This is a genomic window from Paraburkholderia antibiotica (genome assembly GCF_012927125.1).
GTDB classification, from domain to species: domain Bacteria; phylum Pseudomonadota; class Gammaproteobacteria; order Burkholderiales; family Burkholderiaceae; genus Paraburkholderia; species Paraburkholderia antibiotica.
Window position 1 is genome coordinate 1 of sequence record NZ_JABBFZ010000012.1, and the last position, 115,343, is coordinate 115,343.

General features: G+C 64.3%; 99 protein-coding genes, 1 tRNA gene and 1 pseudogene. 49 read left to right on the forward strand and 52 right to left on the reverse strand.

What is annotated here, in order from left to right:
- Window positions 1–94 (forward strand): IS3 family transposase (locus HHL14_RS19220; protein ID WP_169495559.1); only part of this gene is annotated, 94 nt, incomplete at its 5' end.
- A gap of 49 nt (window positions 95–143) precedes the next feature.
- Here HHL14_RS19220 and HHL14_RS19225 read toward each other — a convergent pair.
- From HHL14_RS19225 to HHL14_RS19235, 3 genes are all read right to left on the reverse strand, one after another.
- Window positions 144–767 carry a hypothetical protein gene (locus HHL14_RS19225; RefSeq protein ID WP_230413132.1) on the reverse strand — a complete coding sequence of 208 codons (624 nt, stop codon included), beginning with the start codon at window positions 765–767 and terminating at the stop codon, window positions 144–146.
- A complete protein-coding gene (locus HHL14_RS19230) occupies window positions 764–1,342 on the reverse strand; it encodes a hypothetical protein (protein ID WP_169499214.1) in 579 nt (192 codons plus the stop codon). Before HHL14_RS19230 ends, HHL14_RS19225 begins: the two co-directional genes overlap by 4 nt.
- 465 nt (window positions 1,343–1,807) lie before the next feature.
- On the reverse strand, window positions 1,808–2,866 hold the full coding sequence (locus tag HHL14_RS19235; protein WP_169499215.1) for a sigma-54 interaction domain-containing protein: 1,059 nt from the start codon (window positions 2,864–2,866) through the stop codon (window positions 1,808–1,810).
- A 389-nt stretch (window positions 2,867–3,255) separates the two neighbouring features.
- Here HHL14_RS19235 and HHL14_RS19240 point away from each other — a divergent pair, with 389 nt between their 5' ends.
- The 6 genes from HHL14_RS19240 to otsA all read left to right on the forward strand — a co-directional run bounded on the left by HHL14_RS19240 (window position 3,256) and on the right by otsA (window position 8,285).
- The gene (locus HHL14_RS19240; protein ID WP_169499216.1) at window positions 3,256–3,573 is read left to right on the forward strand and encodes a DUF883 family protein; all 318 of its coding nucleotides are present in this window, start codon (window positions 3,256–3,258) and stop codon (window positions 3,571–3,573) included.
- 170 nt (window positions 3,574–3,743) lie between these two features.
- On the forward strand, window positions 3,744–3,995 hold the full coding sequence (locus HHL14_RS19245) for a hypothetical protein (protein WP_169499217.1): 252 nt from the start codon (window positions 3,744–3,746) through the stop codon (window positions 3,993–3,995).
- Between the two features lie 323 nt (window positions 3,996–4,318).
- Window positions 4,319–5,719, forward strand: a complete 1,401-nt coding sequence (locus HHL14_RS19250; RefSeq protein ID WP_169499218.1) for a sigma-54-dependent transcriptional regulator — start codon at window positions 4,319–4,321, stop codon at window positions 5,717–5,719.
- A gap of 196 nt (window positions 5,720–5,915) precedes the next feature.
- Entirely contained in the window at window positions 5,916–6,161 is a 246-nt protein-coding gene (locus tag HHL14_RS19255) for a hypothetical protein (RefSeq protein ID WP_169499219.1), read from the forward strand.
- Between the two features lie 251 nt (window positions 6,162–6,412).
- Entirely contained in the window at window positions 6,413–6,625 is a 213-nt protein-coding gene (locus tag HHL14_RS19260) for a hypothetical protein (RefSeq protein WP_169499220.1), read from the forward strand.
- Between the two features lie 232 nt (window positions 6,626–6,857).
- Window positions 6,858–8,285, forward strand: coding sequence for an alpha,alpha-trehalose-phosphate synthase (UDP-forming) (otsA, locus tag HHL14_RS19265; RefSeq protein ID WP_169499221.1), 1,428 nt, complete (start codon window positions 6,858–6,860; stop codon window positions 8,283–8,285).
- A gap of 329 nt (window positions 8,286–8,614) precedes the next feature.
- Here otsA and HHL14_RS19270 read toward each other — a convergent pair whose 3' ends face one another.
- The 5 genes from HHL14_RS19270 to HHL14_RS19290 all read right to left on the reverse strand — a co-directional run bounded on the left by HHL14_RS19270 (window position 8,615) and on the right by HHL14_RS19290 (window position 13,568).
- Entirely contained in the window at window positions 8,615–10,036 is a 1,422-nt protein-coding gene (locus HHL14_RS19270) for an MFS transporter (RefSeq protein WP_169499222.1), read from the reverse strand.
- A 98-nt stretch (window positions 10,037–10,134) separates the two neighbouring features.
- Window positions 10,135–10,638, reverse strand: coding sequence for a YbhB/YbcL family Raf kinase inhibitor-like protein (locus tag HHL14_RS19275; protein WP_169499223.1), 504 nt, complete (start codon window positions 10,636–10,638; stop codon window positions 10,135–10,137).
- Between the two features lie 250 nt (window positions 10,639–10,888).
- Window positions 10,889–11,335, reverse strand: a complete 447-nt coding sequence (locus tag HHL14_RS19280; protein ID WP_169499224.1) for a very short patch repair endonuclease — start codon at window positions 11,333–11,335, stop codon at window positions 10,889–10,891.
- Between the two features lie 66 nt (window positions 11,336–11,401).
- Complete coding sequence (gene dcm / locus HHL14_RS19285; protein WP_169499225.1) at window positions 11,402–12,682, reverse strand: DNA (cytosine-5-)-methyltransferase; 1,281 nt, start codon at window positions 12,680–12,682, stop codon at window positions 11,402–11,404.
- A 559-nt stretch (window positions 12,683–13,241) separates the two neighbouring features.
- Entirely contained in the window at window positions 13,242–13,568 is a 327-nt protein-coding gene (locus HHL14_RS19290; RefSeq protein ID WP_169499226.1) for a hypothetical protein, read from the reverse strand.
- 202 nt (window positions 13,569–13,770) lie between these two features.
- Between HHL14_RS19290 and HHL14_RS19295 the strand changes: the two genes are divergently transcribed.
- The 5 genes from HHL14_RS19295 (at window position 13,771) to HHL14_RS19315 (ending at window position 16,934) form a co-directional block, all read left to right on the forward strand.
- Window positions 13,771–13,962, forward strand: a complete 192-nt coding sequence (locus tag HHL14_RS19295; protein ID WP_169499227.1) for a CsbD family protein — start codon at window positions 13,771–13,773, stop codon at window positions 13,960–13,962.
- Between the two features lie 256 nt (window positions 13,963–14,218).
- Window positions 14,219–14,440: a hypothetical protein gene (locus HHL14_RS19300; protein WP_169499228.1), complete on the forward strand. Its 222-nt coding sequence runs from the start codon at window positions 14,219–14,221 to the stop codon at window positions 14,438–14,440.
- A gap of 157 nt (window positions 14,441–14,597) precedes the next feature.
- Complete coding sequence (locus HHL14_RS19305) at window positions 14,598–15,317, forward strand: glutathione binding-like protein (RefSeq protein ID WP_169499229.1); 720 nt, start codon at window positions 14,598–14,600, stop codon at window positions 15,315–15,317.
- A gap of 389 nt (window positions 15,318–15,706) precedes the next feature.
- Entirely contained in the window at window positions 15,707–16,189 is a 483-nt protein-coding gene (locus HHL14_RS19310) for a glycoside hydrolase family 108 protein (RefSeq protein WP_169499230.1), read from the forward strand.
- A 1-nt stretch (window position 16,190) separates the two neighbouring features.
- Window positions 16,191–16,934 carry a hypothetical protein gene (locus tag HHL14_RS19315; RefSeq protein ID WP_169499231.1) on the forward strand — a complete coding sequence of 248 codons (744 nt, stop codon included), beginning with the start codon at window positions 16,191–16,193 and terminating at the stop codon, window positions 16,932–16,934.
- A 187-nt stretch (window positions 16,935–17,121) separates the two neighbouring features.
- Here the strand turns inward: HHL14_RS19315 and HHL14_RS19320 are convergent, their stop codons facing one another.
- The 3 genes from HHL14_RS19320 to HHL14_RS19330 form a co-directional block, all read right to left on the reverse strand.
- Window positions 17,122–17,367, reverse strand: a complete 246-nt coding sequence (locus HHL14_RS19320) for a hypothetical protein (RefSeq protein ID WP_230413133.1) — start codon at window positions 17,365–17,367, stop codon at window positions 17,122–17,124.
- A gap of 45 nt (window positions 17,368–17,412) precedes the next feature.
- Window positions 17,413–17,487, reverse strand: a tRNA-Arg gene (locus HHL14_RS19325).
- Between the two features lie 255 nt (window positions 17,488–17,742).
- Window positions 17,743–17,934, reverse strand: a complete 192-nt coding sequence (locus tag HHL14_RS19330; RefSeq protein ID WP_169499232.1) for a rubredoxin — start codon at window positions 17,932–17,934, stop codon at window positions 17,743–17,745.
- 315 nt (window positions 17,935–18,249) lie between these two features.
- On the opposite strand from HHL14_RS19330, the gene HHL14_RS19335 reads away from it, so the two are divergent.
- From HHL14_RS19335 to HHL14_RS19355, 5 genes are all read left to right on the forward strand, one after another.
- Window positions 18,250–18,651 (forward strand): DUF4399 domain-containing protein, encoded by a 402-nt coding sequence (locus HHL14_RS19335; RefSeq protein WP_169499233.1) that lies wholly within the window; start codon window positions 18,250–18,252, stop codon window positions 18,649–18,651.
- 158 nt (window positions 18,652–18,809) lie between these two features.
- On the forward strand, window positions 18,810–20,744 hold the full coding sequence (locus tag HHL14_RS19340) for an ATP-binding cassette domain-containing protein (protein WP_169499234.1): 1,935 nt from the start codon (window positions 18,810–18,812) through the stop codon (window positions 20,742–20,744).
- 646 nt (window positions 20,745–21,390) lie between these two features.
- Entirely contained in the window at window positions 21,391–23,376 is a 1,986-nt protein-coding gene (locus HHL14_RS19345) for a DNA topoisomerase IV subunit B (protein ID WP_169499235.1), read from the forward strand.
- 64 nt (window positions 23,377–23,440) lie between these two features.
- Entirely contained in the window at window positions 23,441–25,762 is a 2,322-nt protein-coding gene (gene parC / locus HHL14_RS19350) for a DNA topoisomerase IV subunit A (RefSeq protein ID WP_169499236.1), read from the forward strand.
- Between the two features lie 305 nt (window positions 25,763–26,067).
- Window positions 26,068–26,526: a CopD family protein gene (locus tag HHL14_RS19355; protein ID WP_169499387.1), complete on the forward strand. Its 459-nt coding sequence runs from the start codon at window positions 26,068–26,070 to the stop codon at window positions 26,524–26,526.
- 83 nt (window positions 26,527–26,609) lie between these two features.
- Here HHL14_RS19355 and HHL14_RS19360 read toward each other — a convergent pair whose 3' ends face one another.
- The 6 genes from HHL14_RS19360 to HHL14_RS19385 form a co-directional block, all read right to left on the reverse strand.
- Window positions 26,610–27,818 (reverse strand): chromate transporter, encoded by a 1,209-nt coding sequence (locus HHL14_RS19360; RefSeq protein WP_169499237.1) that lies wholly within the window; start codon window positions 27,816–27,818, stop codon window positions 26,610–26,612.
- 35 nt (window positions 27,819–27,853) lie between these two features.
- Window positions 27,854–30,223 carry a bifunctional diguanylate cyclase/phosphodiesterase gene (locus HHL14_RS19365; protein WP_169499238.1) on the reverse strand — a complete coding sequence of 790 codons (2,370 nt, stop codon included), beginning with the start codon at window positions 30,221–30,223 and terminating at the stop codon, window positions 27,854–27,856.
- A gap of 505 nt (window positions 30,224–30,728) precedes the next feature.
- On the reverse strand, window positions 30,729–31,628 hold the full coding sequence (locus tag HHL14_RS19370) for a PhzF family phenazine biosynthesis protein (protein ID WP_169499239.1): 900 nt from the start codon (window positions 31,626–31,628) through the stop codon (window positions 30,729–30,731).
- 202 nt (window positions 31,629–31,830) lie between these two features.
- Window positions 31,831–32,295: a RidA family protein gene (locus HHL14_RS19375; RefSeq protein WP_169499240.1), complete on the reverse strand. Its 465-nt coding sequence runs from the start codon at window positions 32,293–32,295 to the stop codon at window positions 31,831–31,833.
- Window positions 32,296–32,437: 142 nt separating this feature from the next.
- The gene (locus tag HHL14_RS19380; protein WP_169499241.1) at window positions 32,438–33,634 is read right to left on the reverse strand and encodes an aminotransferase-like domain-containing protein; all 1,197 of its coding nucleotides are present in this window, start codon (window positions 33,632–33,634) and stop codon (window positions 32,438–32,440) included.
- Window positions 33,635–33,738: 104 nt separating this feature from the next.
- Window positions 33,739–34,422, reverse strand: a complete 684-nt coding sequence (locus HHL14_RS19385; protein ID WP_169499388.1) for a VOC family protein — start codon at window positions 34,420–34,422, stop codon at window positions 33,739–33,741.
- A gap of 297 nt (window positions 34,423–34,719) precedes the next feature.
- Between HHL14_RS19385 and HHL14_RS19390 the strand changes: the two genes are divergently transcribed.
- The 4 genes from HHL14_RS19390 (at window position 34,720) to HHL14_RS19405 (ending at window position 39,624) form a co-directional block, all read left to right on the forward strand.
- Window positions 34,720–36,177, forward strand: coding sequence for an aminotransferase-like domain-containing protein (locus HHL14_RS19390; protein ID WP_169499242.1), 1,458 nt, complete (start codon window positions 34,720–34,722; stop codon window positions 36,175–36,177).
- A 133-nt stretch (window positions 36,178–36,310) separates the two neighbouring features.
- Window positions 36,311–38,206, forward strand: a complete 1,896-nt coding sequence (gene htpG, locus HHL14_RS19395; protein WP_169499243.1) for a molecular chaperone HtpG — start codon at window positions 36,311–36,313, stop codon at window positions 38,204–38,206.
- A 213-nt stretch (window positions 38,207–38,419) separates the two neighbouring features.
- Window positions 38,420–39,127 carry a chorismate--pyruvate lyase family protein gene (locus tag HHL14_RS19400; protein ID WP_169499244.1) on the forward strand — a complete coding sequence of 236 codons (708 nt, stop codon included), beginning with the start codon at window positions 38,420–38,422 and terminating at the stop codon, window positions 39,125–39,127.
- Window positions 39,124–39,624: a DNA-deoxyinosine glycosylase gene (locus HHL14_RS19405; RefSeq protein ID WP_169499245.1), complete on the forward strand. Its 501-nt coding sequence runs from the start codon at window positions 39,124–39,126 to the stop codon at window positions 39,622–39,624. Before HHL14_RS19400 ends, HHL14_RS19405 begins: the two co-directional genes overlap by 4 nt.
- Window positions 39,625–39,710: 86 nt before the next feature.
- Here the strand turns inward: HHL14_RS19405 and HHL14_RS19410 are convergent, their stop codons facing one another.
- The 3 genes from HHL14_RS19410 to HHL14_RS19420 form a co-directional block, all read right to left on the reverse strand.
- Window positions 39,711–40,181 (reverse strand): hypothetical protein, encoded by a 471-nt coding sequence (locus tag HHL14_RS19410; protein ID WP_206002413.1) that lies wholly within the window; start codon window positions 40,179–40,181, stop codon window positions 39,711–39,713.
- A 145-nt stretch (window positions 40,182–40,326) separates the two neighbouring features.
- Entirely contained in the window at window positions 40,327–40,641 is a 315-nt protein-coding gene (locus HHL14_RS19415; protein ID WP_169499247.1) for a CcdB family protein, read from the reverse strand.
- The gene (locus HHL14_RS19420; protein ID WP_169499248.1) at window positions 40,641–40,886 is read right to left on the reverse strand and encodes a type II toxin-antitoxin system CcdA family antitoxin; all 246 of its coding nucleotides are present in this window, start codon (window positions 40,884–40,886) and stop codon (window positions 40,641–40,643) included. Before HHL14_RS19420 ends, HHL14_RS19415 begins: the two co-directional genes overlap by 1 nt.
- Window positions 40,887–41,037: 151 nt before the next feature.
- On the opposite strand from HHL14_RS19420, the pseudogene HHL14_RS19425 reads away from it, so the two are divergent.
- Window positions 41,038–41,386 (forward strand): annotated as a pseudogene (locus HHL14_RS19425) (DNA-deoxyinosine glycosylase); the annotation flags it as partial.
- 103 nt (window positions 41,387–41,489) lie between these two features.
- Here HHL14_RS19425 and HHL14_RS19430 read toward each other — a convergent pair.
- Window positions 41,490–42,785, reverse strand: a complete 1,296-nt coding sequence (locus tag HHL14_RS19430) for a hypothetical protein (RefSeq protein WP_169499249.1) — start codon at window positions 42,783–42,785, stop codon at window positions 41,490–41,492.
- A 414-nt stretch (window positions 42,786–43,199) separates the two neighbouring features.
- On the opposite strand from HHL14_RS19430, the gene HHL14_RS19435 reads away from it, so the two are divergent.
- The 5 genes from HHL14_RS19435 to HHL14_RS19455 all read left to right on the forward strand — a co-directional run bounded on the left by HHL14_RS19435 (window position 43,200) and on the right by HHL14_RS19455 (window position 50,070).
- The gene (locus HHL14_RS19435) at window positions 43,200–45,440 is read left to right on the forward strand and encodes an NADP-dependent isocitrate dehydrogenase (protein ID WP_169499250.1); all 2,241 of its coding nucleotides are present in this window, start codon (window positions 43,200–43,202) and stop codon (window positions 45,438–45,440) included.
- A gap of 161 nt (window positions 45,441–45,601) precedes the next feature.
- Window positions 45,602–46,528 carry a class I SAM-dependent methyltransferase gene (locus HHL14_RS19440; RefSeq protein ID WP_169499251.1) on the forward strand — a complete coding sequence of 309 codons (927 nt, stop codon included), beginning with the start codon at window positions 45,602–45,604 and terminating at the stop codon, window positions 46,526–46,528.
- A gap of 490 nt (window positions 46,529–47,018) precedes the next feature.
- A complete protein-coding gene (locus tag HHL14_RS19445; RefSeq protein ID WP_169499252.1) occupies window positions 47,019–47,258 on the forward strand; it encodes a DUF3311 domain-containing protein in 240 nt (79 codons plus the stop codon).
- Entirely contained in the window at window positions 47,258–48,808 is a 1,551-nt protein-coding gene (gene mctP, locus HHL14_RS19450; protein ID WP_169499253.1) for a monocarboxylate uptake permease MctP, read from the forward strand. Before HHL14_RS19445 ends, mctP begins: the two co-directional genes overlap by 1 nt.
- Before the next feature lie 128 nt (window positions 48,809–48,936).
- Window positions 48,937–50,070 carry an FUSC family protein gene (locus tag HHL14_RS19455; RefSeq protein WP_206002414.1) on the forward strand — a complete coding sequence of 378 codons (1,134 nt, stop codon included), beginning with the start codon at window positions 48,937–48,939 and terminating at the stop codon, window positions 50,068–50,070.
- 20 nt (window positions 50,071–50,090) lie between these two features.
- Here HHL14_RS19455 and HHL14_RS19460 read toward each other — a convergent pair whose 3' ends face one another.
- The 4 genes from HHL14_RS19460 to HHL14_RS19475 form a co-directional block, all read right to left on the reverse strand.
- Window positions 50,091–50,510, reverse strand: coding sequence for a VOC family protein (locus HHL14_RS19460; protein ID WP_169499254.1), 420 nt, complete (start codon window positions 50,508–50,510; stop codon window positions 50,091–50,093).
- Between the two features lie 445 nt (window positions 50,511–50,955).
- Window positions 50,956–52,044, reverse strand: a complete 1,089-nt coding sequence (locus HHL14_RS19465) for an NAD(P)H-dependent flavin oxidoreductase (RefSeq protein WP_169499255.1) — start codon at window positions 52,042–52,044, stop codon at window positions 50,956–50,958.
- A 74-nt stretch (window positions 52,045–52,118) separates the two neighbouring features.
- Entirely contained in the window at window positions 52,119–53,129 is a 1,011-nt protein-coding gene (locus HHL14_RS19470) for a DMT family transporter (protein ID WP_230413134.1), read from the reverse strand.
- Between the two features lie 31 nt (window positions 53,130–53,160).
- Window positions 53,161–53,790 carry a TetR/AcrR family transcriptional regulator gene (locus HHL14_RS19475; RefSeq protein WP_169499256.1) on the reverse strand — a complete coding sequence of 210 codons (630 nt, stop codon included), beginning with the start codon at window positions 53,788–53,790 and terminating at the stop codon, window positions 53,161–53,163.
- 345 nt (window positions 53,791–54,135) lie between these two features.
- Here HHL14_RS19475 and HHL14_RS19480 point away from each other — a divergent pair, with 345 nt between their 5' ends.
- Together HHL14_RS19480 and HHL14_RS19485 are read left to right on the forward strand one after the other, a co-directional pair.
- Window positions 54,136–55,581, forward strand: coding sequence for an IS1182 family transposase (locus tag HHL14_RS19480; protein ID WP_169499257.1), 1,446 nt, complete (start codon window positions 54,136–54,138; stop codon window positions 55,579–55,581).
- Between the two features lie 296 nt (window positions 55,582–55,877).
- Window positions 55,878–56,084, forward strand: coding sequence for a hypothetical protein (locus tag HHL14_RS19485; RefSeq protein ID WP_169499258.1), 207 nt, complete (start codon window positions 55,878–55,880; stop codon window positions 56,082–56,084).
- Window positions 56,085–56,196: 112 nt separating this feature from the next.
- On the opposite strand, the gene HHL14_RS19490 is transcribed toward HHL14_RS19485, so the two are convergent.
- The 6 genes from HHL14_RS19490 to HHL14_RS19515 all read right to left on the reverse strand — a co-directional run bounded on the left by HHL14_RS19490 (window position 56,197) and on the right by HHL14_RS19515 (window position 62,732).
- Window positions 56,197–57,018 (reverse strand): alpha/beta fold hydrolase, encoded by an 822-nt coding sequence (locus HHL14_RS19490; RefSeq protein ID WP_169499259.1) that lies wholly within the window; start codon window positions 57,016–57,018, stop codon window positions 56,197–56,199.
- Window positions 57,019–57,182: 164 nt separating this feature from the next.
- On the reverse strand, window positions 57,183–57,587 hold the full coding sequence (locus HHL14_RS19495; RefSeq protein WP_169499260.1) for a hypothetical protein: 405 nt from the start codon (window positions 57,585–57,587) through the stop codon (window positions 57,183–57,185).
- 357 nt (window positions 57,588–57,944) lie between these two features.
- Window positions 57,945–58,898 carry a transaldolase gene (gene tal / locus HHL14_RS19500; protein ID WP_169499261.1) on the reverse strand — a complete coding sequence of 318 codons (954 nt, stop codon included), beginning with the start codon at window positions 58,896–58,898 and terminating at the stop codon, window positions 57,945–57,947.
- 380 nt (window positions 58,899–59,278) lie between these two features.
- Window positions 59,279–60,499, reverse strand: a complete 1,221-nt coding sequence (locus HHL14_RS19505) for a benzoate/H(+) symporter BenE family transporter (RefSeq protein WP_169499262.1) — start codon at window positions 60,497–60,499, stop codon at window positions 59,279–59,281.
- A gap of 148 nt (window positions 60,500–60,647) precedes the next feature.
- A complete protein-coding gene (locus HHL14_RS19510) occupies window positions 60,648–61,823 on the reverse strand; it encodes a vWA domain-containing protein (RefSeq protein ID WP_169499263.1) in 1,176 nt (391 codons plus the stop codon).
- A 66-nt stretch (window positions 61,824–61,889) separates the two neighbouring features.
- Complete coding sequence (locus HHL14_RS19515; protein ID WP_169499264.1) at window positions 61,890–62,732, reverse strand: AAA family ATPase; 843 nt, start codon at window positions 62,730–62,732, stop codon at window positions 61,890–61,892.
- A gap of 339 nt (window positions 62,733–63,071) precedes the next feature.
- Between HHL14_RS19515 and HHL14_RS19520 the strand changes: the two genes are divergently transcribed.
- A complete protein-coding gene (locus HHL14_RS19520; protein ID WP_169499265.1) occupies window positions 63,072–63,440 on the forward strand; it encodes a c-type cytochrome in 369 nt (122 codons plus the stop codon).
- A gap of 46 nt (window positions 63,441–63,486) precedes the next feature.
- Window positions 63,487–63,867 carry a c-type cytochrome gene (locus tag HHL14_RS19525; RefSeq protein ID WP_169499266.1) on the forward strand — a complete coding sequence of 127 codons (381 nt, stop codon included), beginning with the start codon at window positions 63,487–63,489 and terminating at the stop codon, window positions 63,865–63,867.
- 246 nt (window positions 63,868–64,113) lie between these two features.
- Here HHL14_RS19525 and HHL14_RS19530 read toward each other — a convergent pair whose 3' ends face one another.
- The 3 genes from HHL14_RS19530 to rsxB form a co-directional block, all read right to left on the reverse strand.
- Window positions 64,114–64,548, reverse strand: a complete 435-nt coding sequence (locus HHL14_RS19530; protein WP_169499267.1) for a DUF1841 family protein — start codon at window positions 64,546–64,548, stop codon at window positions 64,114–64,116.
- Between the two features lie 189 nt (window positions 64,549–64,737).
- Window positions 64,738–65,382, reverse strand: coding sequence for an endonuclease III (nth, locus tag HHL14_RS19535; RefSeq protein WP_169499268.1), 645 nt, complete (start codon window positions 65,380–65,382; stop codon window positions 64,738–64,740).
- A gap of 43 nt (window positions 65,383–65,425) precedes the next feature.
- Window positions 65,426–66,304, reverse strand: a complete 879-nt coding sequence (gene rsxB / locus HHL14_RS19540; protein ID WP_169499269.1) for an electron transport complex subunit RsxB — start codon at window positions 66,302–66,304, stop codon at window positions 65,426–65,428.
- A 240-nt stretch (window positions 66,305–66,544) separates the two neighbouring features.
- Between rsxB and HHL14_RS19545 the strand changes: the two genes are divergently transcribed.
- A complete protein-coding gene (locus HHL14_RS19545; protein ID WP_169499270.1) occupies window positions 66,545–67,177 on the forward strand; it encodes a TetR/AcrR family transcriptional regulator in 633 nt (210 codons plus the stop codon).
- 169 nt (window positions 67,178–67,346) lie between these two features.
- Here HHL14_RS19545 and HHL14_RS19550 read toward each other — a convergent pair whose 3' ends face one another.
- Together HHL14_RS19550 and HHL14_RS19555 are read right to left on the reverse strand one after the other, a co-directional pair.
- Window positions 67,347–68,624, reverse strand: a complete 1,278-nt coding sequence (locus HHL14_RS19550) for a polyhydroxyalkanoate depolymerase (RefSeq protein ID WP_169499271.1) — start codon at window positions 68,622–68,624, stop codon at window positions 67,347–67,349.
- Window positions 68,625–68,806: 182 nt separating this feature from the next.
- Window positions 68,807–70,687, reverse strand: a complete 1,881-nt coding sequence (locus tag HHL14_RS19555) for a glycoside hydrolase family 15 protein (protein ID WP_169499272.1) — start codon at window positions 70,685–70,687, stop codon at window positions 68,807–68,809.
- 241 nt (window positions 70,688–70,928) lie between these two features.
- Between HHL14_RS19555 and HHL14_RS19560 the strand changes: the two genes are divergently transcribed.
- Window positions 70,929–71,174 (forward strand): hypothetical protein, encoded by a 246-nt coding sequence (locus HHL14_RS19560; protein ID WP_169499391.1) that lies wholly within the window; start codon window positions 70,929–70,931, stop codon window positions 71,172–71,174.
- Window positions 71,175–71,431: 257 nt separating this feature from the next.
- On the opposite strand, the gene HHL14_RS19565 is transcribed toward HHL14_RS19560, so the two are convergent.
- Window positions 71,432–71,584 carry a DUF3096 domain-containing protein gene (locus HHL14_RS19565; protein WP_082194614.1) on the reverse strand — a complete coding sequence of 51 codons (153 nt, stop codon included), beginning with the start codon at window positions 71,582–71,584 and terminating at the stop codon, window positions 71,432–71,434.
- A 555-nt stretch (window positions 71,585–72,139) separates the two neighbouring features.
- Here HHL14_RS19565 and HHL14_RS19570 point away from each other — a divergent pair.
- Window positions 72,140–73,327 (forward strand): lactonase family protein, encoded by a 1,188-nt coding sequence (locus HHL14_RS19570; RefSeq protein WP_230413135.1) that lies wholly within the window; start codon window positions 72,140–72,142, stop codon window positions 73,325–73,327.
- A gap of 191 nt (window positions 73,328–73,518) precedes the next feature.
- Here the strand turns inward: HHL14_RS19570 and HHL14_RS34110 are convergent, their stop codons facing one another.
- Both HHL14_RS34110 and HHL14_RS19580 read right to left on the reverse strand, forming a co-directional pair.
- Window positions 73,519–78,489, reverse strand: coding sequence for an FtsK/SpoIIIE family DNA translocase (locus HHL14_RS34110; protein ID WP_169499274.1), 4,971 nt, complete (start codon window positions 78,487–78,489; stop codon window positions 73,519–73,521).
- Window positions 78,490–78,572: 83 nt separating this feature from the next.
- The gene (locus HHL14_RS19580; protein ID WP_169499275.1) at window positions 78,573–79,118 is read right to left on the reverse strand and encodes an META domain-containing protein; all 546 of its coding nucleotides are present in this window, start codon (window positions 79,116–79,118) and stop codon (window positions 78,573–78,575) included.
- Between the two features lie 261 nt (window positions 79,119–79,379).
- Between HHL14_RS19580 and purT the strand changes: the two genes are divergently transcribed.
- The 6 genes from purT (at window position 79,380) to HHL14_RS19610 (ending at window position 87,339) form a co-directional block, all read left to right on the forward strand.
- Window positions 79,380–80,594 (forward strand): formate-dependent phosphoribosylglycinamide formyltransferase, encoded by a 1,215-nt coding sequence (gene purT, locus HHL14_RS19585; RefSeq protein ID WP_169499276.1) that lies wholly within the window; start codon window positions 79,380–79,382, stop codon window positions 80,592–80,594.
- A gap of 122 nt (window positions 80,595–80,716) precedes the next feature.
- Window positions 80,717–80,929: a DUF6726 family protein gene (locus tag HHL14_RS19590; protein WP_169499277.1), complete on the forward strand. Its 213-nt coding sequence runs from the start codon at window positions 80,717–80,719 to the stop codon at window positions 80,927–80,929.
- A gap of 115 nt (window positions 80,930–81,044) precedes the next feature.
- Window positions 81,045–81,425, forward strand: a complete 381-nt coding sequence (locus HHL14_RS19595; RefSeq protein ID WP_169499278.1) for an MliC family protein — start codon at window positions 81,045–81,047, stop codon at window positions 81,423–81,425.
- 385 nt (window positions 81,426–81,810) lie between these two features.
- Entirely contained in the window at window positions 81,811–83,463 is a 1,653-nt protein-coding gene (locus HHL14_RS19600; RefSeq protein ID WP_169499279.1) for an acetolactate synthase large subunit, read from the forward strand.
- Window positions 83,464–83,658: 195 nt separating this feature from the next.
- Entirely contained in the window at window positions 83,659–85,095 is a 1,437-nt protein-coding gene (locus HHL14_RS19605; protein WP_169499280.1) for an aldehyde dehydrogenase family protein, read from the forward strand.
- Between the two features lie 774 nt (window positions 85,096–85,869).
- On the forward strand, window positions 85,870–87,339 hold the full coding sequence (locus HHL14_RS19610) for a DEAD/DEAH box helicase (protein WP_169499281.1): 1,470 nt from the start codon (window positions 85,870–85,872) through the stop codon (window positions 87,337–87,339).
- Between the two features lie 146 nt (window positions 87,340–87,485).
- On the opposite strand, the gene gluQRS is transcribed toward HHL14_RS19610, so the two are convergent.
- Window positions 87,486–88,376: a tRNA glutamyl-Q(34) synthetase GluQRS gene (gene gluQRS, locus HHL14_RS19615; RefSeq protein ID WP_169499282.1), complete on the reverse strand. Its 891-nt coding sequence runs from the start codon at window positions 88,374–88,376 to the stop codon at window positions 87,486–87,488.
- A gap of 99 nt (window positions 88,377–88,475) precedes the next feature.
- Window positions 88,476–89,339 (reverse strand): sulfurtransferase, encoded by an 864-nt coding sequence (locus HHL14_RS19620; RefSeq protein ID WP_169499283.1) that lies wholly within the window; start codon window positions 89,337–89,339, stop codon window positions 88,476–88,478.
- A gap of 461 nt (window positions 89,340–89,800) precedes the next feature.
- Between HHL14_RS19620 and dnaE the strand changes: the two genes are divergently transcribed.
- Window positions 89,801–93,376 carry a DNA polymerase III subunit alpha gene (dnaE, locus tag HHL14_RS19625; protein WP_169499284.1) on the forward strand — a complete coding sequence of 1,192 codons (3,576 nt, stop codon included), beginning with the start codon at window positions 89,801–89,803 and terminating at the stop codon, window positions 93,374–93,376.
- A 109-nt stretch (window positions 93,377–93,485) separates the two neighbouring features.
- Here the strand turns inward: dnaE and HHL14_RS19630 are convergent, their stop codons facing one another.
- Window positions 93,486–94,247, reverse strand: a complete 762-nt coding sequence (locus tag HHL14_RS19630; RefSeq protein ID WP_169499285.1) for a glycosyltransferase family 2 protein — start codon at window positions 94,245–94,247, stop codon at window positions 93,486–93,488.
- A 381-nt stretch (window positions 94,248–94,628) separates the two neighbouring features.
- Here HHL14_RS19630 and msbA point away from each other — a divergent pair, with 381 nt between their 5' ends.
- Complete coding sequence (gene msbA / locus HHL14_RS19635) at window positions 94,629–96,422, forward strand: lipid A export permease/ATP-binding protein MsbA (RefSeq protein WP_169499286.1); 1,794 nt, start codon at window positions 94,629–94,631, stop codon at window positions 96,420–96,422.
- Window positions 96,423–96,613: 191 nt separating this feature from the next.
- Window positions 96,614–97,660, forward strand: coding sequence for a glycosyltransferase family 2 protein (locus HHL14_RS19640; RefSeq protein WP_169499287.1), 1,047 nt, complete (start codon window positions 96,614–96,616; stop codon window positions 97,658–97,660).
- A gap of 141 nt (window positions 97,661–97,801) precedes the next feature.
- Here HHL14_RS19640 and HHL14_RS19645 read toward each other — a convergent pair whose 3' ends face one another.
- Window positions 97,802–98,860, reverse strand: coding sequence for a glycosyltransferase family 2 protein (locus HHL14_RS19645; RefSeq protein WP_407945292.1), 1,059 nt, complete (start codon window positions 98,858–98,860; stop codon window positions 97,802–97,804).
- 282 nt (window positions 98,861–99,142) lie between these two features.
- On the opposite strand from HHL14_RS19645, the gene HHL14_RS19650 reads away from it, so the two are divergent.
- The gene (locus HHL14_RS19650) at window positions 99,143–100,270 is read left to right on the forward strand and encodes a glycosyltransferase family 4 protein (RefSeq protein WP_407945293.1); all 1,128 of its coding nucleotides are present in this window, start codon (window positions 99,143–99,145) and stop codon (window positions 100,268–100,270) included.
- On the opposite strand, the gene HHL14_RS19655 is transcribed toward HHL14_RS19650, so the two are convergent.
- Complete coding sequence (locus tag HHL14_RS19655) at window positions 100,260–101,525, reverse strand: O-antigen ligase family protein (RefSeq protein WP_169499288.1); 1,266 nt, start codon at window positions 101,523–101,525, stop codon at window positions 100,260–100,262. The two genes, HHL14_RS19650 and HHL14_RS19655, sit on opposite strands and share 11 nt — an antisense overlap.
- A gap of 264 nt (window positions 101,526–101,789) precedes the next feature.
- On the opposite strand from HHL14_RS19655, the gene HHL14_RS19660 reads away from it, so the two are divergent.
- Window positions 101,790–102,635 (forward strand): glycosyltransferase family 2 protein, encoded by an 846-nt coding sequence (locus HHL14_RS19660; RefSeq protein ID WP_169499289.1) that lies wholly within the window; start codon window positions 101,790–101,792, stop codon window positions 102,633–102,635.
- A 129-nt stretch (window positions 102,636–102,764) separates the two neighbouring features.
- Here HHL14_RS19660 and HHL14_RS19665 read toward each other — a convergent pair whose 3' ends face one another.
- Window positions 102,765–103,094 carry a hypothetical protein gene (locus tag HHL14_RS19665; protein WP_169499290.1) on the reverse strand — a complete coding sequence of 110 codons (330 nt, stop codon included), beginning with the start codon at window positions 103,092–103,094 and terminating at the stop codon, window positions 102,765–102,767.
- Window positions 103,095–103,284: 190 nt separating this feature from the next.
- Between HHL14_RS19665 and HHL14_RS19670 the strand changes: the two genes are divergently transcribed.
- Window positions 103,285–104,217, forward strand: a complete 933-nt coding sequence (locus HHL14_RS19670) for a recombination-associated protein RdgC (protein ID WP_169499291.1) — start codon at window positions 103,285–103,287, stop codon at window positions 104,215–104,217.
- A 129-nt stretch (window positions 104,218–104,346) separates the two neighbouring features.
- On the opposite strand, the gene HHL14_RS19675 is transcribed toward HHL14_RS19670, so the two are convergent.
- The 6 genes from HHL14_RS19675 to HHL14_RS19700 form a co-directional block, all read right to left on the reverse strand.
- Window positions 104,347–105,405 carry a FecR domain-containing protein gene (locus HHL14_RS19675; RefSeq protein ID WP_169499292.1) on the reverse strand — a complete coding sequence of 353 codons (1,059 nt, stop codon included), beginning with the start codon at window positions 105,403–105,405 and terminating at the stop codon, window positions 104,347–104,349.
- Window positions 105,383–105,916, reverse strand: coding sequence for a sigma factor-like helix-turn-helix DNA-binding protein (locus HHL14_RS19680; RefSeq protein WP_169499293.1), 534 nt, complete (start codon window positions 105,914–105,916; stop codon window positions 105,383–105,385). The genes HHL14_RS19675 and HHL14_RS19680 overlap by 23 nt, the downstream gene beginning before the upstream one ends.
- Before the next feature lie 678 nt (window positions 105,917–106,594).
- Entirely contained in the window at window positions 106,595–107,803 is a 1,209-nt protein-coding gene (locus tag HHL14_RS19685) for an MFS transporter (RefSeq protein WP_169499294.1), read from the reverse strand.
- Window positions 107,804–108,061: 258 nt separating this feature from the next.
- Window positions 108,062–108,541 carry a VOC family protein gene (locus HHL14_RS19690; RefSeq protein WP_169499295.1) on the reverse strand — a complete coding sequence of 160 codons (480 nt, stop codon included), beginning with the start codon at window positions 108,539–108,541 and terminating at the stop codon, window positions 108,062–108,064.
- A 210-nt stretch (window positions 108,542–108,751) separates the two neighbouring features.
- The gene (locus HHL14_RS19695) at window positions 108,752–109,234 is read right to left on the reverse strand and encodes a VOC family protein (RefSeq protein ID WP_169499296.1); all 483 of its coding nucleotides are present in this window, start codon (window positions 109,232–109,234) and stop codon (window positions 108,752–108,754) included.
- Window positions 109,235–109,441: 207 nt separating this feature from the next.
- Entirely contained in the window at window positions 109,442–111,136 is a 1,695-nt protein-coding gene (locus HHL14_RS19700; RefSeq protein ID WP_169499297.1) for an SH3 domain-containing C40 family peptidase, read from the reverse strand.
- A gap of 469 nt (window positions 111,137–111,605) precedes the next feature.
- Between HHL14_RS19700 and HHL14_RS19705 the strand changes: the two genes are divergently transcribed.
- From HHL14_RS19705 to HHL14_RS19715, 3 genes are all read left to right on the forward strand, one after another.
- Complete coding sequence (locus tag HHL14_RS19705) at window positions 111,606–112,028, forward strand: TOBE domain-containing protein (protein ID WP_169499298.1); 423 nt, start codon at window positions 111,606–111,608, stop codon at window positions 112,026–112,028.
- A gap of 103 nt (window positions 112,029–112,131) precedes the next feature.
- Window positions 112,132–112,632 carry a GAF domain-containing protein gene (locus tag HHL14_RS19710; protein WP_169499299.1) on the forward strand — a complete coding sequence of 167 codons (501 nt, stop codon included), beginning with the start codon at window positions 112,132–112,134 and terminating at the stop codon, window positions 112,630–112,632.
- 451 nt (window positions 112,633–113,083) lie between these two features.
- Window positions 113,084–114,817, forward strand: coding sequence for a putative bifunctional diguanylate cyclase/phosphodiesterase (locus tag HHL14_RS19715; RefSeq protein WP_169499300.1), 1,734 nt, complete (start codon window positions 113,084–113,086; stop codon window positions 114,815–114,817).
- 109 nt (window positions 114,818–114,926) lie between these two features.
- Here the strand turns inward: HHL14_RS19715 and HHL14_RS19720 are convergent, their stop codons facing one another.
- On the reverse strand, window positions 114,927–115,151 hold the full coding sequence (locus tag HHL14_RS19720; protein WP_169499301.1) for a hypervirulence associated TUDOR domain-containing protein: 225 nt from the start codon (window positions 115,149–115,151) through the stop codon (window positions 114,927–114,929).
- Between the last annotated feature and the right edge of the window lie 192 nt (window positions 115,152–115,343).

Here is a 115,343-nt window from a genome sequence, read left to right on the forward strand (position 1 = left end):
TTATATCCATTACTACAACCACGAACGCATCAGGCTCAAGTTGAAAGGCCTGAGTCCCGTGCAATACAGGACCCAGGCCTCGCGTACCGTTTAATCTCTAACCGTCCAACTTCGCGGGGTCAGTTCAAACCTCGCCGCTTTTTTTATTGCAGGCTGCCCCAGCGTGCGACCGCCGGTTCGGCCGTCGCCCATTTCCAGCCCTTGTCCTGCTGGCAGGCGGCCGCCGTGAACCACCTCACGGGTGCGTCAGGGCCGTCGCCGTCCTTGACCGAGAACACGAATTCCTTGCACAGCACGAGTGACGAGCTGACCGCGCGGGTCACGCGTATCTCGCCGTGGCCGTTCTCGATCGGCAACGTATGCTTGACCGACCACGGCTTCGTCTCGCCGACCGCCATCGTGCCGGCCAGCGCCGCCATCAGATCCTGCTGATCCTTGTGCATGCTGCGCATGTAGCGGGCGATGGCTTCGTCGGTTGCGGCTTGCACCGCGACGCCGACGCCGAGCGCGACGGCCGGATTGCTGGTGACGATGCCGGACGCGACGCCCGCGGCCGCGCCGCTTGCCGCGCCGATCGACGAGCAGCCGCTCGTCAGCAGGCTCGCGCCGACGCACAGCGCGCCGGCGGCGAGAAGCCGCAGACGATTGCCGCAGACGGATGAGTTGCGTAAGCGCGCGCCACGCTGCTTTGACTCAGGCGAAGCACACGGCGTCGACTCGGACGAAGCTTGCGATGAAGCCCGAAGTGAAGCGACGCGCGCGATCATTGCAGCGCGCCCCAGCGCTCGGTGGCGGGTTCGGCCGAGGCCCAGCGCCAGTCCTTGCCGTCACGGCAGATCGATGCGATGTAGAAGGCGCTGCTGGCCGGCACGTCGCGCTTCGCTTCCTGGTCGACGGAGAAGACGATCTCCTTGCAGTCGAGCGCGCCGGTGCTGATCAGACGGCTGACCGTCACGCGACCGTGTTCGTCGTCTTCGATCGGGAACGAGTGGACGATGCTCCAGGGGGCCACCGCGCCGATTTCGAGCGGACCGGCCGCCTGCGCGATGCTGTTCTGTGTGTTGCGATGGACCACGCGCTCGGAGTACTGCACGCCGGCGCGCGCCGCGGCGACCGCGCCGAGACCGATACCGGTCGCGACGGCCGCATTGCTGGTGACCTTGGTCGCAACCGCGGCACCCGCGATACCGGCGCCTGCTACCGCGCCTTCCGAATACAGCGAGCTACAACCGCTCAATGCCGACGATACCGCCAGCGCGAGCGCGATGAGCGCCGTTGCGTGAGGGCGTTTGCTTGCGACAACGGTTTTCGCGTTGCCGGCCCACACCATGTTCTTTTGCATTTCTCTTGTCCCTGCCGTACAGGTGCCATCGATCACGCGCGCGGAGCATGTGAACGGGAGGCACGTCGTTCAATACGCTGCCGCATTGTGCAGGATGCGTTTTGTAATTGGCACTGGGAAAATGCAAGAAATTGCAAAACAGCGTGCGGGGTGCAAGATTTTCTGAATGAGATCGGAAATATTTTGCCTGGTTATCCCAGGTAATTTGCGAATGAGACAAATTTTCCGTCAGAGTTGTTCGAATTAGAGAGGGTGTAGCGAAACGACGCCCCGACGAGCTTCGGTGCACGCGTGCGGCGGCAGCATGATGCGCGGTGAAAACAAGGGGTGAAATGATACGGTGCGAAAGACGCAATAATGCACGACGCGGATGAGGCGGCGTGTACGACGCCGCGCATCTGGAGGGAATGCCGCGAGCCGCAATCGTGGATCAGCGGCGCGCGGCACTACGCCATCGAGAGACCGCTATTGCTCCGCGTCGTCTTCGCCGCTCCCGTCGCCGTACGCGCTCAAGCGGTTGTACAGCGTTTTCAGGCTCACGCCGAGCGCTTTCGCCGCGCGTCGTTTGTCGCCGCCGCAATATTTGAGCGTGCCGAGAATGATCTGCTTCTGCGCGTCGGCGAGCGGCGTGCCGATCCATACGCTCATCGCGTCGCCCTGCGTGACCGCCTTCTTGACCCGCGACGCGAGATGCGGATGCGGCAACTCGACCGTCTTCTCCGCAAGAATGAACGCGCGATACACCGCGTTCTTCAGTTCGCGCACGTTGCCGGGCCACGACCACGCGCGCAGCGTTTCGATCGAGCGCTTGCTGAAGCTCTTGTTCGTGCCTTCCTGCTGATTCAGTTGCATCAGGAAGTATTGCGCGAGCAGTTCGCGATCGCTCTCGCGCTCGCGCAGCGGTGGCGCGCGCAGCGGAAAAACCGCGAGCCGGTACATCAGGTCTTCGCGCAAGCCGTTTTCCTTCACGGCCACTGCGGGGTCGCGATTGGTCGCGGCGATCACGCGCACGTTGCCGCTGATCAGCTCGTTGCCGCCGACCCGATAGAACGTGCCGGTTTCGAGCGCGCGCAACAGTTTGACCTGGCGCACCGGCGCCATTTCGGTGATTTCGTCGAGAAACAGCGTGCCGCCGTTCGCATGCTCGAAGTAGCCGATGCGGCCTTGTACCGCGCCGGTGAAGCTGCCTTTCTCGTGGCCGAACAGTTCGGCCTCGATCAGTTCGTCGGGAATCGCGCCGCAATTCACGGCGACGAATGCGCTGTCCTTGCGGCTGCTGCGCTCGTGAATCGTGCGGGCGATCAGCTCCTTGCCGGTGCCCGATTCACCGATGATCAGCGCGGTCGCGTCGGTATCGGCGACGCGCTCGATCTGCTCGTACAGATCCAGCATCACCGGCGACGAGCCGAACAGCAAGCCGTACGATTTCAGTCCCGCGACGCCGTCCGCGACGCGCTGCTTCGCTTGTGACGAAGCATTGCCGCCAGCGGAAACGGTGGGCGAGTCCAGATCGATTGACGCCATAAACGGGGAGTCCTGTGCAAATGAAGTTCGTGCTGCGGCGCGCAGGCCTTGAACGTAATGAACGCAAATGGCCAGATACAGCCACTATCTCACAAACATCGATTTAACCACTTCGACACTGTTTCCGGCAATCGATGCGGCGCCGCACGAAATAGCTCTGCGCCCGATCGGTCGAAAAGTGCCCAAATAGTGCCTGTTTCAGTGTGCTTGGACGGTAAATTTACCGGGCACGTGCTTTGCATCATTGACCGACTCATCCAATCGTGCGAGCTTTTGGCCGGCAGCCGCTAGCAAGGTGCGAGGCAGCCGGCGACGGGCGCATGCGTTATCCAGCGACGCACGCATACCGCGAAGTCCGCACGAACGCCGACCTGGACGAGGAGTGAACGATGACCGATACCACGCAACAACTTGCACTCGGCGGCCAGAAAATTGTCGAGGATCTCCGGGTGCTGTTGAAAGATTCCGAGGAAATGCTGCGGCTTGCCGCCAACGTGCCGGGGGAGGGCGTCGACGCGTTGCGCAGCCGCCTCGGCACGCACGTGGAAACGCTGCAGTCGACGCTCGGCGACGCGCAACGCAATGCCCAGCGCCGCTATCGCGAGGCGACGGTGACGACCGAGCGCTACGTGCGTCACAACCCGTGGCGCTCGTTGGCACTCGCGGCGGGCACCGGCTTTCTGCTTGGCGTGCTGGTCGCGCGTTAGGGGCATTAAGTTAAGTTAGGTCCAGGCTCGGCGGTTTCTGATGAGTTTCGGCACGGTTTCGTCGCGTTTGCGTGGATCGACGTCGTCGTGCGGCGCAGTGCACGACACTCGCAATGCATGACCTTTACACCGCACGCCTCGCATCCCCGACTCAAGTAAAGGAGTTCACGATGGCACGACCCACAATTGGCATCTTCGGCGCGTTGATGGCGCTTGGCGGCTTTCTGGCGGTTCGCTACGTGCAGCACAAACGCAGTGGGCAATTTTCCGCCGCGCGTGACCTGAGCCGCTGGGAGAACGAGGGCGGCGCGGTGGCCTCTCCGGCGCCGAGGGCGGAGGAGGTCGCGCCGGCCACGCAAAGTACCAACGGTTCGGGACAGATGAATGGCGAAGGCCACGCGTGGCCGTTTCCGCGCGGCTGACGCGGCCGCCTGGTCAGTGTTACGGCCGGATTTTCCGGTCAGCACGCGCACGCCGGCGCGCGCGCGTTTTCGCCCTGTGCCGTCGGCCGCAGATTGTCGGGCGACGCCTGGAAGTGCTTGTTAAATGCGTGCTATAAAGTCGTATAATGGTTAAATAAACAACAATGAGGCGGTAATTTCTGCGATTTGCCGTGTAATTGTTGCAATTTTTTGCGAAATAAATGACCGGCGCGACTTGACGTGTGTAGCCGGCGGTCTTTGCCGCATGCCCGCTCGCATGCGTCGCTTATTTCCTACCCACGCTTGCAGGCTTTCGAAACGCGATGCCACATGTACTGATTGTCGATGACGACGCGGGTACCCGCGAGGCGCTTTCCGCCATCATCGGGGAAGACGGACTGACCACCGCCACTGCGGGCGATCTGCGCGAAGCACGGATTCAACTGGTCCGGCAGATGCCGGATGTCGTTTTCACCGACCTCAAGCTGCCCGATGGCAGCGGGGTCGATCTGTTCGAAGATCTCGATCCGCGCTCCGGCGTCGAGTTCATTGTGATCACCGGCCACGCGACGGTGGAGTCGGCGGTGAGCGCGCTGAAAATGGGCGCGGCCGACTACCTCGTGAAGCCGATCAACATGCAGCGCGTGAAGGCGATCCTGTCGCGCCTGCCGCGCGCCGGCGACCTGAAGGCCGAGATCGGCACGCTGCGCGGCGAGTTGCGCCGCATGGGCCGCTTCGGTCTGATGCTGGGCAATTCGCCGGCAATGCAGGAGGTCTACGACCAGATCAGCCGGGTCGCGCCGACGGCGGCGTCGGTCATGCTGGTCGGCGAATCGGGCACCGGCAAGGAAGTCGCCGCGCAGACGCTGCACGAGTTGAGCCTGCGCCGCAAGCACGCGTTCCTCGCGGTCAACTGCGGCGCGATCTCGCCGAACCTGATCGAATCGGAGATGTTCGGCCACGAGCGCGGCTCGTTTACCGGCGCCGACAGGCAGCACAAAGGTTATTTCGAGCGCGCGAACGGCGGCACGCTGTTCCTCGACGAAATCACGGAAATGCCGATCGAGCTGCAGGTAAAACTGCTGCGCGTACTCGAGACCGGCATGTTCATGCGCGTTGGCACGACGAAGGAAATCGAAACCGACGTGCGTCTGATCGCGGCGACCAATCGCGATCCGGAGCAGGCGGTGCTCGAAGGCAAGCTGCGGCTCGATTTGTACCATCGGTTGAACGTGTTTCCGATCAGCCTGCCGCCGCTGCGCGATCGCGGCAAGGATGTCGAGCTGCTCGCGCAGGCGTTCCTCGATGAACTGAACGAGCGTCATGGCACGAAGAAGCATTTCCCGGCCGCGGTGAAGGAGATGCTGCTGACGTATCCGTGGCCCGGCAACGTGCGCGAGTTGAAGAACTACGTGCAGCGCGCGCACATCATGTCGAGCGCGGATTCGGATAACACCGCCACCGTGCCATTGCAGATCTCGTTGTCGAAGCCGGCCGCCGGCACCGCGATCACGATTCCGTTCGGCACCTCGCTCGCAGAGGCCGACCGTCAACTGATTCTGGCAACGCTCGAGCAGTGCGGCGGCGTGAAGACGCGCGCCGCGGAGATCCTCGGCATCAGCCTGAAGACGCTGTACAACCGTCTCGTCGAATACGGCAACGATGCGCGCGAAGACGGCGACTCCGCCGACGAATCGCGCGCGTTAGGCGGCGCGGACGCCTGAGTGACACGCGGCCGCATCGGTGGCCGCTGTCGCTGTATGACCTACGGCCGCCGCGCTCTTCGCTCGGTGCCTTCAGGCAAACCGACGCCATCAGCGCGCGCACCTGGTTGTCGGACCGCCCGCATTGCCGGGCGGTCCCCGCACAACGGCACATGCCTTGCTGCGTTCGAGAAGAACGTAAAACGAGGTCACCGAGATGCCGCACAACGCTGCCGTTCCCGTGTCGTTCCCGCTACACGCTCACCGGCCCGAGCCGGTCGAGCCGCCCACCACGCCTCCTCCCGCGCCGCCGAATCCGGCCGAGCCCGATACGGTTCCCGGCCCGTCGCCCGATCCGATCGAACCCATCGAACCGTTGACGCCGCCGATCGGCGATCCGCCGCCACAGCCCACGCAAACTCCGCAAGCTGGCGCGTCCCGTCCGCCGTCGATGCGGTGCTGAAAGCAGGGTTGAAAGTACCGAATCAAGGGCAGCTTCGAGGCATGACGACGTCATTCCGGGCACGTCATTCCGCGCGCTTTCCTCGCTGCAATCACCGTCGCACCGCCCCGGAGCCGTTGCCCCAAAACCGGGCGGCGAATTTATGTACTTGTTACAAAGCCGGCGCATCTTTTACCGGCAATTTACCGTTGCGCCCCCTAGACTGTATGGATGCCGCAACAGGCGGCACGCTTCCTCCGGAGGCATTGACCATGAGACATCCCGCATTGCGACGTTCCGCCCGGCATTCGAAGCGCGGCCCCCGGCCGGCCGACGTGCAGACTGAGCCGGCGGAGTCGCCGGACCCGGCGGCGCAGAACCGGATTGCGCCGCATACGCCACCGGACGGCGAGCACAACCAGGGCGGGGTGCGTCAGGAAGGGCTCGAATACCAGCGTGATCTGGGCTCCGAGCAGGACGCCTGAGGGCCGTCGAGCGCGGCGAGACAGCTGTCGCGTGCTCGACGGTCGGTAAAGAAAACTTCCGGCTTCGTCCTGTCAGGCAGAAAAAATTTCTTCGCGGTTTCTTGACGCCGCGTGGTTTTACTCGTCCGTCACATCTGCATACAACTTTATTTCTTGCATCTCTAAATTCGGCACGCGACTTGCATGCACCGTTTTGGCACATATCCGCATACAACGAAACAATGGAGCACTAATGAGCAGATTGATCGTGGTATCGAATCGTGTCGCACCGATTCAGGAAGCGCGCCCGGCGGCGGGCGGCCTTGCGATCGGCGTACTGGACGCGCTGAAGGAGACCGGTGGCGTCTGGTTCGGCTGGAGCGGCGAAACCGTCAGCGAACCGTCCGCGCCCGTGATCGAGAAGCAGGGCAACGTGACGTACGCGACGGTGGGCCTGACCAAGCGCGACTACGATCAGTACTACCGCGGCTTTTCGAACACGACGTTGTGGCCGACCTTCCACTACCGCAACGACCTGTCGCGCTACGATCGTGAGGATTACGCGGGATATCAGCGCGTCAACGCGACGCTCGCGAAGCAGTTGAAAGAGCTGCTGAAGCCCGACGACATCATCTGGGTACACGACTACCATCTGCTGCCGTTCGCGCGTTGCCTGCGCGAGCTCGGCGTAAAAAACCCGATCGGCTTTTTCCTGCACATTCCGTTTCCGGTGCCCGAAGTGCTGCGCACGATTCCGCCGCACGAGGAACTCGTCAAGGCGATGTGCAGCTACGACGTGATCGGTTTTCAGACCGAGGCGGACCGCCAGTCGTTCGTCGACTATATCGAGCGCGGCCAGCACGGCACGTCGAGCGAAGACGGCATGGTGCACGCGTATAACCGCTTCCTGAAAGTCGGCGCGTATCCGATCGGCATCTATCCGGACGCGATCGCGAAGGCCGCCGAGCAGTTCACCGACCGCAAGCCGGTGAAGAGCCTGCGCGACGGCATGCGCGGGCGCAAATTGATCATGAGCGTCGACCGGCTCGATTATTCGAAGGGACTGGTCGAGCGCTTCCAGGCATTCGAGCGGCTGTTGCAGAACGCGCCGGGCTGGCACGGCCGGGTGTCGCTGGTGCAGATCGCGCCGCCGACACGCGCCGACGTGCAGACCTATCAGCGTATCCGTCAGACACTCGAAGGCGAGGCGGGCCGTATCAACGGCCGGTTCGCGCAGCTCGACTGGACACCGATCCAGTATCTGAACCGCAAGTACGAACGCAATCTGCTGATGGCGCTGTTCCGGCAGTCGCAGGTCGGCTACGTGACGCCGTTGCGCGACGGCATGAATCTCGTCGCGAAGGAGTATGTCGCGTCGCAGGATCCGGCCGATCCGGGCGTGCTGGTGCTGTCGCAATTCGCGGGCGCGGCCGAGCAGTTGCCGGGCGCGCTGGTCGTCAATCCGTTCGATCTGTCGCAGATGGCCGAAGCGCTCGAGCGCGCGCTATCGATGCCGCTCGCCGAACGTCAGGCGCGCCACGCGGACATGATGAAGCCGATGCGGGAGAACAACCTGTCGGTGTGGCGCGATACGTTCCTCGACGATCTGCGCCACGTCGCGACCGCTTCTTCGGTGACGGCCAAAGCGGTAAAGCTCGCTGACGTGACGGCATCGTCCTGAGCGGACGGACGCTGCCCGCGTGGGCGGGCGGCGTGCATGTCGATCACGTCCCGAGGTGCGGCGGCAGGGAAGATCGGAGAACGAAGCAAATAGATTCGCAGCGGGCTCAAAGCAGAAGGGCGCGCATCGCGTCGTGCGATGCGCGCCCTTTTGCGTGTGGGACGTGTGGGGCTTGCGCGGTGGATGCGTCTGTTCGCGCGGCGGTCCGCGCCGAATGCATGAGCGCGAATGCACGTACAAGCCCGGATACAAACGCAGGTACAAGCGCACATGTAAGCGCACCTGCCGGCCCATCTAAAGGCGACACAAGCGCAAACGCCAATACGCCCTCAAGCCGGCTGCGCGGCCTTCTGCGTGACCCGCATCGTGCTGACGACCGCCGCGACCGCCGCGAACCCCGCGGCCACATACAGCGCGATGATCGTGCCGTTCTGCGGCGCGACGCCGAAGATCAGCGCGACCAGCGCCGCGCCGAGCGTCTGGCCGGTCAGGCGCGCGGTGCCGAGCATGCCGCTCGCGCCGCCGCTGCGCTCGCGCGGCGCCGAAGATAGCATCGTGCGATTGTTCGGCGACTGGAAGATGCCGAAGCCCGCGCCGCACAGCGCCATGCGCCACGCGATCTGCAGCGGATCCGGGTGCGGGCCGAGCGTCGCGAGCAGCAGCAGACCGGCCGTCAACGCCGCGAGGCCGATGCCGCCGAGCCAGCCCGCCGACACCTTGTCCGACAGCACGCCGGAAATCGGCGCGGCGAGGATGATGATCGCGGGCCACGGCGTCATCAGCAGACCGGTTTCGACCTGCGACATGCCGAGGTTTTCCTGCAGCATGAACGGCAACGACACGAAGGCCAGCATCTGCGCGCAGAACGAACACACCGACGTGCCGATCGACAGCGCGAACACCGGAATGCGCAGCAGATCGATCGGCAGCAGCGGCGCGGTTTGCGTGAGCTGACGGCGCACGAAGAAGTAGCCGATTACGAGCGCGCCGAGCGCTTCGAGCGTCACGTAGCCGAAGCGCTCGCCGTGGCCGAGGCCGTCGACCGCGAAAATCAGCAGGCCGAACACGAGCGCGTTCATCACCGCGCTCAGATAGTCGTACGGCGATTCGTGGCCGGGGTTCATCGGCAGCGCCTTGAAGCCGCCGACGATCGCCGCGATCCCGATCGGCACGTTGATCGCGAACAGCCACGGCCACGACGCGACCGCGAGCACGCCGGAGGCCACCGTCGGCCCGACCGCCGACGACACCGCCACCACCATCGCGTTGATCGCGACGCCGCGCCCGAGTTGCGAAGGCGGGTAGATCATGCGTACGAGCGCGGTGTTCACGCTCATGATGCCGGCCGCGCCGAAGCCCTGCACCACGCGGGCGAGCGCGAGCGCCGGCAGCGAGGTGGATAGCGCGCAGCCGAACGACGCCACCGTGAACAGGATCAGCCCGGACAGATAGATGCGCCGGTAGCCGATGCGGTCGCCGAGCGATGCGAGCGGCAACAGCGAGATCGTGATCGCGAGCTGGTACGCGTTGACGACCCAGATCGACGCGGCGGCGCTGGCGTTGAGATTGCGGGCGATGGTCGGCAGCGCGACGTTGGCGATCGCGCTGTCGAGCACCGCGAGCGTCAACGCGAGCGCGATCACGAGCATCGCCCAGTAGCGTTGGGGAACCGGCAGGCCGACGTCGGCGTGTTCGAACGAAGAAGCGGCGGACGACGCGGAGCCGGTCTTACGCGAGGGTTGTGCGTGCATCGATTATTCGAGTTGTAGTGGGGCGGCGCGGATGGGTTGGCCGTTGCGTTTCGCGCCGGGCGTCCGCGTTGCCGGGACGCCAGCGCCGCATGCCGATGTTATTTGAGTTCGTAGAGGCCCGTGTGGGTCGTCGAGTCGATTTCGTTCAGGTGCGTCATGAAGCGCGCGATCGCGTTGGTGGTTTCCGCGCTTATCGGCAGATGCGGCACCTTCAGCGCATGCAGCCGGAAGATGTAGCGATGCGTGCGGTCGCCGCGCGGCGGCGCGGCGCCGCCGAAGCCGACCGTACCGTAGTCGTTGCGCACCTGCAGCGCGCCTTGCGGCAGCAGCGAACCGTCCGCCTTGCCGGCGTTACGCGGTAGCGAGCGCACATCGGCCGGAATGTTGACGACGACCCAGTGCCAGAAGCCACTGCCGGTCGGCGCGTCGGGATCGTGGACGGTCAGCGCGAAGCTTTGCGTATCGGCGGGCGGCGCTTCCCATTGCAGCGATGGCGAGATGTTTTCGCCGTCGCTGCCGAACGCCTTGTCGTTGTATTCCTGGGCTTTCGGCATGAAGCCGTTGGTGGGAAAGTCGTCGGACCAGAGACGGAAGTCAGCCATGATGTGCCTCCCTTGTTGATTGGTTCTGGGATCGTTGGAGCAAGCGATGGCGCGGCGGCCGGATGGCCGGGGCGCATGCAACGGCACGCCGGATGGCAGCGGGACGGGCCGCGAAAACATCTGAAAAACAGCCCGGAAAGTACTGTGCGGTTCATCTCGAAAGCGCTCCGGGTTAGCTTGTCGAGTGTAGCACCAGCGGTCGCGAGACTCGCGCGAGCCGCACAGCGACGCGTGGTTTTCGGCGTGGGTTCTAGCTGCGTTCCTCGAACTGGGGCGCGTCGCTTTTCAGCCAGTCGACAAGCCGTTCGATCACGCCCGCGATATCGCGATTCGCACCGCGCAAAGCGCATTCCCACACCACCGCGACCCGCCAGCCGCTCGCCAGCAGCGCGGCGCGCACCTTGTCGTCGTTGCTGCGATTGCGGCCGATCTTGTCGCGCCAGAACTCGGGGCGCGTTTGCGGCCACTTGAACAGATGGCAGTCGTGACCGTGCCAGAAACAGCCGTGCACCAGCACGACCGCGCGATAACGCGGCAGCACGATGTCGGGACGGCCGGGCAGGTCGCGCGCGTCGAGCCGGAAGCGGAAGCCCTGCCGATGCAGCAGGCTGCGGATCAGAATCTCCGGCTTGGTGTTGCGGCCGCGAATGCCGGACATCATGCGGCTGCGGGTCGCGCTATCGACGATATCGACCATCGTCAGCGGGCGAACGCAGTGCGCGCGGTGAGTGGGCTACGTGGGCCACGTGATAGGGCGGGGCGCTTAGGCATGGAGCGGTTGCGGGCGTTTCGAGGCATCGCGGGTCGGTTGGGCGAGCAGGATTTGCACGTGCGGGAGCATGATACGCGCCACTTCGCGCATCACCGGCATCACGACGCTGTTGCCGAACTGACGGTACGCCTGGGTATCGCTGACCGGAATCCGGAAGGTGTCGGGAAAGCCCATCAGGCGCGCGCATTCGCGCGGCGTCAGGCGCCGTGGCCGCAGCGCCTCGCCCTGATAGACGAGAATTTCGGAGCCGTCCTTGTGATAGCGCGCCGACAAGGTACGCGTGACGCTATCCGGATACGCCATGCCGAAACCGAAACCGTTGCCCGCCGCGCGATGCTTGGCCGCGTAGTGCTGCAGATAGGCCCACAGCTTTGGGGTGAGCGTGTACTTCGGCTGCACGCAGCGCGCGGCATGGTCGAAGAAACGATCGTGGTCCCACGGCAGCACCGGTTCGCTGCCGTCGGTGCGATGCAGGATCGAGCCGAGCCGCGGACCGTGCTCGGGCAGGCGCAGATCGTCCCACGTGAACTCTGTCTTGCCGCGAAAGCCGACGATGATGATGCGCTCGCGATGCTGCGGCGTGAAATGCTGGCCGTCGATCACGCGGTAATGCACTTCGTAGCCGAGTTCGTCGCGCAGCGTTTGCAGGATCACGTCGAAGGTGCGGCCCTTGTCGTGCGACAGCAGGTTCTTGACGTTTTCGAGCAGGAACGCGGCGGGGCGCTTCTCGGCGATGATCCGCGCGACATCGAAAAAGAGCGTGCCCTGGGTCGTGCATTCGAAGCCGTGCGGCCGGCCCAGCGCGTTTTTCTTGCTGACGCCCGCGATCGAGAACGGCTGACACGGAAAGCCGCCGAGTAGCACGTCGTGGTTCGGCACCTCGTCGGCGGGAAACGTAACGATGTCGCCGATCAGCGCATGGCCGTCGCCGCCCGGATAGTTGTCGCAATAGGTGCGGGTCGAGAACTCGTTCCACTCGCTGGTCAACACGCACTCGCCGCCGTGCGCCTCGAAGCCCATGCGGATGCCGCCGATTCCCGCGAACAGATCGATGAAGCGAAACGACGCCGCGTCGCCCGCTGAGTTCGCCGCTCGCGCGCCTTGTCGCAGCAAGTCGCGCAGCGCGGGCTCCAGCATCGCCGGACAAGGCGTCTCGCCTTTTTCCCAGCGACGTATCGTCTTGATGTCCTTGCCGACGTGCGCGGCGATTTCGCGTTGGGTGAAGCGGGCGCGCGCCTGCTTAAGCAGGTCGAGCGAGGCGGCGAGGGTCACGTGGCGTCCTTGCTGGGAATTTTTGCGGACATTATGACCTAAGGTCGTCCCATTTCCCTATTTTTACCGGTGTCGGAACCCGATTTTTCTCGCGCTTGTTGCGTTGCCGCCTCGTCGCGTTCGTCGACATGGAAATTGGGTTGTCATGAGTCGGCGTGTAGGCTTGTCGCGTGACGCCGGTTCCCTGCGTTGCGATGTGTGTTTGAGGCCGCGACCTTGTGCGCGGCTTTTTTTTCGCGCGTGTGTTTGGCGCAGGTGAGGGCGGGGCTTGAGCGAGGGGGATGCCTGGGCGGAGCGGCGCTGGTAAGGCGTAAGCGTGGGCGATGTGCGCGCAGGTGTTGTTTGCGTTTGCGGGATGCAGGCAGGGGCGTGTCGGTCGTGCCGGCCGGTTGATGCCGGGCGCGGTGGCTTCTTTGCGTCGGCGGTTCAACTGGCGCGACGACGGGGCCCGAGTTGCGCACGAACGGCCCGGAGGCGGGGGTATGCGCCGGTTGTCGTTGGCGTGGGTGACGCATAGACGGACGCGTCGGTTTCCCGGCCAGGGCTCAGGCCTGAGGCTTCAGGCCGAATGCAGCGTCTCGACTGCGCAAGCCGGCTGAAACGGCGCGGCGACGGCCGGCGCGAAGCGCTCCCATTCCGGCTGCGGTGTGGCTTCGAAGTGGGCGAGTTGCAGCAGCAGACCGTCGACTTTGCACAGTTGCGCGTGACTGAGGTGACCGGCGTCGAGCAGCGCGTTCAGACGCCTGCGCCAATAGGCGGGCGGCAGGATCGGGCCGCCGAAGTCGCCACGCAACGACACGTGCATGACGCGCGCGATATGCGCGATGTCCCGATCGATCAACGCAGCCTGCGATGATCCCGAAAGCGTAGCGAGCATGTGGTCCATGGCCCCTCCCTGAGCGTTTTTACGGCGGCGCGCGGCAAGACTTTAGGGCTGTCGATGAAAATTTTTCGCGATCGCTTGCCTATATCGACCGCTGCGCAGCGCGCCACGCGGGGTCGGTCGTCGGGCATAGCCGTTGCTGTGTCCGGATACCGGTGGAATGCCACGCCGGCATTTCGGTTGATCGCAAATAAAGGAGTCCAGCATGAACAAGGATCAGGTGAAGGGCGTCGGTGAGCAGATCAAGGGCAAGGTGAACGAGGCCGTCGGCAAGGCCACGAACGACCCCGCGAAGGAACTGAAGGGCGATTTGCAGCAAGGCGCCGGCAAGGTGCAGAAGGCCTATGGCGATGCGAAGGAAGACGCCAAGGATCAGGCCAAGCGCCACAACCCGTAAGACCCTCGCGCGCCCGTTCGGCGTAGTTTGTCGTAACGGCATAGGCGTCGCGCATGCCGCGGCGCCTTTTCTGTTTTCGTGCGGCGTGGGCGTTTAGAGCGCATGTTGTCCCGTCATGGGAGTTGAGGCCTCAGTGGCCGCGACCGCGACGCGAGTGCGAATTCGCCTGGGAGTAACCCGTGCTTGCGATGATGACCGTTCCGCGCGCGCGGCGACGCCTTTAGACTTGGCGCATCCGATCAGGAGATGGCGCCAGATGACACCCGAAAAAATACTTTCGATGTTCGAACGGCAGTACCTGGAAGGCAAGGCGCCGCCCGATCTCGAGGCGACCTGCGCGGGCTTTGCGACATGGCTCGCGGCGGCGTGGGAACTGCTCGACGGCAACGAGAAGACGCTGCTGCTGACGGTCGGCGCGACGTTGTGGCGCGAAGGTTTCAACGCACGGGCGGGGACGACGACGAAAGATTTGTGGTGATCCCGACTGCGAGCGTGGTCGGCAGCGCAGGGGGGAAGAAGGGATGAACGCGCGGCGCTCGTAAGCGCTTCGCGTGGCCGCGCACGCGGCGCGCCGAGTCGGTTTATATTGGGCGGTCCTGCACACACACTCTTTCTCGCCGAGGCGACCCGAACCCATGACCGAACTGTCCGCGCGTTTGTCCACTTTCCCGATCACGAAAAAATGGCCGGCCGAGCATCCGGACCGCATCCAGCTCTATTCGCTGCCGACGCCCAACGGCGTCAAGGTTTCGATCATGCTCGAGGAAACCGGCTTGCCGTACGAGCCGCATCTGGTGCGCTTCGATACCGACGACCAGATGACGCCCGAGTTTCTGTCGCTGAACCCGAACAACAAGATTCCGGCGATCCTCGACCCGAACGGACCGGACGGCAAACCGCTGCCGCTGTTCGAATCGGGCGCGATCCTGATCTATCTCGCCGACAAGAGCGGCCAGCTGATTCCGCGCGACGCCGCCGGCCGCTACGAAACGATCCAGTGGGTGATGTTCCAGATGGGCGGCATCGGACCGATGTTCGGCCAGGTCGGCTTCTTCCACAAATTCGCTGGCAAGGACTACGAGGACAAACGGCCGCGCGATCGCTACATCGCCGAGTCGAAGCGGCTGCTCGGCGTGCTCGAACAGCGGCTCGCGGGACGCGCGTGGGTGATGGGCGATCAGTACACGATCGCCGATATCGCGATCTTCCCGTGGGTGCGCAATCTGGTGGGCTTCTACGAAGCGGGCGAACTGGTCGGCATTCAGGACTTCCCGAACGTGCAGCGCGTGCTGGCGGCGTTCGTCGAGCGTCCGGCGGTGGCGCGGGGGGTGAATATTCCGAAGCGGGCGGGGTGAGAATTGGGCATCTGAGCGCCGGCATGGCTTACGTAGTGTTGTAGCGAAGGCGAAGCGATCATGGCTGGTTATCCGGCCTGCTTCGCCGACCGGTAAGCCGATGCACGAGCGCTCTCGCTCGTCGTGCACGGCGCTTTGGCGGGACGCTTTATTTCTCCGCTAGTTTTTCTCTTCCCCTTCACATTGAGCGCATTCGTTCGTACACGGATTCAGGGGCAGGGCGCGGGTGCTCTCGGAACGCTTCGGCGAATGAAGCGCTCGCGGATGTCTCTTCGGTTCTAGTCGGTTAGGACGAGTGCGCGGCGGTATCGATGAGATCGATGCCTGGGATTCCCAATCTGTTTCGCCCGTCGTTCGGAGCCGGCGACACGTGAAAGGGCGTTCGCGACATGAGCAGCTTCGACGATGCATTTACCGCGCTGATCGGCAATGAGGGCGGATATTCGAACAATCCGCGCGACCCTGGCGGCGAAACGATGTGGGGCATCACGGCGCGCGTCGCCCGCGCCAACGGCTATGCCGGCGCGATGAAGGCGTTGCCTCTGCAAACGGCCAAGGCCATCGCAAAACGCGAGTATTGGGACCCTCTTTGTCTCGACCAGTTCGATGCGCGGATCGCTTTCCAGATGTTCGATGCGAACTACAACGGCGGTCCGACCGTGCGTTGGGCGCAGCAGGCGAGCGGCGTGCCCGTCGACGGCAAAATCAGCCCGCGTACCATCGATGCAATCAGGGCAACCGATCCCGTCGAATTCTGTCTGCGTTTCCTCGCATACCGGCTGAAGTATCTGACCGGGCTCAGGGCGTGGCCGACTTTCGGTCGCGGCTGGTCCGGCCGTATCGCCTCGAACATGCTGAAGGGGGGAAGCTGACATGGATCAGAAGACACTCGGCGCGGAGCTGGCAAAGCTGGGGTTGCCGCTGCTCGGAGCAGCGTTGCCCGTGGCTGGCGGCATGGCTTTGGGCGCGGCGCTGGCGTCGACGATCGATGCGCCGTCGGCGCAGCCCGACGATATTCTCGCAACCCTGAACGGCAATGCGCAGGCATTGGCGCAGGCAAAGCAGTTCGAGCTCACGCATCAGCAGGCGATGCTCAAGCTCACGATGGATGCGCAGACGGCACTATTGCGGGCCGAGGCGAGCGACCAGCAGGATGCGCGGCAGAGGGCGGTGTCGCTCGACGCGCTGTGGTGGATCGCGGCGCTCGTGCTCATCACGTTCGCGGTGATCATGGCGGCGGTGCTGGTCGGATCGTGGCGGCTGCTGCAATGGGGAATTACGATCAAGGATGTGTCGGCGGTCGCGGCAATTTCGGGGCTGGTTGGGTCGATCGTCGGATATGTCGCGGCGAATGCGCATACGGTGATCAACTTTCTTTTCGGCGGATCGATGGGTAACGAAAAGAATTCGGCCGCGCTGGCGGAGAGCGTGCGAACGTCGACGCAGGCACTCGCGATGGGGAATGGCGCAAATTGGAGATTGGGTAGGGCGACGATGGCGGCGCGGCCGGCTGTGGTGGAGGATGCGGTTGGCGATGCCGATGTGGCGGCGACGGTGGTCGAGCAGGAGTATGGGCTGGCGCCGGGTGGGCAGGGGGAGGTTTATCGGGGGAGTTGAGGGAGAGGGGAATTTCGATTCTTATGTCGCCACGTGCGCGCCTAAATCTCCGGTGAACCTACGAATGCGATTCCCGTACGGCCGAACAGCGTCGGATTGTTCACGGCATGCAGCCACTGTGACGCGCTGAAAGAGATCGCTGCGCGTCTATCATCGCCTTCCGAAACAGGATGCAGCGATTATCCGATCACGCTGCCTTGGGATGCCTCTCATCTTTCGTATCTTGGAAGGCCAGCTTTTCGTCGACTTTCCGATCGAGGTTTGCCACGCGCTCGATCAATTCCTTGAGCCTTACATTACCGTCGACGGCTTCCAGATAAATGGCCCGAAACATCCTGTCTGCGGTCTTTGGAATCTTGCCCTTCTTTTCCCATAGGGCGACAGTTTGCTGCGACCGGACGCGGACAACAAAAAGCCCCGCAGCACAACGCACACGGGGCTTTTTCTGGGCAATCTTGAGAGTAGCCGGGAAGCTATCTGGTCCCCCTGACAGGAATCGAACCTGTATCTAGCGCTTAGGAGGCACTTGTTCTATCCATTGAACTACAGGGAGAGGACCGAACCGGACAAATCCGCGGGGGCCAGGATAAAAGCCCAGATTCACCAGCGAGCGCAGAGTATATCAAACCCGCTTGAGCAAAAGGAGGGCCAAGGAAGCTGGAGAACGGGCCTGCAAGCCCACGCCACCGATCACCCGCCCCACCCATCGAAACCCCACAAAAAACAAACGGCCCGACAGACATCGCCTGCCAGGCCGCGCAAATCAGACTACCCCACCGTCTAACGATCTAACGACGACAATCGCCGCTCAAAACTCCACCACCGCGAACTCCGCTTTACCCACGTCGCACAGCGGGCAGCGCCAGTCGTCCGGAATGGCCGCGAAGCGCGTGCCCGGCGCAATGCCTTCTTCGGGCAGGCCTTCTTCCTCGTTGTAGATCCAGCCGCAAATCAGGCAGACCCAGCTCTTGTATTCAGTCACTTCGATTACATCACTCACGACACACACTCTCTCTTCAATGCAATGGCCGGCTCGGTCTGCCCCTTTTTGGGGCAGTGCGGCGACCTGCAATATTACCGGAATTTGTCAAATGCACTTTGAATCGCCGAGGCGACGCCGTTCCAGCGCCCCGTCAGGCGCTCACGCCCAACGCAGTCCCGGACGAGGCTCGTCACACACAGCGTGTATGCTTTGATTCGCACCTCGTTTATTAGACAAGCCCGTCGCGCGCGTCGCAGGCTTTGCGACGATCGGTCTCAGCCGGGCGTGTTGGCGGGCTCGCTTAGCAAGCTTGTGTTCCCAAAGGAGAAAACGATGTTGAAAAACAAATGGTTGGCTGGCATCGCGGCGGCAGGTCTGATCGCCATGTCGGGCGCGGCGCAGGCCGCGAGCGTGTCTTTCGTGCAGCCGGCGGACGGTGCTACCGTCAGCAATCCGGTGCACGTCGTGTTCGGTCTCGACGGCATGAAGATCGCCCCGGCCGGCACGATGACCGAGGGCACCGGCCATCATCATCTGCTGATCGACGGCAAGCCGCTGCCGAAGGGCGAGGTCATCCCCGCGAACGACAAGTCGCTCCACTTCGGCAAAGGCCAGACCGAAACCGACCTGACGCTGCCGCCGGGCGACCACACGCTGACGCTGCAATTCGGCGACGGCGCGCATCGTTCGTATGGGCCGGAACTGAGCAAGACGATCACCGTGCACGTGAAGTGACGTAGCCACTGTTCGCACAAGCGGGGCGGGCGCAAGCGCGTCGCCGGCCCCACGAGCCCCGCCAGCAACACCCCCCTCATCCCGCCAAAGCACCGAGCCTCCCCCGCGCGCCCGGTACAATGGGCAGTTCCGACTCATCGCCGTCTTCTCCCATTCCCATGTCGCTTTACACCATTACCGGAGCGCAGCTGGCGTTCGGTCACGTCGCGTTGCTCGACCACGCGGATTTCTCGCTCGAAGCGGGCGAGCGCGTCGGCCTGATCGGGCGCAACGGCGCGGGCAAGTCGTCGCTGCTGAAAATCGTCGCCGATCTGGCCAGGCCGGACGACGGCCTCGTCACGCGTCAGCAGAGTCTGACCACGGTCTACGTGCCGCAGGAGCCCGAGTTCAATCCCGACGACACCGTGTTCGACGCGGTCGCCGCCGGTCTGACCCAGGCGCGCGCGCTGCTCGACGAATACGACGCGGTCGCGCATCAGCTCGCCGACACGCCCGAGGGCGCCGAGCACGACGCGCTGCTCGCGCGTATGAACACGCTGCAATCGTCGCTGGATGCGACGGATGCATGGAACTGGAGCACGCGCGTCGCGACCACGCTGCAGCAGATCGGCCTGAACGGCGAGGCGCGCGTCGGTTCGCTGTCGGGCGGGATGCAGAAGCGCGCCGCGCTCGCGCGCGCGCTCGTCGTGCAGCCGGACGTGCTGCTGCTCGACGAGCCGACCAACCACCTCGACTTCGACGGCATCCGCTGGCTCGAAGATCTGCTGGTGTCGCTGCGCGCGGGGCTGCTGTTCATCACGCACGATCGCGCGTTTCTCGACCGCGTCGCGACGCGCATCGTCGAACTCGATCGCGGGCGGCTGCTCTCGTATCCGGGCAATTTCTCCGCGTACCAGACGCGCAAGGCGCAGCAACTGGAAGTCGAGCGCATCGAGAACGAGAAGTTCGACAAACTGCTCGCGCAGGAAGAAGTGTGGATCCGCAAGGGCGTGGAGGCGCGCCGTACGCGCAGCGTCGGCCGGATCGCGCGGCTCGTCGAGATGCGTAACGAGCGCGCCGAGCGTCGCAACGTGCAGGGCAACGTGAAGCTCGACGTCGGCCAGGGCGAGAAGTCCGGCAAGATCGTCGCAGAACTGACCGACGTGACGAAGCGCTATGGCGAGCGCACGGTGGTCGACCGTTTCACCGCGACGGTGATGCGCGGCGACAAGATCGGCTTCATCGGGCCGAACGGCGCGGGCAAGACCACGCTGCTCAAACTGATTCTCGGCGAACTCGCGCCGGACGAAGGCAATGTGCGCGTCGGCACCAATCTGCAGGTCGCGTATTTCGACCAGATGCGCGCGGCGCTCGATCTGGAGAAGAGCCTCGCCGACACGATCAGCCCCGGCAGCGAATGGGTCGAAGTCAACGGCCAGAAGAAGCACGTGATGAGCTATCTCGGCGACTTCCTGTTCGCGCCGGAGCGCGCGCGTTCGCCGGTCAAGTCGCTATCGGGCGGCGAGCGCAACCGCCTGCTGCTCGCGCGTCTGTTCGCGCGGCCGGCCAACGTGCTGGTGCTCGACGAACCGACCAACGACCTCGACATCCCGACGCTCGAACTGCTCGAAGAGTTGCTGATCGAGTATGACGGCACGGTGCTGCTCGTCAGCCACGACCGCGCGTTTCTCGACAACGTGGCGACGTCGGTAATCGCGTCGGAGGGCGGCGGCAAGTGGCGCGAATACGTCGGCGGCTTCACGGACTGGCAGATTCAGCGCGATCGCTCGGAACAACTCGCGCTCGACGCGCAGAAGGACGCCGGCAAGGATGCGCCGAAAGAAGCCGCGCCGAAAGACAGCGCGACCGGCCGCAACGCGCAGCGCACGATCAAGCTGTCGTTCAAGGAGCAGCGCGAACTGGAGGCGCTGCCGAAGAAGATCGCCGACCTCGAAACCGAGCAGAAGTCGATCGGCGCGCTGCTCGAAGACGGCTCGGTGTTCGCGAAGGATGCCCGCGAGGGCGCGCGTCTGACCGAGCGCTATGCCGAGATCGACGAGGAGTTGATGCTCGCGCTGGAGCGGTGGGACGAGCTGGAAAATCGCGTCAAGTAATGGGCGTCGGGCATTGCGGCGCGGTTTGTCCATGCGTCGCAATGCATGCTTGCTCGGAGCAAGTTCGAGTCGAGCGGCTCAAGCGACTCAAGCGGGCAGTGATCTGAACGGCCTACGCAACCCAGTCAGTCCGGGCGGTTCAAGCGGCGTAGGCAGCCCAGACGGGCTACGCCGCCCAAACAGCCTGGGCGGCACAAAAAGAAACAGAAAACGCCGCCTTGCCTCAATTGTTTCCTGCGTCTATCAACGCGTGCCATGCCACGAACATCGCGCCTGCGCACGCTCGTGCGGTTTCGCCTACGCAGGCGATGCGACGGCGCATCGCGCGCGTAAGCCGGCCTCGCGCCGCGGTCTTCAAATGCCCGCCGCGCCTTGTCCAGACGGCCAATTCCCGCAGGGGTCAATTGCCGCCGTGATCGAAATCAGTACAATACCCCGCGAACAGGCTTCCCCAGCGGGCTCTGCGGCCGCGTCCCGCTCGCGAGTTCGCCGCCGGGAAGCCGTGCGACAAAACAGCTTGCCCGCACTGCGGGCATCTCACCTAACTCTGTTGTTTCGTTTCGCTTTTTTTGAAAACTCAACGCTTTGTCCACGGACCTGTCCACAGGACCTGTGGACAACGACGAACCGACGCACCGAGTCAATCATGTCTACGAAAAAGCCAAACGCCGCCTATAGCGAAGCGTCGATCAAGGTGTTGAAGGGTCTGGAGCCGGTCAAGCAACGGCCCGGCATGTACACCCGCACCGAAAATCCCCTGCACATCATCCAGGAAGTCATCGATAACGCGTCGGACGAAGCCCTTGGCGGCTACGGCCGGCAAATCACCGTCACGTTGCACGCGGACCATTCGGTCTCGGTCGAGGACGACGGTCGCGGCATTCCGTTCGGCCTGCATCCGGAAGAAGGCGTGCCGGTCGTCGAAATCGTTTTCACGCGCCTGCACGCGGGCGGCAAGTTCGATAAAGCCGCCGGCGGCGCCTACACGTTCTCGGGCGGTCTGCACGGTGTCGGCGTATCGGTCACCAACGCGCTGTCCACGCGCCTCGACGTCACCGTGTGGCGCGACGGCAAGATCGCCGAACTGAGTTTCGCGCACGGCGACGTCGCGAAACCGCTCGAAGTACGAGCGGCTGCGAAGGGCGACAAGAAATCCGGCACGCGCGTGACCGCGTGGGCCGATCCGAAATACTTCGACTCGCCAAACCTGCCGCTCGGCGAATTGCAGCGTCTGCTGCGCTCGAAGGCGGTGCTGCTGCCGGGCGTCGAAGTTACGCTCGTCAACGAGAAAACCGGCGAGCAGCAAAGCTGGAAATACGAAGACGGTCTGCGCGGCTATCTGCTCGAAGGCATGAACGGCAGCGATCTGCTGATCCCGCTGTTCGAGGGCGAGCGCTACGCGGAAAGCTCGCGCGCGAGCGAAGAGACCTTCGCCGAGGGCGAGGGCGCCGCATGGGTGGTCGCGTGGAGCGAGGAAGGGCCGCTCACACGCGAGTCGTACGTGAACCTGATTCCGACGCCCGCGGGCGGCACGCACGAGTCGGGTTTGCGCGACGGCCTGTTCCAGGCGGTCAAGAGCTTCGTCGAGTTGCACAATCTGCAGCCGAAGGGCGTGAAGCTGCTCGCCGAAGACGTGTTCGCGCGCGTGTCGTTCGTGCTGTCGGCGAAGGTGCTCGATCCGCAGTTTCAAGGGCAGATCAAGGAGCGTCTGAATAGCCGCGATGCGGTGAAGCTGGTGTCGTCGTTCGCGCGGCCGGCGCTCGAATTGTGGCTGAACCAGCACGTCGAGCACGGCAAGAAACTCGCGGACCTCGTGATCAAGCAGGCGCAGGCGCGTACGCGCGCGGGCCAGAAGGTCGAAAAGCGCAAGAGTTCGGGCGTGGCCGTGCTGCCGGGCAAGCTGACCGATTGCGAATCGACGGAAATCGCGCGCAATGAGCTCTTCCTCGTCGAGGGCGACTCGGCGGGCGGCTCCGCGAAGATGGGCCGCGACAAGGAGTACCAGGCAATCCTGCCGCTGCGCGGCAAGGTGTTGAATACGTGGGAAACCGAGCGCGATCGCCTGTTTGCCAACAACGAAGTGCACGACATCTCGGTGGCGATCGGCGTCGATCCGCATAGCCCGGACGACACCGTCGATCTGTCGAATCTGCGCTACGGCAAGATCTGCATTCTGTCGGACGCGGACGTCGACGGCTCGCACATCCAGGTGCTGCTGCTCACGCTGTTCTTCAAGCATTTCCCGCAGCTGATCGAGCGCGGTCATGTGTGCGTCGCGCGCCCGCCGCTGTTTCGCGTCGACGCGCCGGCGCGTGGCAAGAAGCCCGCGCAGAAGCTGTATGCGCTCGACGAGGGCGAACTCGAAGCGATTCTCGACAAGCTGCGCAAGGACGGTGTGCGCGACAGCCAGTGGTCGATCAGCCGCTTCAAGGGCCTCGGCGAAATGAGCGCGGAACAGCTGTGGGACACGACGATGAATCCCGACACGCGCCGTTTGCAACCGGTTGCACTCGGCGAGCTGGACTACGACGCCACCGTCGCGCGCATGACGATGCTGATGGGCAAGGGCGAAGCGGCGTCGCGCCGCAGCTGGCTCGAAGAAAAGGGCAACGAAGTGGAAGCGGATATCTGAGCGCGCAACACGCGCGCCATGCCCGCAGACGACACTTCAAGCCAAACACGGATACGGAATCTAGATGGACGACGATAACTCTCTCGACCTTTTCAACGAGCCGCCGCCGGACGGCGACGTGCTGACGCTCGGCAACTACGCGGAGCGCGCGTACCTCGAGTACGCGGTCAGCGTGGTCAAGGGCCGCGCGCTGCCGGACGTCTGCGACGGCCAGAAGCCGGTGCAGCGCCGCATCCTGTTCGCGATGAACGAGATGGGCCTCGGCGACAACGCGAAGCCGGTCAAGTCGGCGCGCGTGGTCGGCGACGTGCTCGGTAAGTACCACCCGCACGGCGACCAGTCCGCGTACGACGCACTCGTGCGTCTCGCGCAGGACTTTTCGATGCGCTATCCGCTGATCGACGGTCAGGGCAACTTCGGCTCGCGCGACGGCGACGGCGCGGCGGCGATGCGCTACACCGAAGCGCGTCTGACGCCGATCGCGAAGCTGCTGCTCGACGAGATCGATCAGGGCACCGTCGATTTCATGCCGAACTACGACGGCTCGTTCGAGGAGCCGAAGGTGCTGCCCGCGCGTCTGCCGTTCGTGCTGCTGAATGGCGCGTCGGGTATCGCGGTCGGTCTCGCGACGGAAATTCCGTCGCACAACCTGCGCGAAGTCGCGGGTGCGGCGGTCGCGCTGATCCGCAATCCGAAGCTCACGCACGCGGAATTGATGCAGCTGGTGCCGGGTCCGGATTTCCCGGGCGGCGGCCAGATCATTTCGAGCGAAGCGGAAATCGCCGCCGCGTACGAAACCGGCCGCGGCAGCCTGAAGGTGCGCGCGCGCTGGAAGATCGAGGAACTCGCGCGCGGCCAGTGGCAGCTCGTGATCACCGAACTGCCGCCAAACACGGCCGCGCAGAAGGTGCTCGAGGAAATCGAGGAACAGACCAATCCGAAGATCAAGCTCGGCAAGAAGGCGCTGACGCCCGAGCAGTTGCAGACCAAACAGACGCTGCTCGCGCTCGTCGACGCGGTGCGCGACGAATCGGGCAAGGACGCGCCGGTGCGTCTCGTGTTCGAGCCGAAGTCGAGCCGCATCGATCAGACCGAGTTCGTCAACACGCTGCTCGCGCATACGAGCCTCGAATCGAACGCGCCGCTGAACATGGTGATGGTCGGCGGCGACGGCCGGCCGCGTCAGAAGGGCCTCGGCGAAATCCTGCACGAGTGGATCGCGTTCCGCTTCACGACGGTCACGCGCCGCACGCGGCATCGTCTGTCGAAGGTCGACGACCGGATCCATATTCTCGAAGGCCGGATGATCGTCTTCCTGAATATCGACGAAGTCATCCGCATCATTCGCGAATCGGACGAGCCGAAGGTCGCGCTGATGGCCGCCTTCGGTCTGTCCGAGCGCCAGGCCGAAGATATTCTGGAAATCCGTCTGCGTCAGTTGGCGCGGCTCGAGAAGATCAAGATCGAGAAGGAGCTGGCCGAACTGCGCGACGAGAAGGCGAAGCTCGAAGAACTGCTCGGCAGCGAATCGGCGATGAAGCGCCTGCTGATCAAGGAAATCGATGCCGACGCGAAGCAGTACGGCGACGAGCGCCGCACGCTGATCCAGCAGGAAAAGCGCGCGACCTTCGAAGCGCGCGTGGTCGACGAACCGGTCACGGTGGTGGTGTCGCAGAAAGGCTGGGTGCGCGCGCTGAAGGGCCACGGGCTCGACGCGGCCGGCTTCACCTTCAAGGCCGGCGACGGCCTGTACGCGGCGTTCCAATGCCGCACGCCGGACACGCTGATCGCGTGGGGCAGCAATGGTCGCGTTTATTCGGTCTCAGTCGCGCAACTGCCGGGCGGGCGCGGCGACGGTGTGCCGGTCACGTCGCTGATCGAACTCGAATCGGGCAGCCATCTGATGCACTACTACGCGGCGTCGGCGGATCAGGCGCTGCTGCTCGCATCGAGCAACGGTTTCGGCTTTATCGCGAAGGTCGGCGACATGGTGAGCCGCGTGAAGGCCGGCAAGTCGTTCATGACGATCGACGCAGGCGCCGCGCCGCTCGCGCCGATGCCGATGTTGCCGGATGCGGCGCAGGTCGCGTGTCTGTCGTCGGGCGGGCGTCTGCTGGTGTTTGGCCTCGACGAGATGAAGACGCTGTCGGGCGGCGGGCGTGGCGTCACGCTGATGGCGCTCGACGACAAGGAGACGCTCGCGCAGGCGCTCGCGATCAGCAAGGCCGGCGTGATGCTGATCGGCACGCGCCGTGGCGGCCGCGTCGACGAAGAGAAGCTCGCCGGTGCCGATCTTGCTGCGCATGTCGGCAAGCGTGCCCGCAAGGGACGCGCGCCTGAGAGCAAGATGAAGCTCGACGGCATGCGTCCGATCCTGCCGGCCTGATTCGCGTCATTTTTGACAAAATTTGACGCTGTAAAACGGCGTGCGCCTGCTAGCATGCGGGGCGCTCGCCGGTTGTCGCAAAAAAGTCTGTCGCGAAGAAGGGGTAGGGCAACAAGAGGTAACAAGAGGCAACAGCGGGGAGCGACGGGCGTCGCGGCGAGGTAGTCGGGCCGCGATCAGAACGACAAAAATACGGCGCGATACCGCCGGATATCCGGAACTGCATGCACAGCGCATGGTCGAACGCGCTCAGTAGCCGCTGGCAAAGTGTGCTGAACGGTGCGGCGTCGGGAGAGGAAAACTATATGGGCAAGGCTATCGAGGTCGCGCTTTTTCTGCATCTGCTCGGGGTGGCGGTGTGGGTGGGCGGCATGGTGTTCGCGCATTTCTGTCTGCGCCCGGCGCTCGGCGATCTGTCGCCGCAGTTGCGCCTGCCGTTGTGGGAGTCGGTATTCGGCCGCTTCTTCAACTGGGTCGGCGTTTCGGTGCTGGTGATCCTGATTAGCGGCGGCTTTCTGCTGATGCAATTCGGCGGCGGTCACGCGAGCTGGCCGCTGCATGCGATGGCCGGCCTCGGCATCGTGATGATGCTGATCTTCGGGCATATCCGCTTCGCGGTCTTTCCGCGCATCCGTCGCGCGGTGCAGGCCCAGAAGTGGCCCGACGGCGCGCAGGCAGTTGGTACGGTGCGTCGCCTGGTGCTGATCAATCTGGTGCTTGGCGTCGTGACGATCGGCGTCGCGGTGCTGTCGCGCGGGTTCTGATTTTCGGCGTCATTCAGCGGGCGCGTTGCGGGTCTTACGAGGCTCGCAACTCAACTCAATACGTCACGCTTCGTCATGCCTGGTTATGCGCTCGCGCCATACGCGAGCCACAACCCGCACACCGCCGCTACCGTTCCATACACGACGTACACCGGCACCTTCAGCTTCGCGAAACATATCGCGGAAAATAGCGCGGTCAGCAGATAGACCGGCTGCCACGGCACATGCGCGGCAATGCGCAGCACGGCCACCGCGAGAAACGCGGTCGTGACCGCGCGCAGAATCCTCATCCCATGCTCGAAACGCGGGTTCGCTTTCAACTGGTGCAGATGCCGCTGCGCGAGCACCACCAGACAGCCCGACGGCACGAATAGCGCGAGCGTCGCAATCAACGCGCCCACCCAGCCATCGATCAGATAACCGAAGAACGGCACCACGTTCAGCAGCGGTCCGGGCGACAGCGGCGATAGCGAAAACGCGAGCGTAAAGTCGTTGTCCGACACGCCGACCGCGGGCGTGACGAACAGCGTCTTCAGTACCGGCAACGCCGAGAAGCCGCCGCCGAACAGCGTCATGCCCGCGCCGGCGAGGCGCGGCCACAGCAGCGCGAGTTCATAACGATGCGGCAACGGCAGCGCGAACAGCAGGAGCAGCACGCCGAGCGCGGCCAGCAGCCGATAGTCGCCGCGCGCGAGCGATACGTTGAGCCGCGTGTCGCGCGCCGGGCTCACGACCCAGCCGGCGCCGAACGCCGCGCCGAGCATCAGCACGTAGGCCGCCGCGCTGTGCGCGTAGAAGAGCGCAATGCAGCCGAGCACCGTCGCCGTCCATTCGAGCTTGCCGCGCACGAGCGCGCGCGTCTGCTTGTACCAGGTGACCGCGATCAGCGTCGCGAGCACGACGCTGAAGTGATGCAGCAGGGTTTGCGACGCGATCGCATGCACGAGCGGCGTGCGGTAGAAGATCGCGAACAGCGTCATCAGCATGAAGAAGGGCAGCACGCTCGCGATGCCCGCGATCCATGCGCCGGCGCGTCCGCGCAGCGCATGCCCGAGCTGTACGGCGACGTTGCAGCCCACCGGTCCTGGCACCATCCACGCCAACGCGATCAGATCCGAAAACGCGACGCGCGACAACCGTCCCTCGCGCTCGACGTAGTGATGCTCGAGTTGCGCCATCAGCGCGAGGCCGCCCCACGACAGCGCGGACAGGCCGAGCACCACCCGGAACAGCGTCCATAGCGGTTCCCGTTGCCCATGTCTGGCCGCCTCCTCACTCGTGATGGTCTGCATGGCGACACGATGGCCCGGCGTGCGGGCGCTGGTCCTTAATTGTTGGTGCTCGACACGCTACTGGTGTTGTCGGTTTCGTGCGCGGCACGGCGTGCTTCGACGTTGGCGTGATTCACGCCGCAGACCCCGAAGCGCTCGAGCAGCGCCGGGATCGCTTCGACCGGTACCGGCCGCGAGAACAGGAAGCCCTGTGCCTCGATATGACCGAGCGCGGCCAGCCACGCGATCTGTTCCTCGGTTTCCGTGCCTTCGACCACCACCGTCAGCCCGAGCGAACGCGCCAGATTGACGATCGCGGTGACCATCACGCAGACGCTGCGGTCGCCCGGAATCGCCTGGACGAACGAGCGGTCCACCTTCAGCGTATCGACGGAGAAGCGGTTCAGATACGACAGCGACGAATAGCCGGTGCCGAAGTCGTCGAGCGCAATGCGCACGCCGAGGCGCTTGAGCGCGAAGATTTTTTCGGAGACGAGTTCGGGATATTCCATCATCGTCGTCTCGGTGATTTCGAGTTCGAGACGGCGCGCGGAAATACCGGTTTCCTCGATCGCGTGTGAGATCGTTTCGAACAGATCGCCGCGCCAGAACTGCACCGCCGAAATATTCACCGCGAGCGACAGCGTGTCGTAGCCCTGTTGCTGCCACTGCGCGAGCTGGCGACAGGCGGTCTCGATCACGAAGTCGCCGATCGGCACGATGAGCCCGGTCGATTCGGCGACCGGAATGAATTCGTTGGCCGGAATCAACCCATGCTGCGGATGGTTCCAGCGCACCAGCGCCTCGAAGCCGGTGATGCAGCGTAGCGTCAGATCGATCTTCGGCTGATAGGCGAGGAACAGCTGCCCTTCGGCGAGCGCGACGCGCAACTGCTGCTCCCACTTCATCAGATGGTCCGCGCGATGCGACAGGTGCGGCGAATAGAACTGGTAGCAGTTCTTGCCGGCGTCCTTCGCGCTGTACATCGCGAGATCGGCCTTCTTTAGCAGATCGATTTCGCTTTCGTTCGCGACCGAATACAGCGCGATGCCGATGCTCGCATGCAGCACGAACGAGCTGCCGCGCACTTCGAACGGCTTCGAGAACGCTTCGCCAGCGGCTTCGGCGAGCGTGACCGCGCGCTTCTCGACGTCGTCGCCCTTGATCACGACGACGAACTCGTCGCCGCCGATGCGCGAGAGCGTGCCGCCGTCGCCGACCGCCGCCGCGAGCCGCGACGCGGTCATTTGCAGCACGATGTCGCCGGCGTTGTGACCGAGCGTGTCATTGACGGTCTTGAAGTTGTCGAGGTCGATGAAGAGGATCGCGAGGCGGCCGAGGTTGGCCGGTTGCCCGACGTCGTGGCGCAACGCCTGCAACGTCGCATAGCGATTGCGCAGGCCGGTCAGCAGATCGTATTCGACGAGATGCGTCATCTCGCGTTCGCGGCCGAGCAGCTTGCCGATCAGCCCGGTCGCGACGCCGAAGAAGCTCAGCATCGCGAGCGAGATGAAGCCCGCCATCAGCAGATAGACGTTGCGCGTGTGGTTGTAGTCGGCGAATTCTTCGGCCTGCGAAAGACCGACGAGCACGCCGAGCGGATAGCCGTCGATGTGCCGGTACGAGACGATGCGCGTGACGTTGTCGATCGAATCGACGTAGGTGCCTGACACATGCTCCGAGGTCGGATAGGTGCCGCTCGCGGTGAATGTGCTGTTCGCCTTGTCCGTGTTGCCGGTACGCCGCGCGAGCACGGTGCCGTTGTCGGAGATCACCGCGATCACGCCTTCGCGGCCGATCGCGGCGTTGTTGTAGAAGTCGGAGGTGAAATAGCTCGGGTCTTCGGACACCACGACGACGCCCGCGAAGGAGCCGTCCGGATGATTGAGGCGCCGCGTCATCTGCAGCGTCCAGTGACCGGACACGCGGCCGAGCACCGGCTTGCTGATGTACAGCTGGTCGTCGTTTTCGTGCTCGTGGACCTTGAAGTGCTCGCGGTCGGACAGGTCGATGTGCTTCGGATTGAGTTCGGCGGTGTTGGCGATCAGTTGGCCGTGTTCGTCGATCAGCGATACCTGCACCAGCGTCTCGCTTTGCACGACGCCTTTTTCGACGGTACTCGCGAGATCGAAACGGTTCGGGGTCTTCTCGAACTCGTATTTGACGAAACGCGTGATCTGATCGACCTGGTGAATCGCCTTGATCGTGTGCTGTTCGAGCGCGGCGGAAAGAATGGCGGACGAAGCCATCGCCTCGCGGTACGTCGCTTCCTTTTCTACCGATAGCCGCGCGAAGATCACCGTCCACAGCAAGATCAGGACCAGGATGCCGAGCGCGGGAATGACGAGCAACGCCCGTCGGCGCGTGATCACCGGATCGCGGCGCGGTTTGGCTTCGCGCGGGTCGGAGAAACGCGATTGACTCATTGGGCGGCCCGGGGCTCGGTGCGGGCCGTTTGCAAACGCACGGGCATCGACTGCGCGGAATGGATGGATCGCTGCATGGTGACCAACGTGCCAAAGCTGCTGCGCAGGAGGAGAGGATGTGGCGCCGCGCCTGACCGTCCACAGGTCATCGGGTACGTTTCGATATTACTGAATGACATTCGATTAAGGAAGAGGCCGGGCATGGGGTATACGCGGGCGCGGCGAGCCCGTCGATGCGTTAGATACGAACGTCATGGCGCGGGTTTTCATCCGGGCGTGGAGCGCTTATTTCCTCGAACATTTCATCGGGTACGGCGCGCTGTGCGGCGACGCTCAGGCAATCCGGCCGTTATGAATTCGGAGAACCAGGTAAAGCGGCGCAGCGAACATGCATTGATCATGCATCGATGGTGCGCACACGTTGAGGCTTTTTGTGGATTAACGCGGCGAGATGCGGCAACGCTTATGCAAACCCGTTTATGCAAACCCGCGCATGCAATCCCACTTACGCCAGCCGACAAGTCCCGTCGACGATCGTCACCGTGGGCCCGCCGATCCAGATCTTGCCGCGCGCATCGTCGTAGTGCACCGACACGTCGCCCGCGCGTCCCAGCGCGGTGCCCTGACGCGCGGTGTAGCGCTCGCCGGGGCGTCGCTGCTGCAGGTTCAGCAGACCGGCCAGCGCGGCATTGGCGCTGCCCGTCACCGGGTCCTCGCCGACGCCGAAACCGCCGCCCGCCATCAGGCAGCGAATCTCGAAGGTGGCGGGGCCGTCGGCGTCGTGCGGACCGTAGACGGCGAGGCCGTGGGTGTCGACCGAATGCGCGAGTTCGGCGAGCGCCGCGGCATCCGGTTCGAGTTCGAGACACGCGCGTGCCGACGTGAGGCGCACGACGAGCCACGGCGCGCCGTTATCGACCGCGCACGGCGGCGCGCTGAAATCGATCGCGCGGCTACGCAAAGCCGTAGCCAGCGCATCGTAACGATCTTCGGCGAGCGGCGTGACGCGCGCGGGCGGCGCGGCGAAGGCCCAGGCGCTGGGCGTGCTGTCGGCGCCGGCGAGTGCTTCGAGTTCAACGAGCCCCACGCCGCACTGCTGGAGCAGCTTGCCGGCCTGCTTCGGCTGGTAGCCGCTTTCGAGCAGCGCATGGGCGGTGCCGAGCGTCGGATGACCGGCGAACGGCAGCTCGCCGCCCGGCGTGAAGATGCGCACGCGATAGTCGGCGGCGGCGTCGGTCGGCTTCAGCAGGAAGGTGGTTTCGGACAGATTGGTCCAGCGCGCGATGGCCAGCATCTGCGCGGCATCGAGTGCGTCGGCGTCGAATATGACGGCGAGCGGGTTGCCTTTGAACGGCGTCGACGTGAACACGTCGACCTGTTTGAAACGGACGTGGTGAGCGGACATCGGCATCGGCATGACTCGGCGCGTTCGGACGTTGAAGTGATTCGCGGATTCTATCCGCGTCCGCGCGGGCGAGCCACCGTGACAATCAAACAAAACGCGCCGCCGGTGCGGAACACCAGGCGGCGCGTCGGTCGGGCGATGCGGCGTGAATCGCGTGCGAATCCCGCGCCTATGCGGGCTGGATTGTCACGCGAATCGACGCTTATTCGACTTCGGCGATCAGCTCGATCTCGACGCACGCGCCGAGCGGAATCTGTGCGACGCCGAACGCCGAGCGCGCATGCTTGCCGCGCTCGCCGAACACGTCGGCGATCAGTTCGGACGCGCCGTTGGTGACCAGATGCTGTTCGGTGAAGTCGAGCGTCGAGTTGACGAGGCTCATCAGCTTGACGATGCGCTTGACGCGATTCAGGTCGCCCACGTGCGTGTGCAGCGTGGCGAGCAGGTCGATCGCGATCGAGCGCGCGGCCGTCTTGCCTTCGTCGGTGCCCATCGTCGCGCCGAGCTTGCCGACCCACACCTTGCCGTCCTTCTTCGCGATGTGGCCGGACAGGTACACCGTGTTGCCGCTTTGCGCGCTCATCACATAGGCGGCTGCGGGCGCGCCGGCCGACGGCAGTTCGATGCCGAGTTCCTTGAGCTTGTCGTACACATTGGCCTGGGTCATGTCGTGTCTCCGTTCAGAGTGTGAATGCTGTTAATGCAGAGCGTTAACGTGTCGCTCACGCAGAGCGTTAATGCGGGCGGGGCGAAGTCCGCCCGCAACGCGCGTGCACACTTCGCCCCGATGTCGATGCGGCTTACGCCGCTCAGATCTTCGCGCGCACGAGTGCCGCGAGACGCTCGACGCCTTCGTCGATTTTAGCCGGCGGCACCGTGACGAACGACAGACGCAGCGTGTTGTGCTGCGCTTCGTTCGCGAAGAACGGACCGCCCGGCACGAACGCGACGTTCTGCGCGACCGCTTCCTCGAGCAGCTTCATGCTGTCGATCTGCGCGGGCAGATTCACCCAGATGAACATGCCGCCTTCCGGACGGTTCCAGCTCACGCCTTCGGGCATGAAGCGTTCGAGCGCGGCGAGCATCGCTTCGCACTGGTTGCGATACAGCTCGCGGATGGTCGGCACGTGCGTGTCGAGGAAGCCGTCCTTGATCACTTCGTGCACGATGCGCTGCGTGAAGCTCGGCGTGTGCAGGTCGGTGGCCTGCTTGGCCTGCACGAGTTTGAAGATCAGCTCTTCGGGCGCGATGATGAAGCCGACGCGCAGACCCGGTGCGAGCACCTTCGAGAACGAGCCGAGATAGACGATGTGATCGGGCGCCATCGACAGCATCGTCGGCAGCGGTTCGCCCGCGTAGTCGAGCGCGCCGTACGGATCGTCCTCGATCACCGGGAACGGCGCGGTCTTCGCGAATTCGGCGAGTGCGCGGCGGCGTTCGACCGGCAGACGGCGGCCGGTCGGATTCTGGAAGTTCGGCTGCGCGTACAGCAGGCGCGCGCCCTTGGTCAGTTCCGGCGTGAGGCCCGCGGGGATCAGGCCCTGCTCGTCGGTCGGCACCTGCACGTAGCGCGGCTCGTACATCGAGAACGATTGCAGCGCGCCGAGGTAGGTCGGCGTTTCCACCAGCACCGGGCTATCCGGGCACACGAGCACCTTGCCGAGCAGATCGAGCGCCTGTTGCGAGCCGGTCGTGATCAGCACCTGCGACGCGCGGATCTGCGCGCCGCCCGTCGAGTAGCGTTGCGCGATCCATTCGCGCAGCGGCAGATAGCCTTCGGTCGCGCTGTACTGCAGCGCCGCGGCGGGCGAGTCGCGCAGGATGCGGTCGGCCGCGTCGCGCATTTGCTGGGCCGGGAAAGTCGCCGGCGAGGGCAGGCCGCCAGCAAACGAAATGACTTCGGGCCGTTCCGTTACCTTCAGGATCTCGCGGATCGCCGAGCTCGTGAGCTTGCGTGCGCGTTCGGACAATTGCCACGTGGGGGCTTTCAGGTCGCTTTGGTCCATGATCTCCTCTACTGGTATTTCTGGAACCGGTCAAAACTTCGATTATCGCGCGAGTCGGCAACGGTTGCCGATGGGGGCTAGCTGTCTGCCGACTCGCGCGCTGCTTATTTGAGGGTCCGCGGACCCTCGGGTGTTTCGAATTCGGCGACGAGCGCCGGGGCGCCGTCGGTTGATTGCACGTCGAGCAGGTGCGCGGCGCCGAGCCAGCGCAACTGTTCGCCGATCAGCTCCGCTTGCGGATGGACGGCCTTCAGCGCCTTCAGCGCGAGATTCGTCGGCGCGAGCGATTGCGACGGCTGGCGCGTCGAATCCCACTGGATCAGCGATGGCAGCACGCCGTCGCCGGCGCCTTGCCAGGCGGGGAATGCGCCGTCGTCGGGCACGGACAGGCCCCACGTGAAATCGCCGCGCGTCATCGGCACGATCGGCGCGATACGCTGCGGGTACTGCGCCTGCCACGTCGCCAGATGCTTCGGTCGCTCGACGCGCGCAACCCAATGCGACAGATACGGCCCGTTTTCGAGCCGCGCGTGCGTGGCGGGGTCGTCGAGCGCAAAGAGACGCGGCCGTGCGCTGTTGCCGTCCGCCGCTGCCTGCGGATCGATCGCGATCACCTCCAGATAGACGCCGCCCCACAGGCCCAGCAGGCGATTGTGGGTGCGCATCAACGGATGCGCGCCGCCGCCGGCCGGCGCGACGCCGAGCGCATCGGCGACGTACTGGACGCCGTCGTCGAGGGTGCGCGCGGAAATCACGAGGTGATCGAGACTGAGCGAATGAGCGGTCAGGGCTGTCATGGCGGATCGACGGAAAACGCTGTTCTGCGGGGAGACCGGTGCGCGCCATGCGTAAAGGCTGCGCTGCCGGGGCCGTAAGCATAACCGTTTGCCGGATCGGCGGGCCATGCGGGTGGTTGGCGGACCATGGTTTTGTGCGCTCTGTAACGTTTTTGCAAGTTTTTTGCGCTGTTTTTGCGCGAACTTTGCATTGCGTCGCCACCCAGTGTGGGTTCCAATGTAACGGTCGCGACCAGCACAGTAACGGTACAATCGGCGCGATACTGTTCGGTACAGTTGGAGCCCGTCATGTCCGTCCCGCTTGCGCAGATTCCCGCCCCGCACGACACCGCGTCGCTGACGCTGGTCGAACAGCTGGTCCAATGGGCGCGCCGCCGCATCGAGGAGCGCGTGTTCCGCCCCGGCATGCGGATGCCGTCGATCCGCAACCTCGCGCTCGACAAAGGCGTGTCGCGCTTCACGGTGGTCGAGGCGTACGAACGGCTCGTCGCGCAGGGTTTCCTGGAGTCGCGGCGCGGCTCCGGCTTCTACGTGCGCGAGCGCCAGGGCGGGGTGGCCACGGTGACGGAACTGCATCCGCGCGCAGAGACGTCGCCCGCGCCGGCCCATATCGACGTCGTCTGGCTGCTGCGCAATATGCTGCACACCGGCGCGCGGCCCGAGCGCAGTCCGGGCCTCGGCTATCTGCCGGCGCGCTGGCTCGACGGCGACCTGATTACCAACGCGCTGCGCACGCTCGGCCGGCAAAGCGGGGCGCAGATGCTCGGCATCGGTACCGCGCAGGGTTTTTTGCCGCTGCGCCAGCAACTGCAGACGCGGCTCGAAGAGCTGGAAATCGGTGCGTCGCCGGACCAGATCGTGATGGTGTCGGGCATCACCCAGGCGATCGACCTGATCTCGCGCCTCTACGTGAAGCCGGGCGATGCGGTGATCGTCGGCGATCCGGCGTGGTTCCAGATGTTCGGCTGCTTCGCGTCGCAGGGCGCGCGGCTCGTCGGCATGCCGTACACGCCCGACGGCCCCGATCTCGACGCGCTCGAAGCGCTGGTGCAGGAATGGCGCCCGAAGATGCTGGTGATCAATTCGGTGCTGCAGAACCCGACCGGCACGTCGCTCACCGCCGCGCAGGCGTTTCGTATCCTGCGGCTCGCCGAGGCGTACGACTTCATCGTCGTCGAGGACGATATCTACGGCGACCTGTGCCCGCCGGGCTATCCGGGCACGCGGCTCGCGAGCCTCGACCAGTTGAAGCGCGTGATCTACCTCGGCAGCTTTTCGAAGACGCTCGCGCCGAATCTGCGCGTCGGTTTTATCGCGTGCGCGCCGGAGGTCGCGATGGTGGTTAGCAATCAGAAGATGCTGGTCGGCATGACGAGCCCCGAGCTCAACGAACGCGTGATCTACAAGATCCTGACCGAGGGCCATTACCGGCGACACGTCGAGCGCATCCGCGCGCGGCTCGACGGGGTGCGCGAGAAGACCGTGCGGATGATCGAGAAGACCGGCATGAAGCTGTTTCTGACGCCCACCGCCGGCATGTTCCTGTGGGCCGACACCGGCGTCGACGCCAGCGCGCTCGCCGCGGCCGGTCACGAAGCGGGTTTCCTGCTGACGCCGGGCGGCCTGTTTTCGCCGCAGCAATCGCCGAGCACGTGGATGCGTTTTAACATCGCCAATTGCGGCGACCCGGAACTGCCGGCGTTTTTGAGCCGCTATCTGGACGGCGTCGCGCGGCGCGCCTCTTGAAACCGCGGCGGAGCGTCCCTATTTACGCGGACGATCCGGCGCGGCCAGGCCATCAGGCTCAATCACGCTCACCGTGGCCCGAACGACCGTTCGCGGCCGCCGACCCCCATTCGCAACAGAGAGGAATCCGACCGTGGCACAAGAAACCATGAGCTTCCAGGCAGAAGTGAAACAGCTTCTGCAACTGATGATCCATTCGCTGTACAGCAACAAGGAAATCTTTCTGCGCGAGCTGATCTCGAACGCGTCGGACGCGGCCGACAAGCTGCGCTTCGAAGCGATCGAAAACAGCGCGCTGTACGAGAACGATCCGAACCTGCGCATCCGCGTGTCGTTCGACAAGGCCGCGCGCACCGTCACGCTCGACGACAACGGCATCGGCATGAGCCGCGACGAAGCGATCGCGAACCTCGGCACGATCGCGCGTTCGGGCACGAAGGAATTCTTCGGCAAGCTGTCGGGCGACCAGCAGAAGGACGCGGCGCTGATCGGCCAGTTCGGCGTGGGTTTCTACTCGGGCTTTATCGTCGCGGACAAGATCACCGTCGAGACGCGCCGTGCCGGTTTGCCGGCTTCGGAAGGCGTGCGCTGGGAAAGCGCGGGCGAGGGCGACTTCGCGGTCGAGAGAATCGAGCGCGCCGCGCGCGGCACGACGATCACGCTGCACCTGCGTGCCGATGAAGACGAGCTGCTGTCGTCGCATCGTCTGAAGTCGATCATCCAGAAGTACTCGGACCACGTCGCGCTGCCGATCCTGATGCAGAAGGAAGAGTGGGACGCGGAAAAGAGCGAGATGGTCACGAAGGACGAGGACGAGACCGTCAACCAGGCAAGCGCGCTGTGGACCCGCTCGAAGAACGACATCACCGACGAGCAGTACAAGCAGTTTTATCAGCACATCTCGCACGACCATCAGGAGCCGCTGACGTGGACGCATAACCGCGTCGAAGGCCGCAGCGAATACACGCAGTTGCTGTACGTGCCCGCGCACGCGCCGTTCGATCTGTGGAATCGCGAGCAGCGCGGCGGCCTGAAGCTGTACGTGAAGCGCGTGTTCATCATGGACGACGCCGAGCAACTGCTGCCCACGTACCTGCGTTTCGTGAAGGGCGTGGTCGATTCGGCCGATCTGCCGCTGAACGTGTCGCGTGAAATACTCCAGGAAAGCCGCGACGTGAAGGCGATCCGCGAAGGCGTGACGAAGCGCGCGCTGTCGATGCTCGAAGAGCTGGCGAACTCGGAGAACGAAGCCGAGCGCGAAAAGTACGCGGGCTTCTGGACGGAATTCGGCCAGGTGCTGAAGGAAGGCATCGGCGAAGACTTCGGCAATCGCGAGCGCATCGCGAAGCTCGTGCGCTTTGCGTCGACGCATACGGGTACGGCCGAGCAGAGCGTGTCGCTGGCGGACTACGTCGCGCGCATGAAACCCGAGCAGACGAAGATCTACTACGTGACCGCCGATACGTGGCAGGCCGCGGCGAACAGCCCGCACCTCGAAGTGTTCCGCAAGAAGGGCGTCGAGGTGCTGCTGCTGACCGATCGCGTCGATGAGTGGATGCTGTCGTATCTGAACGAATTCGACGGCAAGCCGCTGCAGAGCGTCGCGCGCGGCGACCTCGATCTGGGCGCGCTGAACGACGAAGAAAAAGCGGCGCAGGAAAAGGTCGGCGAAGAGTTCAAGCCGCTCGTCGAGAAGATGAAGGAAGCGCTGAAGGACAAGGCGAAGGACGTGCGTCTGACGTTCCGCCTGACCGATTCGCCGTCGTGCCTCGTCGCCGACGACAACGAAATGAGCGGCTACCTGCAGCGTATGCTGAAGGCGGCCGGCCAGCAGGCACCGGACTTCCATCCGATTCTCGAAGTGAACCCGGAGCACGCGCTGGTGAAGGGCCTGCATGCGGCTAGCGCGAATTTCGACGATTGGTGCCATCTGTTGTTCGACCAGGCGCTGCTGGCCGAAGGCGGTGCGCTGGAAGATCCGGCGAGCTTCGTGAAGCGCACCAATGCGCTGCTGCTGTCGCGCGGCTGAGTTGGCGTGGCGGGTTTGCGATTTAGGCGGGGCGCGTCGTTGGGTTGATGATGCGTGTCGCTGTGGTTGAAAAAATGCGCTGCTTCGGCAGCGCATTTTTTTTGCGCCTGCTTAGGGCGAGGGTTTGACGGCGTTGGTTTGCTTGTACCTTAGGGCAAGACAGCGGGGGTGTCCGCTCAGGCCTGACAAATCGCGCCGCTATAATCCGACACCATGCCTATCCGTTTCGATCCCGCCGACGTGCACTGGCGCGTCGCGCCGTTACCCGGCTTCAGCGCCGCACAGAAAGACTGGCTGACCCGCGGCGGTTCATTGACCGCGCATCTGCGCACGCTCGGCGCGGTCGTGGTGCGCGTGACGCGCGAGACCGTCGCGTTGCCGTGGCCGGACGAAGCCGCCGCGCTAGGACTGGCGCCGCGCGCGCCGGTGTGGGTGCGCGAGGTGGTGCTGTCGGTCGATGGCGTGCCGTTCGTCGCCGCGCACAGCGTGACGCCGCGCGCGGCGAGCGTGGGCGTGTGGCAGGCGACGCGGCGGCTGCGCACGCGGCCGCTCGCCGAACTGCTTTACAGCGATAGCAGCGTTGCGCGTTCGGCGCTGGTGAGTCGCAGGGTGGGGGCGCGGCATCCGTTGTATCGGCTGGCCGTGCGTGAAGTCGGCGCCGAGGTTGTGCATGCCCCGCACGTGTTCGTCGCGCGACGCTCGGTGTTCGGGCGGCATGGCGCGCCGTTGATGGTGACGGAGTGCATGTTGCCGGCGTTGTGGGAGCGTGTGGAGACGCCTGCTGCTTTGAAAACGTTGGGAGCGGCGGGTAGTCGCACTTCATGCGGCGGCGTCGGACATGCAATGCATACAGCCTATGCGCGCCAGCGCGAGCATGGCCGATCATTCTCCCGATGCCGCGACGAAGGGCGCTGCTCATGACATTCAAGCGTTGCTTTCCTCCCGTCGTCGATGCACATACGCGCGTGTTGATTCTGGGTAGCTTGCCGGGCGAGGTGTCGTTGGCTCACGGGCAGTACTACGCGCATAAGCAGAACAAGTTCTTCCATTTGGTCGGTGACATAATCGAACAGGACCTGGTCGCGATGGATTACCCAACGCGCCTCAATACCTTGCTTGAAAATCACATCGGTCTATGGGACGTTGTGCAAGAAGCGCAGCGCACCGGTAGTCTGGACAGTCGCATTCGCAATCATGCCAGTAACGATCTGAATGTTCTGATCGAAACGTTGCCGAATCTGGTGGCCATTGCATTCAACGGCGGGACGGCTGAGAAGATTGGGATGCGGGCGTTGGGTGAAACGGCGGACCGATATCGGATCGTCCGCCTACCGTCGAGTAGTCCTGCGTACGCGGTGGTTTCGTATCAGGCGAAGCTGGCAGGGTGGCGTGTGCTGCGGGAGTATTTGGCAGCTTGATGCGATGAGTTTACTTCCTGTGTCTGTTTGATGCGTCGAAGGTTTAGCGACTACAGACGACCCGGAGCGGCCCTTCGGCATTATTGCTAGCGGACAGTCGATAGGCCGATCCGCGTGGCCTGGGCCTGAACATACCTGATCGTGTCGGCATAGCTGAGTAGCAACTCGCCGTCGCAACTAAGGCCGTAAATCCAGTAGCTCGTTAGCGAGCGCGAAATCGGCAGCAGTTCCAAATCAACCTTGTGGCAGGTTAGTAACCGTGGCAGCGTCGCGCCGTAAGCCCCAGTGTCGGTCACGTAAAGCGACTTTCCGCGATAGATGGGAAACGTGACAAACGTTGCCAAAGCGACTTGGCCGTCATCAAATTGAATCTCGACATGGGGCATATGGTCCGATACGTGCGTCACGTGTCCGGCGGCGTGCGTCAGTTCTCGCTCAGACTTTGCCGTGAACATCCTGTAGTCAGACTGATTGTCCGAATGGCGGATGAGTACAGCACCGGCAATCGAGCAAGCGCCCAACACTAAAATTGCAGCGACCTTCACCGCTTTGCCCAAACGATCCCCCTTCGTAATAGACGTTCGCATTCGGCATCGAAATCGAACCACAGAATTGTCGACGATTCGTGCGGCGGTGTCGAAAGTCTCAAAGTGGCCGAATTCAGCCCGTGTAACGGGAGGCTTGATGGTGGAGTTTGACCACTTACCAACCGCCAAACAATCGGTCGAGCGCGGGAATAATCTCATCCTGCCGATAAAGCAGCGACGTAACAGGTTTGCTTAATTCGCTTCGTGGAATCGCACCAAGCGTTGGCGTATCCAGCATGCACTCGACGCCTTCGATCGTGAAAACAGGAATTAGGTCAGGCGGGAGTGGGACTGGAGCGAAGCTGTCCAACCGTCGCAACGGGATAACAACACGTGTTGCCAGGCCGGACAAGTGATTTCCCTGGACATCGACAACGTAAGGTACGGCCGGCCGCAGGCTGGGATTGGGGAATACGTCGAAACGAGCCATCAGAAGGTCCGATATTGAGCGAGCGGCAGGCCATCGCGCTCAACCATCTCGTTATAGGCCTCGATGAAGCCAGCGTACTTGATCGCCCACTGGCGATCCTTCTCCGCTTGAACGGCCTGCCGAAGTGCCCGCTCGCAGGTCTGCGAGAAATTGATCCCTAATTCCTTGGCATCCTTGTAGACATCTTCTGGCAGGCTAATGTTTGTGGCCCGGCGTGGGGCCACATCAGAGACGGGGTGGCGCATGATACCTATCCTTATGTGGGTATTCATGCGCATTGTATTCCACATAACAGCGTTTATCTGCTGCTCTCCGGCAAGTCGTTGGCGGGTGGTGGTTTTCGGCACAACCGGGTCTAGATTGAGGCCTTCCGGATGTCAAATTGACTAAAACACCAATCAGTTCTGGCATCTTCTCGGCGCAGTGCTCGGTGAATCGTCTCTACACGAGTTGCCTTACGAGCAGCGTTCACGGCATCGGCATTTGGGACGTGCTCGATGCCTGCCATCGACAAGGCAGTCTCGATTCGGCGATCCGCAACGCGCAGCCGAATGACTTCGATTTGTTGCGCGAGCATGCGCCACTGCTAAAAAAGGTCTGCTTCAACGGCAAGACAGCGGGGCGGTTTGCGCCGGTGATCGGCGCGGCGGGGTATGACACGCTCGTGCTGCCTTCGTCGAGTCCGGCGAATGCGATGCTGTCGTTTGAGCAGAAGCTGCTGGTTTGGCGCGAGATTCAGTCTTGACGTCGGAGTGCACTGGCTGCCAACGTCGATCGTTCGTTTGCCCAGGTCGGTCGGTTTAACGGCGCATTACTGCGTTAAACCGATTGAGAATGCTCACTGCGGCTTACTGCGCGGCTGTGGGCATCTCCCGGGCGTAGATCTGGCTCACTTCGAAGTAGGCAGTTTGAGAATGTCCGCTGCCGTCCGTCGCCTCTATCGCATCGTAGTGAGCGTTGCCCTTTGTGATCAGGCTTTGCTTGACGGCGCGCCAGCCTTTTTCGTGCATCCATGCATATTCTTCGGAGATGGCCGCAACATGGATCGCAGACTCGGGAGTCAATCCATTACCACTATGGGCAATATCCTGAGCAATCCCGAACAGATAAAGCCGCATTCTGGATTGCGCATCGATATCTCCGGACTTTCCGAGCAAAAAGCTATACGTGGAAATGACATCGAAAATGGGCACGTCCTGTATCGGCCGGATTTTCTCGATTTCCCTGATTTTCGATAGCGCTCCGGCCACGTCGCCTTGTTGTTGAAGTCGCATGGCTTCACGTTCCGAACTTGCGCACAATTGAATTAACGCGGGGTAGTCGAAGCTCGTGTCGGTCAAAAATTTGAGGCGTTGTGCGTGTGCATCGTTTAATGCGGCCTGATATCGGCTGTTTTGCGGGTTGATCGGCAGCGGATCGAATACGTTGATTTTTGCGCTGTTGAGCGAGGCCAGCAGCCGCGGACTAAATAAGAAATAAGCGACGGTCGACTGATTGCCTGTGGCCGGGCCGGCGTAGGTGATCGCCTGCAGGTTTGCATCATGGTAGGGATAGGCACGCACATTGGAGAGCTGCGCGGATTGGGCGTGAATCCATTCGCTCACTTCCTCGATCGTGATGACTCGCACGGGGTCGTCCGGCGTGGCGCCGCTTCCCGAATGCTTCTGTAAGATTTCCGCCATCGCAGCCGCTCGCGCACGACAGGCTTCGGCGTCGTTCGGTTGGTTCAGCTTTGCATAGAGTCCCGCGCATAGCGTCTGGACGTCATAGCTCGGAAATCTTGTCAGAGGCGCGTACTTTTCCAGAACGCTAAGCCGGGCGATTGCTTCCGGGTCGTTTCCCGCACGATCGAGCGCCACGGAATCCTTGAGCGCTGCCTGAATTTCATGCGACAACCTCTGTGGATCGATCTTGTCGTCCTGAGCAAATTCCTGTCTCTGCGCCTGCAATTGATCGACGATTGCGGTCGTCGGTTCGGCGGATACATGGACGGAAATGGCCACACAGAATAAGCCGATCAGTCGTTTCATCCCAAGCATGAAGCCCCCGGTGCGTAATGCATATTTTGAGCAAATTTTTGAACAACAAAAGATCGCGCGGAGGATAGCAGAGTCAGGCAAAGTTGTGATTGTGAGATGGCTCATGGGTGATGCCTGCTGCAAGCAGGTTCGCGCCAGTATCGTTCTGTGTCACACGGGGCGGGATGACCCCGGGCAATTTTCCGGAGTCTCCCATCCCGGACGAGGCCGAGTAGACGCCCGCGATGCCTTAATCGGTGACCCTGCGGGCTGCCATCCAGGTGCCCATGTCGCCCGGATGACGGCACGACGCCGCTCCGGCGAATTCCCACCCACAGCGCCGCGCAGCGCCTCGGCACGGACGGAATGCCCTGCTGCTTCTCCCCCAGCCCAAAAATGAGGCAGAATCCAAGGAGTGCCGCCCGCTCGGCGACGCGTATCGTTTGTGTCATCAAGTTGTCGCTTCCTGATCGACGTTTGTGCATCCTGCCCGGATCACGCGTGCGAGATGCCTTTCAACTGCCTGCCCAGAGCCTAGCAATGACGACCCAGCAACCGACCATCATCTACACCCTCACCGACGAGGCCCCGCTGCTCGCGACCAGCGCGTTCCTGCCGATCATCCGGACCTTCACCGCGCCGGCCGGCGTCCAGGTCGAGACCAGCGACATTTCGGTCGCGGGCCGTATCCTCGGCGAGTTCCCCGAGTTCCTGACCGAAGCGCAGCGCGTGCCCGACAACCTCGCGGCCCTCGGGCGCCTGACGCTGCTGCCCGACACCAACATCATCAAGCTGCCGAACATCAGCGCGTCGGTGCATCAGCTGACCAGCGCGATCAAGGAGTTGCAGTCGAAGGGCTACAAGCTGCCCGAGTATCCGGAAGATCCGAAGACCGACGTCGAGAAGGACATCCGCCAGCGCTACTCGAAGTGTCTCGGCAGCGCGGTGAACCCGGTGCTACGCGAAGGCAACTCGGACCGTCGCGCGCCCGCCGCGGTGAAGAACTACGCGCGCAAGCATCCGCATAGCATGTCCGAATGGAGCATGGCGTCGCGCACGCACGTCGCGCACATGCGCCACGGCGACTTCTATCACGGCGAAAAGTCGATGACGCTCGATCACGCGCGCGACGTGAAGATGGAGCTCGTCACGGCGAGCGGCAAGACGATCGTGCTGAAGCCGAAGGTCGCGCTGCAGGACGGCGAGATTATCGACAGCATGTTCATGAGCCGCAAAGCGCTGCTCGACTTCTATGAAGAGCAGATGGAAGACGCGCGCAAGACCGGCATGATGCTGTCGCTGCACGTGAAGGCGACCATGATGAAGGTCTCGCACCCCATCGTGTTCGGTCACGCGGTGCGGGTCTTCTACAAGGACGCGTTCGAGAAGCACGGCAAGCTGTTCGACGAACTTGGCGTGAACGTCAACAACGGTCTCGTCAATCTGTACGAGAAGCTGGAAACGCTGCCGGAATCGAAGCGTGAAGAAGTGATCCGCGATCTGCACGCGTGCCATGAGCATCGTCCGGAACTGGCGATGGTCGATTCGGCGAAGGGCATCTCGAACCTGCATGCGCCGAACGACGTGATCGTCGATGCGTCGATGCCGGCGATGATCCGCCTCGGCGGCAAGATGTGGGGTGCCGACGGCCGCCCGAAGGACACCAAGGCGGTAATCCCGGAGAGCACCTTCGCGCGTATCTATCAGGAGATGATCAACTTCTGCAAGACCAACGGCGCGTTCGACCCGGTCACGATGGGCTCGGTGCCGAACGTCGGCCTGATGGCGCAGAAGGCCGAGGAGTACGGCTCGCACGACAAGACCTTCGAAATCGCGGAAGACGGCGAGGCGCGCATCGTCGACCTGGCCACCGGCGAAGTGCTGCTCACGCAGCACGTCGAGGAAGGCGATATCTGGCGTATGTGTCAGGTGAAGGACGCGGCGATCCGCGACTGGGTCAAGCTCGCGGTCACGCGCGTGCGCAACTCGGGCACGCCGGCGGTGTTCTGGCTCGACCCGTATCGTCCGCACGAAGCGGAGCTGATCAAGAAAGTCGAGACCTATCTGAAGGACTACGACACGACCGGCCTCGACATCCAGATCATGTCGCAGGTGCGCGCGATGCGTTATACGCTCGAGCGCGTGGTGCGCGGGCTCGACACGATCTCGGTCACCGGCAACATCCTGCGCGACTATCTGACCGATCTGTTCCCGATCATGGAGCTGGGCACCAGCGCGAAGATGCTCTCCATCGTACCGTTGATGGCAGGCGGCGGCATGTACGAGACGGGCGCGGGCGGCTCGGCGCCGAAGCACGTGAAGCAGCTCGTCGAAGAGAACCATCTGCGCTGGGACTCGCTCGGCGAATTCCTCGCGCTTGCGGTGTCGCTCGAAGAACTGGGCATCAAGACCGGCAACAACAAGGCCAAGATTCTCGCGAAGACGCTCGATACCGCGACCGGCAAGCTGCTCGACAACAACCGCAGCCCGAAGCCGAAGACCGGCGAACTCGACAATCGCGGCAGTCAGTTCTATCTGGCGATGTACTGGGCGCAGGAGCTGGCCGCGCAGACCGACGACGCCGAGCTGGCCGCGCGCTTCAAGTCGCTCGCCACGCATCTGACGGCCAACGAGCAGGTGATCCTCGCGGAACTGGCGGCGGTGCAGGGTCAGCCGGCGGACATCGGCGGCTATTACAAGCCGGACTTCGAGAAGCTCGACGATGTGATGCGCCCGAGCCGCACGCTCAACGAGGCGCTGGCGGCGGCGCGCGAGGCGTAAGCGTAACCGGTAGCAGGCCGAAATGAAGTGAAGAGAAGCCGCCCGCGTAATGCGGGCGGTTTTTTTGTGGGCCGCGCATTCGGGGCCGGTGCCGACGTCGAATGCTATGCTCTCGGTCGTTCAGAAATTGCGCGTCCAGCGCGACCTCCAGAAATCCACACATGACGAAACTGATCAAGCGCGCTTCGGCTGAAGCGCGTGCATTCCGTAACCGCGACGACGCCGATGCCATCGGCGGCAAACAGAAGAATGCACAAAAAGCCGGCCGCAAGGCGAACCTCGATACCAACGCCGACCTCCACGACGCGCCGCAAATCGAAGTGCCGCGCAAGCCGCGTTTCGCCCCGGTGACGTTCTCCGAAGAAGGCGGCGTGCGCTTTCTGCATTTCGGCACGGAATGGGTGCAGGGCGCGATGCGCCTGCGCAAGCCCGATCACATCGAACTCGAATACGCGCAGCAGATGATGGCCTGGCTGCTGTTTCTCGAAACGCCGAAGCGCATCGTGCAGCTCGGTCTCGGCGCGGCGGCGCTGACCAAGTTCGTGCATCGCTTCCTGAAGGACGCGAAGGTCGAGGCCGTCGAGGTGAACCCGGCGGTGGTGGTGGCCGCGCGCACGATGTTCGAACTGCCGCACGACGACGCGCGTCTGACCGTCCACGAAACCGACGCATGGGACTTCGTCAACGATCGCGCGAACCACGGCACGATCGGCGCGCTGCAGATCGACATCTACGATGCGACCGCACGCGGTCCGGTGCTCGACAGCGTCGGCTTCTACCGTGCGGCGCGCGCGTGTCTGACCGATGCGGGCATCGTTACGGTGAACCTGTTCGGCGATCATCCGAGCTTCGTGCGCAACATGAAGCGCCTGAACGAAGCGTTCGACGGCCGCGTCGTCGCGTTGCCCGAAGTGCACGACGGTAACCGCATCGCGATCGCGTTCTCGGGCCCCGCGCTCGATGTGCCGTTCGCCGCGCTCGATGCGCGCGCGAAGCTGATCGAAGCCGAACTCGGCCTGCCGGCGCGCAAGTGGATCAAGGGGCTGCGCGAATCGACCGGGCAGACGGGCGACGCGTTCGCGATCTGACGCACGCCGTTCGCTACTTCGCTGAAGCGGTGCATCGGCACGGCTTCAGCGAACCGGCGCAAAAGCGGCGGGGCCTCTGCATCGGCAGAACCCGCCGGCCAGTTCTCCGGGCAAGCAGGTTCGGCTTCACGAGCGACGAACGGCATCTCACGCCCGAGCCTCTTCAACGCATTCACGCGTCCGTAGCACTCCGCACTTTTTTCCAGGCTGCAATTCTTGCCGCCTGCGCATCGCGGCCTCGAATCACATTCCTAAACGCACGTCCCAATGCGATCCCAGACTCTGGTCGACGCGCTGCGTTAAAGCCGTGACTCCCTTGCCACACCTTGTTGTGCCTCGGGTCGTCCCTGCTTGACCGGGCGTTCGCCACTCCTATACTCTTTCGAAGCTTTCGGGGCGCCCGTGGCTAACTGCGGGCCGACCACCCGCTAGAGTTCCACCTCCCGTCGACCACGGGCAGATAAATTCAAAATAGGAAACAGGAGACGTCATGGCTCACGACGCCGACGTGAAGAAAGCCAGCAAGCACTGGCTGTGGCTATTGCTGCTACCCTGGATCGCGATGATCTGGGTACCGTCCTACAACCGGATCGAGCCGCAGCTGTTCGATTTCCCGTTCTTCTACTGGTATCAGCTGCTGTGGGTGCTGCTCAGCGCGGTCATCACGGCACTGGTCTATTTCAAGACCAAATCCCGCTATACGGGTCGTTCGAACGGGGGCGCGCAATAATGAACCCCATTGCAACTTTCGTCTTCGTTCTGTTCTTCATCGGCGTCACGATCCTCGGCTTCGTCGCGGCCCACTGGCGGCGCGGCGATCTCGCCCATCTGGAAGAGTGGGGCCTCGGCGGCCGGCGCTTCGGCACGATCGTCACGTGGTTCCTGCTCGGCGGCGACCTGTACACCGCGTACACGTTCATCGCGGTGCCGGCGCTGGTGTTCGGTGCGGGCGCAACCGGTTTCTTCGCGTTGCCGTACACGATCCTGATCTATCCGTTCGCGTTCGTCGTGTTCCCGAAGCTGTGGAGCATCGCGAAGAAGCACGGCTACGTGACCTCGGCCGACTTCGTGTCGGCGCGCTACGGTAGCCGCATGCTCGCGCTCGCGATTGCCGTGACCGGCATCGTCGCGACGATGCCGTACATCGCGCTGCAGCTGGTCGGTATCGAAGTGGTGATCGGCGCACTCGGTTTCGACACGACGGGCTTCGTCGGCGATCTGCCGCTGATCATCGCGTTCGCGATTCTCGCGGCCTACACGTACACGTCGGGCCTGCGCGCGCCGGCGATGATCGCGGTGGTCAAGGACATCCTGATCTACGTGACGATCTTCGCGGCGATCATCGTGATTCCGCCGCAGCTGGGCGGCTTCGGCCACATCTTCGGCGCGGTGCCGCCGGCCAAGCTGCTGCTGAAGTCGCCGGACGTGTCGAGCCTGAACGGCTATAGCGCGTACGCGACGTTGGCGGTGGGTTCGGCGCTCGCGCTGTTCCTGTATCCGCACTCGATCACCGCGGTGCTGTCGTCGAAATCGGGCAACACGATCCGCCGCAATATGGCGTTGCTGCCGGCGTACTCGCTGGTGCTCGGTCTGCTCGCGCTGCTCGGCTTCATGGCGCTCGCGGCCGGCGTGAAGGACATGCCGGAGTTCGCACCGTACTTCAAGGCCTTCGGCCCGAACTTCGCGGTGCCGGCGCTGTTCCTGCACTTCTTCCCGTCGTGGTTCGTCGGCGTCGCGTTCGCGGCGATCGGTATCGGCGCGCTGGTGCCGGCGGCGATCATGTCGATCGCGGCGGCGAACCTGTACACGCGTAACGTGCACAAGGAGTTCGTCAACCGCAACATGACGCACGAGCAGGAGACCAACGTTGCCAAGCTGGTGTCGCTGATCGTCAAGGTCGGCGCGGTCGCGTTCATTCTCGGCTTGCCGCTCACGTACGCGATCCAGTTGCAGCTGCTCGGCGGGATCTGGATCATCCAGACGCTGCCGGCGATCGTGCTCGGTCTGTACACGCGCGTGCTCGACTACCGCGGTCTGCTGGCCGGCTGGGCAGCGGGCATCGTGACCGGCACATGGATGGCGATTTCGCTGAAACTGGCGGGTTCGATCTTCACGATCCACCTGTTCGGCATGGCGGTTCCGGGCTATGCGGCGGTGTGGGCGCTGATCGTGAACCTCGTGGTGTCGGTCGTCGTGAGCATGCTGGTGCGCGCGCTCGGCATGCAGCGCGGCGAAGACCGCACGCGTCCGGAAGACTATCTGGACGTGGTCGAAGGCTAAGCCGGTCGCTTCACGTTTCTTTGACCATGCAGCGCCCGCGAACGAAAGTTTCGCGGGCGTTTGTACTTGTGGGGCACTCCAGGGCAGGATAGCGAAACCGTCCTTTCACGCGTTCGCCGCGCGTCGCCATGGCTGCTGCCGACCCTCCCACCGCGATTCGTCGCCGCACCGCGCTTGGCCGGATGGTGCGCGCGGTCACGTCGCCGTATTACCGCTACCGGCACGCGAAGGTGCTGCACAGCCTGCGCGTCGGGCTGGCGATGATCGTGTCGATTCTCGCGACCACCGGCATCGATATTCCGCACGGCATCTGGTCGTCGGTGACGCTGCTGGTTGTGATCGGCGGCTTGCAGCATCACGGCAATATCCGCCAGAAGGCGGCCGAGCGCGCGGCCGGCACGTTGCTCGGCGCATCGATCGGCCTCGTACTGATCATGCAGCAGAACCTGATCGGCTCGCTGCCGCTCACCTATGGGCTGGAGGCGATCATCGCGGCGATCTGCGCGTGGTTCGCGATCGGCTCGGCCGGCTATGTCGGGCTGCTGACCGCGATCACGATGTGCATCGTCGCGGGTCACGGCGACAACCTGATCGACGTCGGCCTGTGGCGCACGCTGAACGTGCTGATCGGCATCGTGATCGCGCTGGCGTTCTCGTTTGTGTTTCCGCTGCACGCAACCTACTCGTGGCGCTACGGGCTCGCGACTAATCTGCGCGAATGCGCGGACATCTACGCGCGGCTGCTCGACGGCGAAACGATCGACGAGGAAGAGCAGGTCAAACGCTTCCTGCAGATCAACAAGCGGCTCGTGCAACTGCGCGCGCTGATGCCGTCGGTGGCGAAGGAAATCGACGTGCCGCAGACGAGGCTCGAAGAGATCCAGCGGTTGCATCGCTCGGTGCTGAGTTCGCTCGAACTGCTCGCGACCGGCCCGCTGATGAATGCCGACGCGGCCGCGCGCAGCGCTTACGCCGCGCACTGCGGCGCCGAGGTCCGCGTGGTGCGGGCGATTCTGCTGTCGACAGCGCGGGGGCTGCGCTTCGGTCACCCGACGCGCCTGCGCATTCCTGCGGCGACGCTGCTTGCCGCCGCGCATGGCGATGTGGCTGCCGCGTTGCCGTCAGAGTGGCAGGGGCCGTACTGGCTCGGCCAGCGATTGGCCGAGCAGGTGGACCGGCTGCGCGCGCTGTTGCTCGACACCGAACCGAATTGGAATATCGAACGGCACGCGCGCAGCCCGCGCAATGGCTGGGTAAGCTGAACCCGCAACCGCAACGCGCGTCAGGCGTCCTCGGGCACGCCCACCATCCACGAGAGGCCGAAGCGGTCCACGACCATGCCGAAACCTTTGCTCCAGAAGGTCGGCTGGAACGGGAACATCACGTGGCCGCCGTCGGCTAGCGCGTTGAAATATTTCTCGGCGGACGGGGCGTCGTCGGCGGTGAGAGACAGGCTGAAGCCGTTCATCGAACCGCCCGCAGGGTCGCACGTGCCGTCGGAGGCCATCCAGACCGTCGAGCCCTGCCGGATCGACGCATGCATGATCTTGTCGGCGAGTTCGGGACGCGGCGGGTTGTGCGCGTCCGGCGGCGCCTCCTTGTAGAGCATCTTGAAGGTCACCTGGGCGCCGAGCTTGTCGGTGTAGTAGTCGAGCGCTTCCTGGCAGCGGCCGTTGAAAAATACGTAGGGCTGAACGTACATGATCGTCTCCTGGGGGCGGTCGTTGAACCGGCGCCGTTTGTTTTCCGGCGGGCGTCGGTGGGAGGGCGTGGAGACGATTGTAGGCGCGTAGTGGGCGGGATTTGTGACGGTGGGGTGGAGAGGGGCGGTATGGCTGGGTCTTGTCGGGACTGTGGTTCTGGCGGGGCTGGCTCGGAGTGATGGGGCGCGGCTGGTCCTGGTTTGGGTTGATCCGGCGCGCTTCGCGATGCGTAGCCATCGGGAGTAAGAGGTGACGTAGCCGAGCCGAAGCCTTAAATGTAGAAACTTGGGCCAGACCGCATAGACGATGTCAGATCGTCGGGCTCTGTTCGGCCAGTTGCAGACGTTCAACGCCAGCATCTGGATTGTTGACAATCAACGGTTCAATTCCAGGGAGGCCGTCGGACATCCGTGCTGGCCACGATCGTTTCGCCTCGGAAATCAGTCAAGTCCACTGGAGTATCGAAATCGCCTCCCGCATTTCGTAGGCCAGAGTTTTCATCAGCTCGGCGGCAGGCATCGCACGAGACAACCCGGCGCCTTGACCAGCCCAATGCGCCGCATACCGGGTACTACCCGCAGCGGTCGCCGCCGCATGCAACCGCTTGCCGGCATCGTAGGCGATGGGGTAATCCGGGACGGGTGGCCTGCCTGGATCGTTGCCCAGTTCCGTGAACCGATTCTGGATGGCTCTGGCGCGTCGCCCTGAAATAGCCGATGTGAGTACGGTGCGTGTGTCCGGTCTACCGAGCGCTTCGCGAAAAGCCGCACTTGCAGCAGATTCCGGTGCGCCTATGAATGCGGTGCCCAGCACGGCCGCATGCGAGCCGAGGGCGAGCGCGGCGGCAATGCCAAACCCGTCCATGATGCCGCCCGCAGCAATGACGGGTAATCGGGTCTGCGACACCGCCTGTGACACCAGCGTAAGCGTGCTGAATTCATCGTCATCGGCATCCGGATTGAATGATCCGCGATGCCCACCGGCTTCGATCCCCTGAACGATAACTGCGTCGATCCCGGCGTGTTCGATCTGACGCACTTCATTCAGTGTCGTTGCGTTCGCGAGCAGAAAAATTCCCGCGCCATGCAGGGCCGCTATTCGCTCCTCAGAAGGCAGTCCGAAATGAAAGCTGACAATGGGCGGCCGCTCCCGCAGCAGCATCTCCAGCATTGCGTCGTCGTCGACGAAGCTCGGGTAAATCTCCGCGAGTGCATCAGGCGGCTCAACACCGAATTCGACAAAGTGCGGCTTAAGGTAATCAAGCCAGATAGCTTCGCGGACGCGATTGGGTCTGGCCCGACGATGAACAAACAAGTTTACATTGAACGGCTTTTCGGTTAGCGCCCGCAGTTCGCGGATCGATGTGCGGGCACTTTCGACGTTCATCGCGCCGATTGCCAAGGAACCCAAGCCCCCCGCATTCGATACCGCAGCGGCTAACGCCGGCGTACCGATGCCCGCCATCGGCGCCAGAATGACGGGGATCTCGATACGCAATCTGGCGAGCAGATTTGGCTTGCCGATGGACTTCATATTGTTCGCCTCCCGGCGCGCCGACTATATTTGAAAGGTAACGATGAGCGGATCAACCAGTCGTCGGGCGTCGACTACGACGAAGCGGCAAGTCGACGGGCGCGGCGCCGCAAATAGAGGTTGTTGAAAATGAGCGCGGCTCCGGTCATGCATGCGCCGACGACCTGCGCGCGTCCCGGCACAACCCCGGTCAGCGCCGACACGACGAATGTTGTAAGTGGCAATATGTCCATGAACAGTACGCCGTTGAGGGGAGTGAGAATCCTGTTTCCCATATTCCAGAACAGAATCGCGCAGAAGCCCGCGATAGGTCCCATGTACAGCAGGTGCGGGACGATCGAACGCAATGCTGCCGAGGATGGCACCGGTACGACGTGAAGCGCGAAGAGCAGGATGTTGAGACCGATGATCGTGGTCAGTCCGAGCCAGGTCGTCATCGTTGTGTACTTGAGTGCGGACCATCGTTTGAAACGAGACGCACTGAAGGTATAGATCACCCAGCACAGCGCCCCTACTACGATAAGGGCATTAGCCGAGTAGTGCTGTGGCTCGTGCAGCACGGCGGCAATATCCCCCTTTGTGACCACCAGAGAAACGCCCGCGAACGACATCAGGATGAACAGGAACGAGTACAGAGGTGGCGAGCTCCTACGCACGACAGAGTTCACGAGCAACCCCATCATCGGCTGGGTCGCCATCATGATCGACGCGGTTAGCGCTCCTTCGCGCCCAGCCAGTTGCTGCCCCAGAAAAACAAAGGATCCGAATCCGCAGAAGCCGATCGACCCCAGCAGCCAGGCGAGAACCATCGATTCTCCGTTCGGGCGGAGTGCTCCCTTCCCTTCCTTTATCAGCAGTAGCGCGAAAAAGGCAATGCCGGCAACGAGGTATCGGAGCGACGTAAAGGTAAATGGATCGATGTGGACGAGGGCATCGGTCATGACGGGAAACATGATGCCCATCAGGATCGTTGCCACGACACATAGCAACACGCCCTTCCAGTAGCCTTCATGACCAGCAATGCCAGCCACCGATCCGACACGAGGGGGCGAAGATGCGACTGGCAATTCGATTGGTTTATTCAAGACTGTTCGTTCCAAAAATAAGGAAAAATTTTCAGACCAGCGCTCGCATCGCCATATTGACGATCAATACGAGTTCTTTTTCGCTCACATTCACCTTCCCCAGTACGCGCATTCCCTGGATCATACAGAGCAGATAGTTAGCGACTTCCTGTTCATCGAGATCTGGATTGAATTCACCGGTCTGCTGCCCTCGAACCACTGCAGCGGCCAGGTGCGAGGAGATCCGGCGAAGCGTCGTCTCGATATGGGGGCGTAAAGCCTCATCGGCGGGCAGCAACTCGATCGCTGCATTCGTGATCAGGCATCCATGCCGCCCCGAGAGTTGGGCTGCGACTTGAGTGTAATGAAGCAATGCTCCCCGGAGCGCCTCACGCGGCGGCAACTTCGCCTGCAAACGCTCTTTTAGCCGTGCAATCGCACCTTCTGCATAACGATCGAACGCCGCGACAAGAAGCCCATGCTTGTCGCCAAACGTACTGTAGAGACTTGCGCGAAAGAGGCCTGTCGACGTGCATAACGACTCGATTGACGTTGCGTGATAGCCCTGCTCCCAAAAGACACGGCCCGCAATCTCCGTTACTTCGTCGATATCGAATTCACGAGGTCGCCCACGTTCAGACGTGAGCTTGGAAGCACTGGCGGATGTAGATAACCGTTTCATGATGGCGTTGATATTAGGACTGTTCGTTCCACAAATCAAGCATTCTAGATAGCCGCGCGCCGAATGGGATCAATGTCGCTTTCTGGTCAGAAGGTGGTTGACGACTGCGGAGTCGCAGTCTCTCGTGGGTGGTTTGCGCTGGGATGCGGCGCCACGTGCGTTCGCCCCGAAAGAAAGTCTCGGTCGGGGCGTAGCCGATCCCATTCGGTTGTCCAGGAGTATCGAGAGCAAGCACCGAGCTCGTCCGACCGCTTTGCGGAAAGCTGACTGTCTCAAACGGGTCCAGAGTGTGTGAAAACCCATCGATCGCCTAAACTGAATCAACGCACTGAGACCGGGTGACTCATGAAGCGATTCGTTGAAGGCGATGACCGCAAGCAGGTCGCGCTACTTCCCGAATGCGTCGATGACTACATTGGACAGGACAATCCGGTCAGGGTCATAGACGCCTTCGTCGACGAGTTGGACCTGGCGGATCTGGGATTCAACGGTACCACGCCAGCGATCACGGGGCGCCCGTCCTATCACCCAGGCGTGATGCTCAAGATCTATATCTACGGCTACCTGAACCGGATACCCTCCAGCCGGCGGCTCGAGCGTGAGTGTCAGCGCAACGTCGAGCTGATGTGGCTAACGGGACGTCTGGCTCCGGACTTCAAGAAAATTGCCGACTTTCGCCGTGACAGCGGCGCAGCCATTCGCAACGTATGCCGGCGTTTCGTGGAGCTGTGTCGCGGGCTGAAACTTCTGACGACCGACATGGTGGCAATTGACGGCAGCAAGTTCAAGGCATCAAACAGCCGCGACAGGAACTACACAGCAAGCAAGATCGACAAGCGTCAGAAGCAGATCGAGGAAAGCGTGCAGCGATATCTCGACCTGATTGAAACCGCCGACCGCACCAGCCCTACCGGATTTGATGTAAAAACCGTCCGGCTCTACGAGAAGATCGCCGTGCTGCGCCAGCAGATGCGTGAGCTTAAGCAGATCAGCAGGCAGCTAGAAAAGCAGCCGGACAAGCAACTGTCTATGACGGATCCGGATGCACGGTCGATGGCAACAAGTGGAAGAGGCTCCGGCATAGTGGGCTACAACGTCCAGACAGCAGTGGACACGAAACATCATCTGATCGTTGAACACGAAGTAACCAACGTCGGCAACGATCATGGGCAACTCAGCAAAATGGCGCTGTCGGCGAAGCACGCGATGGGCAGATCGAAGCTGAAGGTTGTTGCTGACCGGGGTTACTTCAGCGGCCCGGAGATAAGGGCGTGCGATCTGAACGACGTCAGCGCGTATGTTCCCAAGCCGCTCACGTCAGCATCCCGGAAGAAAGGTCTGTTCACGAAGGCCGACTTCGTCTACGTGGCAAAAAGTGACGTGTATCGATGCCCTGCTGGCGAGCGGGCAATCCATCGATTTACAACCGTCGAACATGACATGAATCTACGGGTCTACTGGCCGAGTGCCTGCCCGCGTTGCCATCTGAAGGAACAATGTTCAACAAGTGACTATCGTCGTATTCGACGGTGGGAACACGAAAACGCGCTGGAAGCCATGCAGCGTCGGCTTGACCGGAGGCCCGACGCAATGACGATCCGCCGAAGTACAGTCGAGCATGTGTTCGGGACGCTGAAGCACTGGATGGGGCCCGCCCACTTCCTGACCCGGACGCTCAAACGCGTGAGTACCGAGATGAGCCTGAACGTGCTTGCCTACAACCTGAAGCGGGTCATGAAAATACTTGGCGTCGCAGGGACGTTAAAGGCCATGACAGCAATCAGAAGCTAAGCCCCGAGGGGCTTTGTTGGGCTCGCGATGCCAGAATAGTGCAAACTCGTCGCATCGAACTCGATCGACCTGATTTGCAATCGAGCGCTTCGCCGCGAAAACGGCGTTTCCACACGGTCTGGGTCGACCTCGGACCTTCGCTGTCGCCAGTAACTGCTGCCGGTGTATAGATCAACAATTTCGAGGACCAAGGACAGCGGAACGCGAAGACTTTGATGTCGATTCTTGGGGCGAGCGCGATCCAACCTTGACGGCTGCGGGAGGCAACAAGCGGCCAGCATCGGACTGTCGACTGAGTGAGCAACATCGCCGACAATCGTTACAAAGCTACCTTCCGTCGTGAAATTGGGAGAAGAAATGCCAGCAGTGGGTGGCGGGCCGTCGCCAGAGAAATGGAAGAAGATGAGCAAGGCAGAAAAGACTGTCTATTGGATGTTCGTTTGTGCAGCTATAGCGTTTGTTGGATTTCTGGTGCTCAAAAAATCATCGAGCTGAGATTCTGATCACGCGGCGTCGGTCGCTTGGCGGCCATCATGGGACATTCGGCGTGAGATCGCAGATCGTCAACAATCGGCGCGTCGCAGGGTAACATGTCCCCAAGATTTGCTGGGGCAGCTATTGCTCGCCTTTGCATTGATCGATGAATTCCGCGATCACGTTTGTCACTTCCTCCGGCCGCTCAAGGCTCGGCAGATGGGCGGTATCTGACACTTCGTAGAATGTCCCGCGAGATACGTTGGCCGCGAGGTGACGACTGCGCTCCTGAATACCCGGAAGGTCGAGGTTCCCACACATCACCAACGTCGGTACAGATACGTCGCTCAACCGCCGATATGCGATCGCTGGATCCGTGTTCGTGCCAACTGGCGGCAAACCGAGAGCGGCGGAATTCATCTCATAAAACAGCTTGCGAACTCCACCGGTCACGCGACCCTCAGATTGAAACGGCCCATCAAGCCAGAGCGTCGTTCGTATCTCGATGGCCGTTTCAATGTCATTGCTCGACTCCGCCTGCGCTAAGCGGGCGACCAAGTCTTCAATCGGCGCGGGGTGAGTGATTTTCGGAGCACCCGTCACATTCGGCGCGATAAGAACGAGACCACGAACGGATGACGGATATCGAAGAGCTGCGTCTAGTGCTATCCCCCCGCCCTGAGAGCAAGCCACGAGTATTGCGGGGCGTTCCTCTGTCACCGACTCCAAAACAGTGATCAGGTCGTCGACTGAAGAATGATCCTCCGCTTGCGCGAAAGTCTCGCCAAATCCGCGTCGATCATAGGCAATTGCCAGGTGGGTCGCACCTATCTTGCGGATCTGGTGGTCCCACATCCGGCGGTCCGCAACACGCGCGTGCAAAAAAACTATCGGTTCTCCACATCCAACGATTTCCCCCGCCAGCGTCGCTCGCCCCGACGGGACCGGAAAGCTTTTTCTCATGAACCGCCTCCGTGCCTAAGAATGGCCATAGTACACGTCGGGTCGGAGACGCGGTGCGGCCAGTTACGGTCCTCGGGGATGGCAAGCCAGATCGGCAACAAATCAGTTGGCCGGCATCTTCGTTGGTCGATTTACATCGATCTAGATCCGGCCAGATACGGAGATTAGTCCAGCGGGGCGAGCGCATCCAAGCCATCCGGAAGGCCCGATGCTCCATCGAGCTTCGTGATGTTCCATCTCGTAGGGTCGTTCCACTCGTAATCCATTCGATAGGAAAACTGGGAATTGGCACGAAGAAGGCCGACGCAGAATTTCCTTCCGTTGTTCGATAGCGCGTCGCGCAATTGCGTCCCGATGCGCATGATGCCGTCAATGAAATCGCGATGCTGCATCGTGGAGATCAACTGGATGCTGCTCGTCGTAGCGTAGGAAGCTCGTACACCATGCTGAAAATCGCTCGGTGCGTCAAAGCGAATGTAGACCTCGCTCCAACCCGGAAAAGTGCTCTGCATGTGACCGATGACGTGTTTGGCTAACGCGAGTACGAGTTCTGTTGCGTCGTCGTTCATTGATTTTGTCTTGGTGTGGAATCCAAAGCAGAGCGTAGTTTGGGGCGGCGTCAGTCGTCAACAATGACCGCGCAAAAAGCAGGAGGGAACGGCCGTTTTTGGGGGAAACGACTGTCGCCTCAGGGTCGATTGCTGCCCTTTGCCTGGATAACGGCCGATCGTGACGAGATCTGACTGTGACTGTCAGGTGGCGTGTCGACTTATACACCTTAAACGACAGACGGCCCGGAACCGGGAAGTTCCGGGCCGTCTGTTTTGCGCTGCTGGATCGCGCGAAGCGCGTCCTGATCAGCCGTGATGCAGCCGCGTGAAGCCGCCGCCGACTCAGCAATCGCTCAGCGCCACCGGCTCAACCTCTCACCGCAGCGAGTCAATCAGCTTTTCGAGCTTCACCGCATCCGCCGCAAACGTACGGATACCTTCGGCGAGCTTCTCGGTGGCCATCGCGTCGTCGTTAAGGAGGAAGCGGAACGACTTTTCGTCGACCGGCACGCGTTCGATATCGGCGTCGTTCGACATCTGCGCCGACAGCTTGCGTTCGACCTTGTCGTTGCTGTCGTGCAGCTTCTGCAGCAGGTCCGGGCTGATCGTCAGCAGATCGCAGCCGGCCAGTTCCAGAATCTGCGAGGTGGTGCGGAAGCTCGCGCCCATCACCTCGGTCTTGTAGCCGAACTTCTTGTAGTACGCGTAGATGCGGCGCACCGACTTGACGCCCGGATCGTTGGCGCCGCCGTCTTTCGCTTCGTCCCATGCGCTGCCGGCGTTCTTCTTGTACCAGTCGTAGATACGGCCGACGAACGGCGAGATCAGTTGCGCGCCGGCTTCCGCGCAGGCCGCGGCCTGTGCGAGCGAGAACAGCAGCGTCATGTTGCAGTGGATGCCTTCCTTCTGCAGCACCTCGGCCGCGCGCACGCCTTCCCATGTCGACGCGAGCTTGATCAGCACGCGCTCGCGTTCGATGCCGTGCTCCTTGTACAGCGCGATCAGCTCGCGACCCTTAGCGATCGAGCCTTCGGTGTCGAACGACAGGCGCGCGTCGACTTCGGTCGACACCCGCCCGGGGATGATCTTGAGGATTTCGGTGCCGAATGCGATCAGCAGTTGGTCGATGATCGCGCCGACCGGCTTCGACGCATGCGCCTTCACGGTTTTTTCGAGCAGCGGCCGGTAGTCGTCTTTCTGCACGGCCTTCAGAATCAGCGACGGATTGGTGGTCGCGTCCTGCGGCTTGTACGCCGCGAGCTGCTGGAAGTCGCCGGTATCGGCTACGACGGTGGTGTATTGCTTGAGTTGATCGAGTGCGGTTGTCATGTTCGGGCCTCAAGGCGCGTGTGCGCCGTAGTTCAAGGGGAGTGAGGTCGCCGCCGCGCCGGCTGGATGAAGCGGAGCACCAGCCGGCGCCGGCGGCCGCGGGTCAAGCCGCGGCGCGCTTCCATCAGGTGACATGGAAGCGCTGCCGGATACATCTATTCTATGGCGGATCGTCCGTGGCTGTATGAATAGCAGGTATGGACAGCGGGTTGGGTCGATCCGTTCACGCGGATTCGGCACGGGAAACGGCCGCGCGCGACTCGCTGTGTGCGCCGCAAGGAGCAGACCCGAAGCAGACCCGGAGCCGCCCCGGCGCACGCTCGCAGCATGCGAGCGCAAGCGCGTTCACCCACGTCGCACGCGCGCGCGTAGCGGAGGCATCACACGCGTCGCGCGTTTAGCACCAGTTGCGTGATCACGCCCGCGACCAGTCCCCAGAACGCGGAACCGATCGACAGCAGCGTCAGCCCCGAGGCCGTCACCATGAAGGTGACGAGCGCGGCCTCGCGCTGTTTGACGTCCTGCATCGCGTTGGCAAGGCCGCTCATGATCGAGCCGAACAGCGCGAGCGCCGCCACCGACACCACCAGCGCCTTCGGCAACGCGGCGAACAGCGCGGCGATCGTCGCGCCGAACACGCCCGCGAGCAGATAGAAAATGCCGCCCCACACGGCGGCCGTGTAACGCCTGGCCGGATTTTCGTGCGCTTCGGGACCGGTGCAGATCGCCGCGGTGATCGCCGCGAGATTCACGCCGTGCGAGCCGAACGGCGCGAGCAGCAGCGACGCGAGGCCGGTCGTCGCGATCAGCGGCGCGGAGGGAGTCTGATAGCCGTCCGCGCGCAGCACCGCGATGCCCGGCACGTTCTGCGAGGCCATCGCGACCACGAACAGCGGAATGCCGATGCTCACGCACGCGGCCACCGAGAACGCCGGCATCGTGAACACCGGATGCGCGAACGCGACATGAAAGCGGCTGAAATCGAGCAGGCCGAGCGCGCCGGCGGCGGCCGTGCCGACCACCAGTGTCGTGACGATCGCATAGCGCGGCGACAGCCGTTTGACGATCAGATAGGTGAAGAACATCGTCAACACCAGCGCGGTCTGGAACTGCGCGGCGCGGAAGATCTCGATGCCGATCTCGAACAGGATGCCCGCGAGCAGCGCCGACGCGAGGCCGGCCGGAATTTTCTTCATCAGCGTGTCGAACCAGCCGGTCACGCCGACCAGCGTCAGCAGTACCGCGCAGACGATGAACGCGCCGATCGCCTGCGCATACTCGACATGCCCAAGCGACGACACCAGCAGCGCCGCGCCCGGCGTCGACCACGCGATCACGATCGGCGCGCGAAAGCGCAGCGACAGACCGATCGAGCAGATGCCCATGCCCATCGACAGCGCCCAGATCCACGACGAAATCTGCGCGTCGCTCAGATGCGCGGCCTGGCCCGCCTGGAACATCAGCACGAGCGAGCTGGTGTAGCCGGTCATCATCGCGACGAAGCCCGCGACGATCGTCGACAGCGACGTATCGGCGAGCGGATTGGAGCGCCCGGGCGGCGTGGCGGCGGGGGACAGCTGGGGCGAGGGTGACGGATTCATGCGAATGCTTTGTGATGGCCTGTTGCTTGTTGTTGGAGAAGGCGCGAGATGGGAACAGCAAAAAAACGGTCGATGAACCTCGGATAGGAGCCCGTTGCGCGTCAGATACGCATCGATCTGATGCGCATCGGATACCCGATACGCGCCGTCACTTGCTCAGCACGCGCATGGCTGTCTCGAGGCCTGCGAGCGTGAGCGGATACATCCGGTGGCCGAGCACTTCGCGAATCGCGCTGACGGATTGCCGGTACGGCCACAGCGCTTCCGGCTCGGGATTGAGCCACGCGAAGTGCGGGAAATGATCGGCGAGCCGACGCAGCCAGACCGCGCCGGCCTCGGCGTTGTTGTACTCGACCGAGCCGCCCGGCTGCAGCACTTCGTACGGGCTCATCGTCGCGTCGCCGACGAAGATCAGCTTGTAGTCGGGCGTGAACTTGTGCAGCACGTCCCACGTCGGCGTGCGCTCGGCGTGGCGACGGCGATTGTGCTTCCACAGGAAGTCGTACACGCAGTTGTGGAAGTAGTAGAACTCGAGGTGCTTGAACTCGGCCTTCGCGGCGGAGAACAGCTCCTCGGTGCGCTTCACGTGATCGTCCATCGAGCCGCCGACGTCGAGCAGCATCAGCACCTTCACGTTGTTGTGCCGCTCGGGCACCAGCTTCAGATCGAGCCAGCCGGCGTTCGCGGCGGTGCTGCGGATCGTGTCGGGCAGATCGAGCTCTTCGGCCGCGCCTTCGCGCGCGAAGCGCCGCAGCCGTCGCAACGCGACCTTGATGTTGCGCGTGCCGATCTCGACCTGATCGTCGTAATCGCGATAGGCGCGTGCCTCCCACACCTTGACGGCGGTACGGTTGCCGGCCGCGTCGCCGCCGATGCGCACGCCCTCCGGGTTATAGCCGCCGTTGCCGAACGGCGACGTGCCGCCGGTGCCGATCCACTTGTTGCCGCCTTCGTGGCGCTCCTTCTGCTCGTCGAACAGTTCCTTCAACCGCTCCATCAGCTTGTCGAGGCCGCCCATCGCTTCGATCTGCGCCTTTTCTTCCGGCGACAGGTCGCGTTGCAGCTTCTTCTTCAGCCAGTCGAGCGGGATATCGAACGCGAGTTCGGAGGTCTGCGCGACGCCGTTGAAGTACGTGCCGAACGCCTGATCGAACTTGTCGAAGTACTGCTCGTCTTTCACGAGCGTGATGCGCGCGAGGTAGTAGAACTCGTCGAGCGATGGCGCGATCACGTTGGCCTTCAGCGCTTCGAGCAGCGTCAGGTATTCCTTCACCGACACCGGCAGCTTGGCGGCGCGCAGCGAGTAGAAAAAGTCGATCAGCATGCTGGGTGTCCTTGCGGCAGCCGGGGGCCGCCGCGCAGTCGTTGCCGGGTCCGTCTACTCAACGATTCAACGGTTGTTGCGGTTCATGAACAGCAGACGCTCGAACAGGTTCACGTCCTGCTCGTTCTTCAGCAGCGCGCCATGCAGCGGCGGAATGATCTGCTTCTGATCGGCCGAGCGCAGCGCTTCGGGCGGAATATCTTCGGCGAGCAGCAGCTTGAGCCAGTCGAGCAACTCGGAGGTGGACGGCTTCTTCTTCAGCCCCGCGACGTTGCGCAGTTCGAAGAAGCTCTGCAGCGCCGCGGCGAGCAGTTCCTTCTTGATGCCGGGGTAGTGCACCTCGACGATCTGCTGCATCGTCTGCGGATCGGGGAATTTGATGTAGTGGAAGAAGCAGCGGCGCAGGAACGCGTCGGGCAACTCCTTCTCGTTATTCGACGTGATGATCACGAGCGGACGATGCTTCGCGCGCACCAGCTCGCGCGTCTCGTACACGTAGAACTCCATGCGGTCGAGTTCGCGCAGCAGGTCGTTCGGGAATTCGATGTCGGCCTTGTCGATCTCGTCGATCAGCAGCACGGTTTGCTGGTTCGCTTCGAAGGCCTGCCACAGTACGCCCTTGACGATGTAGTTGCGGATGTCCTTGACGCGCTCGTCGCCGAGCTGCGAATCGCGCAGACGCGAGACCGCGTCGTATTCGTACAGGCCCTGCTGCGCCTTGGTGGTCGACTTGATATGCCATTGCATGAGCGGCATGCCGAGCGCGGCGGCGACTTCCTCAGCGAGCATGGTCTTGCCGGTACCGGGTTCGCCCTTGATCAGGAGCGGACGCTTGAGCGTCATCGCGGCGTTGACCGCGAGCTTGAGGTCGTCGGTGGCGACGTACTGCGATGAGCCTTCGAAACGCATGGCGAGATGCTCTTTTTCGGGAAAAAACCCAGTATAAGTCAGAAGACCTGTTGGCCCGAAACCGGCTCGCGTAGGGTATCGATCGCGCGATGCTGTGGCCTCGCGTCCCCGTCGACGGTCGACCAGGTGTTGACCCGAGGTCCGCGCGCGGGCTTGCTGGGCAAGGCGCCGGGGCCTGTCGCGGTGGGCGTTGCGCGGTGTTGGAGGTTGGTGGACGTGCGTCGCGGCGTCGCGGTACAATGAGCCCGATTTTTTTGGCCTGCGTGGCTACCCTACAAGAAGAACGGCACGGACCGCTCCTTTCTGGGCGCCCGTTTCCCCTCATGCCAGGTTAGATCTATGAATAAATTCGTCGGCAAACACGTCGTGATCGCAGCGCTGTCGGTGCTTGCGGGCTATGCGGCCAGCGCCCAGGCAGCGGATGTCGTGGGCAACGCGAAGGCGGGCCAGAGCAAGGTCGCGATGTGTATCGGCTGCCACGGCATCCCTGAATACCGTACGGCTTATCCAGAGGTTTTCCGCGTGCCGAAGCTGGGCGGGCAGAATCAGGCGTACCTCGACAACGCGCTGCATGCGTACAAGAAGGGCGATCGCCACTTCGACACGATGCATGCGATCGCGGTGTCGCTGTCGGATCAGGACATCGCCGACATCGCCGCGTACTACGCCGCGCAAAACGCCGCTTCGCAAAACAATCCGAACAAGTGATCGGCGTCGATCACCAGCTCATCAAATTCGCGGGACAGGAGATTTCATGATCAAGCCCCGACAGGCTCTCCATACGGTATTCAAGGCTGCCGCGGCGACGGCGGTGATCGGTCTGGCCACGGCGAGCGTCGCCCATGCGGCCGACGCCGGCAACGGCAAGGTGCTTGCCGATAGCCACAACTGCGCGGCCTGCCACGGCGTGAACCTGAACAAGCCGGTGAGCCCCGAGTATCCGAAGCTGGCCGGCCAGCATTCGGACTACGTGTTCTGGGCGCTGCGTCAATACCAGATGGGCACCGGCAATCCGCACTTCGGTCGCAACAACGCGATCATGCAGGCACAGGTGCAGAGCCTGTCGCCGAGCGACATGAAGGACATCGCCGCGTATATCGAATCGCTGGACGGCGATCTCGTGCAGAAGAAGTAAGGGCGTCGGGCGCGCTGTTGTGTGTGCCCGGTGCGTCGCAGTGCTGCTGCGACGGCGCTTCTCGTGCGATTGCACGCTGGTCGCTGTAAAGAAAACACCCCGCCTCGGCGGGGTGTTTTGCTTTTGAGATGCGGATTGGTTGTCGCGTTGTTGCCGCTGTGTCGCGCTTGCGCCGCGTTGGTACTTGCGGTTGTGCCGCGTGTGCGAACACGGTGTCGCCGTACCGTGCGGCGGGACTGTTTCAGTTCAGTCGCGCGTCGCGCGACGTTCGATCCGCTGCAGATACGCGTCGGTGTCCGGTGGCGTGCCGGTGCGCTGCGCTTCCCAGATGGTTTCGCCGAGGCAGTCCATGATCGCGTGCTGCGCGTCGTGGGTCGAGCCGAGCCGCGCGGCGAGCCGCTCGTGCGCGGCACGAATGCCGGGCGGCTGATCGATCGACAGTTGCTCGGAGATCGCCAGATGCATCGACAGATGCAGGAACGGGTTGGTCTGGCCGCGTTCCGGCGAATAGTCCTGCGCCTGGGCGGCCGGGCCGTCGGCGAGATCGGCGTGATACTCCGGATGCTCGACGATCCAGTCGGCCGCGATGGCTTCGAGCGGCGTCAGAATCTCGCCGTTGCGCTGCTTGCGCCAGGTGTCGGTGAAAAAGAGACGGACTTCGTCGCGGCTGGGATTGAACATCGTGGGACCGGTGCCTGGAGGAGTGGGGGCGCGGTGGGCGAGGACGGCACGGCGGCGGAATAGGCTTTAGGCCTTGGGCCCTGGGCCCGCCGCGTCATGCAGGACAGGCCCGGCGCTCGTTGCGAAAGCGCCATTTTACGCCGCGGCGGTGCGGGCTGCTGGCGCCGGCTACCCCGCGACGGCGCGCGCTCAGAGGTCGGGCGGCGGCGTTTTCGGCCGGAACTCGCACAATGGCTCGATCACGCAATGCCAGCACTCGGGCCGGCGCGCCTTGCACACGTAGCGCCCATGCAGGATCAGCCAGTGGTGCGCATCCTGCTTGAACTCGGCGGGCGTGAATTTCTCCAGCGCGGCCTCGACCGCGCGCACGTCCTTGCCGGGCGCGAGCCCGGTGCGGTTGGCGACGCGAAAGATATGCGTGTCGACCGCGATGGTCGGGTGGCCGAACGCCGTATTCAGAATCACGTTGGCCGTCTTGCGACCGACGCCCGGCAGACCCTCCAGCGCCTCGCGATCCTCCGGCACCTCGCCGCCGTACTGATCGAGCAGGATCCGGCAGGTCGCGATCACGTTCTTCGCCTTGGTGCGATACAGGCCGATCGTCCTGATGTAATTCTCGACGCCTTCTTCGCCGAGATCGAAGATCTGCTGCGGCGTGTTCGCGACCGGGAACATCTTGCGCATCGCCTTGTTGACCGACACGTCCGTCGCCTGCGCCGACAGCAGCACGGCGATCAGCAGTTCGAACGGCGTCGTGTACTCGAGCTCGGTGGTCGGATGCGGGTTCAGGCTCTGAAGCGTTTCGTAGATGGCGCGGCGTTTGTTCGCGTTCATGCGGAGCGTGTCGGGTCGGTGCAGGCGCGGGGCGCCGGCGCGGTTAGCGAGGCTTTGACGGATCGGGCGATGGTTCGGCGCCGGGTGTGTTGTCGTTGCTGTTACGGTCGCCACCGTTGCCGGTTACGCCGAGACGGCGACGACGTGCTTCGGCGGCGTCGATCTGCGCCTGTACGTCGGCACTGACGTTGTCGGTGTTCATCGGCCCCTGGCCTTTCGCGGCCATTTCTTCCTTTTTCTGGCGCGCGCGTTCGAGCGCGGCCTGGATGATGGCGCGCTTCTTCGCTTCGGCGTCGTCCGCAGTCGGTGCAACCGCTGCGGCGGAGGTCGTTGCCGGAGCCGATGGCGCGGCCGCCTGGGCCGGTGTGGCGCTGGCGGCTCGCCGCGCCGCAGCACGTGCTTCGGCCGCATCGCGTTCACGCGCGAGACGCGCGCCGCGCCGGTCATGGCGCTTGCGCGCGGCGTCGGCCTGGCTCGGGCTCCATGCGGCCCAGCCGGTTGCGTCGCCGGTAACGGAAGGTGTTGCGATGCAATCGACCGGGCAGGGCGGCACGCACAGGTCGCAGCCGGTGCACAGCTCGGCGATCACCGTGTGCATCTGTTTCGGTGCGCCAACTATCGCGTCGACCGGACAGGCCTGCATGCACAGCGTGCAGCCGATGCACAGCTGTTCGTCGATAACCGCCAGCGGACGCGGACGTTCGACGCCATTGGCGGAATTGAGCGGAATCACCGGTTTGCCGAGCAGCGCGGCGAGACGCGCGATGCCTTCGGCGCCCCCCGGCGGGCATTGGTTATAGTTCGCGTCGCCGTTCGCGACGGCTTCGGCATAGGGACGGCATGCGGGGTAACCGCATTTCGTGCATTGCGTTTGGGGCAGCAGATCTTCGATGCGATCCGCAAGTGTTTTAACGGCTGTCACGGTGACGACGTGGGGGCTGACCGCGCGTTTGCGCAGGCTGAACTAAATAGCACATTATCGCCGATTTCCCCGATTGCCATTCGCAATCCATGTGCCATAATCGAAGCGCTTTTTTCGAAAGACCGCATAAAAGGGTGTGTTTCCCAACCATGACGCGCCCGTTCAACGCCGCCACCATAAGGCTCGAGGAGACGCCGGCGGCGCGATCCGGATAACGCGGCTCACGAAGACGATGCCACCATGAATCAGCCGAAAATCAAAAGAGATCCTGAAGGCACGCGGCGCCGCATTCTGCTTGCGGCGGCCGAAGAGTTTGCAAATGGTGGGCTATTCGGCGCGCGCGTCGATCAGATCGCCCGCCGCGCGGAAACGAATGAACGCATGCTCTATTACTACTTCGGTAGCAAGGAGCAGCTATTCACGGCGGTACTGGAGCACGCGTTCAGCGCGCTCAACGAAGCGGAACGCACGCTCGAACTGAATGGCGTCGCGCCCGTCGAGGCGGTCACGCGGCTCGCCCATTTCGTGTGGGACTACTATCGCGATCACCCGGAGTTGTTGAGGCTCATCAACAACGAGAACCTGCACGAAGCACGCTATATGCAGAAGTCGACGCGCATCCGCGAAATGATCTCGCCGATCGTCGCGACGCTCGGTGGCATTCTCGAACGCGGTCAGCGCGCGGGGCTGTTTCGCACCAACGTCGATCCGTTGCGTTTTTATGTGGCGTTGTCGGGTATGGGCTACTACATCGTGTCGAATCGCTTTACGCTCGAAGCAACGCTCGGGCGTGATTTCAGCAGCGCAACCGAACGCAGCGAAGTGATCCAGATGAATACCGAGCTGCTGCTCGCGTATCTGTTGCGCAAGTAACGGGCGCTCGCAGAGACAGCACCAGCAACGGACGATGCCGCGCCGCATGGCGCGGCGGAGCATCGCAAGTCGTCGCGGATCCTCGGCATGACGAACCAGGTACGATAAAAAAGCCAACGGCCTCCGCGGAGGCCGTTGGCTTTTTTCAGTTTTCTCGTGCTCTCGACACTCAGGCTTCGACTTTTTCCTTCGTCGTCCTTGCGGTCTTGTTGTGCTGGAGAATGAAGTCGCGCAGTTGCGGATAAATGATCGTGCGCCAGCGGCGTCCGGAGAAAATGCCGTAATGGCCGCATTTTTCCGCGGTGAAGTGACGCTTGTTCTTCACCGGAATGCCGGTGCACAGGTCATGCGCCGCGTAGGTCTGACCGTCGCCGGAGATGTCGTCGAGTTCGCCTTCGATCGTGAAGAGGGCGGTCGTCTTGATGTCCTGCGGCCGCACGCGCTCGCCGGAGACGTTCCACGTGCCTTCGGCGAGGCTGAACTCCTGGAACACGACGCGGATCGTCTCGAGGTAATAGTCGGCGTCCATGTCGAGCACCGCGTTGTACTCGTCATAGAAGCGGCGGTGCGCTTCGGCGTCGTCTTCGTCGCCGCGCAGCAGACTCTGGTAGTAGTCCCAGTGCGACGCCGCGTGACGTTCCGGATTCATCGCGACGAAGCCGGTGTGCTGCAGGAAGCCCGGATACACCTTGCGGCCCACGCCCGGATAGTTCGGCGGCACCGTGAAGATCACGTTGTTCTCGAACCACCCGAACGAGTGCTGGGTGGCGAGCGAATTGACGGCGGTCGGGCTCTTGCGGGCGTCGATCGGGCCGCCCATCATCGTCATGGTGCGCGGGGTGTCCTCACCGCGGCTCGCCAGCAGCGAAATCGCCGCCAGCACCGGCACCGTGGGCTGGCACACCGAGATCACATGCAGATTCTTCGCGCCGATATGGCGGATGAAGTCCTGGATATACGCGATGTAGTCGTCCAGATGGAATTCGCCGGCTTCGAGCGGCACCATGCGCGCGTCGATCCAGTCCGTGATGTAGACCTTGTGGTCCTGCAGCAACGTGCGCACGGTGTCGCGCAGCAGCGTGGCGTGGTGTCCTGACAACGGCGCGCAGACCAGCACCGTCGGCTCATCTTTCAATTGGGTAACAGCGTCGCTGTCGTCGGCGAAGCGCTTGAAGCGCATCAGGCGGCAGAACGGTTTCTCGACGATCGTCTGTTCGACGATCGGGATGTTATGACCATCCTTAACAATCTGGTGGATGTTGAACTCGGGCTTTTCGTAGTCCTTGCCAAGCCGGTACAGCAGTTCGTAACCGGCGGAGAGGCGCGTGGCGCCTGGCACATAGGCTAACGGACTGGCCGGATTCGCAAAGGACTTTGAAGCGGCCTGGGCCCAGGCGGTGAGGGGGCTCAACATCGCCCGCTGGAATTCGTGCAATTGATAGAGCATGGGTGCTCCGTTCTGAAGCGGTTCGCATTGGGCTGCGCAAACACGCGGGATGCGTTGCGGCGGGCCATTTTGGTTGTGGGCACATTTGTTTTTGGCCGACAGTCAAATCGATGATATCGAACAAAGCAATTTTGTGCAACGCAACAATTTGCGTACTTGTCGTATCGCAAACTGTCACTGGTTCATGCTAATGGCGGTGTTGCTGCGCCGCTATCAGGGGTTGCCTGAACCTCAAGCTCCATTGCGCGGATGCCGTTATGAGGCGGCTGGCCGGTTGCCTGAGCCATTTCCTGCTCGTGTTTCATCAGATTCAGACCGGTGTGGACCAGCGCCACATGCGAAAACGCCTGCGGGAAATTACCGACCAGGCGTTGATCGACCGGGTCGTACTCCTCGGCCAGCAGGCCGACGTCGTTGCACAGCCCGAGCAGCCGCTCGTACATTTCGATCGCTTCCTGCATGCGTCCTTGCAGTGCGAGGTTGTCCACCATCCAGAACGAGCATGCAAGGAAAGTGCCTTCGCCGGGCGGCAGGCCGTCGTCGTATTCGGTGGTGCGGTAGCGCAGCACGAAGCCGTCGTGCATCAGGTCCCGCTCGATCGCCGCGACGGTGCCCTTGATGCGCGGATCCCGCGGCGGCAGGAAGCCGACCATCGGCAGCAGCAGCACGCTCGCATCGAGCTGGTTGCTGCCGTAGTACTGCGAAAACGCGTTGAGCTCGGGATTCCACGCCTTCTCGCAGACCTCCGCGTGAATCGTGTCGCGCGTCGCGCGCCATTCGTCGAGCGGGCCGTCGAGCTCGAACATCTCGGCCGAGCGGATCGCGCGATCGAAGGCGACCCACGCCATCACCTTCGAGAACGTGAAATGCTGGCGTCCGCCGCGCGTTTCCCAGATGCCTTCGTCGGGCTCGCGCCAGATCGTCGTGAGATGCTTGAGCATCGCGCACTGCACGCTCCAGGCGGTGACATCCGCCTGCAGGCCGCCGACGCGCGCCAGATGCAGCGCATTCATCACCTCGCCGTAGACGTCGAGCTGACGTTGCCCGACCGCGTTGTTGCCGATGCGCACCGGCTTGGAGTCCTGGTAGCCCGGCAGCCAGTCGATCTCGGATTCGGGCAGTCGCCGCTCGCCGGCGATGCCGTACATGATCTGCAACTGGTCCGGCGCGCCGGCCATCACGCGACCGAGCCAGCTGCGCCACGCGCGCGCTTCGTCGTAATAGCCGCCGCGCATCATCGCGAGCAGCGTGATGGTCGCGTCGCGCAACCAGCAGTAGCGGTAGTCCCAGTTGCGCGGGCCGCCGATTTTTTCCGGCAGTGACGTGGTCGGCGCGGCGACGATGCCTCCCGTCGGCTCGTAGGCGAGCGCCCTGAGCGTGATCAGCGAGCGGCGGATCGGCTCGGCCCAGCGTCCCTCGACGGTGCCGCGCGCCGACCATTCGAGCCAGTGATTCTCGGTGCGCGCGAGCGCGGTGTGCGGATCGCGCGCGGGCGGAATGCGCAGATGCGACTGCGCGTATGCGAGCGAGAACGGCACGCGCTCGCCCGCGGTCACGGTGAAATCGGCGAGGGTCTTCATGTCCTCGCCGCGCAGCTCGACCGGCGTGCGCAGCACCGCGTTGTCCGGACCGACGATCGCCTTGATGCCGCTGTCGTTCTTGAGCCGGTCGACCCACGGAATCGAGAAGCCATAGTCGAAGCGCAGCACCAGTTCCATCTTCATGCGCACGGTGCCGCGTTTGCCGACCACGATGCGCACCATCTCCGACCAGCCATTGCCGGGCGGCATGAAGTCGATCAGCGTGACCGCGCCTTCGGGCGTTTCGAAATCGGTTTCGAGGATCAGCGTTTCGCCGCGATAACGGCGCGTGATGGTGGGTGGGCTGTCGCTGACGGGCGCGATCAGCCAGCGGCCGTTGTCGGGCGTGCCGAGCAGCGCGGCGAAGCAGGCGCCGGAGTCGAAGCGCGGCCAGCAGAGCCAGTCGACGGAACCGTCGCGCGAGATGAGTGCCGCCGTGTGGCCGTCGCCGATGAGTGCGTAGTCTTCGATGAGTGCAGGCATGGAAAACGTGTCGTAAAACGAGTCGTGATTGCGGATGACGCGGAGTGCCGCGCCCGAGGGGATGTTCTTACCGGACCAGCATCTGCTGTGTTTGGTTCACCGCACAGTGCGGCAAAACACGAGTTGGTAAACTGTCAAATCCATGCTTACAATCCAGACTCATGCCGATGCCTGGTGCTCGCCGGCTGCGTATCGGCCTTGCTCATGGCGCATGCAGACGCCGTTTCCGAGGACGAAAGCCATGCTGAACCCTTCGAAATCCGATTGCATCAAGATTCTCTCGGCTGCCAGCGAACTGGCCGATGACTCCCTGTTGTCGCTCGATCATGGCCGGCTCGGCCTGAGCCGCAACTGCATGCTCGCTACCGCGTCCTTTCTGATCGAACGGGCCTGTTTCCGGCGTTACCGGGAAGCTGACGGCCATTATGCCGTCGGCGCATTGTCGCTGCAGGGGCGCTGGCGGCTCGATCAGCTGTCGAACGGCTGAGCGATAGCGCCGGATTTTTCGCAGCGCATCATCGGCGCGTTTTCGCTTCGCATTCCTATCGCGCGGGTTTCCCCGCCTTCGTGTTCGCGCGTCCGTACGCGGCATGTCACGCCATGCCGCGTTATGTCGGCCGCTGGGCGGTCTCGTCCACGCGACGCAATGAATTCGCCTTCAATACGCCTGCGCACGCTTTCACGCGCGCAGGCCATGCCGATACCGGTCGCAACACGTGCGCCCGGTATCGGCTCGCGTGTCGTTCACAGATGCGACGAGCCCACGCCGAAGATGCCAATGATGCCGATGATGATCAGATAGAGCGCGACGATGTAGTTCAACAGGCGCGGCATGACCAGAATCAGGATGCCGGCGATCAGCGAAACGAGCGGGCCCAGGCTGAGAGTGACGTTCATGGAGACTCCGTAGTTGAGACGCGTAACACGCGATTGAAAAAATGCCCCGTCGCGCGGGACCCAAAGCTGCCGACGCGGACCGCTCGTAGTCGGGTCCGCGCAGTTCGCCTATGCGGCCGGCCCGCATCGCCGGTCGCACAGCGGCTTATACCGTGCTCGTGCAGCGGCCGGATTCGCTGCATGATCCGGCCTAACGCTTTTATACTGGCTTCATAACGACACTGCGCAACACGATGCAACACAGCGCACTGCTGCGGCAACACCGTAGCGACCACGCGGCAACCCTGTGGCAACCACGCGGAACGACGCCCGGTCCGCGGCGCGGCAGACCAGACACCGTTATCACCACCCATACTCAAACTGCTTGCACCAGACAACCGATGTCGAGGAGGTTCCATGTTTCGTAGTCGCCGTGCCGTCGGGCGGGTTGCTGCGCGCCCGCTTTCAAATGCCGTTTCTACTTCTGTCTCTGCTTCTACTTTTACTTCTACTTCTGTTCCCGGTCTTCATCCGGCTCGCGCGGATCGGCCCGCGAGTTTGCGCAGCGCCTGCTCGATGATAAAAGGTTTCATGCTCATGGTCTCGATCGTTGCTTCGCCCGCGTATGCGCAAGATTCCGGCCCGGTCCCCGCGGACGGTGTCTATACGATGCTGGTCGGCACTTACACCGGCGGCAAGAGCCAGGGCATCTACGTCTACCGCTTCGACACGAAGACGGGCGCGGCGACCCAGGTGTCGGTCGCGCCGACGGTCAATCCGTCGTTTCTGGTCGTGAGCCGCGACCGCCACTTCGTTTATTCGGTCAACGAACTGCCCGGCGACAACGGCCCGGCCACGCAGCGCGGCGGCATCAGCGCGTTCGGCTTCGATGCCGCGCGCGGACAGCTGACGTTTCTGAACAAGGTGTCGTCGGACGGCAATGATCCGTGCTATCTGAGCATCTCGCCGGACGGCAAGTATCTGCTGACGGCGAACTATTCGGTCGCGGCCGATCCGGGCGGCAGCTTCGCGGTGTTTCCGCTGCAAGGCGATGGCCAGGTCGGCACGTCGGTGCAGACCGTGCATCACGAGGGCGGCGGTCCGGTGAAAGGGCGGCAGGACAACTCGCACGTGCACTCCACCGTGTTCTCGCCGGACGGGCGGTACCTGTTCGCGCAGGACCTCGGCGCCGACAAGCTGTACTCGTACCGCTATGCGCCGCAGAGCGGTTCCGGCGCCGGCCCGTTCGCCGCGACGGACTGGGGTTATACGCAGCAGAAGGCCGGCACGGGTCCGCGTCATCTGATCTTCGGCAAGGACGGTCGACATGCGTATCTGACGAGCGAACTCGCCGCGACGGTCAGCACCTTCGACTATCAGGACGGCAAGCTCAAGCTCGTGCAGACCTTGCCGCTCGCCCAACCGGGCTTCAAGGGCGCGGTGGGCGCGGCGGCGATCCACCTGTCGCCGGACGGACGCTTCGTGTACGCGTCCAATCGCGGCGATGCCAACGAGATCGTGATCTTCTCGGTCGATCCCGCCAATGGACATCTGAAGCAGATCGGCCGGCAGTCGAGCCTCGGCAAGTCGCCGCGCGAGTTCGCGATCGATCCGAGCGGCAACTGGCTGATCGTCGGCAATCAACTGAGCGACACGGTGTACGTGTTCAAGCGCGATCCGCAGACCGGTCTGCTCGACCCGACGCCGAAGCAGCATTTCGAACTCGGCTCGCCGGTCGACTTCAAGCTGGTGTCGCCGTCGTGAGGTAGAGCGCGCGCGTCGGCGGGTACAGCGACGCGGTGCAATGCCGGCACGTCGGCAAGCAGGCAATGCAGCCAATAAAAAACGGACCGCTCACGAATGTGAGGCGGTCCGTTTTTTTTTCATCCCGGCAACCGGACGATGGCGGCTTTATCGCTTCATCGATACCCAGCCGCCGTCGATGCACCTACCGTTCATTCCGCCGGCCCCGGCGCCAGCACTTCGCGGCTGCCGTTGATGCTCATCGCCGACACGAGCCCGGCCGTTTCCATCTGTTCGACGAGTCGCGCCGCGCGGTTATAGCCGATGCGCAACTGCCGCTGCACCGACGAGATCGACGCGCGCCGCGTGCGCACGACGAACGCGACCGCTTCGTCGTAGAGCGGATCGGCTTCGGCATCGGGCGACTCGCCGAACAGGTCCTGCGCGGCGCCGCCCTCGGCGGCCGGGCCGTCGAGAATGCCTTCCTCGTACTGCGGCTCGCCGAACTGCTTCAGATACTCGACGATCGCATGCACTTCCTCGTCCGCGACGAACGCGCCGTGCACGCGTTGCGGGTAGCCGGTGCCCGGTGGCAGGAACAGCATGTCGCCCTGGCCGAGCAGCGACTCGGCGCCCATCTGGTCGAGAATCGTGCGCGAGTCGATCTTCGACGACACCTGGAACGCGACACGCGTCGGAATGTTCGCCTTGATGAGGCCGGTGATCACGTCGACGGAGGGCCGCTGCGTCGCGAGGATCAGGTGGATGCCGGCCGCGCGCGCCTTCTGCGCGAGCCGCGCGATCAGCTCCTCGATCTTCTTGCCGGCGACCATCATCAGATCGGCGAGCTCGTCGATCACGACCACGATCAGCGGTAGCGGCGCGAGCGGTTCGGGGGCGTCGGGCGTCAGCGAGAACGGGTTGCCGAGCTTCTTGCCCTTCGCCTCGGTGTCGCGAATCTTTTGATTGAAGCCGGCGAGATTGCGCACGCCGACCGCCGACATCAAGCGGTAGCGCTTCTCCATTTCGCCGACACACCAGTTCAGCGCGTTGGCCGCGAGCTTCATGTCGGTGACGACCGGCGCGAGCAGATGCGGAATGCCTTCGTAGACGGAAAGCTCCAGCATCTTCGGGTCGATCATGATCAGGCGCACTTCCTCGGGCGTCGCCTTGAACAGCAGCGAGCAGATCATCGCGTTGATCGCGACCGACTTGCCCGAGCCGGTCGTGCCGGCCACCAGCATGTGCGGCGCCTTCGCGAGATCGGCGACGACCGGATGGCCGGTGATGTCCTTGCCCATCGCGAGTGTCAGTTGCGAATGCGAATTCTGGTAGACGCTCGCTTCGAGAATCTCCGACAGGCGGATCGTCTGGCGCTTCGCGTTCGGCAGTTCGAGACCCATGCAGGTCTTGCCGGGAATCGTCTCGACCACGCGGATCGACGTGAGGCCGAGGCCGCGCGACAGGTCCTTCATCAGGCCGACGATCTGGCTGCCGCGCACGCCGAGCGCGGGCTCGACTTCGAAGCGCGTGATGACCGGACCGGCCGATGCGCCCACCACCGTCACCGGCACCTTGAATTCCTGCAGACGCTGTTCGATCAACTGGCCGGTTTCACGGAGCCTTTCGTCGGAGATCGGTTCGATGTCGGCGTCGGCGGGGGCGAGCAGATCGAGCGTCGGCAGTTCGACCATCGATGCGGCCGGCGCGTGGAATTCGAAGCCGTTGACCGGCGCGTGGCCGCGCAGTGGCGCGCGAGCGGCTGGGGGCTCGGTTGCGGCTGCTGCGGGTGACGGTTCGGTCGTGGGCTCGGCGGAGGGCGTTGCCGGCGATGGCTCGGTCGCCGGTTGGCCATCGGGCTGGGTGATGGCCTGGGCGGTTTGGGCGGTCGGGTAGGCCGCGGGTGTGGGCAGCGGCGATGTCGATGTCGGTGCTGCTGATGTTGTCGACGCGAGTTGCGATGCGCTGACCTCGGGTGCAGGGACTTCGCTGAGCGACGGCACGGATGCGGCCGGCGCGAGTTCGGCCGCGGGCGCTGCCGGGACGGTTGCCTGGGTGGGCGGTTGCGTCGGCGTTGCCGCTGCCGCGCTCGACGGTTCCGAAGCCGGGATGCCGGCGATGGAGGCTCGGTCCTCGCCTGTCGATGAGTCGACGCTCGTGACCGGTGCAACGAAGCCAGGGACACGGACCACGTTGGGGGTGACGGTGGTTTGCGTCGGTACGGTTGTAGGTGCCGGTGCGGGTGACGACGCAGGCATCGCCTCAGGCGCAGAGACAGGCGCGACGTCAGGCTCAGCCGCTATGGGCTGCGAATCATGCGACTGCGCTGTCGCACGCTGCGCCGCAGCGGGGCCAAGCTTGCTTTCCCAAGGCACGAGCGCTTTGTCGATGACGAGTTCGGCTGTGGGTGCCGCTGGCTGCATCGGTTGTAGCGGTTCGGCCGGTTGCGTCGGCTGAGCCGGCTGGGTCGGTACGGTCGGTACAACGGCGACGGGCTCCGCCGTGGAGACAGCGACTGGCGCGAGCGGCTGGGCTGTCGCGGCGGCGACATGCGCTCCCGATTCCGCGGCAGGCGTTGCTTCGTCTTGCCATGGCGCCGGGACCACGGTCGTCGTCGGCTCGGCCGTCGTTTGCGTGGTGGCGTGCGAAGGGGCGGCCGGTTCGCTGACTGGTTGCGACGTAGTCTCGGTCTGAGCGATGTGCGGAAGGGTAGGGCTCGGCTGTGACTCTTGCGATTCTTGCGACGCGGGTGATTCGCTAGCGATGGATGCAACCGGCTTGGTCGACTCGCGTTCGATCCGCGCGTCCTCTTGCCGCGCCTCTTCGTGCAGACGGGCCGCGAAACGCTGGAACGAGGTCGACGGGGAGGCCGACGTCGGATGCTGTGGCGCGGTTTTAGTGACCGGCTCGATTGCTGCCGCAGTCGTCGTGACTGCAGCAGCTACCTCAGCCGCCATCTGAGCAACCGGCTCAACCGCACTCATCGGCTGCGGCGCAACCGTCGGCGGCACGTGAATGATCGGCGGCTCGGTTGGCCATTGCGCCACGGGCACGGTGTCGACCTCGATTGGCGTATCGACGATGCTCGGGGTGGCGTCCGCGTTGTGGGCTGGGTCCAATGCCGCTGCGGTCGGTGCGGTTTCAATGGGCGCCACTGCGGCCGCTTCAACTCGCGGCTGGATCGCGTCCGTGCGGTGTGCTGCATCCCATGCCGCTTCGAGCGGTGCGGCTTCAACGCGTGCCACTGCAGTCACTTCAACCGGAGGCTGGCTGGCATCCGCGCGGTGTGCTGCACCCAATGCCGCTTCAAGCGGCGCAGCTCCAACCGGTGCGACTGCAGCCGCTTCAACTGGCGACTGAATTGCGTTCGGGCTGTGCGCTTCATCCAACGCTGCTTCGGGCAGTGTGACTTCAACGGGCGCCACTGTGGCCATTTCAACCGGCGACTGGATCGCATTCGCGCTGTGCGCTTCACTCAATGCCTTTTCGAGCGGCGCAGCTTCAACCCGTGCTACTGCAGCCGCTTCAACCGGCAATTGCATCGCCGCATTCACCGACTCGGCTTCGACCGCCTCGCCAACCACCTGCTGTGCCGGCTCTGCCGCCAGCGTCCCAACCTGATCGACAGCCGCCGCATCTGTCGGCAGCGCCGCCGCGTCCAGACCCAGCGCCGCACTCTCCACCTCACCAACCTTCGCGTTCTCCGCGCCGCGGCTGCGCGCGAGGCTCACGCCGGCCATGTCGGTCCAGCGCGCGGTATTTTCGGCGATGCTGCGCAGCGTCTCCTGGACGCTCGCGGGCGGTGTGACCTGCGACGCATTCGCGAGCGGACGCGTAAAAGTCGGCGCGTTCCGGCGTGCGGACGACGGCGGCATCACGCCGTTGTTGCGCGTCATCTGGAGCGGCTGACGCGGCGTCGCGCCACGATTGAGCGGTGCGGTTCCATCCGCCGGACGTTGCGGCGACGGCGCCGACGGTCGGTTGCCACGCGTCGCCGCGTGCACCGATCCCGACGTCATGCCGATCCCCGCGCCCGATGCCGACGAACGTCCGGCCATCGCTTGCGCTGCGCGCGGCGATACGCCTGATGCGGCGGCAGCTGTCGCCGCCAGTGCGGCACTGGAACCGAACGACGTCGCCGGGCGTTGTTCGCCGGCGGCGCGTCGGCCGATCTGCGGCGCACCATCGCGAGCCGGTGCAGCTGCACCTGTCGCAGCGCCTGCCGCAAGCCCCGAGCCGCCCGAGCCGCCCGCCGCTCCCGCCAGCGGCGCATTCGCGCGCGTCTCCGTCGGTCGCAGCCAGCCGGCCGGCGCGACCGGTTCGGTCGGAACGAACGGCGTGGCCGCTTTGCCGGCGACCTTGTCCGCGAATGGGTCCGCCGCCTTGTCCGTGCCGGGCGTTCGCGTCCGCGTGGAAGAGGAATAGGCCGAAGCCGCCGAGCGGGGCGTCGCGATCGTCCCCGTGCGCAACACCGGTTCGACCGGCTTCGCCGATCCGCGCGTCATACCTGCGCCGGTACCCGTGCCGGTACCCGCACCCATACCCGAGCTGCCGTCCGCGCGCCAACCCGAGCCGACGCCACGCGCGGCAGCGTCCTGGCTACCACCGAGACCCGCGGCAGTCGCACCGGCGACGGAGCCGGCGCCATCGCGCCCACCGCGTCCGCCCGCGGGCGGACGCCACACCGTCGGTCGCGCATAACGACCCCGGCTGGTTTTCGGCGCCATCGTATTGGTGGCCGGCATCGCATGCGACGGCGCGTCGTCGTCGACCGTGCGATAGCGGCGCGCTTCCTCGTCGCGCTTCGCGAGCCCGCGCGACAGACCGAGACCGAATGCGCCGTCGGCCCACATCGCGACGTCGCTCCAGCGGAAATCGATCAGCCACGGCAGGCTGATCAGCAGCAGCGCGAGCGCCGCGAGCGGCGTGCCGATATGGCCGAGCAGATGGCCGAAGCCGGCGGCGAGCGCGTGCCCGAATCCGTTGACGCCCGTCAGATCGAGCAGCGTGCCTTCGAGCGTGCAACTGGCGATCAGCACGCAGACGAAGCCAAGCCACAGCCGGATCGTGCCGGGGCCGCGCAGACCCGCGCCGCCCGGCAGCACCGACTTCACGAGGCGCCACAAAAGAGGAATAAACCAGACGGCCGACCCGCCGAACCAGCCGAAAACTACCGTGTGCATACCAGACATCTACAAATGACAGAGTGCGCGCATGCGCAACCCGTCGAGTTTAGGAGCGAACCGTCACGCGAACCACGCGCGCGTCATGGCGTCATTTGGTCGCTGCGATCGAACACCAGCGTGTCGCCGTTGTCGAGGATCAACTGCATCTGCTGCGGCGCGCGCATCTGCACGCCGGTGCGATCGACGCGCGTCAGCGCATCGAGGAACGGCCCTTCGATCTCGCCGCCCGGCGACACGCACGCCTTGCGCGTACCGGCGAGCAGACCGAAGCTCAGCTTGCCGTCCTTCAGCATGTACGCACCCATGAAGCGGTTGCAGCCCGAAAAGCCGCTCGCGTGACGCTTGCCGCCTTCGGTGGACAGCGCCAGCGACAGCGCGCCCTGATCTTTCGACGGCACCGCGCGCGCGCTGCCGTCGGCGTTCTTCCACGAGCTCAGCGTCCAGCTGGTGTCGTCGAGCAACTGCGCGGCGGCGGGGTTGAACGGATCGGGCGGCGGCGCGGCCGTATCGGGATGTTTCGGCATCGCGCAGGCACCGAGCAGCACGGCGACGCTCAACGTGGCGACGGCCGTGCGCAGGCACGGAGTGATGCGGGCAAGACGTCGCGGGGTAGAGCGGGTGAGCATGGCGTCGGTCCTCTTCAAACTGGGCGAAGGCGTAAGGGTAACGTACTAAGCTTGTCGTGCGCGAGCGAAGGCGCGCTCGCGAACGCGCAATGATGACGAGATCGTTAAATCGGCGAGATCGCGCAGGCGCGCGCGACGGCTCGCGATTGCCTCGAGAGCGCCGCGCAGGCGCCTCGCAGCCGCCGCGTGCCGAGGGGCCCGCATGTTAACATTCGCGTTCCAACTCATCCCACCCTCATCCGACTTTTATCTGGAGACTCCATGCAGATCGGCCAACGGATCGGCACCCCCCTTTCTGAATCCGCGACGCGCGTCATGCTGCTCGGCGCCGGCGAGCTCGGCAAGGAAGTGATCATCGCGCTGCAACGACTGGGCGTCGAAGTGATCGCCGTCGACCGCTACCCGAACGCGCCGGGCCACCAGGTCGCGCATCGCGCGCACGTGATCGACATGACCGACCGCGCCGCGCTGCGCGCGCTGGTCGAGCAGGAGCGCCCGCATCTGATCGTCCCCGAGATCGAGGCGATCGCCACCGACGAACTCGCCGCGATCGAAACCGAAGCGCTCGCCGAAGTGATCCCGACCGCGCGCGCGACCCAGCTGACGATGAACCGCGAGGGCATCCGCCGCCTCGCCGCCGAGGAACTCGGCCTCGCCACGTCGCCGTACGCGTTCGCCGATTCGCTCGACGAACTGCGCGCCGGCATCGCCAAAGTCGGCTATCCGTGCGTCGTGAAGCCGGTGATGTCGTCGTCGGGCAAGGGGCAGTCGGTGCTGCGTAGCGACGCCGACGTCGAACCGGCCTGGCAGTATGCGATGGCAGGCGGCCGCGTGAATCACGGCCGCGTGATCGTCGAGGGCTTCATCGACTTCGAGTACGAAATCACCCAGCTGACCGTGCGCGCGATCGACCCGGCGAGCGGCGAGGTCAGCACTTATTTCTGCGATCCGATCGGTCACGTGCAGGTGGCTGGAGACTATGTCGAATCGTGGCAGCCGCAACCGATGAGCCCGCTCGCGCTCGAACGTTCGCGCGAGATCGCGCACAAGGTCACGCAGGCGCTCGGCGGCCGCGGGCTGTTCGGCGTGGAGCTGTTCGTGCGCGGCGACGACGTGTGGTTCTCGGAAGTGAGCCCGCGTCCGCACGACACCGGTCTCGTCACGCTGTGCTCGCAGCGCTTCTCGGAGTTCGAGCTGCATGCGCGCGCGATCCTCGGTCTGCCGGTCGACACGTCGTTGCGCGCGCCGGGTGCGTCGGCGGTGATCTACGGCGGTCTCGACGAAGCGGGCATCGCGTTCGAAGGCGTCGCGAAGGCGCTGGCCGTGCCCAACGCGGACCTGCGCCTGTTCGGCAAGCCGGAGAGCTTCGTCAAGCGCCGCATGGGCGTCGCGCTCGCGACCGGCGAGACGATCGACGAAGCACGCTCGCGTGCGAAGCAGGCCGCGGCGGCGGTGCGGCCGGTATCGGCGAAGTAACGAGGCGATGAAGGGGCGACGTGGCCGCTTCGACGTGGAAGCTCGGAAGTTCCAGACGTCGCGCTCTCTCGCAGCCTGGTCGATAAGTAACAAACCGAAGCAAACCCGAAGCAGAGGAACCCATGGCAGTTGAATCACGCGCACGTCGGCGGCGTCGCGCGGCTTGTCGTCTCGGCGCGCTCGGCGTGCTGTTCGCGCTGTGCGCCGGCCTCGGCGGTTGCGGTCTCGCCGCCGCGCCGTGCCGGATCGCATCGGCGGGACTGAAGATCGTGCCGGTCGTCGGGCACGTCGCCGCCGCGCCGACCGATGCCTGCGCGGATGTGATCGACCCATGACCGCTGCCGTGAACGGCGCATGACTTGTCTTTGAGGCGTCCCTGAGCTGCCTTTGAGCGGCGGGGCGTCCGCTGCCGCCTGATCGTGCATGATTCCGCAACAATCGAGGTATTGAATGAAGACTTCGCGTATTGCAGCTCTGTTGGTGACGATGGCCGCGGGTGGCGCGGCGTTATCGTGCGGCGGCGCCTCGGCCGCGCCGCTGCAGTTCCGGCAGATCGAAGGCAAGCATCATCAGACGCACAAATACACCTGCTCGACCGGCCGGATCGTGCAGGTCACCTACTGGGACGCGCAGAACGGCCAGAGCTTCGCGGTGCTGCCGGTGAAGGGCACGCCGATGCTGTTCGTCAACACCGAGTCGGCGTCCGGTGCGAAGTACCAGGCCGGCAGCTATACGTGGTGGACCAAGGGACCGCGCGCCAATCTGTACGATATGACAGCCGGCAAGAATGCGCCGCCATTGCTGTCCGATTGCGTGACCGTGATCCGCTGATCGCCTGATCCGCGCGACATGCAATCGACCCGGCGGCTTCGTCTTGCGTTGCCGCCGACCGTTTCCTTTCGCATGCCTTCCGTGCAGTTGCTGCACGCTTGCCGCACGTTTTCCGCCGTGCCGTATCCGCCGTTTCTTCCCGCTTCCTGTCCATCGCGCGGCCTTGTCCGCCTGCGCGCAGCGTTTCTGTTCGAGTAGTAAGCTGTCCGGCATGGTGTTTTCGTCATGCCGCGCGTGCTTCGTGCGCTTCGTCTGATCGGCTGTTGCGCGCGTGGCCGTCGTTGTCGTCTTCGATTGTCCGTTTCCGGATCCTATGGGTGAAGAAGGGGTTCATGCAGCGTCCCGAATCCGTCGCCCGTCCCCGTGTCATCAAGCGAGACCCTCAATGAAAGCATCGGACCTGTTCGTCAAATCGCTGGAAGCCGAAGGTGTCGAGTACGTGTTCGGCATCCCCGGCGAAGAAAATCTCGATCTGCTCGAATCGCTGCGCCGCTCGAAAATCCGTCTGATCCTCACGCGCCACGAACAGGCGGCCGGTTTCATGGCCGCCACCTACGGGCGCCTCACCGGCCGCACCGGCGTGTGTCTGTCGACGCTCGGCCCCGGCGCGACCAACTTCGTGACCGCCGCGGCCTACGCGCAGCTCGGCGGCATGCCGATGCTGATGGTCACCGGCCAGAAGCCGATCAAGTCGAGCAAGCAGGGCCACTTCCAGATTGTCGACGTGGTGCGGATGATGGAGCCGCTCACCAAGTACACGCGGCAGATCGTATCGATCGGCAACATTCCGGCGATGGTGCGCGAGGCGGTGCGGCGCGCCGAGGAAGAGCGGCCGGGCGCCACGCATCTGGAGTTGCCCGAAGACGTCGCGCACGAAGAGGGCGACGGCAAGCCGATTCCGAAAAGCTATAGCCGGCGTCCGGTCGCCGAAGAAAAGGCGGTCGCGCGCGCGGTCGAGGCGATCACCGCCGCGAAGCATCCGCTCCTGATGATCGGTGCGGGCGGCAACCGCAAGACCACCACGAAGATGCTGCGCGAGTTCGTCGACCAGATCGGCATTCCGTTTTTCACCACGCAGATGGGCAAGGGCGTGATCGACGAATCGCATCCGATGTGGCTCGGCAACGCGACGCTCTCCGACGGCGACTTCGTGCATCGCGCGATCGAGCACGCGGACTGCATCATCAACGTTGGCCACGACGTGATCGAGAAGCCGCCGTTCTTCATGCGTAGCGGCGAGGCGGGCGAGAAGACCGTGATCCACGTGAACTTTCTCGGCGCCGAAGTCGATCCGGTGTATTTCCCGCAGATCGAGGTGGTCGGCGATATCGCGAACGCGGTGTGGCAGCTGAAGGAGAGCCTGAAGCAACGTCAGGAGCATTGGGACTTCACGCGCTTCAAGGAGATCAAGGAACACTTCGAGGCGCATCTGGTGAAGGGCCAGCACGACGACCGCTTCCCGATGTATCCGGTGCGGATCGTCAACGACGTGTACGAGACCACGCCGGTCGACGGCATCGTGTGTCTGGACAACGGCATGTACAAGATCTGGTTCGCGCGCTACTACCGCGCGCACGAGCCGAATTCGCTGCTGCTCGACAACGCGCTGGCGTCGATGGGCGCGGGGCTGCCGTCGGCGATCGCGAGCAAGATCGTGCATCCGGAGCGCAAGGTGATTGCGGTGTGCGGCGACGGCGGCTTCATGATGAACTCGCAGGAGCTCGAAACGGCGGTGCGGCTGAAGCTCGATCTGGTGATCCTGATCCTGCGCGACGACGCGTTCGGGATGATCCGCTGGAAGCAGGAGAACATGAATTTTCCCGACTACGGGATGACGCTCAGCAATCCGGATTTCGTCGCGTATGCGCAGAGCTACGGCGCAAAAGGACATCGGATCGAAGCCGCCGACCAGTTCGCGCCGCTGCTGCGCGAATGCTTCGCGACGCCCGGCGTGCACGTGATCGATGTGCCGATCGACTATTCGGACAACGAGCGGGTGCTTAATCGCGAGATCAAGCGGCTGTCGGCGCAGTTGTGAATCGGCTCGCGAGCGCGCTTGTAAATGCCGCTGTGAGTGAACCCGTGAGCCCGGCTCAACGCATCTAACGGCGCGGCATGGCCGTTGCTGGCCATCCCGCGTTTCAACGCCAGCCGGCGCGGCCCGTCGCGAAGCACGCGCGGCCGCCGCGTCGGGCGGCGAGTCTCTTGAATGCATCGGAAAGGAGAGCGCGTCATGTTGCAGAAGACCTACCCGTACTACCTCGCCAACGAGCCGGTAGCGGCCAACACCGATCTCGAAGTCACCGACAAATTCAGCGGCGAGGTCGCGACCCGCGTCGCGATGGCCGACGCCGCCGCGATCGACAAAGCGATCGGCCACGCGGTCGACGCGATGCCCGCAATGCGCGCGTATCCGCCGTTCAAGCGCCAGGCGGTGCTCGAACACTGCGTGAAGCGTTTTCGCGAGCGCTACGACGAACTCGCGCTCGCGCTGTGCATCGAGGCGGGCAAGCCGATCAACGACTCGAAGGGCGAGGTCACGCGGCTGATCGATACGTTCAAGGTGGCCGCCGAGGAGAGCGTGCGGATCGACGGCGAGATCATCAATCTGCAGATTTCGCCGCGCGCGAACGGCTATCACGGTTACGTGAAGCGCGTGCCGATCGGGCCGTGCTCGTTCATCTCGCCGTTCAATTTCCCGTTGAACCTGACCGCGCACAAGGTCGCGCCGGCGATCGCCGCGGGCGTGCCGTTCGTGCTGAAGCCGGCGAGCCGCACGCCGGTCGGCGCGCTGATCATGGGCGAGATTCTCGCGGAAACCGATCTGCCGAAGGGCGCGTTCTCGATCCTGCCCGCGCATCGCGACGGCGCCGATCTGTTCACCACCGACGAGCGCTTCAAGCTGCTGTCGTTCACCGGTTCGCCGGTGGTCGGCTGGGACCTGAAGAGCCGGGCCGGCAAGAAGAAGGTGATTCTGGAGCTGGGCGGCAACGCGGCGGCGATCGTCGATGGCGATCAGGCGGCCAAGCTCGATTACGTGGTCGACCGGCTCGCGTTCGGTGCGTTCTATCAGTCCGGGCAGAGCTGTATCGGCGTGCAGCGGATTCTCGCGCACGCGAGCGTCTACGACGCGTTGCGCGAGAAACTGATCGCGAAGACCAAGTCGCTGGTGATGGGCGACCCGAAGAACGAGAAGACTTTCGTCGGGCCGATGATCTCCGAATCGGAGGCGAAGCGGCTGGCCGGCTGGATGGACGGCGCGGTGCAGGCGGGCGCGAAGATCATCGCGGGCGGCAAGGTCGACGGCGCGATGTTCGAGGCGACGCTGCTCGAAGGCGTGAAGCACGATACCGATCTGTATCGCAAGGAGGCGTTCGGGCCGGTCGCGGTGCTCGAGCGCTTCGACGACTTCGAGGCGGCGCTCGCGCAGGTCAACGACAGCGACTTCGGCCTGCAGGCCGGCGTGTTCACCGATTCGCTCGCGCATGCGCATCGTGCGTGGGATGCGCTGGAAGTGGGCGGGGTGGTGATCAACGATGTGCCGTCGTTTCGCGTCGACAACATGCCGTATGGCGGCGTAAAGGACTCGGGACTCGGCCGCGAGGGCGTGCGTTACGCGATCGAGGATATGACCGAGACGCGGCTGATGGTGATGCGGGAGACGTGGTGAGGTGATTTGCCGTGGGGGGGGGCGGTGGGGGATGGGGGGCCGTTGCGCTGGTCAGGAGACGGGTTCCGCTTCCTGCCCGCTGTCTCCGGTTGTTGCTTGTCTCCCGTTCGCCGCCTGCCGAAGCGCCGAAGCGCCGAAGTGCCGAAGTGCCGAAGTGCCGAAGTGCCGAAGTGCCGAAGTGCCGAAGCGCCGAAGTGCCGAAGCGCCGAAGTGCCGAAGCGCCGAAGCGCCGAAGCGCCGAAGCGCCGAAGCGCCGAAGCGCCGAAGTGCCGAAGTGCCGAAGCGCCGAAGCGCCGAAGTGCCGAAGTGCCGAAGTGCCGAAGTGCCGAAGTGCGGCTGTCATGCCACTGTCGTCTGCCGCCACTACGCTGCGAGCGAAGCGGGCTCGCGCGTTGCGGCGGTGGCCGGCCGGGCGGTGAGTGCTATGCCGGGCCGAAGAGATCTGGCAGCTAGCGCCGCCCCGGATCAGGCCCCGAGGCAATGGCGGTGACGGGACGCCGGCGCGCTGACCCCGCTGCGGCGTCGGCGGCTCCTCCCGGCCACAGGGCGTCCCGGCCCGCGCGCCGCCGGCCGGCCGTCACGAGCGTTCTTGCTGAAGTGCTACAATACCGGCCTTTCGGCGGGAGTTTCCGCCAGCCGGAGCCGGCCGCATTATCCGAACTCAGACGGGTCTCGCGCGGAACGACGTGGCTCCGCCTTCATCCTGATGCCCTCCGCGGGTCCCCACCGCGGCCGCGCGCATCCGCGCCACGCGCCTTTTTAGCGAAAGCCACCATGTCCGACACAGCCGTCACGCCCAGCACTGCGACTTTTGATCAATTCGGTCTCGCGCCAGACATCCTGAAAGCCATCAAGGAATCGGGTTACACGACGCCCACGCCGATCCAGGCGAAGGCGATTCCCGTCGTGCTGTCGGGCCGTGACGTGATGGGCGCCGCGCAGACCGGCACCGGCAAGACCGCGAGCTTCTCGCTGCCGATCATCCAGCGTCTGCTGCCGCAGGCCAGTACCAGTGCGTCGCCGGCACGCCATCCGGTGCGCGCGCTGATTCTCACGCCGACCCGCGAACTCGCCGACCAGGTCGCCGCGAACGTGCAGGCTTACGCAAAGCATACGGCGCTGCGCAGCGCGGTCGTGTTCGGCGGCGTCGATATGAATCCGCAGTCCGAGCAACTGCGCCGCGGCGTCGAAATCCTGATCGCGACGCCGGGCCGTCTGCTCGACCACGTGCAGCAGAAAACCGCGAACCTCGGTCAGGTGCAGATGCTGGTGCTCGACGAAGCCGACCGCATGCTCGACATGGGCTTCCTGCCGGACCTGCAGCGCATCCTGAACCTGCTGCCGAAGGAGCGTCAGACGCTGCTGTTCTCGGCGACATTCTCCGGCGAAATCAAGAAGCTTGCCGCGACCTATCTGCGCGACCCGCAGACCATCGAAGTCGCGCGCAGCAATTCGACCGCGACTAACGTCACGCAAATCGTCTACGAGGTCGCCGAGGGCGACAAGACCGGCGCGGTCGTGAAGCTGATCCGCGAGCGCGGCCTGAAGCAGGTGATCGTGTTCTGCAACAGCAAGATCGGCGCGAGCCGGCTTGCGCGCTCGCTCGAACGCGATGGCGTGGTCGCGACCGCGATTCACGGCGACCGCTCGCAGAGCGAGCGCATGCAGGCGCTCGACGCTTTCAAGCGCGGCGAAGTCGAAGCGCTCGTCGCGACCGACGTCGCCGCGCGCGGTCTCGATATCGCCGAACTGCCGGCGGTGATCAACTTCGATCTGCCGTTCAACGCCGAAGACTACGTGCACCGGATCGGCCGTACGGGCCGCGCGGGTGCATCGGGCGATGCGCTGTCGCTGTGCAGCCCGAACGAGCGCAAGCAGCTGGCCGACATCGAGAAGCTGATCAAGCGTCCGCTCGACCTGCAGCGCCTGACCGTCGATGCGCCGGTGCGCCATCATCACGAGGATCGCCCGCTGCGTCGTGAACGCAGCGAAGCGCGCGACGAGCGCAGCCGCCGCCGCACGGGCGGCGCGTCGGGTTCGTACGACCGGCCGCATCATCACCGCGCGCAGCCGGTCGACGATTTCTTCCTGAAGCCGTACGAGCCGTCGCCGGCTTCGGTGCGCAAGATCGAGGAAACGGCGGCGTCGAATGGCGGCGCGCCGCAGAAGCCGGCGCCGAAGCGGCAACTGGCGGCGTTGCTGGGTGGTTTGGGCATGCCGAGGAAGACGCCGTCGTCGTCGTAAGACGGCGGACAGGCCTGAAACTCAGCGTTTCGAGGCCTGCTTGTGGGGTTCGAGGTGCAAGGCCTCGAACGAGTTTCGCAGGTCCCGCCGCGCGGCGGGCTTGATGCCCGACATGCCCGACGCTCAACCAACCCCGCCGCCGCGCATTACACCGATGCGCGAATATTCATCCGTTTCGCCCAGGCCGCGGTCGCGGCGCTGTAGAACTGTTCCAGCGTCCTGGTCGGCTCGCTGCCGAGATCCAGTCCCAGATGCGTGGCCGCTGCGCGTAGCGCGTCGAGCGGCCTGTCGCTGTCGAGCGCGGTCGCGCCGTTCTGCTTGCTCAGCTTTTCGCCGTGTTCGTTCGTGACGACCGGCACATGCAGATACGCGGGCGTCGCGACGCCCAGACAGCGCTGCAGATAAATCTGCCGCGCGGTCGAATCCATCAGATCCGCGCCCCGCACGATGTGCGTGATGCCCGCGTCCGCGTCGTCCACCACCACCGCCAGTTGATACGCCCATTGATCGTCCGCGCGACGCAGCACGAAGTCGCCGACTTCGGTGGCGAGGTTCTGGGTTTGCGGACCTTGCCAGCGGTCGTCGAAGATGATCGCGGCGGCGTCGCCGTCGGGCACCCGCAGGCGCCACGCGCGCTCCGGTTTGCCGTGCAGGCCGTCGCGGCACGTGCCGGGATAGGCGAGCGTGGTGTTGCGCGCGTGCGCGTGCAGCAGCGAATCGGCGATTTCCTTACGCGTGCAGCCGCACGGATAGACGAAACCGGCCGACTTCAGGTCGGCGAGCGCCTGTTGATAGCGCGCGGTGAGCTGGCTTTGCCAGAGCGGCGTTTCGTCGGCGTGCATGCCGAAGCATTCGAGCGTCGCGAGGATCGCTTCGGCGGCACCGCGCACGGTGCGCGGTCCGTCGATGTCTTCGATACGCACGAGCCACGCACCCCGATGCGCGCGCGCGTCCAGCCAGCTGGCGAGCGCGCTGACCAGCGAGCCGAAATGCAGCGGGCCGGTCGGCGATGGCGCGAAGCGTCCGCGATAGGTCATGGTTCGAGGCTGAGGGCCGCGGTGCGCATGCCGCTTGCCGCTATGGCGATTTGCATTGCCGCGCGCGCCGGCGTCCGCATGGCTTGCGTGTTGGCGTTGTCAGGCGGCGCAGGCCGTCTTGCTGTCCGGATGACACGCCGGACACGTCTTGCCCGCCACGTACAGCGGCGATTGCTGCTGCTCGGGCGTGACGACCGCGCGGCAGCCGAAGCATTGCGCGGTCGCGGTCGGTTCGAGTTGCGGGTTCAGCGCGGTGCGATAGTCGAACACGAAGCAGTCGCCGTGATAATGCGCGCCGCCGACTTCCTCGAAATACTTCAGGATGCCGCCTTCGAGCTGGTAGACATTTTCGATGCCGACGTCCTTCATATGGATCGCGGCCTTCTCGCAGCGGATGCCGCCGGTGCAGAACGACACGACCGTCTTGCCTTCGAGGTCGGCGCGATTGTTCTCGATTACGGCCGGAAACTCGCTGAATTTCGTAATGCGATAGTCGAGCGCGTTGTCGAACGTGCCGACGTCGACTTCGAACGCGTTGCGGGTGTCGAGCATCACGACGGGACGGCCCGCGTCGTCGTGACCGCGGTCGAGCCAGCTTTTCAGCGTGGGTGCGTCGACGAACGGTGCGCGGCCGAGTTCGGGGCGAATGGCCGGCTTTTTCATCGTGATGATTTCGCGCTTGAGCTTGACCAGCATGCGCGTGAACGGCTGCGACTCCGACAGGCTTTCCTTGAATTGCAGCGTTGCGAACTTGCCCTCGAACAGCGGATCGTGGCGGATGTAGTGAATGAACGCGTCGGTGTTCTCGCGCGTGCCGGCGACGAACAGGTTGATGCCTTCCGGCGCGAGCAGCACGGTGCCGCGCAGCTCGAGCGCGTTGCAGCGCTCGGTGACGAGCGGGCGCCAGGCGGCGGTGTCTTCGATGGTCGCGAAGTGATACGCGGAGAGATTGACGATACGCATGTGTGTTTAGCGGTAAAGATGGCCGGCGTGGCGAGGGACGGGGCGGCGGGCGGCGTGTCGTGCCGCGGGGCTTGCGTCGCCGCGTGGTCCACCTCGGGGGCCGTGGTTCGGCGCGTTGCCGGCCACGTCGGATCAGGCGAAACCGCTATTATCCCTCAACCCGGCGGTTTGCCCGAGTCGGCCGGATGGCTAATGGGTTGCGCTAGCGCAAAGACGGGTGTTGATGCGCGCTGCGAACGTGGGCGTTGGGTCGCCGTTGGCGCAAGGCTTGCAGCGCTGTGTCGGGCTGGGCGATGTCATTTGAGATGCCGAAACCGTTGCCGCAAACGTGGCCCGGACGGCGTCGCCATGTCGCACAAGCGCCGCTGCTCGTCGCCGTCGCGGTGCCCTCGCCAACCCCGTCCTGGCCGGATGGCCAACGCGCCGCTTCGACCTGAAATCCGGGGGAGGGTGGGGTTACAATGTCGCCCATGTCAGATCCCCGCTTCGTTCATCTCCGCGTTCACTCCGAATTCTCGATTGCCGACGGCATCGTGCGTCTCGACGACATCGTCGCGGCGGCGGCCAAAGACGGTCAGGGCGCGCTCGCGCTCACCGACCTCGGCAACGCCTTCGGCCTCGTCCGTTTCTACCAGGAAGCGCGTGGCAATGGGGTCAAACCCATTGCCGGCTGCGACGTCTGGATCACCAATCCGGACGATCGCGACAAGCCTTCCCGTCTGCTGCTGCTGGTCAAGGACCGGCACGGTTATCTGAATCTCTGCGAGCTGCTCAGCAAGGCGTCGCTGACCAACCAGTATCGCGGCCGCGCGGAAGTCGAAGCCGGCTGGCTCGAGTCCGGTCTGGGCGAAGGGCTGCTCGCGCTGTCGGGCGCGCAGCAGGGCGACATCGGTCTCGCGCTCGCCGCCGGCAACGAAGAGGCGGCGAAGCGCAACGCGCAGCATTGGGCGAAGGTGTTCCCGGGCGGCTTCTATATCGAGTTGCAGCGCTGCGGCCAGCCGGGCGGCGAGCAGTACGTGCAGCAGGCGGTCGCGCTCGCGGCGGCGCTGAAACTGCCGGTCGTCGCGACGCACCCCATGCAGTTCATGACGCCGGACGACTTCACCGCGCACGAAGCGCGTGTGTGTATTTCCGAAGGCGACATTCTCGCCAATCCGCGTCGCCAGAAGCGTTTTACCTCAGAGCAGTATTTCCGTTCGCAGGAGGAGATGGCCGCGCTGTTCGCGGACATTCCGTCGGCGCTCGCCAACACCGTGCAGATCGCGAAGCGCTGCAATCTGACGCTCGAACTCGGCAAGCCGAAGCTGCCGCTCTTTCCGACGCCCGACGGCATGTCGCTCGACGACTACCTCGTGCAGCTGTCGAAAGAGGGTCTCGAAAAGCGCCTCGAACAGCTCTATCCGGATGAGGCCGAACGCAGCGCGCAGCGCGCGACCTATTACGAGCGGCTCGAATTCGAGTGCGGCACGATCATCAAGATGGGCTTCCCGGGCTACTTCCTGATCGTCGCGGACTTTATCAACTGGGCGAAGAACAACGGCGTGCCGGTCGGGCCGGGGCGGGGTTCGGGCGCGGGTTCGCTGGTTGCGTACGCGCTCGGCGTGACCGATCTCGATCCGCTGCGCTACAACCTGCTGTTCGAGCGTTTCCTGAATCCTGAGCGGGTCTCGATGCCCGACTTCGACATCGACTTCTGCCAGCACGGGCGCGATCGCGTGATCCAGTACGTGAAGGAGAAGTACGGTGCGGACGCGGTGTCGCAGATCGCCACCTTCGGCACGATGGCGGCGAAGGCGGCGGTGCGCGACATTGGCCGCGTGCTCGATCTCGGCTACATGTTCACGGACGGTATCGCGAAGCTGATCCCGTTCAAGCCGGGCAAGCACGTGACGATCGCCGACGCGATGAAGGAAGAGCCGCTCTTGCAGGAGCGCTTCGACAACGAAGACGAAGTGCACCAGTTGCTCGAACTCGCGCAGCGCGTCGAAGGCTTGACGCGTAACGTCGGCATGCACGCGGGCGGCGTGCTGATCGCGCCCGGCAAGCTGACCGATTTCTGCCCGCTGTACACGCAGGGCGACGAAAGCGGTGTCGTCAGCCAGTACGACAAGGACGACGTCGAAGCGGTCGGCCTCGTCAAGTTCGACTTTCTGGGCCTGACCACGCTGACCATTCTGGATTGGGCCGAGCGCTACATCCGCCGTCTCGATCCGTCGAAGCAGGACTGGTCGCTGGCCCAGGTGCCGCTCGACGACCAGGCGTCGTTCTCGATCCTGAAGAAAGCGAACACGGTCGCCGTGTTCCAGCTGGAAAGCCGCGGCATGCAGGGCATGCTGAAGGACGCGCAGCCCGACCGCTTCGAGGACATCATCGCGCTCGTCGCGTTGTACCGTCCGGGCCCGATGGACCTGATCCCGAGCTTCTGCGCGCGTAAGCACGGCCGCGAGGTGGTGGAATATCCGGACCCGCGCGTCGAACCTGTTCTGAAAGAGACCTACGGCATCATGGTCTACCAGGAGCAGGTGATGCAGATGGCGCAGATCATCGGCGGTTATTCGCTCGGTGGCGCCGACCTGCTGCGTCGCGCGATGGGTAAGAAGAAGCCCGAGGAAATGGCCAAGCACCGCGAAATTTTCGCGGAAGGCGCGGCCAAGAACGGTCTCACACGCGAGAAAGCGGACGAGACGTTCGACCTGATGGAGAAGTTCGCGGGCTACGGCTTCAACAAGTCGCACGCGGCCGCGTATGCGCTGCTCGCGTACCACACCGCGTGGCTCAAGGCGCACCATCCGGCCGAATTCATGGCGGCGAATATGTCGCTCGCGATGGACGACACGGACAAGGTCAAGATCCTGTTCGAGGACTGCCTCACGAACAGGATGGCCGTGTTGCCGCCGGACGTGAACCTGTCCGCGTATCGCTTCGAGCCGGTCGCGGAAGCCGACGGCAAGCGCTCGCGCACGATCCGCTACGGTCTGGGCGCGATCAAGGGCAGCGGCCAGAATGCGATCGAAGAAATCCTGCGCGCGCGCGAGGACGGTCCGTTCATCGATATTTTCGATTTCTGCAATCGCGTCGATCGCCGCATCGTCAATCGCCGCACGATCGAGGCCCTGATCCGCGCCGGTGCGTTCGATTCGCTGCATGCGAACCGCGCGCAACTGATCGCCTCGGTGTCGCTCGCGATGGAAGCGGCCGAGCAGGCAGCGGCCAATGCGTTGCAGGCGGGGCTGTTCGACATGGGCGATGCGCCGTCGCAGGGCCACGAGCTCATCGACGAGGCGGAGTGGCCGGAAAAGCGCAAGCTCCAGGAAGAGAAGGCCGCACTCGGCTTCTACCTGTCGGGCCACCTGTTCGACGCATACAAGGACGAAGTGCGCCGCTTCGTGCGCCAGAAGATCGGTGAACTGAAAGAAGGGCGCGACAAGCTGGTCGCGGGCGTGATCGTGTCGCTGCGCACGCAGATGACCCAGCGCGGCAAGATGCTGATCGCGCTGCTCGACGACGGCAGCGGCCAGTGCGAAGTGACGGTCTTCAACGAGGTCTTCGAAGAGCATAAGCAGCTGTTCAAGGAAGACGAACTGCTGGTGGTGCAGGGCCAGGCGCGTAACGACGCATTTACGGGCGGCATCCGCTTCACCGTCGAGACGGTGATGGACCTCGGCCGCGCGCGTTGCCGTTACGCGGATTCGGTCAAGGTGCAGATGAACGGCAATGCGGATGCGTCGGCGTTGCGGCGTGTGCTCGAAGCGCACGGCGCGGGCAAGAACGAGCCGGCCGCGGCGCCGGCTCCCGCTCCGGCGGCGTCCGGACGTGGTAATGGCGGCAATGGTGGCGGGCGCGGCGGCTTCGGCGGCGACCGGCAGCGTCAGCCGGTGCAGATTCCGAACGGGCTCGCGGTGCAGGTCGTATATCGCAGCGAAAACGCGCAAGGCGAAATGCGTCTTGGCGACGCCTGGCGCGTGAAGCCGACCGACGAACTGCTCGCCGCGTTGCGTGGCGAGTTCGCGGGCAGCTCGATTGAGATCGTCTATTGATGCACAGTTGTGCCCGCGCGGTCTCGTGCGGGCACAACGCTGTTAGCCGGTGGCGTGTCTGGGCGACCAGCCGGTCAGCCCGCCAACCGTTCTTCCTTCATCCCGTCGCCTACCGGCCGCCGGTTTTCTCCAGCCGCGAGAGCTTCAGAAACCGGTAGTACACCGTCTCTGCGTTGAACAGCGCGATCATCAGGCCGGCGCGGCCGTCCAGAAAGCCGCGTCGCAGCAGGTAGGTTCGCACGAACGCCCACAGGCCGCGCCCGAGCGCGAGTCGAATGCTGCCTTTCTGACCGGCTTCGTAGCGTTGCCGCGCGCCGGCGGTCGAATAGGCGTCGAGTTTACGCAGTACGCCCTCGTAGTCCTCGTACGAGTAGTGCATCAGTTTGCCGCTCAGGCGCTGGGCGGGCGTGTCGAACACGAGCCGTTCGTGCACGAGGTCGGTGGAGAAGCGCGCGGTGCCGCGCTTGAACAGGCGCGGAATCCAGTCCGGATACCAGCCGCTGTGATGCACCCACTGGCCGCAGAAGCTCGACAGACGATCCACCGCGTAGACCTCGGCGGTGGGGGCGGCGATGGTGGCGCGGATCGATGTGGCGAGTTCCGGCGTGACGATTTCGTCGGCGTCGAGCGACAGGATCCAGTCCGTCGTCAGCGCATCGACTGCGCGGTTCTTTTGCGGGCCGAAGCCCGGCCAGTCCGTCTGTTCGATGACGCGGGCGCCGTGCGCGCGGGCGATGTCGGCGGTGCCGTCGGTGCTGCCGCCGTCGATCACGACGATCTGATCGGCGAAGGCCACGGCCTGCAGGCATTCGGCCAGTCGCACCGCCGCGTTGCGGGTGATCAGGGCGACGCCAAGAGTGGTTTTTTGCATACCTGGTAGCGTGGAGGACGAAGACGGAGCGGATTACGCGAGCCGGACCCGGTGCGCCCGGGCACGTTGGTTCAATAAGCGTGGTTGGCGCGGCTGAATTTGCGCTTGGCGCAGCGCAAAACGCGTTGCGTCGGCATTCCTGTGGCATGACCGCGCCAGCCGTCCGGCGAGCAGCGCATGCCCGCCCGCGGGCAGCGAGGAGTATACACAGCCCATCCGGCCCTACACTAGCGTACCGATCCGCCAGGTGTTCCGCGCATTCCGTCAGGCGCGCCGTCCCGGCCGTCATCATCAACCGATTACAATGCTCATTTTTAATATTTCACGCGGCGGCCAGGCCGTGCGCCGCGTGTTCGCCGTTCCGCATTTCCAGAGGATTCCTTGAGCGCGAAGCCAACCTTAAGCAAACCCATCGGGACAGGCGATGCGTCGTCGCCGGCCGTCGTCCTGCGCCGCCTGTGGCCGTTCATCAAGCCGCTGCTGTGGGTCGTATGCGGCGCGATCGTCGCGATGGCGGTGAGCGCCGGCACCGACGCCGCCATTCCCGCGCTGCTCAAGCCGCTGCTCGACAAGGGCTTCGGCTCGCATGCGATCGACAAGACCAAGTGGCTCGTGCCGATCGCGGTGATCGGCCTCGCGCTGGTGCGCGGCGTGTCGCAATACGCGTCCGGCTACCTCCTCGCGTACGTGTCGAACAAGATCCTGCTTGAGCTGCGCCTGAAGATGTTCGACCGGATGATCCACACGAGCGTCGCGTTTTTCCAGCGTGAAACCGCGAGCACGGTGATCAACGCGATCGTCTTCGAGGTCAACCAGATCCTGAACGTGCTGCTGAGCGTGATGGTCACGCTGGTGCGCGATTCGCTGACGGTGATCTTCCTGCTCGGCTACCTGTTCTATCTGAACTGGCGCCTGACGTTGATCGTCGCGGTGCTGCTGCCGGGCATCGGCTGGCTGGTCGGCAAGATCAACCGCCGGCTGCGGCGCCTGAACCGCGAGCATCAGCTGCTGACCAACGAGCTGTCGTACATCGTCGAGGAGACGGTGGGCGGCTACAAGGTCGTCAAGGTGCACAACGGCGAGCAGTACGAGATGGACCGCTTTACCGCGATGAGCCGGCTTCTGCGCGGCTACGCGATGCGCATGACGGTGTCGGGCGGCCTCGCGCAGCCGTTGACGCAGTTCCTCGCGTCGATCGCGCTCGCGGTCGTGATCACGATCGCGGTGGTGCAGTCGTCGTCGGATCAGACGACGGTCGGCGGCTTTGTCGCGTTCGTCACGTCGATGCTGCTGATCATCTCGCCGCTCAAGCATCTGATGGACGTGAACCAGCCGCTGCAGCGCGGCATGACCGCGGCCGAGCTGATCTTCGGCCTGATCGACGAGCCGGCCGAGCCGGCAGGCGGCGGCAAGCCGCTCGAGCGTGCGCGCGGCGAAGTCGAGTTCCGCGACGTGTCGTTCAACTACGGCACCAACTCGACGCACAACCGTCACACGCTCGATCAGGTGTCGTTCAAGGTGGCGCCGGGCGAAATGGTGGCGCTCGCCGGCCCGTCGGGCAGCGGCAAGACCACGCTCGTGAACCTGCTGCCGCGCTTTTTCGATCCGACCGGCGGCGCGATCCTGGTCGACGGCGTCGCGCTGCCGGAATACGACCTGCACGCGTTGCGCAGCCAGATCGCGATGGTGAGCCAGGACGTCGTGCTGTTCAACGACACGGTCGCGCACAACGTCGCGTACGGTCAGCCGGCCGATCCGGAGAAGGTCAAGGCGGCGCTGCGCGCGGCCAACCTGTGGGACACCGTGCAGGCGATGCCGCAGGGCATCGAGACGCTGGTCGGCGACAACGGCATGATGCTGTCGGGCGGCCAGCGCCAGCGTCTGGCAATCGCGCGCGCGATCTACAAGGACGCGCCGATCCTGATTCTCGACGAAGCGACCTCGGCGCTCGATTCCGAGTCCGAGCGCCACGTGCAGGCCGCGCTCGAAACCTTGATGAAGGGCCGCACGACGCTCGTGATCGCGCACCGTCTGTCGACCATCGAGCGGGCCAACCGCATTCTGGTGATGGAAGCGGGGCGGATCGTCGAGCGCGGCAGCCATCGCGAGCTGCTGGCGCAGGACGGGCTGTACGCGCATCTGCATCGGATTCAGTTTCAGCAGACGGCGGCGTAGGCGCGAGCCGACGCAGGACGGTGGCGCGCGCTAGCGCGCCGCCGATTCTCCACAGCCCGTTTCCACCTTCCCTTTTGAGTGTTCCACTATCTGGGATAGTGTTGCGTTTTTATCTCAGTTTGTTGCGCTTTTTGGGCACTCCCCGCATGCTGGCGGGCAATGACAGCCAGCGTAGCGGAAATCGACTACCCATGTTTGACGACGATCCGAGCAAACCGCTCGTCTCCATCGCGCTCGCGACGTACAACGGCCGCACCTATCTCCCCGAGCTGCTCGCTTCGCTCGAAGCGCAAAGCTGGCCGAATCTCGAAGTAGTCGTTTCCGACGACGCCTCCAGCGACGGTACCCCCGAACTGCTCGCCGCCTACGCAGGGCGGGTGCCGGTGCGGCTCGTCGGCGACGGCACGCGTGCCGGCATCGTCGGTAATTTCGAGCGTGCTCTCGCCGGTTGCCGCGGCGAGTATGTTGCGCTCGCCGATCAGGACGACGTCTGGGCGCCCGAAAAAATCACCGATCTGATGCGCGAGCTGCAAAGCGTGGAAAGCGCGCGCGGCAATGCGATGCCGGTGCTCGCGTTCTGCGACATCGAGCTTGTCGATTCGACGCTGTGCTGTCTGTCGCGCTCGCTGTTCGACGTCACCGCCAAGTCGCGTGGCGCGGGGCGTCTGCGCGATTTTCTGCTGAGCAACCACGTGCCCGGCTGCGCGATGCTGGTCAATCGCGCGACGCTCGAACGCGCATTGCCGTTCCCGGCCGGGATCGTGATGCACGACTGGTGGCTTGCGATGGTGGTCGCGTCGTTCGGCGAGATGCGTCACGTCGCGGCGCCGCATCTGAAATATCGGCAGCACGACGGCAACGCGGTCGGCGCGAGCGCGACCAACCAGCGCGAGGCGCGCGACGAATGCGCCGCCGAGGCCGCGCAGCGGCGCGGCGCGAGCCGGCGTCGGCAGATCGACGGGATTGCGGATCAGGTGCGCGTGTTCGCGCAGCGCTTCGGGGCCGAACTGCCTGCCGACGCCCGCGACGACATGCATGCGTTCTCACGCGGCGTCGCGTGCTGGCGCGGCGCGTTCGAGTTCGTGATGATCAGCCATACCGGTGAGTCGTTTATCCGCGCGGTGAAGATGCTGCGGCGCTTGCGCGCGAACGTGCTGAGCTTTGGCGTCGAGACGCGGCGCCCGAGCTTTTCGAGCCGATTGCGGCAGCGGCGGGGCGCGCCGCGGAGTATTTCCTGACGCGGCCGAACGCGTTTCCAGTTTGTTTGCCGAGTGCTTCTCAGGCACTTCCCAGGCACTGCTAACGCGCTTCCAGTTTGCTTCCCAAGCGCTTCCGGGGCGCTTCCCACGCGCTCCCGGGACCCGCCCGGGTCCTTCCCGTCAGCTGCGCTCGCCCCGCACGACCCGCTTGAGCCAGATTCCCGGCGCATACACGGCCGGACAGCTCGCATACAGAAAGATCCGGATGCGCAGCCCCAGCTTCACGCCGCTGCTGCGCATCATCAGCCCGATTCGTTCGCCCGAACTGCCCGCCTCGAACATCGCGTGAATGAACTGCTCGCGTGCGAGCTTCGGCGCCATCGCCGCGCGCATGCGTTCGCCGACGCCGGCGATTTCCGCGTCGCGCTGCAACTGCGCGAGTTCGGCGAGTCCATAGCGATTGCTTTGACGCATCCGCGCGATCAGTTCGTCGACCGACTTGTAGCGGCGTTTGCGTGACAGGCCGCCGCGCCGATAACGCACCAGCGGTTCGCGCAGGCTGATCGCGCCGCCCGACAGGATCGCGCGCAGCACCATGATCTGATCCTCGGCGGCGGCGCCGGGCAGCATCGGTCCGAAGCGTTCGACCATGCGGCGCGACCACGTATGCGCCGCGCCGATCAGCCACGGACGCTGCGCGAGCCAGTCGTCGAAGCTGCGATAGCCGTCGAGTTCGGTCGGGCTCACGCGCTCGTGCACATGGCCCGCTTCGTCCATGTCGGCGAGATCGGTCGCGATCAGGTCGGGGCGGCGGTCGTGCGCGAGCCAGCAGTCGACCACGCGTGCGCAGCGCTCGGGCGCCGACATGTCGTCGCCGGCGGCGACGAACAGCAGCTCGCCGCGCGCGAGTTGCGCGAGTTGCGACAGGTGCGCGCTGATCCCCTGGTTTTCGGTGTTGCGCCGCGCGATCACGCGATGCGGGCCGTCGTAGCCGGCGAGTGCCGTTTCGATCGCGGCAAAGGTGGCGTCGCTGGAGGCGTCGTCGGACACAATGATCTCGAGCGGCTCGTAGGTTTGGGCGAGCGCGCTGCGCACCGCGTCGCCGATCTGCTGCGCCTGGTTGTAGGCGATCACGAGCATCGAGACGAGCGGCCGGTCGGCGGCGGATGTACTGGCTTCGCGAGCCGTGTGAGACGGAGTGGGCGCGTCGGCGGCGACGCGCGGCTGGCTATCGGTCATGGAGTCGGGGCGAGGGCGATTGGGCTAGATTCTAGCCGCTGACGGTGCTGCCGCGCGACGGCGGCGGCTGGGCGCGCAGGCTGGCGCGGCGTATGCCGCCTCGAGTAGCGACACGTGGTCGTACTCAGTCGCGTGCAGTCCTGGCTGGCCGCACGCGGTCGTACCCGGTCACACCCAGTGGCATGGAGTCATACCCGGTCATACCCATCCTTTACAATTGCCGCTGCCCGCAACCCGGCGCGGCGCGGCCTGTCCGCGAGCGTGCCTCACCGAGACCGATCCTTGCCAGAGCCGACCCGAGAGCCGAACCGAGACTCAAGCCGAGACTCAAGCCGCGATCCGAACCGCCGTCCCCTCACCGACATCGCGCTGACCGCCCAGGCATTGAAGAACAGCGGCGGCGCCGAGCGCTATACGCGCGACGTGATCGCCGGGCTGCATCGGCTCGGCCTGCGCCCGACGCTGTTCGCCCGTGAGATCGATCGCGCGCTGCCCGAGGCCGGATGGATCGACGCGCAGCCGCTCAACGTGCGCTGGGCGCCGCGCAAGCTGCGCAATCTCGCCTTCGACTGGCGCCTGAAGCAACGCCTGAAGCGCCATCGTCCCGCGTGCGTGTTCTCGATCAATCACTCGACGCACGCCGACGTCGCGCTGTGCGGCGGCACGCATCCGGGCTCGCTCGAAGCGGCCGGCCGCGCGCCGCGTCGCAGCGACGAGTGGCAGATCGAACTCGAACGGCGCGTCTACACACAGGCGCGTTCGATCGTCGCGCATTCGGAGTTGATGAGCCGCGAGTTGCAGCGCTTCTATGACGTCGCCGCCGAACGCATCGACGTGATCTATCCGCCGGTCGATACCGAACGCTTCAAACCGCTCGACGCCGCCGCGCGCGCGGCCGTGCGCCGCGAGCTGAATCTGCCTGACGACCGCGTGATTTTCGTGTTTTCGTCGACGAGCCACGAGCGCAAGGGTTATCCGCTGCTGGAGGCATTTTTCGAACGCACGACGTTGCCGGTGTGCCTCGTCGTCGCCGGCCGGCCGGTGCCGAGGACGAGCGACACGATCCGCTACGTGGGCTACAGCAAGGAGATCGAGAAGCTGTTCGCGGCCGCCGACTTCACGGTGGTCGCATCGGCGTACGAGCCGTTCGGGCTAGTCGGTGTCGAGTCGGTGATGTGCGGCACGCCGCTCGTGATCGCCGACAACGTCGGCTCGGCCGAGACCGTGACGGGCGCGGCGAAGATCGAATTTTCGCGGCAGGAGAAGGGCAGCTTCGAACGCGCGATCGGACTGGCGCTCGAGCGGATGAAAAACGGCGGCGCGCGTATCGCGGCGCCGCGCGACGCTCTGGTGTACGACCCGAGCGTCGATGCGCACGTGGCGGCGCTTTACGCGTTGTTCACGCGCTGATTGACCGCTCGGCCGCGCGCAGCTCGCGCTTGCGCGCATCGATCACCGCCAGCAGCGTCGCCACCAGCAGCGCGAGCAGCACCGTCACCATGATCGGCACGAGCACGTCGATCGTCAGGCCGAAGATCACGGTGCTCGTCGCCACCGCGAGACCCGCGTAGGAGGCCGCGCGAATCGTCGGGTCGGCCGCCTGCCGGTGGCGCCAGAAATAAATCCCCATGCCGTAATAGAACAGCAGCAGGCAGACGATGCCGACCGCGCCCATCTCGGCGAGAGTCGAGAAGAAGTCGCTATGCGCGCGCTCGTTGACGATCTCGGTTTTGACCTCGCCACGTTTGGCCATCACGCCGAGTTCGTCGACCAGACGTCCCTTGCCGATGCCCCACACCGGGTGCCGCTCGAAAATCATCCGCGATGCGTTCCACAATTGCAGGCGTAGGCCGGTGGCCGTGAAGTCGTCGCCCTTGTGCATCATCGACACGTCGTTCGGCACTTCGGCCAGCCGCTTCTCGACGCGTTCGGTCGACAGCAGCCCGCCCGCCGCGATCACGATCGCGAGCATCGCGATCGCAAAGCGCTTCTTGTGCGAGAACCACTGGTACTGCATGCCGAGCAGCACGACGAACACCGGCAGCGCGAGCCAGCCGCCGCGCGTGCCCGATAGAAACGACGCGTAGCCGCCCGCCACCAGCGCGACGACGCGCGGCAGCAGCACGCGCCAGTCGCGCGGATTGTCCCAGCCGAGCGTGAAGACCGACAGGAACGCGAGCAGCAGCGCGGTATCGCCGAACGGGATCGCGTTGGTGTACGAATTGTTCAGGCGATTCGCGTCGGTCCAGCCGCCCGGCGGCTGATCCACGATCGCCCACAGGCCGACGGCGAGCGCGCCGGCCGCGCAACCCCAGCCGAGTACGCGCAGATTGCGCGACGGTAATTGCCGCAGCAGCAGAAAGACCGGCAGCGCGAGCACGAAGCGCGACAGCGCGTCGAACTGACGCGGCAACCAGTAGCCGAGCACCAGTTGCTGCACGGCGATCCCGACCACTAGCGCGAGCATCCCGATCGTGAACCAGCGATAGGTGCGCAGCGCGGAGAAATAGCCCGGCATGCGCCGGTTGGCGAAGGCCGCGCCCAGCGCGAGCGCAACGATGGCGAAGAAGCAGTAGCCGGTGCCGCCGCGCCACATCAGATTGACTGCGGGCGCGAGAAACAGCAGGGCCGTCGTGAGCCAGACCAGACTGGAAGCAAAAATCATAGGCCTACGTTATCGATGAACACACTACCGTTCCGGTGGTGGAATTGCAGGGGGTGCCGGACCATTTGAATTTTCAAGACGGTAGAGCGAACCGGATTATAACCATGCACACCCTTGCAAAATGCTTGCTGCCGCACGCGGTAAGGATGTGTGGCGTCCGGCGCGGGCGCGGGGCGGGGGCAGTGTCTGTCGTGCGAACGGGCCGGGGCGGTACAATCGCGCGACATTCACGCCGCGCCCGCGCCGGCTCAACGGACCGAAGCGATGTTCTCGATCATCATCCCCACCTGGAACAACCTGCCTTACCTGCGCCTCGTGATCAAAAGTCTGCGGCGCCATTCGACCTATCAGCATCAGATCATCGTGCACGTGAACGACGGCTCGGACGGCACGCTCGCGTGGGTGCGCGACGAGGGCATCGAGCATACCGCGTCGCCGGACAATATCGGCATCTGCCACGCCGTCAATATCGCGGCGGCGCGCGCGACCCAGGACTACATCGTCTATATGAACGACGACATGTACTGCTGCCCCGGCTGGGACGAGGCGCTCGCGCGGCGCCTCGCGCAGATGCCGGCGGACCGGCTGTTCATGCTGTCCGGCACGATGATCGAGCCTGTCGATAGCGGCAACCCGTGCGTGGTGGTGCACAACTTCGGCCGCGACGTCGAGACGTTTCGCGCTGACGAACTGGTCGCCGCGACACCGGGCCTCGTGCGCGCCGACTGGCGCGGCGCGACATGGCCGCCGACGCTCGTGCATCGCGACTGGTGGTTCAAGGTGGGCGGCTACAGCAGCGAGCTGAGCCCCGGCATGAGCAGCGACAACGATTTCTCGATGAAGCTGTGGGACGCCGGCTGCCGCGTGTTCGTCGGCGTCGGCGACAGTCTCGTCTATCACTTCCAGCAGAAGAGCACCGGCAAGGTCGTCAAGAACGACGGGCGTCGCCAGTTCCTCAACAAGTGGGGGATGACGCAGGCGACGTTCGACCGCTACTACCTGCGCCGCGGCACCGCGATCGACGGCGCTATCGCGGTCGAGGACCCCGAGCGCACCGGCCGCTTGCGGCGCGCGCTGTTGAAGTCGCGCATCAAGCGGGCGTTCAGCTAGGCGGGGGAGTCGGCGGCGCATCGGGTGAGGTAACAACGGGCGCTGCTGCCGGCAGCGCAGCCGAAGCCGAAGCCGAAGCCTGAGTCGGAATCGGGCCTTGCGTCGCATGCTGGCGCGTCACGCGCCCGATCACACCCCGCCGGTCACCAACGGCAGCACCGTCAGATCCGGATGCGTACCATCGACGATGCTGCGTCCCACGTGCACCGCTTCGTAGAGCGCTTCGTCGACGTTCGCGAAGCTCTCTTCGCCGTCGGCATGAAACGGCACCGCGTGGCCCGGAATGTGAGGGTCGGCGCCCGGATGGCAAACGTAGCCGAGATAGGTGTAGCGGCTGTCGTGCGCGGCCGACGCATCGGCGGGATGCGCGGGGTCGGGCGGGGTCGTCGCGACTGGCGACACGTGGATCTCGAAGCCTTCGTATTGCACCGTCTGCCAGGCTGCGGTTTCGTCGGCCATGACCGCCTCCGTCTGGGTCTGTCCTGTCAAAAAGTCTAGGTGATTTGGCGCCAAAGCGTGCGCGCGGGGGGCTATGGCAAAACCCTTACGGCCGCGACCACCCCGTCGCAGCGCGCCACGTCTGCTGGAACGCAGCCGCGTTGTTCCGTCGGATAAAATGCTGAGCTTTGCCCGGAGTCCGAGTTCGCCCATGTGGTTCAAAAACCTTCAGTTGCACCGTCTCCCCGCGCCGTGGTCCGTCACCCCCGAACAGATGCAGAAGTGGCTCGCGCCGTACGCGTTCGCGCCCGGCCAGAGCGTCGAAATGCAGGCGCAGGGCTGGGCGCCGCCGCGTGACGGCGACTCGCTCGTGTATGCGCAGAACGGCCAGATGCTGCTGACGTTCCGCGCCGAGAAGAAGCTGCTGCCGGCCTCGGTCGTCACTCAGGTGACGCGCGAGCGCGCGCTCGAACTCGAAGAGCAGCAGGGCTTCAAACCCGGCCGCAAGCAGATGCGCGAATTGAAGGAGCAGGTCACCGACGAACTGCGTCCGCGCGCGTTCAGCATCCGTCGCGATACGCGTGTGTGGATCGATTGCACGCATGGCTGGCTGGTGATCGACGCGGCGTCGCAGGCGGTGGCCGACGACGTGCGCGGGCTGCTGGTGAAATCGATCGATCAGTTGCCGCTGATGACCGTGCGCGTCGCACAGTCGCCGGTTGCGGCGATGACCGGCTGGCTGCTCGACGGCGAGGGTCCGGCCGGCTTCACGCTCGATCAGGACACCGAGCTGCGCTCGCCCGCCGAGGGCAACGCGACGGTGCGCTATGTCGGCCATACGCTGGACACCGACGACATGCGCCGGCACATCGAGGCGGGCAAGCAATGCATGCGGCTCGCGATGACATGGAACGACCGCGTGTCGTTCGTGCTGACGCCGTCGTTGACGATCAAGCGCATTGCACCGCTCGACGTGCTCAAGGAAGCGAGCGACCCGACCGCGCAGAACGACGACGAACGTTTCGACTCCGACGTCGTGCTGATGACGGCCGAACTCGATCGTTTGCTGACCGATCTGATCGACGCGTTGGGCGGCGAGCAGGGCGAAGCGGGGTTTGCGTTGCCGCAGGCGGTGGCGGCTTGAGGAGCTGAAGGCCTGAGGTCGACGTCGCGTTCGAGTCTGGATTGCGTTTGCGTTGCTGCTCGGCTGGTTTGAGCCAGCGCGACGTAGGCAAACCGGACTCGAGCACGGCGCGACCCGCGCCGCTCAGACTCAAGCCGGGCGACGCCCAAACTCCGACGGCGCGGGCGCGCTGCCAGCACCGTCCGTGCCGTCGCGCGCTTCGACCCGCGTCCAGTACGGTGTGATCGAGCGCAAACGCAGCGGATAGGTCCGCTGCAACAACGCGAGCGTCGCATCGGTATCGGTGAGCTGATAGATGCCCGACACGCGCAGATCGGCGACGTCGTCGGCGTAGTGCAGCGTGCCGTGGTGGTAGCGCGCGAGTTCGGCGACGAGCTCCGCGATGCGCATGTTGTTCGCGTAGAGCAGGCCGCGCGTCCACATCGCCTCGCGTGGGTCGAGCGCTTGCGGCGCTGCCGCGCCATTGCGCGTGAAGGTGCCGGACTGATTCTGCGTCAGCACGAGCGCGTCGCCGGCTGCCGGCAAGAGCCGCGCGTCGCCACGAAACGCGGCCACGCGCGTGGCGTCATGCTGCCGACGCACGCTGAACTGCAGGCCGAGCGCCTCGACGAGTCCTTCCATCGTTTGCACCAGCAACACCGGCGCCGGACGCGCCGATCGCGCGCGTGGCGTGTTGGCCGCATCGCGCGGGGTGTCGGCGGGGCGCACCATGATCTCGCCTTGAAGCAGACGAATGCGCCGCAAGCCCGTATCGAACGCAACGTTGATCGCGCTCGCGCTGCCGAGCGTGATCTGCGAGCCGTCCGCAAGTAGTACGTCATGCACCTCGCCGGTGGCGGTGCGGAAGTCGGCCAACCACGTCTGCCACGGCAGGTGGCTCGCGAGCCAACCGGCGGGCGCGGCGATCGCGAGTCCCGACAGCATTTTCAGCGCGCGCCGCCGCTCCTTCGATACCGCCGTGACGCCCGCGCCTTCGCGCAGCGCCGGACCGGCGCCCACGGGCACGGCGTCGAACTGGCGGCGCAGTTGCTGCGCGAGCGCCCATGCGTGCCGATGCGCGTCGCTTTGCTCGCGCCAGCGCTCACAGGCTGCGTGGTCGGCGTCGGTGGCATGGCCCGAATTCAGCCGGACCAGCAGTTGCGCCGCTTGCCGCAGGATCTGCTGGTCAATCGCCGCGGTGTTGGTCATGAAGCGCGCCCAGACATTCTTCGAAGGCCGTGGCCAGATAGCGCTGGACGGTGCACACGGAAACGGCGAGGTGGTCGGCGATCCGCTCGTGGCTCAGGCCGTCGAGCTGGGACAGCAGCAACGTCGCTCGTACGGGCGCGCTCAGTCGTTGCAGCAGCGCATCGAGGTGGCGCAGGCTCGCGAGCACCTGCGCGCGTTCCTGTTCCGACGGCGCGTGGAGTTCCGGCCGCGACGCCAGCACGTCGAGGTAGCTGCGTTCGAGCGAGCGGCGCTGCGCCTGCGCGACGAACCGGCGACGTGCGATAGCCGGCAACCACGCGCGCGGTCGATACCACGGCTGCCGCGGGGCCCGGGTGCCCGCATGACGCGCGCTCGATGCGTCGGCGAAGTTGTCCGGAGACAGCGCGGCCGACGGGTGTGCGTCGCCCGGTTGCCGGCACAGCCAGCCGAGCAGCCCGTCGTGGCGCCCGGCGTAGAGAGAGTGCAGTGACCTCGCCTGGGTAGTGGTCATGATTGCCTGGATTTTCCGTAATGGACACATGAAACATTTTTGTTAAATTTGCCTTATCCACAGCGCATTTAACAATGACATTTAACAATCATTGTCTTTTGAATCCAGTTTTCTGGATTTTGAAAATCAGCGTCCCGTTTATGATGGTATTTATGCAATACGATTATCTCGGCGGGAATCGGTTATTACACTGATTTCCCTGCCGGCAGCAGGGTCGTGGCCGCCATCGTGGTGCAGGGCGCGGGGTGTTCCTCGAATTGGTGCGCGCTGTCATGCGCGCGTAAAGAAATTGCGTTAGGGGCTTTCCGTTTATTTCTGGTGTGATATATAACGTGGAAAATTAATTATCGGGAATAATTTTTAATCGGTAATTTCCCTGCATGTATTAATCGATACGAGCGTCGAGCCAGGTAAAACGATTTACCGTCGTCACAGATGGAGCCGTGTCGCTGCAAAAGAGACCTTGGAGCGCAAGCGTGGCTTCGGGCATCCTCGGCATGCGCCGTGGCTTAACAGAAGGGCGATGAGATCGCAATGGACATGCCAGCGCAGCGCACCGGCCCTGCCCAAGTTCGACGTCGCCGGAAAAATGGCAGTCGCATCAACGGCTTGCGGACTTTCCCGGAAAGTTATGCACAGATTTGCCAACAAAATCTGTGGGTAACTCTGTGCGTGCCGCTACTCGTCGAGCGCCCACCCGCGCTTGCGGCGCAGCAGCGCCGTGCCGAGCGCTACCGCCGCGCCGATGCCGCCCATCGTCAGCGACAGCGCGACGATCAGCGGACCGGTTTGCGTGCGCACGGAAAACACGCCGACGAGCAGGCCGGCGAGCGGCTGCGTCAGGTTGTTCAGCAGGATCGCGACGCCGATCGTCTTGCCGTAGTCCTCGGGCGGAATGATCCGCAGACGCGCGCTGCGAATGTAGACGTTGAACATCTTGTCGAAACCGACGATCAGCAGGAAGCCGAGCGCATAACCCCATGGTGCCGTGCTGGCGCCCGCGATCACACCGCCCGCGCAGATCGTCACGAATGCGACGAGGCCCAGCACGCGCGCGGGCCAGCCGGCGCGCGCAACGCTCAGCAGCACCAGCACTGTGGCGAGCGCGCCGGCCGTTTGCAGTCCCGCGTAGTAGCGATTCGATTGCGCATGAAAACCCGTGACCATCGCCGCCGAAGTTGCGAGCGTCACGCCGATCACGAGGTTTTCCGCCGCCGCGAGCACGATGACCTTCTTCAGTCCCGGCAACGTCCAGATATGATCGAGCGCGATGCGCAGCGGGCGCGTCCAGTGACCGGCAGGCGCGGGCGCCGCGGCGGGCGCGCGAAAGCCGCTCAGACGCTGCCAGACGAATAGCGCGGCATCGGCGGCGAGAAACAGTACGCCGGTCGCGGCGACCACCGTTTCCCAGCGCCACAGGCCAAGCAGCAGCGCGGCGAGCAGCGGGCCGAGCACGAAGCCTAACTGGTCGGCCAGCTGCGAATAGGCGAGCACCTTCTGGATCTGCTGCGTGCTGAAGATTTGCGGCAGCATCACTTCACGCGCGACCAGCCCCTGGCTCGTCAGCACGCCGCACGCGGCTGATAACGCGATCAGCCAGCCGAGGCCGCCGAACAGCGCATACGCGGCGATCCCGCCGAAGCACACGAGCGCGCGGACCGCCTGGCTCAGACGCATCAGCCGAAGCGGTGGGAAGCGGTCGCATAGCGCGCCGAAAAACGGGAAGACGAGGTAGCGCGGCAGCGTTTCGATGAAGAACGCGAGGCCGGACCACGAGACCTGGCGAGTCGTCTGAAACACGACGAGCGGGACGAGAAACAGCAGGATCTGATCGGCGAGACGCGCGATGAACAGCGAACAGAAAAAGGCCTGATGGTTGACGCGCACGGTGATCGTCTCGCCGGGTAGGGGGCGAGAGCGATGCTATCAAAGTTCGACGCGGCGCGGTTTGGCTGCGCGGGGGCGAGGGGGCTGCTTGGTGAGGCCGTTCGACGAAGCCGCTTGATGAGGCTGTTCGGTGAGGCCTCAACACGCGTGACTGGCCGCGTGACCGGCCGGCGTCGCGTCGTGTCGCCCGGCTATCGCTCGTGCCTGCTCATGGCGGCTCGCCACGACGCATCACCGCCACGCGCCACGCATCACACGTCATGACTCGCCGCGATAGGCTTTCCTGAGCTCGCCGATATCGAGCTTGATCATCTTCATCATCGCGATCATCACGCGGTTCGCCTTCTCGTGATCCGGGTCGCGCACCATCTCGAGCAGTCCATCGGGCACGATCTGCCACGATACGCCGTAGTGGTCCTGCAGCCAGCCGCAGGCCATCGTTTTGCCGCCGGCGTCGAGAAACTTCGACCAGTAACGGTCGACTTCTTCCTGCGAGCTGCAATGCACGAGTAGCGAGATCGCTGGCGTGAACGTGTATTGCGGGCCACCGTTCAGCGCCATGAATTCCTGACCTTCGATCTCGAACGTGACGGCGAGCACGTCGCCTTTAGGTCCGGGCGCAGCCTCGGTGTAGTGCAGCGTTGCGGCGATGCGCGACTTGGAAAACACGGACAGGTAGAAGTTCGCGGCTTCTTCCGCTTTGCCGTCGAACCATAGACAGGGCGCGATTTTCTGCATGAGGTGGCTCCTTCAGGATAGCCGGGAGAGGCTGTGCGTGTGAGTGCGCGGACGGGGTGGCCGGCCGGTGGGCTCGTGGGCCGTGCCGTGGCGATTCGCTGGCGATGTGGCAGTGATGCGGCGGTGATCGCGCAGCGGCGGACCGCGCTGGCCGTTGGCCGCCTGCGTGGCCCGCTTCCATCACCGGTTTCTATCGCCCGGTTCCTGCGCTTACTTCTGCTGTTCCGATGGGCAGTTCATCGTCACCATCGCCTGCTGGATTTCCTCGGCGCTCAGATCGCGCTTGTGCGTCGCGAGCGACCAGCTGTGGCCGAACGGATCCTTGACCTGACCGTAGCGGTCGCCCCAGAACATGTCGGTGACCGGCATCGTGACGGTGGCGCCTGCATCGACGGCCTGTTTGAAGCTTGCGTCGACATCCGGCACGTAGTGGTGAATCGTGACTGGCGTGCCCTTCAGCGTGGCCGGGCCGAATGCCTGGTGCTCGGGCCATTCGTCGGTGAGCATCAGCATCGAATCGCCGATTTTCAGCGTCGCGTGCATCACCTTGCCGTCCGGGCCCGGCAGGCGGATCTGTTCGACGGCATTGAAGGCTTTCGTGTAGAACGCGATCGCTTCGGCGGCGTTCTTGCAGATCAGGTAAGGCGTGAGCGAATGCATCCCGTCCGGGATGGGTTTGACGGCGCTGGACATGACGGTGACTCCTTGAAGTAACGGTTCCTCAGTGGAAAGACCGGCTGCGTGAGCTGGGTCCTCAACGTTACGACGAGTTGGCGTCCGCCGGATCGACACTCCGGAAAAAATATTTTTGGGCGAGGGCGAGGGCGAGGGCGAGGGCGAGGGCGAGGGCGAGGGCGAGGGCCGCCCCCCGTTATCGCGGCCGGCCACCGCCGCTGCGACCTAGCCCGCCGGATTGTCCTCGTCGGCCGGCGGCGCGGACGCCGGCACCGCGCTGCCCGCGGGCGCGCCAAGGATGCTGATCTGGAACGTGCGCGTCGCCGCGAGCGATTGCAGCGTCGCGTCCTCGGGGATGTGCTCGTAGAGCGGCAGGATCACCGAGCCGCCGATCACCGCGCGCCGGCTGTTGTCGGCCGGTCGCAAGCCCCATACGTCCTGATAGACGACCGGTACCGTTACGCCGTCGCGCGTCGTGTTGCCGAGGTACAGCATCACGTGGCCGCCGATATAGATCAGCGTGCGCAGCGGCACGCCGTGTCGCGCGAGATAGTCGAGCCGCGCGGCGGGCGTCGCGTCGGACAGGTCGGTCATGCGCCCGGCGTTCATCTGCGTCGACGAATGGCGCGGCAGCCACACGCCGAACGCGGCGAAGATGCTTTGCAGTTCCGACGAGCAGTCGTTGTAGAGGCCGCTATTGCCCCAACCGTACGGCCGCCCGATCAGCGCTTTCATCAGCATCGCGAGATGGCGCGGCGTCGCGGCGAGCGGCATCGGCGCGATCTGCGAGGCGTCGAGCGACGCGGTGCGGATCAGCGCGCGGCCATCGACGTCGCGTACGGGCACGAGCAGTTGGCGGGTGGGGGCGGTGGTGTTGGCCGCGAGCGGGCCGGCTGCGCCGTTGGCCCCGTCCATATCGTCCGCAGCCGCTGCTGCAGCGGCTGCCGTCTTGCCACGGCTATGCGCCGGAGCCGCCGTCGACTCCGGCACCAGCGGCAGCATCGTCCCCGCCGGCGCGTCGAAGCGGAACACCGCGCGGCTGTCGCTGACGGCCGCCGACGCCACGATCACCGCGCCCAGCGACTGCCCGGCCGCCGCGCGCCATCGGTCGATGAAGCGGTCGTCGGCGAATGCGACGCCGTCGCTGCGCACCCAGCCCTGCACGTCAGGCGTCTGCACGTAGTGCCACGCGCCGTCGACGCTGCTGCCGAGCACGTAGAGCGGCGTGCCTGGCCGTACCGCCGAAATCTGCAGGTTGTCGAACGGATAGCCCTCGCCGGCCAGACGATGGCTGTAAAACGACGGATCGGTGGTCGGCAGCTCGCGCACCATCAGGTTGCCGGTCGCGATCGCGCGACGCTCGGGTCGATAGACCGGCGTTTGCGTGAACTGCGCGACGTTCATGTTGCGCGCGATCGCGTCGATCCACGCCTTGTCGTGCGGCCGGAAGTTCTCGCCGTAGCCGAGCACGCGGCCCTGCTTGCCGGTGTTGTCGAACTTGTCGATACGGCGCTGTTGCAGCGCGGCAATGTCCGCGCCCTGCTCGCGAAACACGCGCGTCGTCACGTACGCCGCATTCCACGGCGACGGCGCGTTCGGGCCGGTGCCGAAGTAGCGCGCGGATAGCGCGTCGAAGTGCGCGCGCTGCTCGGCGGCGCTCAGAAACGGCCGGTCGTAGTCGGGGCTGTTCGGATCGAGCCAGCGATCGACGTTCTGGTCGTAGTTCGCGAGCGGGAACAGCGAGACGTTGTCGACGAACACATGGGTGTCGCGCGGCGGCGTCGGATTGCTGCACGCGACGAGCGTCGTGACGGCCGCGCCGAGCGCAATGGCGCGGCAGGCGCGGCGCGTGCTCGGCCGCGACACGGGCCATGAGGTCAGCCACGAAGAGACGCGGCGGGAAAGGGCGGCGACGGGCATAGAGATTCGGCGGAGGAAGTCCAAGGGCACGATGATACGGTGTCGGCGCGGCGCGCGGCGGCTTGGGGGCGTGGCTCGACAGCGGTCGGATTGCTGGGGCGGGCGGTTTGCGCGGTTTGCGGCGTCGGCGTCGGCGTCGTGTCGTCGCCGCGGGCGCGGCGTGCGGACCGCCACGCGGGTTCACCGTGCGTGGCTGTGTGCGCTGCGGTGTACGTCGTTACCCATTTTGCCGTCGCGATCTTTGCAACGAACTGCAAACCGTGGTCGCCGCGCAGCGTTATGGACACCCGGATATCACGCTTTTGTGGTCTGATCGCGTCAGCGAACGAGCGGTGTAAGTTGCGGTATCGGCGCCGTGCGCGTACCGGTCCGCGGCTTCCACTACACTCGTTCTATCCGTCCGCTTCGCATCCGACGGCATTGCCGTGCAACGCACGCGCGAGGCATTCCAACCGGCAAGGAGTCCACCATGAAAACCAGCGCACGCAATCAGTTCAGCGGCGAAGTCAGCGACGTCAAACACGGCGCGGTCAACGACGAAGTCACGCTGCGCACCCAGGACGGTCTCGAGATCGTCGCGATCATCACGCACGGCAGCGCGCAGTCGCTCGGACTGGCCGCCGGCAAGAAAGCGTTTGCGCTGGTGAAGGCCTCGTCGGTGATCGTGATGGTCGACGTCGCGAAACACCAGGTGTCGGCGCGCAACTGCATCGAAGGCAGCGTTGCGTCGGTCACGAAGGGCGCGGTCAATGCGGAAGTGACGATCCGCGCGGGCGGTGCGCAGATCGCGGCGATCATCACGAACGACAGCGTCGAGCGTCTCGGTCTCGCGAGCGGCAAGCCGGCGACGGCGATCTTCAAGGCATCGAGCGTGATCATCGGCGTCGATTGACAGGGCGCCCTTCGCGCGCTGCTGCCGCGAGGCCGCTTGCATTACACTGCACGCCTTGCGGTTTCATGCCGCCTATCTTTCCGCTCTCATCACGGACGTCGTCATGTTCGAAGTTTCCTCCACCTCGCATCTGTCCAAAGCCGCGCAATACGAAGAACTGGTCGCGCAGGCGCGCTCGCTGCTCGCCGGCGAAACCGACTGGATCGCTAATGCCGCGAATTTTTCGTCGTTCGTGTTTCATTCGCTCAGTGATCTGAACTGGGCCGGCTTCTATTTCCACGACGGCCGTGAGCTGGTGGTCGGCCCGTTCCAGGGCAAACCCGCCTGCGTGCGCATTCCGCTCGGCAAGGGCGTGTGCGGCACGGCCGCGCAAACCCGTCAGACCCAGGTCGTGCGCGACGTGCATGAATTTCCCGGCCACATTGCGTGCGATTCGGCATCACAATCGGAAATCGTCGTGCCGCTCGTCGCGCCCGACGGCACGCTGATCGGCGTGTGGGACGTCGATAGTCCGGTCGTCGCGCGCTTCGACGCGGACGATGCGAAGGGCATGGAGGCGCTGTGCGCGGTGTTCATTGAAGCGGCGCTGCCGCGCGGCGTGTAGTTTTTCCGCGGAGGAGTTGGTCGCGCGTTTGCAGTGCATTGGCAGCGTATTCGTCGCATTCGTCGCGCATTCGTGGGTCCGCGCGGCATTCGCGGCCGGCGTGAATCTTTTCCGTTGATGCAGGGCGTCCAGTAGCGCGCGCCTGTTTGCGCATCGATTCACCGTTTCAAGCGCCCGTGCGTACGGCGCGCCGTGATACGTGCCGCGGCGTCGGCTTTCGGTCGCCCCACAGTCGTTTTTCAGCGGCTTTCGAGTTATTCAATAGCGATTTTCACGGGCGTTTTATGCCTCTCCGGCATATCGGCGCGTGCGCGAAAGCCGCTATCATACGCACGGCACGCCACGTGCGACCTATCCGGGTATCCGCGCGGAATACGGGGTCGATCGTTTGCGCCGTGCGGCAGCACCACCCCCACTCGCTTTCACTACTCAGGACGACAAGGCCGGCGCGATGCAAGACCCCACTCATGTCGAAGCACGCACGCGCGATGCCGCGCTGGCGGCCGCGCCTTACGGCATGTTCATCTGCACCGCGGACGGTGTCTTCGAAACCGTCAACGCCGCTTTCGAAAAGCTGACCGGTTTTGGCGCGCAGGATCTGATCGGTCTGCGCTCGTTCGAATCGCTGCACGATCCGGCCGAACTCATCAAACGACGCGCGGAATTGCCGTCGCTCGCGACGCTTCATACGCGTTACGAAGGCGAGTGGACCTATCTGCGGCGCAATGGCTCGACGGTCCGCGTCGCGTTCGCGCTGGCGCCGCTTGAGGCTGGATTCGAGGCTGGATCAGATGCCGGCTTCGAGGCCGCGGATGCACGGACGTTGCCGGCACAGCGCTACGTCGGCATCGTGGTCGACATAACTCGCTATGCGCAATCCGAAGCGCGCCTGTGGTACGTCGCGCATCACGACGGTGTGACGCGGCTGCCGAATCAAACGCTGTTTACCGAGCGCCTCGAACTGACGATCGCGCGCTGCCGGCGCACCGGCGACGGCTTTACCGTGCTGATCGCCGAGCTCGATCATCTGCGCAAGCTGCGCGATGCGTTGGGCCTGCATGCGGCCGAACTGGTGCTGCAGATCGTCGGCGAACGTTTGCGCGGCATGTTTCCACACGATGGCACGATCGCGTCGATCGGCGGCACGCAGTTCGCGCTGCTCGTCAACGAAACCGGCGCGGCCGCCGATGCGTTCGCCTCCGAAGCGCTCGGTCGCCTCGCCGCAGCGATCGATTGCGCGGGCACCGTGCTCAACATCACCGCGAGCATCGGCATCGCCGCCTATCCGGCCGATGGCGCCGATGCGCCGACGCTGATGCGTCGCGCGGGTGTCGCGTTGTCGGCCGCGTCGGCGGTGAGCGGCAACGCGGTGCGGCGCTTTTCGACCGCGCTCGAAGGACAGGCCGCACGCCGCTTCGAAATCGAAACGATGCTGCGCGACGCGCTCGAGCGCCAGCAACTGCATCTCGTGTATCAACCGCAGGTCACGCTGGCGAACGGCCGCATCGCGCAGGTCGAGACGCTGCTGCGCTGGAATCATCCGCAGCGCGGCATGATCAGCCCGGTCGAGTTCGTGCCGGTCGCGGAAGAGGCGGGGCTGATCGAGCGGATCGGCGAATGGGTGATCCGTACCGCGTGCCAGGAGGCGGGACGGTTGCTCAGGCAGACCGGCGCGTTGCCGCGTTTCGCGGTGAACGTGTCGCCGCAGCAGTTCCAGCGGCAGGATCTGTTCAACGTGATTCGCGACGCGCTCGACGACGCCGCGCTCGATCCTTCGTATCTCGAAGTGGAAATCACCGAGGGCGTGCTGCTCGGCGACATCGATCAGGCGTTGGCGACGCTGCGCGCGTTGCGCGAGCTTGGCGTCGAAGTCGCGGTCGACGATTTCGGCACCGGCTATTCGAGCCTCGCGTATCTGACGCGTTTTCCGCTCAATCGCCTGAAAATCGACCGCTCGTTTGTGCTCGGCATGACGACCGATCCGCAGAGCGCGGCGCTGGTCGGCGCGATCATCGCGATGGCGCACGCGTTGAAGCTGCGCGTGACCGCCGAGGGCGTCGAGACGGCCGAGCAGGCCGCGCAACTCGAAGCGCTCGGCTGCGACGAGGCGCAAGGGTACTGGTTCTCGCGTCCGCTGACGATCGCGGCGCTGCGCAACGTGTTGAAGCCGCTGGGGACGTTTTGAGCGGGCATGCGTAGCGCGGAGGTGCTTTTACGGCGCGTTCGGGTTGGCTAGTTATCCGAAGTATTTTTTATTTGCTCATCCTGCCGCGCGATTGCGCGATTCGTACCGTTCATTCGTACCGCTCTTTCAGGCGCCGCAACGCATCGCCACGATGCACCGCATGCCGGCCGCTTTTCTCGCTGACCACCTCGTAATGCGGGTCGACTTCCGACCCATCGACGATTTTGCCGTCCACCGTTGAGCGGGTAGAAATGACACGCACGATCCTGCCGTGCGTGATGCCTTGTGGCGTATTCCAGCTGACGCGGTCGTGAAGTTTCAGTGGAGGGGGCATTGGAATGTTCCTTCGGATAGGGACTCGAATGGCGGCGCGAAGTCGTGAAACGAGGTCGGGAAATTTCGCTGCGCCGTGCGGTAGGCGTGGGTGAGCGCGGCATTTCGCTGTGAAGACGAAAGCATAAAAAGCAAATCGCGTACCGCGTTGTGAAGCGCAGGGGACGGGAACGCATCGTGCTCCCACTCTCAA

Coding starts and splice junctions, on each gene's coding strand:
- HHL14_RS19355 (WP_169499387.1), top strand. CDS start 26,068: ATGGGCAAGGCTATCGAGGTCGCGCTTTTTCTGCATCTGCTCGGGGTG.
- HHL14_RS19680 (WP_169499293.1), bottom strand. CDS start 105,916: ATGACCACTACCCAGGCGAGGTCACTGCACTCTCTCTACGCCGGGCGC.
- HHL14_RS19640 (WP_169499287.1), top strand. CDS start 96,614: ATGTTTGACGACGATCCGAGCAAACCGCTCGTCTCCATCGCGCTCGCG.
- HHL14_RS19340 (WP_169499234.1), top strand. CDS start 18,810: ATGTCGCTTTACACCATTACCGGAGCGCAGCTGGCGTTCGGTCACGTC.
- HHL14_RS19250 (WP_169499218.1), top strand. CDS start 4,319: ATGCCACATGTACTGATTGTCGATGACGACGCGGGTACCCGCGAGGCG.
- HHL14_RS19255 (WP_169499219.1), top strand. CDS start 5,916: ATGCCGCACAACGCTGCCGTTCCCGTGTCGTTCCCGCTACACGCTCAC.
- HHL14_RS19310 (WP_169499230.1), top strand. CDS start 15,707: ATGAGCAGCTTCGACGATGCATTTACCGCGCTGATCGGCAATGAGGGC.
- dnaE (WP_169499284.1), top strand. CDS start 89,801: ATGTCGCCCATGTCAGATCCCCGCTTCGTTCATCTCCGCGTTCACTCC.
- HHL14_RS19720 (WP_169499301.1), bottom strand. CDS start 115,151: ATGCCCCCTCCACTGAAACTTCACGACCGCGTCAGCTGGAATACGCCA.
- HHL14_RS19335 (WP_169499233.1), top strand. CDS start 18,250: ATGTTGAAAAACAAATGGTTGGCTGGCATCGCGGCGGCAGGTCTGATC.
- HHL14_RS19580 (WP_169499275.1), bottom strand. CDS start 79,118: ATGCTCACCCGCTCTACCCCGCGACGTCTTGCCCGCATCACTCCGTGC.
- HHL14_RS19490 (WP_169499259.1), bottom strand. CDS start 57,018: ATGAGAAAAAGCTTTCCGGTCCCGTCGGGGCGAGCGACGCTGGCGGGG.
- parC (WP_169499236.1), top strand. CDS start 23,441: ATGGACGACGATAACTCTCTCGACCTTTTCAACGAGCCGCCGCCGGAC.
- HHL14_RS19300 (WP_169499228.1), top strand. CDS start 14,219: ATGACACCCGAAAAAATACTTTCGATGTTCGAACGGCAGTACCTGGAA.
- HHL14_RS19705 (WP_169499298.1), top strand. CDS start 111,606: ATGAAAACCAGCGCACGCAATCAGTTCAGCGGCGAAGTCAGCGACGTC.
- HHL14_RS19235 (WP_169499215.1), bottom strand. CDS start 2,866: ATGGCGTCAATCGATCTGGACTCGCCCACCGTTTCCGCTGGCGGCAAT.
- HHL14_RS19670 (WP_169499291.1), top strand. CDS start 103,285: ATGTGGTTCAAAAACCTTCAGTTGCACCGTCTCCCCGCGCCGTGGTCC.
- HHL14_RS19440 (WP_169499251.1), top strand. CDS start 45,602: ATGACGAAACTGATCAAGCGCGCTTCGGCTGAAGCGCGTGCATTCCGT.
- HHL14_RS19230 (WP_169499214.1), bottom strand. CDS start 1,342: ATGCAAAAGAACATGGTGTGGGCCGGCAACGCGAAAACCGTTGTCGCA.
- HHL14_RS19435 (WP_169499250.1), top strand. CDS start 43,200: ATGACGACCCAGCAACCGACCATCATCTACACCCTCACCGACGAGGCC.
- HHL14_RS19390 (WP_169499242.1), top strand. CDS start 34,720: ATGTCCGTCCCGCTTGCGCAGATTCCCGCCCCGCACGACACCGCGTCG.
- HHL14_RS19645 (WP_407945292.1), bottom strand. CDS start 98,860: ATGACCGATAGCCAGCCGCGCGTCGCCGCCGACGCGCCCACTCCGTCT.
- HHL14_RS19620 (WP_169499283.1), bottom strand. CDS start 89,339: ATGCGTATCGTCAATCTCTCCGCGTATCACTTCGCGACCATCGAAGAC.
- mctP (WP_169499253.1), top strand. CDS start 47,258: ATGAACCCCATTGCAACTTTCGTCTTCGTTCTGTTCTTCATCGGCGTC.
- HHL14_RS19430 (WP_169499249.1), bottom strand. CDS start 42,785: ATGAGCCATCTCACAATCACAACTTTGCCTGACTCTGCTATCCTCCGC.
- HHL14_RS19690 (WP_169499295.1), bottom strand. CDS start 108,541: ATGCAGAAAATCGCGCCCTGTCTATGGTTCGACGGCAAAGCGGAAGAA.
- HHL14_RS19225 (WP_230413132.1), bottom strand. CDS start 767: ATGATCGCGCGCGTCGCTTCACTTCGGGCTTCATCGCAAGCTTCGTCC.
- HHL14_RS19550 (WP_169499271.1), bottom strand. CDS start 68,624: ATGCTCTATCAATTGCACGAATTCCAGCGGGCGATGTTGAGCCCCCTC.
- HHL14_RS19260 (WP_169499220.1), top strand. CDS start 6,413: ATGAGACATCCCGCATTGCGACGTTCCGCCCGGCATTCGAAGCGCGGC.
- HHL14_RS19270 (WP_169499222.1), bottom strand. CDS start 10,036: ATGCACGCACAACCCTCGCGTAAGACCGGCTCCGCGTCGTCCGCCGCT.
- HHL14_RS19700 (WP_169499297.1), bottom strand. CDS start 111,136: ATGCCCGTCGCCGCCCTTTCCCGCCGCGTCTCTTCGTGGCTGACCTCA.
- HHL14_RS19315 (WP_169499231.1), top strand. CDS start 16,191: ATGGATCAGAAGACACTCGGCGCGGAGCTGGCAAAGCTGGGGTTGCCG.
- gluQRS (WP_169499282.1), bottom strand. CDS start 88,376: ATGACCTATCGCGGACGCTTCGCGCCATCGCCGACCGGCCCGCTGCAT.
- HHL14_RS19380 (WP_169499241.1), bottom strand. CDS start 33,634: ATGGACCAAAGCGACCTGAAAGCCCCCACGTGGCAATTGTCCGAACGC.
- HHL14_RS19545 (WP_169499270.1), top strand. CDS start 66,545: ATGAATCAGCCGAAAATCAAAAGAGATCCTGAAGGCACGCGGCGCCGC.
- HHL14_RS19525 (WP_169499266.1), top strand. CDS start 63,487: ATGATCAAGCCCCGACAGGCTCTCCATACGGTATTCAAGGCTGCCGCG.
- HHL14_RS19600 (WP_169499279.1), top strand. CDS start 81,811: ATGAAAGCATCGGACCTGTTCGTCAAATCGCTGGAAGCCGAAGGTGTC.
- HHL14_RS19295 (WP_169499227.1), top strand. CDS start 13,771: ATGAACAAGGATCAGGTGAAGGGCGTCGGTGAGCAGATCAAGGGCAAG.
- HHL14_RS19455 (WP_206002414.1), top strand. CDS start 48,937: ATGGCTGCTGCCGACCCTCCCACCGCGATTCGTCGCCGCACCGCGCTT.
- HHL14_RS19560 (WP_169499391.1), top strand. CDS start 70,929: ATGCTGAACCCTTCGAAATCCGATTGCATCAAGATTCTCTCGGCTGCC.
- HHL14_RS19630 (WP_169499285.1), bottom strand. CDS start 94,247: ATGCAAAAAACCACTCTTGGCGTCGCCCTGATCACCCGCAACGCGGCG.
- HHL14_RS19275 (WP_169499223.1), bottom strand. CDS start 10,638: ATGGCTGACTTCCGTCTCTGGTCCGACGACTTTCCCACCAACGGCTTC.
- HHL14_RS19360 (WP_169499237.1), bottom strand. CDS start 27,818: ATGCAGACCATCACGAGTGAGGAGGCGGCCAGACATGGGCAACGGGAA.
- HHL14_RS19480 (WP_169499257.1), top strand. CDS start 54,136: ATGAAGCGATTCGTTGAAGGCGATGACCGCAAGCAGGTCGCGCTACTT.
- HHL14_RS19610 (WP_169499281.1), top strand. CDS start 85,870: ATGTCCGACACAGCCGTCACGCCCAGCACTGCGACTTTTGATCAATTC.
- HHL14_RS19655 (WP_169499288.1), bottom strand. CDS start 101,525: ATGATTTTTGCTTCCAGTCTGGTCTGGCTCACGACGGCCCTGCTGTTT.
- HHL14_RS19445 (WP_169499252.1), top strand. CDS start 47,019: ATGGCTCACGACGCCGACGTGAAGAAAGCCAGCAAGCACTGGCTGTGG.
- HHL14_RS19290 (WP_169499226.1), bottom strand. CDS start 13,568: ATGGACCACATGCTCGCTACGCTTTCGGGATCATCGCAGGCTGCGTTG.
- HHL14_RS19420 (WP_169499248.1), bottom strand. CDS start 40,886: ATGCGCCACCCCGTCTCTGATGTGGCCCCACGCCGGGCCACAAACATT.
- HHL14_RS19570 (WP_230413135.1), top strand. CDS start 72,140: ATGATAAAAGGTTTCATGCTCATGGTCTCGATCGTTGCTTCGCCCGCG.
- nth (WP_169499268.1), bottom strand. CDS start 65,382: ATGAACGCGAACAAACGCCGCGCCATCTACGAAACGCTTCAGAGCCTG.
- HHL14_RS19495 (WP_169499260.1), bottom strand. CDS start 57,587: ATGAACGACGACGCAACAGAACTCGTACTCGCGTTAGCCAAACACGTC.
- HHL14_RS19375 (WP_169499240.1), bottom strand. CDS start 32,295: ATGACCCAGGCCAATGTGTACGACAAGCTCAAGGAACTCGGCATCGAA.
- HHL14_RS19405 (WP_169499245.1), top strand. CDS start 39,124: ATGACATTCAAGCGTTGCTTTCCTCCCGTCGTCGATGCACATACGCGC.
- HHL14_RS19590 (WP_169499277.1), top strand. CDS start 80,717: ATGGCAGTTGAATCACGCGCACGTCGGCGGCGTCGCGCGGCTTGTCGT.
- HHL14_RS19605 (WP_169499280.1), top strand. CDS start 83,659: ATGTTGCAGAAGACCTACCCGTACTACCTCGCCAACGAGCCGGTAGCG.
- HHL14_RS19510 (WP_169499263.1), bottom strand. CDS start 61,823: ATGCTGATCGACTTTTTCTACTCGCTGCGCGCCGCCAAGCTGCCGGTG.
- HHL14_RS19675 (WP_169499292.1), bottom strand. CDS start 105,405: ATGACCAACACCGCGGCGATTGACCAGCAGATCCTGCGGCAAGCGGCG.
- HHL14_RS19370 (WP_169499239.1), bottom strand. CDS start 31,628: ATGTCCGCTCACCACGTCCGTTTCAAACAGGTCGACGTGTTCACGTCG.
- HHL14_RS19715 (WP_169499300.1), top strand. CDS start 113,084: ATGCAAGACCCCACTCATGTCGAAGCACGCACGCGCGATGCCGCGCTG.
- HHL14_RS19665 (WP_169499290.1), bottom strand. CDS start 103,094: ATGGCCGACGAAACCGCAGCCTGGCAGACGGTGCAATACGAAGGCTTC.
- HHL14_RS19660 (WP_169499289.1), top strand. CDS start 101,790: ATGTTCTCGATCATCATCCCCACCTGGAACAACCTGCCTTACCTGCGC.
- purT (WP_169499276.1), top strand. CDS start 79,380: ATGCAGATCGGCCAACGGATCGGCACCCCCCTTTCTGAATCCGCGACG.
- HHL14_RS19565 (WP_082194614.1), bottom strand. CDS start 71,584: ATGAACGTCACTCTCAGCCTGGGCCCGCTCGTTTCGCTGATCGCCGGC.
- otsA (WP_169499221.1), top strand. CDS start 6,858: ATGAGCAGATTGATCGTGGTATCGAATCGTGTCGCACCGATTCAGGAA.
- HHL14_RS19400 (WP_169499244.1), top strand. CDS start 38,420: ATGCCTATCCGTTTCGATCCCGCCGACGTGCACTGGCGCGTCGCGCCG.
- tal (WP_169499261.1), bottom strand. CDS start 58,898: ATGACAACCGCACTCGATCAACTCAAGCAATACACCACCGTCGTAGCC.
- HHL14_RS19530 (WP_169499267.1), bottom strand. CDS start 64,548: ATGTTCAATCCCAGCCGCGACGAAGTCCGTCTCTTTTTCACCGACACC.
- HHL14_RS19460 (WP_169499254.1), bottom strand. CDS start 50,510: ATGTACGTTCAGCCCTACGTATTTTTCAACGGCCGCTGCCAGGAAGCG.
- HHL14_RS34110 (WP_169499274.1), bottom strand. CDS start 78,489: ATGCACACGGTAGTTTTCGGCTGGTTCGGCGGGTCGGCCGTCTGGTTT.
- HHL14_RS19415 (WP_169499247.1), bottom strand. CDS start 40,641: ATGGCTCGTTTCGACGTATTCCCCAATCCCAGCCTGCGGCCGGCCGTA.
- HHL14_RS19365 (WP_169499238.1), bottom strand. CDS start 30,223: ATGAGTCAATCGCGTTTCTCCGACCCGCGCGAAGCCAAACCGCGCCGC.
- HHL14_RS19555 (WP_169499272.1), bottom strand. CDS start 70,687: ATGCCTGCACTCATCGAAGACTACGCACTCATCGGCGACGGCCACACG.
- HHL14_RS19305 (WP_169499229.1), top strand. CDS start 14,598: ATGACCGAACTGTCCGCGCGTTTGTCCACTTTCCCGATCACGAAAAAA.
- HHL14_RS19245 (WP_169499217.1), top strand. CDS start 3,744: ATGGCACGACCCACAATTGGCATCTTCGGCGCGTTGATGGCGCTTGGC.
- HHL14_RS19345 (WP_169499235.1), top strand. CDS start 21,391: ATGTCTACGAAAAAGCCAAACGCCGCCTATAGCGAAGCGTCGATCAAG.
- HHL14_RS19515 (WP_169499264.1), bottom strand. CDS start 62,732: ATGCGTTTCGAAGGCTCATCGCAGTACGTCGCCACCGACGACCTCAAG.
- HHL14_RS19280 (WP_169499224.1), bottom strand. CDS start 11,335: ATGGTCGATATCGTCGATAGCGCGACCCGCAGCCGCATGATGTCCGGC.
- HHL14_RS19595 (WP_169499278.1), top strand. CDS start 81,045: ATGAAGACTTCGCGTATTGCAGCTCTGTTGGTGACGATGGCCGCGGGT.
- HHL14_RS19520 (WP_169499265.1), top strand. CDS start 63,072: ATGAATAAATTCGTCGGCAAACACGTCGTGATCGCAGCGCTGTCGGTG.
- HHL14_RS19465 (WP_169499255.1), bottom strand. CDS start 52,044: ATGAAGTCCATCGGCAAGCCAAATCTGCTCGCCAGATTGCGTATCGAG.
- HHL14_RS19240 (WP_169499216.1), top strand. CDS start 3,256: ATGACCGATACCACGCAACAACTTGCACTCGGCGGCCAGAAAATTGTC.
- HHL14_RS19695 (WP_169499296.1), bottom strand. CDS start 109,234: ATGTCCAGCGCCGTCAAACCCATCCCGGACGGGATGCATTCGCTCACG.
- HHL14_RS19505 (WP_169499262.1), bottom strand. CDS start 60,499: ATGAATCCGTCACCCTCGCCCCAGCTGTCCCCCGCCGCCACGCCGCCC.
- HHL14_RS19475 (WP_169499256.1), bottom strand. CDS start 53,790: ATGAAACGGTTATCTACATCCGCCAGTGCTTCCAAGCTCACGTCTGAA.
- HHL14_RS19710 (WP_169499299.1), top strand. CDS start 112,132: ATGTTCGAAGTTTCCTCCACCTCGCATCTGTCCAAAGCCGCGCAATAC.